Genomic DNA, 109,853 nt, shown 5'->3' with positions numbered 1-109,853 from the left:
TCTGAACATGGGGAGACCACTCTCCAAGCCTAAGTACTCGTGCATGACCGATAGCGAACAAGTACCGTGAGGGAAAGGTGAAAAGCACCCCGACAAGGGGAGTGAAATAGTACCTGAAACCGGATGCCTACAAACAGTCGGAGGGGGCAACCCTGACGGCGTACCTTTTGTATAATGGGTCAACGACTTAGTGTAACAAGCAAGCTTAAGCCGGTAGGTGTAGGCGCAGCGAAAGCGAGTCTGAATAGGGCGATATAGTTTGTTGCATTAGACCCGAAACCGAGTGATCTAGCCATGAGCAGGTTGAAGGTTGGGTAACACCAACTGGAGGACCGAACCCGCATCTGTTGCAATAGATTGGGATGACTTGTGGCTAGGGGTGAAAGGCCAATCAAACTCGGAAATAGCTGGTTCTCCGCGAAATCTATTTAGGTAGAGCGTCTGGCGAATACTCCCGGGGGTAGAGCACTGGATGGGCTATGGGGACTCACCGTCTTACTGATCCTAACCAAACTCCGAATACCGGGAAGTACTACCAGGCAGACACACGGCGGGTGCTAACGTCCGTCGTGAAAAGGGCAACAACCCTAACCTCCAGCTAAGGTCCCCAAGTCATGGCTAAGTGGGAAAGGATGTGAGGATCCCAAAACAACCAGGATGTTGGCTTAGAAGCAGCCATCATTTAAAGAAAGCGTAACAGCTCACTGGTCTAAATAAGGGTCTTTGCGCCGAAAATGTAACGGGGCTAAAGCCATGCACCGAAGCTGAGGATTCCTCTTTGAGGAGTGGTAGCGGAGCGTTCCGTAAGCTGATGAAGGGATACCTGTGAGGGGTCCTGGAGGTATCGGAAGTGCGAATGTTGACATGAGTAACGATAAAGAGGGTGAGAGACCCTCTCGCCGAAAGACCAAGGGTTCCTGCTTAAAGTTAATCTGAGCAGGGTTAGCCGGCCCCTAAGACGAGGCGGACACGCGTAGTCGATGGGAACCACGTTAATATTCGTGGGCCTGGTGGAAGTGACGGATCGCACAAGTTGTTCATTCTTATTGGATTGGATGGGCAGCGGAGCGGTTCCAGGAAATAGCTCCACCGTATAGACCGTACCCGAAACCGACACAGGTGGTCAGGTAGAGTATACCAAGGCGCTTGAGAGAACTATGTTGAAGGAACTCGGCAAATTGCACGCGTAACTTCGGAAGAAGCGTGACCCCATTGTAGGCAACTATGGTGGGGTGGCACAGACCAGGGGGTAGCGACTGTTTATCAAAAACACAGGGCTCTGCGAAGTCGCAAGACGACGTATAGGGTCTGACGCCTGCCCGGTGCTGGAAGGTTAAGAGGAGAGGTGCAAGCTTTGAATCGAAGCCCCAGTAAACGGCGGCCGTAACTATAACGGTCCTAAGGTAGCGAAATTCCTTGTCGGGTAAGTTCCGACCTGCACGAATGGCGTAACGACTTCCCCGCTGTCTCCAACATAGACTCAGTGAAATTGAATTCCCCGTGAAGATGCGGGGTTCCTGCGGTCAGACGGAAAGACCCCGTGCACCTTTACTATAGCTTTACACTGGCATTCGTGTCGGCATGTGTAGGATAGGTGGTAGGCTTTGAAGCAGGGACGCCAGTTTCTGTGGAGCCATCCTTGAAATACCACCCTTATCGTCATGGATGTCTAACCGCGGCCCGTTATCCGGGTCCGGGACAGTGTATGGTGGGTAGTTTGACTGGGGCGGTCGCCTCCGAAAGAGTAACGGAGGCGCGCGATGGTGGGCTCAGACCGGTCGGAAATCGGTCGTCGAGTGCAATGGCATAAGCCCGCCTGACTGCGAGACTGACAAGTCGAGCAGAGACGAAAGTCGGTCATAGTGATCCGGTGGTCCCGCGTGGAAGGGCCATCGCTCAACGGATAAAAGGTACGCCGGGGATAACAGGCTGATGACCCCCAAGAGTCCATATCGACGGGGTTGTTTGGCACCTCGATGTCGGCTCATCGCATCCTGGGGCTGGAGCAGGTCCCAAGGGTTTGGCTGTTCGCCAATTAAAGCGGTACGTGAGCTGGGTTCAGAACGTCGTGAGACAGTTCGGTCCCTATCTGCCGTGGGTGTAGGAATATTGACAGGATCTGTCCCTAGTACGAGAGGACCGGGATGGACATATCTCTGGTGGACCTGTTGTCCTGCCAAGGGCATAGCAGGGTAGCTATATATGGACGGGATAACCGCTGAAGGCATCTAAGCGGGAAACCCACCTGGAAACGAGTGTTCCCTATCAGAGCCGTGGAAGACGACCACGTTGATAGGCCGGGTGTGGAAGTGCGGCAACGCATGAAGCTTACCGGTACTAATAGCTCGATTGGCTTGATCGTTCTCATTGACTATGCTCATCACCGGCAAACACGACAGTGTTTGTTCGGGTGATGATGCTGAAGACGTGTTCAAATAAACGATGTGAAAACATCACCAGCTTCTCACACAAGTTGCGCTTCGCTGACCTGGTGGTCATGGCGGGGTGGCTGCACCCGTTCCCTTTCCGAACACGGCCGTGAAACGCCCCAGCGCCTATGGTACTTCGTCTTAAGACGCGGGAGAGTCGGTCGCTGCCAGGTCTGCTAAACGCAACTCGTGAAAAACAAATCTTCTCTTCGCAAACTCTACGGCCCAAAGCCGATCAAAGGGCCGCTATCAAAGCGGCCTTTTGTGTTTGGTGCCTCATGAACACGAGACAAATTGCTTCGCAATTTGCTCGGCACAGATCCGCAAAGCGCACGCGCTTTGCGTAGCCGCGACAAATCCCAAAGGGATTTGCGCTGGACGCGGGGTGGAGCAGCCCGGTAGCTCGTCAGGCTCATAACCTGAAGGCCGCAGGTTCAAATCCTGCCCCCGCAACCAAACATATAGCCCGCATCCAAGCGGGCTTTTTTTGTTTGATAACACGGCGAGCATGCAACGCGCTCGAAAGCCGCCAAAACGCCCAAAGCCGACCTAGCAAAACAGAAAACTGCAAAGCCAGAGCACCCCACAAATCTTCCCCTCTCTCGTCTCGCGAAAGACATCCCACGGTGACTATCGCCGCTGGCGAGGGTGACTCGCCGTCCTGCGGACCATAACCTCAAGGCCAAGTGAAGCGGATGCCACAAACACCGTAACCAAAACAAACAGTCCCTCCTAAAGGATCAAAACAAAAGCCCTCCATCTCGGAGGGCTTTGGTGTGTCTGCAGCGGGGCTTGCCGTGCCCGAACGCTGATTGTCGGTGCGACTAGCAAATGACCGAATATGGCTAGTCGTGACGCAGGTGCGAGCCTGGAAACATTTAACGGGACCCGCTTTGCAACAGCTTGAGGAACCGCGTTCGCCTATTCATCGCGTCGCAGGTTGCGAATTCGGTCGAAGAGAACGGCGAGCACAATCGCCCCGCCGATAAAGCAGCCTTGCCAGAACGCGTTGATGCCGAGCAGGCCGAGGCTGTTGCGGATCACCTCGATGAGCGCGGCGCCGATCAACGCCCCGAAGGCAGTGCCGACGCCGCCAGCCAGATTGGCGCCGCCGATGACGGCGGCCGCAATGACCTGGAGTTCCATGCCCGCGCCGATATTTGTGGTGACTGCTCCGAGCCAGCCGGTTTGAATGATGCCGGCGACCCCAGCCGAGAGGGCGGAGATCATATATACGACGACCTTGATCATCTGTACGGGAACGCCTGTCAGCGTCGCGGCGTGCTCATTACCGCCGATGGCAAAAACGTAGCGGCCAAACTTGGTCCAGCGCAGCACAAAGCCGGTAAGGAGCGCCAGCACGATCATGTAGAGCACCGGATTGGCGATGCCGAAAAGCCAGGCGCCGCCACCCAGCGCCAGCAGCTTGTCGTGATCGGGCCCAAACTGGAAAACGACGGTGTTGTTGGATGCGACCATCGCCAGGCTGCGCGCAATCGATAACATCCCGAGCGTGACGACGAAGGGTGGGAAGCCGAGATAGGCAATCAATAGGCCGTTGAACGCTCCGACCACAAGAGCAGTCCCGATCGACGCGGCGATGCCGATCTCAATGCTGTATCCCGCATGCATAACGACCGCCAGCACCATGCTGCACAGGCAGAGCACGGAGCCAACGGACAAATCGATGCCCCCGGTGATGATGACCAGCGTCATGCCCAGCGCGATAATTGCGACGAACGTGACGTTGCGGGTGATGTTGTAGATGTTCTTCGACGTTGCAAAGGAATCTGTCGCCATCGACAGGAAGATGCAGGCGAGAATGACGGCAATCAGAACCCAGAATGTCTGGCCGCCCAAGATCGACGCAAGCCAGCTCCGTTGCTTCTGCCCGATCGTCTGGTCAAGTGTAATCGCCATCGTCGACCTTCTTCTTTCTCGCTGCGGCGGATAGCATCGATCACACCTGTTCGATGGCGCCGGTGATAAGCCCCGTCACTTCCTCAGGCGAACTTGCCGCAATTGGCTTGTCGGCTACTTTTCTACCGCGCCGCATCACGATCACACGGTCTGCGACCGAAAAGACGTCGGGCATGCGGTGGCTGATCAGGACGACGACAATGCCCCGGTCACGCAATTCGCGGATCAGATTGAGAACCTCGGCGACCTGGCGCACGGAAATGGCGGCCGTCGGCTCGTCCATCAGCACGATTTTCGCTTCCGACAGCATCGTCCGGCCAATCGCGACTGCTTGCCGCTGGCCACCTGACATCTGCTTGACGAGATCGCGTGGCCGCGTCTCCGATTTGAGCTCGCGGAAGATCTCGCCGGCGCGCTTGTACATGGCTTTGTAGTCGAGAATGCGAACGGGCCATATGCCGCGTCGCAATTCTCGTCCGAGGAACACGTTTGCCGCCGCCGTAAGGTTGTTGCAGAGCGCCAGATCCTGATGAACGATTTCGATGCCATGCAGCCGCGCCTCCTTCGGCTTATGCAGGACGATCTCGGTTCCATCGAGACTCATGGTTCCGTGGCTCGGTCGAAAGTTGCCGGCGATCATCTTAACCAGCGTGGACTTGCCCGCGCCGTTGTCACCCATGAGGCCGACGACTTGTCCCGCTTCGAGCGAAAACGAAACGTCGTTGACGGCCTGGATGGCACCGAAATGTTTGGAAATATTGGTGAGCTCGAGAACCGCCACCAGCCTTCTGGCCTCCCAAAACTGTCGCTATCCGTTCGCTCCAAGCCCAGCCTGTTTTTGATGCGAGGCTCAGGCGAATTCGCTTCTCCAATATCCTCCCAGGAAAAGCGAATATGAGCATTTACGCAAAACCCTGCGACAGCGTCAACTCATTGTCCGAGATGCTGAGCCTATTGTAACAAAAATCTGTTTTGTCAGACAAATATCAATTGACGGAAGTGGCGCGCGAATATTAGCTATCACTGGGAGAGAGAGCATGCTGATCCTTGTTACCGGTGCGACGGGCAAGGTCGGGCAGCGCTTCATTGCTGGGCTGCTTGACGATCCGAGATTTTCCAAAGCCCGTGTTCGCGCGCTTTGTCACAACCGTTTGTGCGAGGCGACCGATCGCGTCGAAGTCATCCGCGGCTCGATCGCCGATCGCGATATCGTGGCAGCAGCGCTGAACGATGTTACCCATGTCGTGCATCTCGCCACGTGTAAGGAAACCCCTGAAGACGTCATGGACGTTACGGTCAAGGGTCTCTTCTGGCTTCTCGAAGAGTTCCGCGGAAGCGTCACGGCACATCAGTTCATCCTGATCGGCGGCGACGCGGGCATTGGGCATTTCCACTATCGCCATCCCGGTCCGATCACCGAGAGCGCCCCCCATTGCGCCTATCCCGGAAGCTATGCGCTCTCCAAGGTTCTTGAGGAGGTCATGCTGGAGCAGTTCGGCATTCAGTATGGCCTTAACGGGTGTTGCCTCCGGGCGCCGTGGATCATGGAGAAGGACGATTTCAAGTATTCGTTGTCCTTTGGGGATGACGTCTTTGGCGGCCCGGACTGGAAGACGCTCGTTCCGGAAGAAGCGGCGCGACGCTATGCGGCCGTGGGCACGGTGCCGCTGCTGCTTGATGCTGACGGTCGTCCGCTGAAACGCAATTTCGTGCATGTCGACGACCTCGTATCGGCAATTTTGGCAGCGATCGACAACCCCAGGGCGGAGAGGCAACTCTTCAATATCTGCATGGACCGACCCGTCGACTATGCTGAAGTCGCCGCTTACCTGTCCCGCACGCGAAATCTCGACTCGGTCGAGATACCAAGCCGCTTCCATTCCAACTGGATGGACAACAGCAAGGCGAAATACCTGCTCAATTGGCGGCCAGACTACGATCTCGAAATGCTTATCAACTCGGCGTGGCAATACGAGCGTTCGAAGGAGGAGCCTCGTATCGTGTGGTATCCGGGTTGATTTCGTGTGGCGGGCATGCCGTGCCCGTCTGTTTCAAGGGAGGAAACCATGAGGAAGGCATTACTACTTACAGCCGCAGTTTTAGCATTAACCGCAGGGCAGGCCTTGGCGAAGAAGCAACTCGTCATCGTCGTGAAGGGTCTCGACAATCCGTTCTTCGAAGCAATCAATCAGGGTTGCCAGAAGTGGAACAAGGAGAACCCTTCCGCGGAATATGAGTGCTTCTACACCGGTCCGGCATCAACATCCGATGAAGCCGGCGAAGCGCAGATCGTACAGGATATGTTGGGTAAGGCAGACACTGCCGCAATCGCGATTTCGCCGTCAAACGCAAAGCTCATCGCCCAGACACTGAAGACCGCCAATCCGAGCGTTCCGGTGATGACGCTTGATGCCGATCTTGCAGCCGAGGACGCAGCCTTGCGCAAGACCTATCTCGGCACTGACAACTATCTGATGGGCGCACGTATCGGTGAGTACATCAAGAAGGCCAAGCCGAAGGGTGGCAAGATCTGCACAATCGAAGGCAATCCGGGAGCAGACAATATCCTGCGTCGCGCGCAGGGTATGCGTGACACGCTCACCGGCCAGAAGGGCCTTACGGAATTGAAAGGCGAAGGTGGCTGGACGGAAGTCGCCGGCTGCCCGGTCTTTACCAATGACGACGGTGCCAAGGGCGTGCAGGCAATGACCGATATCCTCGCGGCCAATCCCGACCTCGATGCATTCGGCATCATGGGTGGCTGGCCCTTGTTCGGCGCACCGCAACCCTATCGCGACCTGTTCAAGCCGATGGCTGAGAAGATTGGCAGCAATGAATTCGTCATTGGTGCGGCCGATACGATCGGCGACGAGATTGCCATTGCGAAGGAAGGCCTGGTGACTGCACTCGTCGGTCAACGGCCGTTCGAGATGGGCTACAAGGCACCGACAGTGATGATGGATCTGATTGCGGGCAAGGCAGTCGACGATCCGGTCTTCACCGGCCTCGATGAGTGCACGAAGGACACGGTTGATACCTGCATTCAAAAGTAGGCTCATCGCTCGGCGCACCGGGTCAGGGTGCGCCGACTGCCTTCATGTGACGGATCGAAAGATCTGCAGGGCTTGACGCGCCCTGAATTCCGCGCGCTGCGCCGGATCCAATCGCAGGCGACTTCCTCGTTATTACGATTGTTTTGATGGTCCATGCGGACAGTCGAAAGAATGCTGAGGCAGTAGAAATAAATGCCTGACAAGAAATCGGGAAGGCCGACGACCCCGGTCGAGGTGGCGACGGCTGACAGCTCAGCTACCACAAGGCGCCCAAATGCCGCCCGCATGACCGGAGCGAGTGTTCATCTGTCTTTGGCAGGCGAGATCGGCCTCAGGATAGTGCGTGGTGATTATCCGCCCGGCACGATCCTGCCAAACGAGGCAAAATGGTCACAAGTCTTTGACGTCAGCCGGTCGGCGGTGCGCGAGGCGATCAAGATGCTGATGGCAAAGGGCCTGCTTTCCTCGCGCCCGAAAATCGGCAGTTGGGTCGAACCCAAGGAGCGGTGGAACCTGCTGGATCGGGATGTTTTGGGCTGGTATGTGGCCTCTCCCGATCGCGAATCATTTTTACGGGCGGTGCAAGAACTCAGGCACATGATCGAGCCGGAAGCGACAGCGCTTGCTGCTGCGCGCCGAAGCGAGGCCCAGATGGAGGCGATCAGTCAAGCCCTGCGAGACATGGACCAGGCGACGTCACTCCAGCAGCGAACAGAAGCCGATGCGCGATTTCACATCGCGATCTTGCATGCCTCGGGAAATGATCTCCTGGTGCCGCTCGGCGTATTGATCGAATCGGCGCTGAACCACCTTTTCGCCCATGTCACGCGAGAGGAAGACGACTTGCAATACGTTATCAAGCTTCATGAAAACATTGAGAAAAGCATCCGATTGCAACGACCGAACATGGCGCGCAACGCCGTCCGCAAGCTGCTGGCGAATACAGACCACATTATAGCACGGTGGTCGCGATAGACGTTGGTATCCAATCGCGCCGAGGATGGGCCGGACGGCCTCTATCGCGTATGCCGGCGGAAAAGCCGGCTACTGGCGGCTCTTGCGGCCAGGCACTGATTAGGCCTCCATTGCTCAGGAGGCAGGCACTGCCGCCCGGCGTGGAGACCTCGCCATCAGCCGTGCATAAGCGATGGCCGACAACATGTTGACGTGGTTGGCGCGGCCGGTTCCGGCGATGTCGAAGGCGGTGCCGTGGTCGACGGAGACGCGGTCGATTGGCAGGCCGAGGGAGACGTTCACGGCGGTATCAAAAGCGACCAGCTTGATCGGGATGTGACCCTGGTCATGATATTGCGCGATCACCAGATCGAAGGCACCGTTATAAGCGCGGGCAAAGACCGTGTCGGCGGAGATGGGTCCGACCACGTCGATACCCTTCGCCTGTGCGAGTTCGACGGCAGGTGCCAGGAATTCCGTGTCTTCGGTTCCGAAGAGGCCGTTTTCGCCGCAATGCGGGTTGAGACCGGCAACGGCGATGCGAGCCTTCTTGCCGAGGCGCATGAAGTGATTGTGGCCGGCTTCGATCGTTGCGAGCACGCGTTCGGTCTTCGCCCGCTCGATCGCACCTTTCAGCGAGACATGGGTGGAGACGTGAATGGTATTCAGCCGCTCGGAGGCGAGCAGCATGAAGGAGCTCTTGGAACCGGTCAGGTGTGCCAGCAGGCCGGTATGGCCATCGAAATGATGGCCGGCGAGGTTCATCGCTTCCTTGTTGATCGGCGCCGTAACGATGACGTCGGCTTCTTTCGACATTGCCAGATCGACGGCGCGGGCGATGTAGCGAACCGACGCATCGCCCGCAACAGGGCTGACCTTGCCGATCTCGGGGAGGGGGGCATCAAGCGGCACCTCATCGACGGCGATGGTATTTCCATCGTCGGAGGCTGAGGGGCCGAAGCTCAGGCTGACATCGGCCGCGCGCGCAGCTCGCTCCAGCGCTTCTGTGTTGCCGACGATGACGAAATCGCGCCGTTCGGCTGCCGGCAGGGCGATCAGCGCCTTGACGATCACTTCGGGGCCAACGCCGGCGGGGTCACCAAGGGTCACCGCGACTTTTGCATTTCTGTCCATCAATCAAATTCCTCTTGAAAGCCCCGCCTCAATAGGCCGCTTCATAGATCGAGCGTATGTCAGTACGCGTCAAGTCGCGCGGATTGTTGTCGAGCAGCCTGCGGATGGCGAACGCGTCGTCAGCCATGGCGTCGAGATCGTTCTTCGGCACGCCGAGGCCCGACAAGGTCATTTCGATGCCGAGGTCGGCGCAAAAGGCATAGGCTGCATCGAAGACCGATTGGACGGTATCGGACGTGTCATAGCCGAGGGCTTCCATTACCGCCTTTGTCTTCTCCGGTACGGCCGGTGTGTTGAAGGCGAGTACATGCGGGAAGATCAGCGCATTGGCGGCGCCGTGAGCGACGTGCCAGCGGGTGCCGAGCGGATAGGCAAGCGCATGGCCGCCCGCCGTGTTGACCGGGCCGAGGCAGAAGCCGCCATAGAGCGAGGCCAGCGAAAGGCCGGCACGAGCTTCGGCATCCGAGCCGTCGCGGACGGCGCGCGCAAGATATTTGCCGACAAGCCGCGTTCCTTCGATCGCATACATGTCGATCATCGGATGCGCCTTGCGATTGGTGAAGGCCTCGACGCAATGGGCCATGGCATCGACACCGGTTGCCGCCGTGGTGCGGGCCGGAACGGAGAAGGTCAGCGACGGATCGATGACGGCAATGTCGGCGAGCATGTGAAGGCTCTCGACCGCGAGTTTGGCCTTGGTCTCGGGATCTGTTACCAGAGCGCGGATGCCGGCCTCGCTGCCCGTGCCCGATGTCGTCGGAACCTGCGCGAGCGCTACCTTTCGCGGACCCTGCACCTTGTTGGGGCCGACAACCTCGCGAAGCGTCTGCCGAGAGCCGGCAAGTACGGCAGCGAGCTTGGCCAGGTCCATGGCGCTGCCCCCGCCGAAGCCGACGATGAGCTCAGCCTGCGCCGCTTCGGCCGCAGCAAGCACCTTGTCGAGATTGGCAATATCCGGCTCGGGCGTAACATCCGAGAAGACCGAAACTTCGCCGTTCAACTGCAACATATCGATGCGTGCGGCATTGAAGGCGTCCGAGATAATCAGCGTTCGGAGATAACCCTTGCTGGCCGCCCAGGCGCCCAATTTCCCCGAGGTTCCGACGCCGAACTCGATCAGGTGTGGCCGAACAACGGTAACAGGTGAATCCAAACTGACCATAAACGGTCCTCCCGATGCGCGACGGACTTGACCGTCTATCATGTAAAGTTGTTATCCTGTCCGATGGTTTTTGGCAAGAATGAATGCGGATTTTTATCACATGTTGATTGGTTTCGGCGATCGCAAGGGGTTTCTTGAGCCGCGAATTCAGCGCAACATGTTGATATATATAAATATATGTATTCCGAGACGGCGCTTCGTCTCGCTGGCTCAGCTTGTCAATCGCGTGTGGTTCATTTGTAAAATGACTGCGAGTATTGGCGGGCCGAATTGCTTCAAACATTCTGCCCGCCAATACTCGCAGTCGGCTATTTGTGATGACTTCTAAGTAATTGATTCTAATGGAAGGCGGACATATTTTATGGCGCGTCGATAATAGGTGTAGGCCACGTGAAGTGCGCCATCCGGCCCCTGCGTGATGGAGGGGTAGGAGAACTCGCGATTGAGCCTATCCTTCGAATTGTTGCTCAGGCAGTAGCCGTCGCCGGTATCGAGATCGAGTTTACGTTCGAAATGACCGCCTGCATCGGCAGAAACCGCAAGGCTGAGCGGCGCGCGCGGAACTCCCCAGATGGCCTTTCTGGCCGGGATATTCGACATTTCTGCGACAGGCGCCTTGTCGCTTTCGATCTCGTCATAGAGGGACTGACGTCTGGCGTCGGAGGAGGCGGCGTTGCTGTGGTTGTAAACCATCGCGATTCTCCGGTCCGTCAGCCTTGTGGCCTGGATCGAGGAATTGTTGTTGGGCAGATTGGTCGGCTCCGGCGCACTCCAGGTCTCGCCTTGGTCTGACGACAGCGAAGCGCGAATGTTTTCCGAATATCGGTCGCGGAAGAAAGCGATCATCCTGTCGGCACCGACCGGCACGATATTCATGTGCACGGCACCCAGAGTGTTTTCTATCTCCTTCATCTGCCAGCTTTTTCCGCGATCGCGGGAGATCAGAACGCCTGCTGTGTCGGCGTCGCCGCTCCATCTCTGGCCGGGTAGGCTGATGCAGCGGAAGACGGGGAGCAGCCAGTCGCCATTGCCATTCACGATAATTTGCTGGCGCACGAAGGTGCCGGTCAGGTCGCAGAGGATGGTGGGTGCGGCAAAACTCTTGCCGCCGTCTGCGGAGATCCGGCATTTGACAACTGCGCCGTCCTGGTCGCCAGACGTTTGCGAAGTATAGAGCAGCCAGACACGGTCATCCGGTGCGTTGAAAATCAAGGGATTCTGCTCGGATCTCGCCGGATCATCAGACATTTTCTCAGGTTCGGACCAGCGATCCGCGCCGGGAGCGAGCCGCGACATGTAAATCGAGATGTCACCCATGCCCTCCATCGTGCCGCCGAACCAGACGCAGGTCAGCGTGCCATCGGCCAGAAAGGCGAGATTGGCGGCATGGTTCTGAATGCAGGGAGAGGGCAGATAGGCATCAAAACGGCCAGTCTGGGCGGTATTTGTCCTGAGGACACCGTCCATCAAAGCCGGCACGTCCTCGGGCTTCAAACCTGTCGGTTGCATGGCATTCCTCCTTTACGGCAGCTTGGCATAGCCTTCGGCGAGTGCCGCGTATTCGGCATCATTGAGCGGCACCAGCGGCGGGCGCGTGCGTCTCCAATCTGCATTGCCGGTCTTCAGGCCGACCATGGCCTTGATCGTGGGGATCTGGACATAGGAGTTCGACAGGGTGCGGAAGGCATTGATGCGCGCCTGTGCGGCCTCGACCGCTGCACCCTTCGTTTCGTCGTGAACGTGGTCGTAAACCGTGCGCAGCGAGTTTGCGACGAGGTTCGACGTGGCGGTGATGCAGCCGGCGCCGCCAGCCTTCAGGAGTGGTAACAGCAGCGGGTCGGCACCACAGAGTACCGAGAAGCCAGGGCAGGTTGCGATGATTTCCTGCATGTTATTGAAATCACCGGCAGATTCCTTGATGCCGACGACCGTCTCCGGGAAGGCTTCGACAAGGCGGCTAATCAGCGGAATGGAGAGCGGAACGCCTGAGACCTGCGGGATATGATAGAGGATCACCTGCAGCCTGGTATCGCCGATCTTCTCCAGAATCTGCGCATAGGCAGTGAACAGCCCTTCGTCGGAGACGCCCTTGTAATAGAAGGGGGGCAGCATGACCGCCTTGGTAACGCCGAGCGAGAGCGCATGTTTCGTCAACTCGACTGTCTCGGGAATGGCGACAACGCCAGTGCCCGGCAGGAGCTTGTCCGAGGGAATGCCAGCCTTCAGTGCGGCTTCAAGGATCACACGGCGCTCAGCGGAAGAGAAGGAGTTGGCTTCGCCCGTCGTTCCGAGCAGCGCCACGCCGTGACAACCTTCTTCGATCAGTCGCTGGCAATGTTCGGTGAACAGGCCGAGATCCGGGCTGCCATCGGCGTTGAGAGGGGTGGTAGCGGCGCTATAAACGCCTGTAATCTTGTGATTGCTCAAAGTTGTCCTCCTCGTCAGATCGGGCCTCCAGGCACGTTCTTACGCCGTCGTATTCATCCCAATGTGACGGAGTTGTCAATCTTACAAATCTGAAAACTTCGAACGCCAATCTTTATGATATTGATTTTGCTAGATAAATAATTGGCGTTATCGCATTTAATCTTTCATTCGTTATTTTCCATTGACAGATTTACATTATCGCGCAAATGTCAGGGCCATATCGCGCAGCTTCGGGGAGGTCTTTCGAAAGGCGCGCTATTTGCCACGGAGGAGCAAATGACAATTGGTAACGACCAAAACTTTTCGCAGATTTCCCGTCGTAACGCGCTGAAGCTCGGGCTTGCGGCCGGCGTCGGCTTCTCGCTCTTTGGCGCGAGCGCCCGCATCGTCATGGCGCAGGACGGCCAGGTCTTGAAGGCCATCAATCCGGCCTTCGACCAGGATTGGTCGCCGCTGCGCGGCGGCGGCAGAACCTTCCGCTGGAACTCCTTCTGGTGGGCTTCGCCGATGTATTTCGACACGGAAGGCAAGATCCAGCCTTACGTCTTCACGAGCTGGGACTCGCCGGACAAAAAGGTATGGACTTTCAAGATCGACCCGAAGGCCGTCTTCTCCGACGGCAGCAAGATTACCTCGGCCGATGTCAAGGGCTCGTGGCAGGTTTCCGCCATGCCCAATACGAAGAACCAGCGCGTCGATCAGGTTCTGAGCAAGGTCGCCGGTTATAAGGAAATGTCTGACGGTTCCGGCAATGAGCTGACCGGCGTTGCAACGCCTGACGAATCGACCGTTGTCTGCACGCTGACGGAAGCCGATCCGATCTTCTTCATGCGTCTCGCCAACCATATCGTTCCGATCACCAAGGCTGAACAGTCGCGCGGTAGCGATGGCGAGGAAGTAGCTGATTGGTACAAGCCAGACAGCAAGGCCGTCTATTCCGGCCCATTCAAACTGACGGCAATCGATATCGATGCCGGCACACTCACCTTCGAGCCGAACGAGAAGTTCTTCGGCCCGAAGCCGAAGCTCGCCCGCATTGAGATCAGCTCTATCGAAGACAATGTCACCGCGACGTCGCTGATCAAATCAGGCGAATATAATGCTCATACCGAGCTCGTCACATCGACGATCATCCAGGATCTCGGCCCGGAATTTTCCGCAGGCCCGCTGATCCCGACCAGCCAGCATTTCTGGTTCAACACGTCGCGCGCGCCAATGGATGACCCCAAGGTTCGCCAGGCGCTGATCATGGCGGTCGATCGCGATGGTCTGTTCAAGGCGTCCTATCCGGATGGTCCACACAAGAAGGCCGACCAGATCCTGAACTCGGTTCCGGGAGCGGACAATTCCGGCTTCGAACCCTATCCGTATGATCCGGCAGCGGCCAAGAAGCTGCTGGCTGAATCGAGCTATGGTGGTCCGGAGCGTCTTCCCAAGCTGTTGTTCGTCGGCATTTCCGGCCCGGCGATCCAGGCGGCCGCCCAGTTCATCGCCGAGCAGTGGCGCCAGAACCTCGGCATCACCGCAGTCGATATGAAGCCGCAGCAGGACTCCTATGCCGGTCCGGACCAGAACGCGGTGCAGATCTTCCGTGATGACGTCGGCACACGTGTTCCCGATGCCGTCTCCTATCTTGCAGGCTCCATCGCGTCCTCGTCTTCGAATGCCCAGAACAAGCTCGGCGGATACAAGAACGCCAAGGTGGATAGCCTGCTTGCCGAAGCGGCGACCAAGGCTGCCGACGACCCGGATCGCGTCAAGCTGGCACAGGAAGCCCAGAAGGTGTTCCGCGACGACTGGGCCTTCCTTCCATGGTATTCTCAGGCGATGTCGCGCTGGGCAACCAAGGAAGTCAAGGCCATGGAAAAGAACCTCGACTGGCAGGTCGTGGCTCCCTGGGACGTTTCCATCGGCTGAAGCCGATAGCAGGGCCGCATGATGCGGCCAAAGCAGCGGCGCGAAGGCCGAAAGGTCTTCGCGCCACGTTTCAAGAAGAACCGGCGGCTGCGGCCTCCCGCGGGAATGCGCCGGGCAAGAATGGGAGGTGGCCTTGCTACGCTACGTGCTCACGCGATTTGCCATCTGGATTCCGTCCGTCCTGGTCGTGATGATGGCCGTCTACGCGATGGCCTTCTATGGTGCGGGCGATCCGATCAAGCTGATCTTCCTTCGCGCACCTGGTGACGTCGCCTATAACCCGCAGCGCATCGAGGCGATCCGCGAAAGTGCAGGTCTCAACAAGCCTTTCATCGAGCAGTTCGGTCTTTACATCTGGAACCTCCTGCACGGCCAGTTCGGCAATTCGCTGAGCTCGGGTCGTTCGGTCTGGGCCATGGTCTCTGCCGCCGCGCCCGTCTCTTTCCAGCTCGCTCTCTGTTCCATCATCCTGACGGCGGTGGTTGCGATCCCGCTCGGGATGATCGCCGCTCTGAACCAGAACAACCGTGTCGACTACACAATCCTCGGTACAGCGCTGTTCCTCTGGGCGATCCCGGCCTATGTCGCCGGTCCGCTATTGATGGTGGCGCTTATCGTGCTTCTACCGATGATCAAGGTGCCCTATGGCTGGGGTGGCATCTTCGATGTGCGCATCTTCCTGCCGCTCATCGTTTTGTCCTTCCAGCCGGTCGCGCTCATCGTGCGCCAGACACGCGCCGCCGTTATTGAAGTGCTGTCCGAAGATTTCGTTCGCACCGCCCGTGCGAAGGGCGTGCCGGAAATCGTCGTCGCGCTGAAGCATATCCTGCGTCCGGTGCTGACACCTGTCGTGACACAGCTCGGTCTCATCATGATCACTATCGTGAATGGCGCGATTTTCGTCGAACTCGTCTTCGGCCTGCCGGGTCTCGGCCGGTTGACCGTGCAGGCGCTGACCAATTCCGATTATCCCGTCATTCTCGCGATTACCCTGATCGGATCCTTCCTGGTCATGGCGTCGAACCTGCTGGTCGATGTGCTCTACCCGCTGCTCGATCCGCGCGCCAATGATTCCAGAAGGAGCCGCTGACCATGTCCGCCATTCCTCTTTCGACGATCGACACAGCCGAGGAACCGCCCGTCAATCTGTGGCGTGATGCCTGGCATCGCCTGAAGCGCAACAAGCTTGCGATCTTCGGCCTGATCGTGATCGTAATCCTTGCCTTTGCGGCGATCTTCGGTCCGTCTCTGACGCCCTATGACTATCTGAGCCAGGATCTCGCTTCGCGCAACGCGCCGCCATCACTGGCGCATTTCTTCGGCACCGACGATCTCGGCCGCGACGTCTTCAGCCGTATCGTCTTCGGCACGCGCACGGCCTTCCTCGTTGCCGTCATCGTCACCTTTATCGCTGTCGTGATCGGGCTTCTGCTTGGCGCCATCGCTGGCTTCTTCGGCAATCCCTTCGACCGGGTCATCATGTGGCTGACAGATGTGACGATGTCGGTGCCGAACCTGCTTCTCGTCGTCGTCATCAATGCATCGCTGAAGACGCCGATCACCCGGTGGATGGAGACGCAGTATCTTGCGACCCTCAATCCTTTCTATCGCCAGACGGTCTGGGTGGATTTCATCCTGGTCTTCGGCTCGATGGCACTCATTTCCTGGCCGCCTTATGCGCGCCTCGTGCGCGCCCAGGTTCTGTCGATCCGCAATCGTCCTTACGTCATGGCGGCACAGGCGCTTGGCCTTTCCAACTGGATCGTCATCCTGCGTTATATCGTGCCGAATGCGCTCGGTCCGCTCATCGTTTCCGTTAGCGCGGGCCTCGGCACAGCCATGGTGCTGGAAAGCGCCTTCAGCTTCCTCGGTGTTGGCGTCAATCCGCCGACCCCCAGCTGGGGCAACATGATTTCGGACGGCCTGCGCGTCTGGCAGCATTATCCGCATCTCCTCGCCGCTCCGGCGGCCGTGCTCGGTCTTGCCTCGGTGGCCTTCAGCTTCCTCGGCGACGGCCTCAACGACGCACTCAATCCGCGGGGCAGCAAATGATGAATGCAACAAGCAACGAACGCCTGCTGGACGTGAAGGATCTCACCATCGAGATCGATACGCGCCGTGGCCCGGCCGTCGTGGTTGACGGCATCGACCTCTACGTCAACAAGGGCGAAACGCTCGGCGTCGTCGGTGAATCCGGCTGCGGCAAAAGCCTGACGATGCTGAGCCTGATGCGGCTCCTGCCCAACAAGATCAAAGTGACGAAGGGAACGGCGACGTTCGACGGGCGCGACCTGCAGAAGATGTCGAACAGCGAGTTGCGCAAGGTGCGCGGCGGCGATGTCGGCTTCGTCTTCCAGGATCCGATGACTTCGCTCAATCCGGTCATGCGCATCGGCGACCAGATCTGTGAGCCGCTGATCTATCATCGCAAAATGTCGAAGAAAGAGGCGCAGGGTCGGGCCGTCGAGCTTCTGCGCCTCGTCGGCATTCCCGGCCCGGAAGAACGACTGATGGCCTATCCGCACGAGCTTTCGGGCGGCATGCGCCAGCGTGTGATGATCGCGATCGGTCTTGCCTGCAATCCGAAGCTTCTGATCGCCGACGAGCCGACCACCGCGCTCGACGTGACGATCCAGGCCCAGATCGTCGATCTGGTGAAAGATCTGCGCGCCAAGCTCGGCATGTCCGTCGTCTGGATCACCCATGACCTCGCGCTGATCGCCGGCCTTGTCGATCGCGTCGCCGTGCTCTATGCCGGCACGGTCGTGGAAGATGCGCCGGTGGACGAGCTTTATGCTCGTCCCAGCCATCCCTATACGCGTGGCCTGCTGTCCTCGATCCCGAAGCTTTCGGATGCGCCGGCAAGCCGGCTCTCCTCGATCGGCGGCACGCCGCCAGAGCCTGGCCGTCGCCCAAAGGGCTGCCCCTTTGCGCCACGCTGCCCGCTGGCCGAAGCCGTCTGTCATGAACGCGTGCCGCGTCTTGAGCCGATTGCCGGCAATAAAGCGCATCGCGCTGCCTGTTTCGTCGTCCAGAGAATGCAGGAGGCTGCGTGATGGGTGCCCAACCGCTCCTGAAGGTCGAAAACCTCGTCAAGCATTTCCACGTCAAGCTCGGTGCTTTCGGAGAACGCTCGGCGACCGTCTATGCGCTCGACAATGTCAACTTGGAGATCATGGAAGGCGAGACGCTGAGCCTCGTCGGCGAATCCGGCTGCGGCAAATCGACAACCGGCTTCACCATCCTCAATCTCTACAAGGCGACGAGCGGCAAAGTGGTCTACAAGGGCCAGGATATCGCCACGCTCGATGAAAAGCAGATGCGGCCGTTCCGCCGCGACCTGCAGATCGTGTTCCAGGATCCTTATTCGACGCTCAATCCGCGCATGACGGTCGGCGAGGCGATAGGCGAGCCGATCCTGTTCCACAAGCTTGCCACCAAGGCGGAGCTGAAGGACAAGGTCGCAGCCCTTCTGACCGATGTCGGCCTGCCGACGCGTTTTGCCCAACGTTACCCGCACGAGCTCTCGGGCGGCCAGCGCCAGCGTGTCGTCATTGCGCGTGCGCTTGCCTGCCAGCCGAAATTCATCGTCTGCGACGAGGCGATCTCGGCGCTCGACGTGTCGATCCAGGCGCAGATCATCAACCTGCTGCTTGATCTGCAGGAAAAGTATGGCCTGACCTATCTCTTCATTGCCCATGACCTGGCCGTCGTGCGCCACATCAGCACGCGCGTCGGCGTCATGTATCTCGGTCGGCTGGCCGAGCTCGCAACGCGCGAAGAGCTCTTCGACAATCCGCTGCATCCCTATACGAAGGCGCTGCTTTCAGCCGTGCCGGAAACCGATCCTGAACTGGAGCGCAGCCGCAAGCGCCAGATCCTGCAAGGCGATGTGCCGAGCCCGCTGAACCCGCCGACCGGCTGTCGTTTCCACACGCGCTGCCCGATCGCGATGGAGGTTTGCAGCAAGGTTATTCCGGAATGGAAGGAAGCAAAGCCTGGCCATCTCGTCGCCTGCCATGCTGTCAATCCGGGGCAGACTTCATGACGCTGAAAGTCGCCATCATTGCCGACGACCTGACCGGCTCGCTCGATACCGGGACGCCCTTCGTGGAGGCTGGGCTGTCGGTTGCGGTGGCCATCGATGTCGAAGCTGTCGGCAAGGCACTTGAAACCGGCGCCGAAGTCGTTGTCGTTAATACCGCTTCGCGCGGATTGCCGGAAACTGAAGCGGCCGCGCGCGTACGAGCCGTTGCCGAGACCCTGCGCGCTGCCGGATCGGCCGTCTTCATGAAGAAGATCGATTCGCGGCTGAAGGGCAATGTAGCGGTCGAAAGCATCGCGCTCGCCGATGTGCTTGGTCTCAAGACAATCCTCATGGCGCCCGCCATTCCCGATCAGGAGCGGATCACCTACCGTGGCTGCGTGGTCGGGCGCGGTGTGGACCATCCATTGCCGATAGCCGAGCTCTTTGCCGGATCTGGCCGTGACGTCATGGTTGCCGATGCCGAAGACGATGCGGATCTCGACATCGTGGTCGCAGAGAATGACTGGCGTTTCACCCTTGCCGTCGGGGCTCGTGGTCTGGGTTCGGCGCTCGCGCGCCGGCTCGGCGGACCTGCACGGCTGACGCCGGAATTTCTCGCGGCGCGAAAGACGCTTTTCGCCTTCGGGTCCCGCGATCCGATCACCGCTGCGCAGATGGATCGTCTCGAAGCATCGGGCGCACTGCGCGTCGTCGTCGATGCGCAGATGGGCGTGGTCGAAAGCGGCGAGGGTCTGGCGCTGCCGGCGCTGATGCGGTGCACGGGCGAAATGAAGACCGAGGCCGCGCTCGTTGCCGCTCGCTTTGCGCAGGGCGTGAAATCGGTCATAGATGATACAAATCCGGACATGATCATGGTGGGCGGCGGCGATACCGCGCTTGCCGTTTTCCGCGAACTGGGCGTTTCGGTTCTGTTGCCTAGGGGTGAAATCGAGGCCGGCATTCCGTGGTTCGATGTGACCGGCGCCGACGGGCGGCAATTTCGTTGCGCGGTCAAGTCGGGGGGCTTCGGCAATTCCGATAGTTTGCTAAGACTGATCGTTCGGAATCAGGCGGCTTGAGCGAATGCCAGCAGGGAGAATGAGAGTGGATGAAGCGAATGGCGGATCGGTGAATCCGGAAGCGGCGCCTGCAGCCCGGCCGGGCAGGGCCGTGAAGCTGGTCGACCGTGTCTTCGATCAGCTGATGGAGCGGATCCGCGCCGGCAACTATCCGCCGGATTCACGCCTTCCGGGTGAACATGAGCTGGCCTCGCTGCTTGGCGTTTCACGCCCTATCGTGCGCGATGCGCTGGCGCGTCTGCGGGAGCAAGGGATCGTCTATGCCCGGCAGGGGGCCGGCACTTTCGTCAGTGCGCATGGTTCGCCAACCGCGCAGCTTGCCTATTCACCGGTCAAGACGATTGCCGATATCCAACGCTGCTATGAATTCCGCCTGACAATCGAGCCGGCTGCCGCCTATTTTGCCGCCAAGCGCCGCGACGATGCCGCGATCCAGAAGATCGCCGCAGCCCTTGCCGATCTGCGTGAAGCGACGAGCCATCAGCTGCACCGGGTGGATGCGGATTTCGTCTTTCACCGCGCTGTCACCGAGGCAGCCAACAATCACTATTACACCGCCTCCATGGATGCGCTGAAAGCGCATATCGCCGTTGGCATGCATCTGCACGGGCTTTCGTTGCTCGGACCGCGGCCGGGCCTTGAGCAGGTGTATCAGGAGCACAACGAAATCTACAAAGCGATCGCCGAGGGCAGGGCAGAGAATGCCCGTGACCTGATGCGCGCTCACCTGGAGGGTTCACGCGACCGCCTGTTCGAAGGACGCGTGCTCGACCTGTCCTTCTGAGGAAGGCGGCTCGGGGAGGTGGGCTCGAGGCCTCATTCCTCGAATAAAACCCGTTCCGTCGCGAATATCTTGGTGATGTATTCGGCAACGGTCCGGATCGGCAGATCCTTGCGCTGCTGGCGTCGGGTGAGTAGCCAGGCCTCCCGCGGCGGCGGGACGAGCTCAAGCGAGCAGGCATAGAGGTTTTTTTCGCTGCGACCGATGTAGTGCGGCAGGAGTGCCAGACCTGCGCCTGACCTGGCAGCCATCGCCTGAGAAACCTGATTGTTGGCGCGGAAAGACACGCGCGCATGCGGGAACTGGCGGGCCAGCCAGATCGCCTCGGGCACATAGCCGTTCACCTCGTCAAATCCGACGAAGACGGGTTCCGCACCGTTTTCGACCTGTCGGCAAACCTCCTGCGTTCCGTAAAATCCGTATCCGATCGTCGCGAGCTGCTTGGCAATGAGATCGCCGTCCTGCGGTTTTGTCAGGCGTATGGCGATGTCGGCCTCGTGGCGTTCAAGGCTTATGGTGCGCAGGTCAGTCGCAAGGTCGATGTCGAGGCCTGGATATTGTTTGGTGATTTCCGCCAGACGGGGAATCAGGAAGCCCTGTGAGAGTGCGGGCGATGCGTTGATGCGCACCAGGCCTTTCGGCGTGTCATCCTTCCAGCCCCGTCCAAGCGTCTGGACAGAGGCTTCCATATCGCTTGCTGCTGTCAATGCGCGGGTTCCTGCGGGTGTGAGCACATAGCCGTCCGGGCGGCGCTCCACCAGTTTTTCGCCGAGAGTTTCCTCCAGAGAATGCAGCCGTCGGGCAATCGTTGCGTGGTTGACGCGCAAGGTGCGGGCGGCCGCTGACAGGCTGCCGTGCCGCCCCAGCGCCAGAAAAACCCGGATGTCCTGCCAGTCTGGCTCTGTGCGTTTTTTATCAGCCATTGGCAAAGAATAGCGAATTTTTCGCAGAAGGGAATGGGACTAAATAGAGGCGACCTCGAAACAGAAAGGTTGCCGACATGACCTCCTCCAGTCTCACACTTACGCTGATCGGCGGGCCGACCGTGCTGATAGAATACGGTAACCTTCGGCTTCTCACCGACCCGACATTCGACCCGCCGGGCCTCTACAAGGAAGCGCCTGTCCGCTTCGAAAAGACGTCTGGCCCGGCCTTGTCAATCGAAGAGATCGGCAGGCTCGACGCTGTTCTATTGAGCCACGATCAGCATTTCGACAATCTCGACAATGCCGGCCGGGCAATGCTTCCTGGCGTTGGCACCACCTTCACGACGAAGGCTGGAACAGAGCGCTTGGGCGGCAATTCCCTAGGTCTCGCTCCCTTCGAAACCGTCACGCTGGAAGGCGCCGGTGGTGAGAAGCTGCTGGTTACGGCAACGCCGGCTCGCCACGGCCCCGTCGGTATTGAGCCGATATCCGGCGATGTCGTGGGCTTCGCCCTCGGCCGCGAAAAGCCGGGCGACCTCCTCTACGTGACCGGTGATACGGTCTGGTATGAGGGCACCGCCGAGGTCGCGCGGCTCTTTTCTCCCAAAGTCGTGCTGCTGTTTACGGGGGCTGCCGAGCCCCGTGGCCGCTTCCACGTGACGATGGGCAGCGAGGATGCTCTGGAGGCAGCGCACGCCTTCCCGAACGCTCTCCTCTTATCCGCGCATAACGAAGGCTGGGTGCACTTTCGCGAAACTCAGGACCAGCTCGCGCATACTTTCTCGGTCTTCAAACTCAAGGATCGCCTGCAGCTCTTCGAAAAAGGCAAGCCGCTGGCCGTCGACGTGACGGCCTGATCACCTCTCAAACATGGCGCAAAGCGTCATCTTCCAAGGAGACATACCATGAGCAATGAACAGAAAGTCGCAATCGTCACCGGTGCCTCGCAGGGTATCGGCGCGGGCATCGTCGAAGCCTATCGCAAGGAAGGCTATGTCGTCGTTGCCAACTCCCGCAACATCCAGCCGTCGTCGGATGCAGGTGTCATCGCAGTACCCGGCAGCATCGGCGAGCGTGGTGTCGCCGAACAGGTCGTGAAGACGGCCGTCGAGCGTTTCGGTCGCGTCGATACGCTGATCAACAATGCAGGCATCTTCATCGGTAAGCCGTTTACCGATTATACCGTCGAAGATTTCAACAATGTCATCAACGTCAACGTTGCCGGCTTCTTCCATGTCACGCAATTTGCCATTGCCGAGATGCTGAAGCGAGGCCATGGTCACATCGTTCAGATCACGACAGCCCTGGTGGATCAGCCGATTGCCGATGTTCCGACGGGCCTTGCGACGCTGACTAAGGGGGGTCTTGACGCTGTCACGCGCGGGCTTGCCATCGAATATGCCAAGAACGGCATTCGCGTGAATGCAGTGGCGCCCGGCATCATCAGGACGCCGATGCATGCGCCGGAAACGCATGCTTTCCTCAGCGCCCTGCATCCTGTGGGCCGCCTGGGTGAGGTGAGCGAAGTCGTCGATGCCGTGCTCTATCTGGAGCGTGCCGGCTTCGTCACCGGCGAAACGCTGAATGTCGATGGCGGCCAGCACGCTGGTCGCTGGTAAACCGAGAGCGTAGCCAACGGACGGGGCGCTCTGGCCCCGTCCTTCAAGGAGAACGACAATGCCCTATGTGAATATCAAAGTGACGCGTGAAGGCACGGCTCCGGGTGCAAACAGCACGACGCCGGAGCAGAAGGCTGCCTTGATCAAGGGTGTCAGCGATCTGCTCTTCGACATCATGGGCAAGCCGCATGACAGCACCTTCGTCGTCATCGATGAAGTGGAGATGGAAAACTGGGGTGTGGGTGGGCTGCCCGTACCTGCATATCGCAAGCAGCTTGCGGAAAAAGCGGCAAAGCAGAAATAGTGTCGTGGCGGCCCGCAAGGCTGCCACTCGCTTTATAATCAAGCGCAATGCATGGAGCATCGTGTCATGGGCAACTGGCAGGACAATCGTATCATCGACCTCTTCGGGATCGAGCTTCCCATCATTCAGGCACCGATGGCGGGGGCCACCACACCCGAAATGGTGATTGCGGCCAGTGAGGCCGGCGGCCTTGGATCCCTTCCTGCTGCGCTACTGACGATCGAACAGACGAAAGCGGCGCTCGACCAGATACGCTCGGCGACATCAAAGCCGATCAACGTGAATTTCTTCGCACATGCCAATCCGGCAACAGATCCTGTTGCCCAGATGAAATGGCGCAGTGTGCTTGCTCCCTATTATGTCGAGCTGGGGCTCGATCCTGCTGCGCCGGTTCCGGCGGCAGGGCGGGCGCCGTTCGACAACGACTATTGCGCGCTTGTCGAAAGCTATCGGCCCGAAGTCGTCAGCTTCCATTTCGGCCTGCCGGGGGCGGACCTGCTCGAGCGCGTACGGCGCACGGGTGCGAAGATCATCGCTTCGGCGACGACAGTCGCGGAGGCGCGCTCGCTGGTGGAGCGAGGTGTCGATGCGGTCATCGCCATGGGGTTGGAAGCCGGCGGGCACCGCGGCAATTTTCTTGACGACGACATGATAACCCAAGTGGGCACGATGGCGCTCGTGCCGCAGATCGCCGATGCTGTTTCCGTGCCTGTCATCGCAGCGGGTGGCATCAGCGACCGCCGGGGTGTTCGTGCCGCTTTTGCACTTGGTGCGTCAGCCGTTCAGGTGGGGACTGCCTATCTCTTGACGCCGGAAGCAAAGGTCACGGCCTTTCACCGCGATGCGCTGAAATCGGCGCGGGATGACAATACTGCCCTGACCAATATCTTTACCGGTCGTCCCGCACGCGGCATCGTCAATCGCATCATGCGAGAGATCGGACCGCTGTCCGAGACTGCACCAGCATTTCCGACCGCTGGCGGCGCGCTTGCGCCGCTGAGAGCAGTGACCGAGAAGGAAGGCAGGTCGGATTTCAGCAATATGTGGGCTGGTCAGGCCGCAAGCCTTGCACGCGAAATGTCGAGCGCCAAGCTGACGCGATATCTCGTTGAGGCCGACTAGGTCGGGCCGGCGACGGGAACAGCAGCCGTCCATCGGACGAGTATTCTGCCACGAAGCGTCAGCCCTCTGCGCCCGCGGCTTTCGCCTGCTGCTGGGCGGTTCGTAAGGTGGTTGCGGCGGCGGCAGCGCCATTCTTGTCCTCGCCGCCGACCTGCACCATCGGCTGGGCGAATTCTATGCCGTTGTTCTGGAACGCTTCACGGATCATGGCGTAGGCCTTGCGCCGGATATAAGTCTGCATGCCAGGCACCGTCGTCATCGCGAAGCTGAGGACGATGCCGTAATCGCCGAATTCCTCGACGCCTTTCATCTTGAGCGGCTCGATGAAGAGCGGCCCGACCTCGGCATCTTCTTTCAGCTCGGCGCCGATCGCCTTGGTAATTTTCCGGGCCTTGTTGATGTCGGTGTTATAGGCGACTGAGATACGGAATTTGTCGATCACCCAGTCGCGGCTCATGTTTTCCACGGCACCAAGCTCCCCGAAGGGCACGGTGAAGACGGGGCCTCGGTGATGGCGCAGCCGTACCGAGCGCAGGCTGAAGCCTTCCACCGTTCCCTTGTAGTTTTTCGCCTGAATATATTCGCCGACACGGAAGGCATCATCGAACATGTAGAAGACGCCGCTGATGATATCCTTGACGAGAGTCTGCGATCCGAAGCCGATGGCAACGCCGAAAATGCCGGCGCCGGCTATCAGCGGCCCGATCTCGACGCCGAGCTGGGAGAGCACGATAAGGGCGGCCATGACGACGACCATGACGGCGAGCGCATTTCGGAAGATCGGCAGCAGCGTGCGGAACCGCGCGCGTTTGGCGGCTTCGGCAGGTGCGAGACCGGTGGAATCTCCCGAGGTCTTGATGGTGCGGTCAATCCAGCCTTTGGCAAGCTGCCAGAGAAGATCGGCGATCAGGAGTACGATGACACCTTTCAGCAATCCGAAGAGAATGGCTGATACCGTCGGGTTCTGCTGTGCGATGGAACTGGGGCTGAAGCGCCAGACGAGCGCCAGCCAGCCTACGGCGAGAGCGGTGATAAGTGCGCGGCTGCCGCGCACAAGCAATATGCTCCTGGCGCTTTCGGGCGGGGCCGTCGTGAGCGTCGCCGCGGCCCTGCCTGTGGCCCGCAACAGATCCGGCAAAACAAGGGCGTAGACGCCAATCCAGAAAAGGCCCTGCAGCGCGAGGCACCAGAGCCCCCACAGGAGGCCCAGGAAAACGGTCAAGCCGGCCTTTATGACGAGGGGGTGGCTCAAAGCCGACCAGACAGTTTCAATCGCGAGCACCAGCAAAAGGATGGAGAAACAGTAGGCGATCGCCTCGGTGACAGCGGGATCGATACCAAGTGGTGCTCCAAGTGTTGCAGTTGCCGCGGCGAACAAGGCGATGCCGAGAAAGATCTTCGCACGGATGGCGAGCGCAGGGCGGTCGCTTTCCACGAGACCGATCAGCACTGCACCGACGCGATAGACGATGAAGGCAACCAGGTAGGCAAGCAGCACGAGCCGGGCGAGCGGCGGCCATTCAACGGCAAAGAATATGATTGCCACGACCACGGTGAAAACCGCCACCGGGACAAGCCGGGCGATCGGGCCGATCGATGCAGGCCGGGCGCGCCTGTAGAGCCACTCGGCTACCCCGCCGATGGCGACCAAACCGGCAAAGATCAGGAAGATCGGTGCATAGCCGTGCGAGACGGCGTCGTGGCGCGCACGGGCAGCGCCCTGATACACTTCAGAGGGGATGCGCGGAACTGCAGCAAGGATGCCGTCGATGCGCGCGCGGGCCTGTGCCTCCCAAGTCGCAAAACCCGATGGCTGCGCGGCGGCGGCTGTCGCGTCCTGTTCCTTCTTGCGATTTTCCAGCCATGTCTGGATTTCGGGATCCTGCAGCAAACCTATCAACTGATCGATCTTCCGCTGGGGCGGCGGTGGCGTGGTCTGCGCCGCTACCGAAGTCCCGATGAGGAAAGCCAGAAAAAATACCACCAGCCTGATCATTTGCCATGTCTCCCGGAGGAGCCGGTGGCCGCAGCAAAGCTCGTAACCGATCTGTCCATGCACGGCTCCTTCCATACTGGAAGGATGCGCACAGCCGACGCGTTTATGGGAGTACTTTACTGTAAACTCCAGCGTAAAGGCGGGGAAAGGGCGTAAATGGCGGCGGATTTACGGTAACGTACTTCCATCTTGCACCTGTCACTTCATAGTCGGCGGGATGAGCAGGAGGTCCGGATCTCCAATGGACAAGGAAGGAGGCATCAAGCGGAACGCTACGGAAACCGCACAGCGCGGGCTGTGGCGGCTTATGCTGAAATTACCCGCGATGCGGGGCAGATTGCAGCTTCTCGCGCCGAAATCCCGCTCGCTTAATGACCTCTTCGAGGCTTATGAGGAAGCGAGCCTCACCCTGGAACGCCTCATGCGGCAGCAGGGAGAGGAACATTGTCCGATGGTGGTCGAGTATGAGACCATCTGTGCCGAAATCGAATCCGACATCATTCAATACGTGCTGGAACACCGCCCAAATGTGCCGGATTGACGTTTAAACTCGCGTTAAAATCGATCGCCTGCTGGTTTTGTTAGCATTTTCGGTTGCAACCGGCCGCCGTCTCGGCGATAAACATCCCTGTTCTACTTTAGCCTAATCAGCGCGTACGGGGCGGTCATGGGTGCTGAAGTACACTACGCAAGGGCATGCGAAGTATCGTTGTCAGAGGCCAGGGCGGAACTCGAACGAATTCTGGCCGACCCTAGATTCCATGCGACGGAGCGGCAACGGGCCATTCTCAGATATCTTGCGGAACGGCGTTTTGCCGGCTGCGAGGAGGGCGTGAAGGCTTATTCCATCGCTCTGGATGTTCTCGGGCGAGCGAGCAATTTCGATGCATCGAACGATCCGATCGTGCGCATTGAGGTCAGCCGCCTGCGCTCGTCGGTGGAGAACTACTACGAAGCCTTCGGTGCCGAGCGAGATGTGACAATCCATATCCCCAAGGGCACGTATGTGACGCTTTTTCCCCGGTCACACCTGTCTTACGAACATGAAGAGGATGAGCCGGCGCTGGAAGGCGATTTGCCTGAGATGCCGGATGATGTTCCGGTTTCCGAAGTTGCCGGAAGCATTGTTACCGCTCCACCCTCAGGGCGACCATTGGCGATGCATGCGGGTGTAGCGCTGCTGCTCTGCGCCGCGATTGCCGCAGGCGTTGTCGTCTACGCATCGAAGCCGCCTCTCACGGTTCGTCCGTCGGTCACTCTTTCCATGGATGCCGTCGACACCAGGTTGCAGGGCGAAGCCAGCCAGACGCGCGACATGCTGTTGACGGCGCTGACGCAATTCCAGACGCTGACGGTTGCGAAGTCCGGTTATGCGGATGTGCGTACCCAAAAAGTGGTCGGAATGACCTATGAAATCGACATGAAATATTATGGCGACGGCGATATCAGGAGCGTCTGGTGGCAGATCGTCGACCGTCGCTCTGGTGACCTCCTGAAATCGGGGCTTGAAACGATCGCCATCGACGGCAAGAGCCCTGCAGCTGCCCGCCAGGAGATTGTCGATGTTCTTGCTCGCCGCTTTGCAGCGACGCGGGGGCGATCAACAATATCGAAACGCATGCCAGCAGCGCGGAGTCGATCGGAAACGCTTGCGTTTTGCGCGCTGAATACCAACTCGATGACGGCAGCTCGAGCGATATGGTGGCGGTGCGCTCCTGCCTGGAACGGACGCTTGTGGCCGATCCGAGCAATTCCGATGCAAATGCGCTGCTCGCTCGTGTTCTCATCGCGCCGGAGGTTGCTGCCGGAGATGCCACGGTGCGTGCCCGCGCTCTCGGTTTGGCAAACCGTGCGGTTTCGATCGCTCCCATGTCGGATCGCGCTCATGTGGCGCTGATGATGGCGCAATTCGCCGACGGGCGCATCGATGCCGCATTGCAGGCAGGAAACCGGGCGATTTCGCTCAATCCGAGCAATCCCGATGTGGTGGCGAAGTTTGCCTCCGTGCTGTTTTCGGTCGGCTACTTCGATGCCGGCGTCTCCATGGCGCAGGATGCGGCACGGGCTGTCGACATCGTGCCGCGCGATGCCATGCTCGTTCTTGCGCTGGATGCCTATCGCCGAGGGGACTGGTCGGAGGCTTCGCTGCTTGCCGAACAAGTGAACTGCACTGATTTCGTCGTGCGCGCCCTGCGCGCTGCAGCACTCGGCCAGCTCGGTTCGGATCAGGCGAAAGAACGGCTTGCCGATGTCAGGGGCAGCGATCCTGATTTCGAACGAACCCTGCGGCGGAAGCTGGAGGCGAGACGCTTCCAGCCGCTGCTTTCGGCAGAGATCGAGGAAGGGCTCGCCAAGGCTGGAGCAGTGTTTGCGCTCAATGACGTTACCGGAGCCGTGAGCCCATAGATGGGACCAGATGCCCGCTTCCGCTGCCTGCAAAGCTCATCTGAAATCCGGTCCGCCGGTGCGATGAGAAAACTCGAAGCGCCTCTCCTGTCGGCTTCCACGGCAAGGGCGACGCAAGATTCCGAAGACGATAGGCCTGTTTACGGCGGCGTTTACGGTGCGGTTTACCGTAACGTACTTACGCCGGAAGCTCGAGATGTATCCTATCGGTACAGGGGCAAAGTTCATTTCGTGGGTCAGCAGAGGGATATTGGATGCGAACCACCGTACTATTGCTTTCCGCGGCCATTCTGGCTGCACCCGTAGTCGTGCAGGCTGCGGATTTTGCTCCTGTTCTGGCACCCCAACCGCAGCCTGCCGAGCCGGATAAATGGACTTTTTCAGTGGCGCCCTATTTCTGGGTAGCCGGCATTACCGGCGATACCGCCGTCTTCGGCCTTCCGGAAGTTCATGTCGACGAGAGCTTCGGCGACATTCTCTCGGATATCGATTTCGGCTTCATGGCAGCGGGTGAAGCGCGCTACGATCGTTTCAGCGTCGTGACCGATATTATCTATGCACGCATAACGACGGACGCTGCCACGCCGCGTGGCATATTGGCCGATGAGGTCGATCTGAAGACGGAAACCTTCATGGCGACAATCGGTGCGGGTTACGCAGTGATTGACGAGCCCCAGGGTCGTCTTGACGTTATCGGTGGCGTGAAGATCTGGTATACGGAAACGACGATCTCCTTTTCCGGAGGGCCACTGGACGACGTGTCAGGCACTGATGAAGCGACCTGGGTCGATGCCGTGGCCGGCCTCAGAGGGACGTATTTGATCACGCCCTCGGTCTATCTAACAGGATGGGGTTTGATCGGTGCCGGCGGCGCTGACCTTGACTGGGATGTCATGGCGGGTATCGGCTACAAATGGAACGACTCCATTTCCGCAATGGCCGGCTATCGCGCTCTTGGCGTGAACTACAGCGACGATACCCTGACCAACGATATCGTCGAGCATGGCCCGATCCTCGGCGTCGTTTTCCATTTCTGAGATTGTGCGATTGCGCTCGCGGTCATTTCGCGAGCGCTTTTTCTCACTGCTGGAAAGCGAAGATCTTTTTCCAATCGTTCTTCATGTCGACCACGAGCCAGTTGCGGCGCTCCGCCTCGTCGAGCGCCTTGTCCAGTTTTCCGAAGGCTGATTCACGATCGTAGGCATATTCGCGGTCAGCATCGGTGTGGTGGACCAGCAGGGCAAAGCTCGGGCCATGACCTGACGTCGTCCAGCGTAGCATTTCGTAGTCCCCATCCGAGTTGCCGGCGGCGAAGATCGGCTTGAGGCCGATGAATTTGTTGATGCCCACGGGCTTGCCGGGGCCGTCGTCGACGAAGTCGATCTTCGGCAGGCGTTTGAGAACCGGTACATCGCCGACGAGATCATATTCGGTAGCGATCGTGCTTCCGACCACCTGTTCGGGTGGGATGCCGTAGAGCTGTTGCGTGATGGGGCGCATGAATTCGACGCCGCCGCCCGATACGATGTAGGTGCGAAAGCCGTTGGCGCGCAGGTAGTCCAAGAGTTCGCGCATCGGCAGGTAAGTCATCTCGGTATAAGGCTTGCCGGTCTTTGGGTGCTTTGACGTTGCGAACCAGTCTTCCGCAATCTTGGCAAATTCGTCGGTCGTCATGCCGGCATGTGTTGCCATCATCAGATCGACCATGCCTTTCTCACCGCCCTTTGCTATGCCCTTCAGGTCGCCGTCGAGGACGCTTTTGAAAGGTTCTCGAGTCTTCCATTCAGGATGCTGAGGCGCCAGCGCCTTGACGCGGTCGAGTACAAAACCAAGCTGGATATAGTAGGGCTGTTCGGACCAGAGCGTGCCGTCATTGTCGAAGACGGCGATGCGGTCGGCGGGCGCGACGTAACCTTCTCCGCCTTCGGTGATGGTTGCCTTAACGAAGTCCATGATGCGGGTCTTGGCGGATGTGCCGTTCCAGGAGGGCAATGCGTCCTGCGCAAGAACCGGGCTGCATGCGGCCGTGATCAGAAGAATGATCGCGACTGCAAGGGAAGCGAGGCAGGCATCAATGGCTTGAGCGGACCGTCCCATGGACATCCTCCTGTGATGCTGAAATTCGCTTGATGCAGCGGAAGCCGAGATGGCTCGTCGAGGTATCCTCCGGCTCGGCATGGCGCGCGGCCGGGCGATAGCGACGGCAATAATTCGGTGCGCAAAGATGCGAGCCGCCCTTCAGCACGCGGCGCGGAATGCGAACGCTCGGCTGGCGCGGATCATAGCTCGCCTCCACGCCGCCGCCACGCGGATTGGTCGGAATGCAGCAGGCTTTCGCGGCGGGTTCGGCGTGGCGCTCGGACCAATAGTCCGTGGTCCATTCCCACACATTGCCGATCATGTCGTAAAGCCCGTAGCCGTTCGGCGGGAAGCTGCGCACGGGGGAGGTCCGTTCATGGCCCTTCGGTTTCGTCGACAGCACGGGGAAGGTTCCTTGCCAGGTGTTGGCCATGGCGGTGTCGCCGGGCGTCAATTCGTCGCCCCAGGCAAACTCCACATCATCGAGGCCACCGCGGGCAGCAAGCTCCCATTCCGCTTCTGTCGGCAGGTCGAGGCCGGCCCAATCGGCATAGGCTTTGGCATCGCACCAGGCGACATGGACGACGGGGTGGTCGAGTTTGCCGCGCAAGTCGCTCAGGCCAGCGAGCGGCCGGCGCCAGTTCGCCCCGAACTTGAAGCTCCACCATTGGGTGATATCGGGTCCGCTGACGGTCTTCGGCTGGAAGAAGACCAGCGATCCGGCGCGCAGCATCTCCGGCTTGGCGCCGGGATAGTCTTTTGCCTCGGGCGCCTTTTCGGCAAAGGTGATATAGCCGGTCGCCTTGACGAATTCCATGAACCTGCGGTTCGTGACCGGGATCTCGTCGATCCAGAAGCCATCGACCTTGACAGGATGAGCGGGAGCCTCCTCGGGATAGTGGTCATTGGAGCCCATCATGAATGTCCGGCCCGGAATCCAGACCATGCCGTCGGGCGCCGTACCGGGCCTCTGCTGATCGTCGAATGCCAATGCCATCGCCGCCTCCGGAATATGCGTCGGAAGCTTCGCGCGTATGTAGAAGGGAAGGAAGTACGTTACGGTAAACACGCCCGTGGATGGTGTAACGGCAGGCGTAAATTTACGGCACCAGACTGCTCCGGGCGGATACGTCGTTTCCTGCTTCCTTGAGCAGGGACCGCGCGGCGTATTATCTGGCCAGGTTTCTTTCATTGGCGGCGATCGGATTGAGCGGCGGCAGCGCTGACGGCTTTTTATCTCTGATGGTGGCGTCTCTCCGTGCGACGGTTCTCACGATTGCCGCCCTGTCGATATCAGGTCCGACCTGGGCTCCAAAAAGCTTGCGTTCCAAAAGCTCAATCTGCTGCTTGAGGACGGGGGAACCCTCCTTTGCCAGCCAGTCGGCGATGGTCCGGTATCCGCATTGCAAGGCCCAGGCCCGCAGGGCCGCATAGACCGCGGTTTCGTTGCCGGTCCTGATGGTCTGCATCATCCGGTGAAGGCGGAATGAACGGGAATTTTGCCTGAGATCCCGGTGTTTTGTGCGCCATGCTGCGAAGCGGGGAATGAGCTGCCGGAGAAGGAAGGCAACAGCTGCCAGGACAACGGCGACCGCAGCAATGAGCCAGATGCTGATCTGCTGCGATCGACGGTCTTCTTGCTGTTCAAGCTGCGGTGCGATCGCCTCTTTGGCCGCTGCCGCGCCGACCGTGACCTTGATGTCTGGAAGTGTCGCGGTTTTTTCGGCTTTGCTGTCCACATCGAACCAGGGGTAGGAAACCGCCGGTATGTCGAATGTGCCGGCGGCGGGGGCTGTGTAGACGATCGTTTCGGTGTGCCGGCTGGCTGTTTCCCGGTTCATTTCTATGCCGTCTTCGATCTTCGGCGGCTTCACATATTGCTGCAGGCCGGCTGCGCTGCCGAGTTCCACCGGCGGCATCATCATCGCCTGCGTGTCCAGGGCCGTGATGGTGATGGTGCGTGAAAACGCATCGCCGGCCTTCAACTTGGATGGATCGCGATCGAAAGATTGCTCGATCGTCAGGCCGTGTGCGACAAAACCCGGCTGGCTTGACAGGGCGTTGCCGCCAACGGTGAAGGAAATACCGGGCATGGTCACCGTCGCCTTCGTCGGCTTTCCATCCACGCCATATCCGAGCTCAATCGGAATATCCGGCAGGCTGTAGGCGCCGGATGCTTCTGGTACGATCGCATAGCTGCGGCGGATGCCGGAATATTGCACGCCGTCGATGGTCTGCGTCAGGTTCACGCTGCGCTCCTCCGGCAGGGTGACCATGGCATTGGGAACGTCGAACAGAGGAAACTGCGGCGGTGAAGTGAAGAAATTGGGCACGAAGACATCCACCGTCAGGCGTACCTGCTGTCCCGGCACGATCTCGCCGCTCCCTTCGATCGCGGCACGGGCAAACGGTTCGGCGGCGAGCGCGTTTCCCGACAGGAACAACCAGAGTGACAGGGTAAAGCGCATCATGGCTTTTGTCCCTGCGCTTCAAGGGCGAACTTGCGCGCCATGAGGTCGGCCGGGCTTGCCTGGATGTTCTTCATCCACATTTCCGACGTCTGCTCGGCGATGCTCACCTGGCCTTCCTTGCCCTGCTTTCCCTTGTCGTCGAACTGGACGCTGTCAGGTTTCAGATTGGGGTCTTGCTGCTGTTGTTCCTGCTCCTTGTCCTGCTGCTCTTTCAGCAATCGCTCGGCGATAATGAGATCGGCTTGAGCCTCCGCCCAGTCCTTCCGTTTTTCGATCGCCTTCTGATAGGCCGTGACGGCCTCCTCGAATTTGCTGAGATGCAGAAGCGTGTTTGCCTGATTGTACCAGCTCTCGGCCGTATCGACGGCGGCGAATGCATCGAGTGCATCCTGAAAGCGGCCGGCCCTGTAAAGTGCTGCACCCTTCCACATCGGATTTCGAAAATGGTCGGCTGCCTCCTCAAAATCACCCTGTTCAAAAGCCAGTCGGCCCTGTTGGTCCGGCGTCAGCCATAGATCCACGAAACCAGCTGCTTCCGCCGGAGATGGCATCAGCAGCCGGAAAGCGAGAAGCACGGCGCCGACCCTGACCACCCAGCCACGCCGGAAGGAAAAAGCAAGCAGCAAGGCAATCGGGGCGACCAGCCACCAGCCGGCATCGCGCCAGCGATTGCCCTCGGACGCCTGCGCATCGGAAAAGTTCTTGCTGACGCGCTGGATGATCCAGCGCACATCGGTATCGTCGTCACTGATGGTGGCGACGTCAGCCCCCGTTGCCGATTGCAGCTGTTTCAGGGCCCCCATATCGAGCTTGGGTAGCAGGCGTCCGCCACCGGCGTTGGTCAGGAAGTTTCCGTCGGCCGTCCTGACCGGTCCGCCCTCGGCGGTGCCGATACCTAGAATGATGATGCCGTTGGCATTTGCCGCCTTGAGCGCATCGACCCCGGCCGGTTCGATGCCGTCGGTCAGGAAGACGATCGTGCCAGTCGTATTCTCCGACTTGAACAGGCTGTTCGATAGCGAAAGTGCGTCGGGCGTGCTCTTGCCGGGCTTCGGCATGATGCGTGTCGCCAGCGCATCCGAATAGCTCTCGATCAGGGCGGCATCCTCCGTCAGCGGAACGACGAGATGGGCGGTGCCGGCATAAGCGACGATCGCGGTCTTTGCTCCTGGCCGCGCAGCGAGAATATCGTGGATCTTCAGCTTGGCGCGTTCGATGCGGCTGGGGCTGATGTCGATCGCATCCATGGTCGAGGAAAGATCAACAGCAATGACGAGGGGCGCGGTATCCTCGACAAAGGGCGGGGCTTCGCGCCGCCATGTCGGACCTGCCGCGGCGATCGTGCCCAAAGCCATCAAGCCGGCCAGAAGCCATGAGGGATTGATGCGGCCATGGCGGTTTGCCTCGACAATCAGCTTGTCGAGCAGGTGCGGCGCGATCATGCCCTTCCAGCGGTCGCGAATATCGTCCGATCGGGCTGCAAGCCAGAGGATGAGGGGCGGAACGAGCAAGACGAGCAGCCACCACGGGCGCAGAAAATGAAGATCGGTGATCACGCCGCTGCCCTCCGGCGGATCAGGCCCAGAGAGGCTGCGAAGAGATGATAGAGAGCGAGAATGGCGATCGCAGCGCCCAACGGCCAATGGAAAAGTTCGATACGCGGCCGCCAGGACACCACCTTCTGTTCGTCAGGGGTAATCTGATCCAGAACGTCGTATATTGCCGCGAGCTGGTTCTGGTCGCCGCCGAAGAAATAGCGTCCGCCGGTATCGGTGGCGATCTTCTGCAATGTGGCCGTATCCAGCTTGTCCTCGCCTGTCGCGGCGGGATCACCGATGCCGATTGCATGAATGGTAATGTCATTTCTTCCGGCGATCTCTGCCGCCTTCAGCGGCGGCATCTTGCTTGCCGTATCATTGCCATCGGTCAGCAGGATCAGGACTTTTTCGCGTGCCGTGGTCTTTTCGAACATTCTGAGCGCAAGGCCGATCGAATCCCCGAGCGATGTGCGTGGGCCGGCGATCCCGGGCAGCAATCCGTTGATCATCAGCCGGACGAGTTCATGATCCATGGTGAAAGGCGCGAGCGGGTAGGGCGCATCGCCGAAGGCGATCAGGCCCAGGCGGTCGTGAGGCCGTTTCGTGACGAAATCGGAGACCACGGACCGCACCGCATCGACGCGTGCTCCAAGGCTGCCATCAGGCACCGGAAAATCACGCGTCTCCATCGATTGCGAGAGATCGAGCGCGAGCAGGATATCGCGCTGCGGCTCCGTCTTTTCCAGGGGTGGTTCGACGAATTGCGGTCGGGAAAGCGCCAGCACAACAAGACACCAGGCAAGCCCCTCGGCGATCGTCTGCAGCCAGGTCCGCTTCGGCACGACCGAACCTTCGGTCGGCTGAACCCCGGCGGCACGCGTCACCTGATCGAAGAATGGCAGGCGGATCGATGCCGATGTTTCCCGATGCGGCGGCAGCAGCCACCAGACCAGCAAGGGGAGCGGAAGCAGCAGAAGCAGCCACGGATACTCAAGCTGATACATGGTGCCCCCTGATCCATCGCCTTGACTTGAGGACGAGTTCATCGGCGTTATCAGGAGGAAGAGCGGCAATGGCCGCGCTGTCGTGATATTCGAGATCATCAAGCAGGCGCGCCAGGGCGCCGGCCCCTCCGCTCTGGTTCAGACGCTCAATCCATGCCCGACCGGTCAGCGATGCAACATCGCTCCTCGGCCATGCTGCGAGCGCCGTCCGCTTGAGCAGTTCCGTGAGTTCGTGGATGCCCTTGTCGCGGCGTGCCGGATTGCGGATGTCTGTTTCGATAGCGGCAAGCATCCGAAGCGCCTCCCGCCGGTAGGCATTGCGGCGATATCGCCTGAGCCGGACAAGGATGGCTGATAGCAGCGTGATGACGAGCAGTGCACCCAATGCCGCCCAACCCCAGGTTTGGGGCAGCCAAGAGACCGGCGGCGGAACTGCGATGTCATGCAAAGAGCGGAGCGCCGTCTGGGTCATCGGATCGAGTTGGACTGTCTGCTCCATCAGCGCCTCCGCTGCCGCCAGGCGGATTGTTCGAGCAGGCGGCGCAGCTGCGGGGCAGTCTCCTCCGCCGTCGAGACAGGCAGCATGGGGAGGCCGAGTTCACGCTGCCAGGCCATCAGTTCGCGACCGCGATTGCGAGCGAAAGTGTCGATGGATTTCCGCACGCCGGCCTGGCTCAATGACAGTTCTGCCTGCAATCCGCCGCCGCTGATGACGATATCGGCGGATTTGGGAAGCTCCAGAAGGAATGGGTCGTAGATCAAAAGACAGATCACGTCGTTGCGGGCGGTGAGCGCCAGAAGCAGGTCGCGGGTCGCTTCGCCGTGTCCGCTGAAATCGCTGATGATGACGACGAGATGATCGTGATGGGCGATGCCTGTGACGCGCCGGAGCACGTCATCGAGCGAATCCGGCGAGGGCGTACCGGCAAAGGCGGCTTTCAGTGCGGCATTCCTGGTGGCGATCTTGTCGGCAAGAGCGATGACGGCATTGCGGCTGCGATGCGGTCTTACTTCCTCGATGTCACCATCCCCAAAGATAAAACCGCCCACCCGATCGCCTGATCCCAGGATGCGCCAGGCACAGAGCATGGCTGCTTCGGCGGCAGTGACGGATTTCATGGCGCGGCGGCTGCCGAAAAACATATTGATCCGCTGGTCGACGACGAGGATTGCCGGCCGCTCCTTCTCCTCGCCGTAGATGCGGACGACCGGCGTGCCGGTGCGCGCCGTCACGCGCCAGTCGATGGAGCGGATATCGTCGCCCGGCAGATAATTCCGCAATTCCTCGAAGATCAGGCCGCGGCCGCGCAGGGCTGACTGCATCCGGCCGGCGAGCTGCTGATGGCTTTTTGCTTTCTGGACGAAAGTGAGATTGCGGGCACGACCCTCGAGAGCGACGAGCTGTTCCGTCGTGACATAGACGCCGTCGCTGCTGAGGGCGCCCGTGCTCATGAGACCGCAACCAGTTCGGTGATGCGATCGATGACCTGATCGGCGCTCGTATTGGCGGCATGGGCCTCGTAAGACAGGATGAGGCGATGGCGAAAGACATCGTTGACGATCGCCTTCACATCGTCGGGGGTTACATAGTCGCGACCCTTCAGCCAGGCATGTGCGCGGGAGACCTTGTCGAGACTGATGGCGCCACGCGGGCTGACGCCAACCTGCAGGAGGCTCGCCAGATCCTTGTCGTAGCGATCCGGGTAACGCGTGGCGAAGACGAGAGCGACGATATATTTCTCGACCGGTTCGGAGACCGTCACCGCACCGATTTCCTTGCGGGCATCGAAGACCGCCTGTGGGTTCAGTCGCTCGGTGGCCGGAGCGGCGCCTTTGCTGTGGGCACTGTTCTCCTCGTCCCGGTTGAGACGCATGATTGCGGCTTCCGATTGCTCATCGGGATAGGTGACCTCGACATGCATGAGGAAGCGGTCGAGTTGCGCCTCGGGCAGGGGATAGGTGCCCTCCTGCTCGATCGGGTTTTGCGTCGCCATGACCATGAAGAGATCAGGCAGCGGATAACTCTTGCCGCCGACGGTGACCTGCCGTTCCTCCATCGCCTCCAGAAGGGCGGACTGCACCTTGGCGGGCGCACGGTTGATCTCGTCGGCAAGAATGAGATTGGCGAAGATCGGTCCCTGCTGAAACTTGAATTCGCCCTTGCCGCCTTCCGAGAAATAGATCTCCGATCCGGTAATATCGGCAGGCAGCAGGTCCGGCGTGAATTGGACGCGCGAAAGCTCTGAATCGAGGTTTTTTGCGAGGCTCTTGATCGCCCTCGTCTTGGCCAATCCAGGCAGACCTTCGACGAGCAGGTGGCCATTGGCGAGCAGCCCGAGCAGCAGGCGCTCGACCATCGCCTCCTGGCCGATGATCGACTGGCCGATGCGCTTGCCGAGATCGAGGATGTCGTCGCGTGCCGTCATGGGAGCCTCGCCAATTGCGTTGGGGCGCGGCGAAATCGCCGCGCCGGTCTTGGTCGGGAGAAAGAGCTACCGGCTTCCTCCCGGATTCTGATCGAGCGAACTCATCAGGGCCGCGATCATCTGGTCGACGCTGAAGCTTGCGGGCCGTTGGCTCGGTGGGTATTCGCGGAAGGTCTGGAGGAAGGGTGCGACCTTGTAGACGCCATATTGGACGATATAGGCATTCTTCATCACCCAGTCATAATATTGATCCGACACGACATCCGCGCGCTCGTACGGATCCATCCGCAGGTTGAACACTTTCGGCACCCGCAGGCAGGTGAAGGGGTTCGCCCATACCACGAAGCCTCCCGGTTGGCGCTGTTCGCAGAAGACGATCTTCCAGTTGCCGTAGCGATAGGCGACGAGTTCACCGTCGTCGTTGAAGTAGAAGAACTCGTCACGCGCCGACTTCGGCTGTTGTCCCGTCAGGTAGGGGAGCTGGTTGTAGCCGTCGAGGTGAACCTTGAACTGATTGCCGCTGATCGAGGTGCCTTTCGCAAGCCTGTCCTTGATATCGCCGTCGCCGGCGGCGGCGAGCAGGGTCGGGAACCAGTCGAGCCCGGACATCATATCGTTCGAGACTTCGCCGGCCTTGATCTTGCCGGGCCAGCGGATGATCGCGGGAACACGGAACGCGCCTTCCCAGTTCGTATCCTTCTCACTGCGGAATGCGGTCGTTGCCGCGTCGGGCCACGAGAACTGGTTGGGGCCATTATCGGTTGTGTAGACGACGATCGTGTTGTCCGCGACATTCAGGTCGTCGAGCGCTTTCAACAGCTTGCCGACATCGCCGTCATGCTCGACCATGCCGTCGGCATAGTCGTTGCCCGGCATGCCGCTTTGCCCCTTCATCGATTCCCGCACGTGGGTGAAGACATGCATGCGGGTCGTGTTCATCCAGGTGAAGAAGGGCTTGCCGGCCTTCACCTGTCTGTCCATGAAGTCGATCGCGGCTGCGGTCGTCTCGTCGTCGATCGTTTCCATGCGCTTTGTGTTGAGCGCGCCGGTATCCTCGATCTTGCCGTCGGCAGACGCCTTCAGGACGCCGCGTGGCGAATTGGTGCGCACGAATTCCGCGTCGTCCTTCGGATAATAGGGACGTTCGGGCTCTTCCTCGGCGTTGAGGTGGTAGAGATTGCCGTAGAATTCATCGAAGCCGTGATTGGTCGGGAGGAATTCGTCGCGGTCGCCGAGATGGTTCTTGCCGAACTGGCCCGTTGCATAACCGAGCGGCTTCAGGGCCTGGGCGATGGTGATGTCCCGCGGCTGCAGGCCGACGGTGGCGCCGGGAATGCCGACCTTGCAGAGCCCGGTGCGCAGGCAGACCTGACCGGTGATGAAGGTGGAACGGCCAGCCGTGCAGCTGTTCTCGGCATAATAATCCGTGAACATCAGGCCTTCCTTGGCGATGCGATCTATGTTGGGCGTGCGGTAGCCCATGACGCCGAACGAATAGGCGCTGATATTAGTCTGACCGATGTCGTCACCGAAGATGACGAGGATATTCGGCTTGTCAGGCGTCGCTGGCGCTGCCGTTGCAGCAGGAGCCGCCTCCTGAGCATAGGCTATCGAGATGAAGGGCGCAGCGGCAAGGCTCATTGCCACTGCTGCCGTCGCCGAAAGAAGTCTGCCGGAGAGTGTCGTGGCCATCACGTTCTCCCCGCCGCAAGGTCGTTCAACATTACGCTCTCCCTGGTGTCGGGCAGGCCGGAGGCCGCCGGAACTGGATCGTCGCCATTCGACCGGGAGAGACTTCTACTTTGAGGCCATCTGCGGAAGTACGTTACCGTAAATGCCGATGTTGCTGGACGTAACCGCCCACGTAAATCGCGTTCGTTACTGCGTCAGCGGCTGCGATTGCGGATCGGCGCGAAGAGTATCTTCGACTTCTACTGGTTTTGCGGCGGTTGGCAGAGGCTGTCCGACGATCGTCAGCGGCGCGGCTACCGCCGTGCCGGCGACCTTGCCCACAGTCTGCACCGTACCGCCTACGACGGCGGCAACGCCTTCGCCGAGCGTGATGTTGGAATCCGTCAGGGTCTGGCCCGTCATCAACCGCTGGCCGATGAGCTGCACGATTTCGGGGCTTTCGGCAAACTTGCCGTGATTGAGCTTGTCGCCGGTGTCGACCTTGGTCAGATCGATCGCGGTAATGCCGGCTTCTTCCAGCCGGCTGCGATAGGGCTCCTTGGACGGGTCGATGGCACCGAGCCGGGAGACTTTTCCGGTGATGAAGCTCGAGACTGCCAGGGCCCGATCATCCTGCGAAACGAAGATCGTGAATTTCGGACGGGGCGTGCCCATTTCAACGAACTGCTTAGCAAAGACCTGTATGTCGATATCGGGGGAGGCAAGAATGACATCGCGGATCTTGGTGTTCACATGCCCGTCACGGATGCCCATCTGGCGCAGGGATTCCATGGCAAGCCAGGTTCCCATCGAATGGGCAAGAATGGTGATATCCTTGACGCTTGGATCCTGGGCGAGGATTCGCAGCGCCTGTTCGAGTGCCGTGCGCGAATAGTTCGTGCTTTCCTTGTCGTATTCATAGGCCGTCAGCTTCGCACGTGAAGGCCAGGTGAAAAGGACCGGCGTTGCCTTCATGCCGCTGTCGTGAACGATCTGGGCGAGACGGAAGACGGAATCCTCATAGGTATTGTTGAAGCCGTGTATGAAAACGAGTGCGTGGCCGTCGACCAGATGCTGTTGGAACCAGGCACGCCCTTCCGCCCGCGTCTCGAGCTGCTCGACCCGCGTGACCGCGAAATCTGTCGCCGGGTTCGGCGGCAGCTTTTCGGGCCACTGTACGGTGCCAGCCGCACGCTTCGGCGGAATGGAAATTGCAATATCCGTCAGGTAGGGTTTCGGACTGCGCTCCCCATTGAAAAGCGTCGCAGGATTTGCGGAAGGCTGACGGGTGGTCGCCACCAGCATTTCGACCTGTGAGGTTTTCGGAGTATTGGCCGTGAGGACGACAGGGGTCATCACCCCGGTCGGATGGCCGCAGCCTGCCAGCACGGAAAGTGCGGCGAGGAGAATGCGTCGCAGCATGATCACTTCCTGGTTCAACAGTCCGGCAGTCTAGGCCGCGGCAAATCGCGGATGGAAGTAAGTTACCGTAAATGCGGGTGTTAATACGAGTCTTTATAGCAGCCCCGACAGCGACGAGGTGAAGGGGCGCGAATTCAACGGGAGGCCTGCGCTTCACCCACAATGACTGCGCCTCCCTGCGCCGGGGTGGCTGCTTTTTCCTGTGAGAGCAAGGTTTGCTGCTGCACCTCGCTATCGGAAGCGCTGCGCCAGAATTGCCAGCCTTCGCCCTGTATAAGACCGCTGTCCGTGAGATCCTTCCAGTGGCTGAAGGTGCCAGTACCCGTATAGACGAAATTGCGTGCGTCTTCGGGCGAGGAATACATCGTGTATTCGGCAGTATGCTCCGAGCGGTTGGCGGGATCGGCGACCTTGTTGAGGAAGCTCGACAGAAACTTGAAATGCAGGAGGGCGCTGGTGATACCAACGGTGCCGCGCATTTCACCAAGGTTCAGGGCGAGCGGCCAGACCTGGTGCGAGGATTTGAGATAGAGGCGCTCGCCGGATACGTAGATCAGCGGGATCTTGTTGAGCGCAGGGCCATCCCAGATGCGGCCGCGAAAATAGACGCGACCTCGTACCCCACCCTTGATCCAGATGGTGCGACTGTTCCTGTCGAAATGCGATTCATAGCCTGAGCGGTCGAAGAGGCTGCAGACTTCGAGCGGATTGCGGCCGGGCTCGCAGACGTTTTCGCTGACGGGATTGCGGCTGTACATGTCAATCATGACCGAGCGCAGCGAGCGGGCGCCAACGGATTCCATGTAGGCGGTCAACTGGCTGATCGAACGCGTATCGCAATGCGGATAGACCAGAAACTCGTCGGCATCGACATAGAGAACCCATTTCTCCTGGCAGTGACGGTTCATGACGGCGTTGATCCAGTCATTGCCAAAGCGCGCAGCCTTGTAGGAACCGGTGGCTGACAGCAGCGAAACATCCTCCATGCCGGAGAGCAGCTCGACCGTGCCGTCGCTTGAGCCGTTGTCGATACAGATGAAATGCTCGACACCGAGATCTCGATAATATTGCAGGAAGAACTCCATCCGGTGTCCTTCGTCGCGGATCACGCAGATCAGCACGTGGCGTGCCTGCTTCAGGCTGTCGCGAAGGCCGGCATAGCCGATCTGGCCGGCCTTCAGCGAACGGCGCAAACGGGCCTTGGCGTAGTGTGAGATGCTGGTCGTCAAAGCACTCATTTCTGCTCCTGAACACTCGCGCCGGCTCTGATCACCAGCTCTGCCTGCAGGGATCGGGCCAATTTTTCGTCAGACGACATAGTCGCCGGCGAGCAGCGTCTGCACGCGTGGATTGGGCATCTCATTCTGCAGGGCATGTCTCACGCGCTCGCGCATCGAACGATATTTGTAGACCATCTTGCGATCGAAGCTGATGCCCCGGTAGAGCGCGTTGTAGGCCGGGTGCGTTTTGCGCAGGTCGATGTAGACCTGGCTTTCGGTGTCGCTCCACGGGAAGAAGGTGCCGTGCCAGGGTTTCGGATGCGCCATGTAGTGGACGATGGCAAGCGAGGACATGTCCACCAGATGCAGGAATTGCTTGGGGAAGTTCCAGCGGTTCGACACCAGGATGAGCGAGGAGCCGCAGACATAGTTCAGCGCGCCCTGATCATGCTTGCCATCGCAAGCCTCCGGGTTCGTGGCAAAGAGCTGCAGTGCTTCCGGTCCGATCCAGCCGTCGCGGTGGAATTTCAAAACGCCGGCATTGAAATAATTGCTGTCCTTGCCGTTTTGCAGCAGGCCATGAATCGACGTGTAATCGCGGGCTGCGAAGAATTTTCCGGGAGGAGCGAACGCATTTTCGAGATCGGCAAGGCTGCTGACGATCTGCGTGTCGCCGTCCAGATAGATGATCTGAGTATAGTTGTCAGGCAGGATCTGTGCGAGCACGAGCTTGGCCATGGTGCTGACGCTGATACGGCCCATGAAATGCGAACCGTCGAGCTTGCCGAGAGATTCGTGCAGCGCTTCCGTCGCGTCCATCAACGTGACGCCGCTGAGCGCCAGCAGGCTTTTCAGCTCTTCGAAATTGTCGAGGTGTTCCGACATGAGAACACAGACATCCGTCTCGGGATTTGCAAACTTCCGCGCCTGCAGTGCCGAAAGAATAGTGGGGAAAGAATATTCGACATCCGTAACGTAGGCCACGCACTGATTACTCATTGTACAATCCTTCTCGCAGTTCTTCGTCTCGAAGTGCCTTTATTCAAATCCGTCAAAAATTTACCGTTGTTGAGGTGCTGTCTCCCACTTGTCGCAAGCGGGAAATTTTTCATCCGATCGCGGGCCAATCGTGCCTCTTCGGCGGTTTGATCACGATGGATTGTGGGAAAATTAACCATTGCTATCGCTCCACTACCAAAAGCTGGGTGTTGTGGATCTGGTCCTGTAATGTGAAACCCGGCGCAGGGCTCGGTGGGACGATAGAAAGGAATAAGGCATCGCAATGCTGAACGGCACAATCATTGTGATACTGATTTCGCTCGCAGCCGGAGCAGCCATTCGCGCCTGGGCCTTCGCGATTTTCGCGATTATTGTAGCTCTTGGTTTCGGCATCGTAGCCCATCAAAACACGTCGCTGTTTGAAGCCGCGCTTTATGGTCTCGGTATCCTCCTGCTCATGCAGGTCTGCTATGTGACGGGGGTCTTTGCGACCGGCTTCTGGCGCCGCAGCCGCAAGTCGTCCAAGGAAAGCGCGATTACCGATCAGGCGCCTGTGCCGAGCGAGCGGCAAGGCTGACGTAACCGACATTTTTTCCGCCCCGCGCATCATCGCGACGAAAATACCGGCGTACTCATCAGAGATGCCGGTGTCCTCTGCAGGCGGGCCATACGGTTTGTCAGCGGGTAGGGTGCGGTCAGGCAGCCGCTTGCAAGTCCAGCCGTGATGCTGAAAAGCAGGCCGAGATCGGTGCTGCTTCCGGAAATCGTCGCCGAGGCGATCTGTGCGACGGAGGCGAAAACCGCCGCCATACCGATAGCCCGGTTTTCACGGTTCACCAGCTTGCTGCGACCCGCAGCCTTCAGCAGGCTATAGAGGAAGAGCAGGAAGAGAGCAGTGCCGGTAAGGCCGACATTCGACAGAAGGGCTGCGGCGAAGCTCGACGCCCGCACCGTACCAAGCCCGGCTCCGAAGGTCGCCGTTTCGATGAAGGAGATCAGCGCGAGCGTGTTCCAGGCGGTTCGTTCTTCGCCGGATTGGGATTCGAGCTTATTGGCAACTGTTGCATTCGCCAGGTCGCCAATGGCGTTCCAGGCACTCGGGATCAGCGCCACGGCCATGATCAAACAGGGCACCATAAGCAGCATGATCAAAAGGAAGGTTGCATAGGGACGAGTCGCCTGGCCGCTCAGAAGGCGCCTCAGGCTGAACAATACTGCAACGACGATCATGAAGAGACCGGCGGCATAGGCGGTCGTCGAGGTGCAGAGGATCACGGTGAGGCCGACCGATATCGTCGCAAAGCCGGTGAAACGGCTCGGAAAGCGCTCAAGCCACAGGATGAGCGTGAAAGAGAAGAAGACCAAGGCGGCTGCACCGTAGGCGCTAGCCTCCGGAAAGGAGCCGACGATGCGCTTGAAGCCGCCGATCACCTCGGCCGTATGCATCGTGTAGTTGGCGTTTCGAATGAAATCGAGCAGGTCGGGCTGGCCGATCGTGAAGGTCGCAATATCGACGAGGGCGAAACCCAGGCAGATGAGCGCCGTAACGATGAGCTGGCGGGCAATGAAGCGTCCGTGTCCAAGCCGGGCAAAACCACAGACAATGGCGAAGCATATGAGATCGCCGAGCAGGTAGACGGACTGCGTGAGATTGGAGGAACCCGGCGCCAGCGGCGATGCCATGATCGACATCAAGCCGGAACTGCTGCGTGCGGATGAATACACCAATGTCGCGCCGGCGAAAATACGCGGCAGGAAGAAGGCCGATACCGCAGAAAACAGGACATAGGCAGCAAACCAGAAGCCGGGGCCGGGATAGGCGAGACTTGTCAGCGCCGCCTGTTTCTGGCGCGGACGCAGCAGCACACCGATCGTCACGAACAGCAGCAGGAGATGGCTCGGCTGAATGCTGCTGCCGCCGAGTGCGGGAAGCTGGAAGGCTGCGGCCGCGCCGAGCAGCGTGAAGATGCAGAGCGCCGTGATCGCAAAGCGGAATCCATAATAGACGAGCGCCAGGCCAAGCAGGAAGACGAGGAAGCCGATCGGTTCAATTGTCATGCAGAAACCTCCGAGCCGGATCGAAGACTTTCCATAGATGCGGACATGAACTCAATTCCGACGCTAACAGGCATATTCCTACCGTGGTCTCCTAGTTTGATCCCGTCTGCGGTACCCATTCCGGACGGGGCGCATCGCTTCGGGCTACATTGGGAACGAGGGCGCCGGCCGGCTGCTGAGGCTGCGATGCCGCAGAGGAGGCATCCGCGGCTGCCTCGACGCCGATCTCGATGATGTCGTGCGGCAACAGGGCCGTGTTCTCGTCTGCGACGATATTGCTGTAACTGCCATCCTCGTTGCGACGGACGATCTTGAAGTTCTTCTTCGTCGTTCCGAGCAAGGTCGATTCCGCGCCCATGCGAGCGAGTTCCGCACTGTATCCGGCCTGGTCGCCGAGCAATTGCGCCACCTGCATGTCGATCCCTGCCTTGTTGATGGCGAGGCTGATCGTGTTCAGCTCCTGCTGGTTTTCGGCATTACGCTTGTTGATGACATCAGCCTTTTCGCGCTGGCTCTCATTCAGGCCCTGACGGGATTTGGTGAGTGCGATCTCCAGATCCAGCAGTTCGCTCTGAGTTTCTGCCAGGCTCCGATCGACGGAAAATTGGCGGGTATTGCTTGTCAAGCCCTTGCTGACGAGGCTGTTGACGTTGTTCAGCTCCTGCTGTGCGAGATCGATCTGTCGCTTCTGGGAGACAACCTTGGCTTCGAGAGACTGGATTTCCTGGGTGTAGAGACGGCTCAGATCATCAGCCGCCTCGACCTTGCTGTTGGTCTCGACAGCTCTCAGGCGCATCAGGTTCAGTTCCTCTGCCTTGAGTTTGCCGATGTCGGGCACACCGCCGATCTCCGAGGGAATGTCGAAATCGGGCTGACCGGCAATCTCGGCCCGCAGGCGCGCAGCGCGCATCAGGAGATCGCGGCGGTTCAAGACGGCTGTGCGATAGTCGCCGGCTGCCTGAATGCGGTCCCTGTCATAGTAGCTGCTCTCGTCACGCGCCCGCATATAGCCGCCAGCAATGCTGACGGCTTTCATGACAGTCATGTTGGCCTCGAAGGGATAGCGTCCCGGCCGCTCGATGCTGCCGTTGACGAAGATCGGCGCATGCTGGTCGATCTCGACAGCGATGAAAGGCCTTCCGGGAAGGTCGGCCTTTTCAGCCAACGCGTCTGAAATGGTCTCAGACAATTGCTCGGTCGTCTGGCCGGAGGCCCTGATCTGACCGGCAATCGGGATCGACAGATTGCCGGCATCATCGACGTTGTAGGTCCCGTCGAGAGCTTCCCAGCTTGCATATTTGGAGTCGGTGGAACGCCATTCCACGACTCGAAGCTTTATCTTGTCCTCGGGAACGAGCGTGTAGTTGTCGGCATGGGCGGCAGTCCATCCCAGCAGGCAGGTGAAGACGGCGGCAAGGCCAGCGAGCGTAAGACGATCAGGGAAAGACATGAGCCTCATGGCGTCTGTTACCTCCGTTTTGCCGCGATGGATGGCGAAGACATCTCGCGATTTGAGGACTGGCTGAGTTCGAGGATGCGCATGGGTGATGCGCGTCCCATCAGAAGGTCGGACAAAGCCAGGAAATTGCCGTTCAGTCGGCCACGACGGTCGACTGCGCGATCATTGAGCAGGGTGCCGCGGGCGTTGGCCAGGATATTGCGGCCGATCTGCGCCAGAGCACGGGTCATGGACATCGTGCCCTTGCGCAGCAGATGCACGGGATTTGCGACTTGCGAATAGCCGAGCCTCTTGCCGGGCTGGCGTCCGGACTTGACGCCGAGATGTACGCCGCAAGCGCCTGAAATACGCACTGACCGTCCGTAGCGCGCTATCGACCGGCTGAAATCGACATCCTCCAGCCAGCCATAGAGCGGCAATTCTTCATCGAAAGCGAGCCCGTGACCGAGAATTGGCGCCAGCCGAACCGCCATGTTGCATCCGTAGGCGTTATAGACTTCAGTCACCTGCTCGTCTCTTTCGCTTGCGGTCTTGATGACATGCATGGCTTCGGACTGGGTCAGCCCCTTGCCGAGAATGCCGTCAGCCAGTACGTCGCCGGTCGCGATGACCACATCCGGGTTGTCGGCGAAGACCGCCGCCATGCGTGGAATGTAGCCAGGTGCCGGAATGAAGTCGTCGTCGAGGAAGATCAGCACATCCATGTCCGCACCGGCGGCTTCGATAATCCGGTTGCGTTGGCAGGTCAGGCCACGGGGGCCGGCCATCAATTCCACGCCCTTTCGATTGGCAAGTCCGGCAGCGTCATCCAGGTTGGGGACGCAAACGATGATGCGCTCCGGGTGAGGCTGAAGACCCTCAATATAGGTTACCGTCTCCAACAGCGTCGCAGGCCGGCCGGCCGAGGCAATGCCGACGGCGACCTTAAGCTTCGCTGCTTGTGGGGTCGGAGCCATCATATCTGAACACTCGATGGTGTGTTGTTGACGATCGCACCGAGGATTTCCGCACCGACATTGCGCATGCTGTCGATGACGCGAACCGTCTCGTCAATCGACGTGCGGCCGTAAGAGGTTACAACGAGAACACCGTCCAACTCCGGAGCGAGCGCGTTTGCGTCCGGCGACGAGGTGAAGGCGGAGATATCGACAAATATGGCGTCGAATTCCTTTTTCAGATCGTTGAAGTTGAGCTGGGTGCGACGCGAGCTCAGACGGACGGCGGGCGTCACGGCACGGACCTTGCCGAGAGGCAAGAATTTTAATGTCGGCGTCAGCGACAGGGTAGCGGTGCGGATCGCCTCGACATTGTCGAGCACGTCGATCAGGCCGGCCGAACTGTTCGGCGCAATGGACTTGCTGAGGGAAGACTTTGTCGCCGCGGCATCGATCAGCAGGGTGCGCGAACCCGATATTGCCGAGAGCACGGCGAGCTCGCAGGCAATGGTGGATGCGCCGCCGCCCGGATTGACGGCCACGATACCGATTACCACGCGCCGTCTGCGGCGGAAGCCGGTGACAGTCGCCCCAAGCTCGGCCATTCCGGGGATCATCGGATAGGCGACGGTGCCGCTGTCGTTGGACGTAGACAGCGCCGCCGCGCGGCTCGTCCTCTTTGCGCGTCCGAGAGGTGTAACGAAAGACAGGCCCGTCGCATGCGAGAGCTGCTGGGTGCGCATGATGCGCCGGTCGCTGACATGGCGGATCATGGCGAGGCCGAGGCCGGAACCGGCGCCAACCACCAGCGCGAAGGCAAGGATCAGCGAATTGTTCGGCTGCGCCTTGGAGAGTGGCGAGGTCGCCCGCGAAACGATGGTCGCGTCGGAAACCGGATAGGAGATGCGCTGCTTGGCCTCGGTATACTGCGTAAGGGTGTTTTCGAAGAGGGTGCGCCGGGCGTCGGTCGCGCTCTGCAATTCAGCGAGCTTGAACTGGTCGCGCGGATTGGCCTTGAAGGTTGCGAGCGCGCTCGCGGCATCGGCGAGCCCACGCTGCTGCTCGTTGACGAACTGCTCTAGCCATTCACTGTATTGCTGGGCGGCAGCGGCCTTCATCTGCACATTCTTGCGGATATATTGCTGCGCAACCGCATCGGCGATCTCGACCGCTTTTTGCGGGCTGGATGCGGAAGCGGATATTTCGAGGATAGTCGACTGACCGATGCGGCGCATCGCAACTATGTTGCGCAGACGAGCGATCGCCCGGTCGATTCCCGCCTCTTCCTGGTTTGCACTGGCAGGCTGGGCATTGCCCGAGGTCGCATCTCCCTGTGCAGTCCGGGGCTGAGCGGCGTCGAGATTGCCGGTCAGCCAGTCCTTGACCTTATCCTGCAGGGAAAGGGTCTGATTGGAGAAGGCCGGATCGTTGGCAAGGTTCAGCGCGCTGGCGGCCCCGCCAAGGACATCGCTCGACTTTGCTATTTCAAGCTGTGCATCGATGAAGGCGTCTTCGGCGAAGGCTCTTTGGGCGTCTGAACCGTTCACCTGCGGGAAGACCATCAGCTGGGTACTGGCCACATAGGTCGGTTTGGCGATGAAGAGATAGGCGCCAGCGAGGGCAAGGAAGACCACGGTGGTAAATACAATCCACGGCCAACGCATCCTGACGAAAAAGGACATGTCCCGCAGTGTCAACGACGAACTACCGCTGGCGGTGGCCGGCAAGGATATCGGGGCGACGCTACTGAAGACGTGATTTGAGTTCATAGTGTCCTGATCCAAAGGGCAAGAGTATCTTCTTCATTGATATCCAGCTGGTGCGCGTGGCCCTGTCGGGCCACACGGCGTCCCGGCTGGATCAGTAGCAGCCGCGCTGCGAGAACAGGGCGGGAACGGTCTTTGCGATGATGATGAAATCGCGCGCGAGCGACCAATGACGGACATATTGGACATCGAGCGCGACGCGGTGCTCATAGCTCACATCGTTGCGGCCGCTGGTCTGCCATTGTCCCGTCAGGCCTGGCCTTGCGGCCATATAGCTCGTGACATGCTCGCCGTAGCGGGCGAGTTCTTCTGCCGTCACCGGCCGCGGGCCCACGATACTCATTTCGCCCCGCAAGATATTGATGAGCTGCGGAAGCTCATCGATGCTGGACTTCCTCAGGATTTCGCCGACAGCGGTGATGCGCGGATCGTTCTTTAGCTTCCGTGTCGTTTCCCACTCGGCCCGCGCTGATGGGTTGGCGCGCAGCAGTTCGGCGAGCCTCTCGGCGGCATCGGTCTTCATGGTGCGGAACTTGAGACAGCCAAAGGCGGCGCCCCCATATCCGATACGCGTATGCGAATAGAAGACTGGCCCCTGGTCACTCAACTTTACGATGAGTGCCGCGATGAGCATCAGAGGCGACAGCAAAACCAGAGCAGCGGCTGCCAATACGATATCAACCGCCCGCTTGGATGCTTTGCCGACCACATGAGGCCGCGATACTCTGCGAGGATTGTTATTCGGCCCGGACTGGTCAACGTTCGGCCAGGATTCACGAACTTCAATACTCTGTGCTTCCCAAGTCATCGACCGACTCCAAAAGTTTAGAACCTCGTGAAGTTTGGTGCAGCGCAATGTGCTTGTCTGTGACCGCGGTCATAATGATTAGCAAATTATTTATGCTAATACTGTAATGCTACAGAGTTCTCTACGAATTCGGCGGCAGGGGATTTCTACACCCTAATTTATTCGAAAATTTAACTTATATGACGTCTTACGCGCACGGCTTGAATAGATGAAGCCGGGCGTTGTAGCTATTTTTGGGCAATTTTAATCCCAATAGCCCCAAAAATGGGCAGGTTGGCGTAGTACTCCCCCTGAATTCGACGGATACTAGAAAAAATATAATCTACATAACTGGTGGTATTGTCACTATTATTTGAGATGCTCTTGTCATCTTCGATTGTTATTTGACTCTCAAGTTAGGACAATATAAATGATGCAGTGCAGCATCAGCTACGACCAATCTGTTTTGTTGGGGAGTTATGCGCATGGACGGAGCTACACAAACGAGAGACTATAGAGTCGCTGTGGGCAAAGCGGCTATTAGCATTGTTCCGGATACATCTCTGAACAATCGCATCTCAAGTGACGACGACTTCCCGTTCTGCCGCGCGACTGTACGCAACTTCCGTCGCGGCGAACTTATTGCTGGCGCTGGAGTCTTTGTGGACATGTTCGCTCGCGTGCAGCGCGGGCTGGTCAGTGCCAGTACGATGCTGCCGGATGGCAGGGAGTTCATTGTCGAGATCATTCCGAGGGGAGGTCTGATCGGCGAACTCGAAGTATTACGTAAGCAAATGCTGAATTTGGAGTATAGAGCCAGTTCGGATTGCGAGCTATACTTCTTCGAAGGTCGGTTGCTGCGCGAAAGGTACGCCACCGATCCGCAGTTTCAGGAGAAGGTTTTCTCGAGAACGCTTGCGCGTGTTTCCGAGCTTGAGCGCCGCATCATTTCGAACGCCGGATCCAGCCTGCAGTCGCGGCTGGCGGCGATGTTGCTGCGGTTATCTTCGGTCTACGGAAAGGATACGCCAGCCAACCGGGACGTGCTGATAATTTCGCAGAACGATCTGGCGGCGACGCTTCCGGCTTCTCGTGAAAAAGTCAACCAGTGCTTGCGGCGCCTTCGTGAATGCAAGGTGATCGACGGAGCCCAGGGCAGGATCCGTATCCTCAACCGCAAGGCGCTGGAAGCCTATGCCGACGGTGCAGCGTTGGCCAAATGATGCACTTCGTCACGATCCAGCTGCCGTCCGCAGCCGGATCGCGACCACTTCACCCCTCATGGACGGCCTAGGGGCCTAGCCGTCAAAAGCATCCATTGTGTCTGTCGTCGGAGAGCTTCTATGAACGACATCGGCGAACTGCGTCCTGATGAGAATGGGCCCGCCGTTTCGACGTTGCGGTGGCCGGCTTCCGGACGCTACGCGAAAATATGGAGAGACGGCATCGCCGCCCGCCCGGCGCTCGACCGCGTGGTCGTCATCGACGACTATTCGACGGCGAGGGGTGGGGCGACTGCACTTGCGGTACTCTCAGCGAAGCTCTTCCGCGGACTGGGCCTTGCCGTCACCTACATCTGCGGTGATGACGGCGCCAGTGAAGAGCTTGCGTCTCTCGACGTTTCTGTCGTCAAGCTCAATAGTCGCGACCTCTTGAGCGCCAATCGAGTGAAGGCCTTCGCGACCGGCATTCACAATCCTGCCGCCGCCAGCATGATTTCCGCCTGGGTGCGCGCCAATGATACGCCGAGGACGGCCTATCATGTCCACGGCTGGCATCAGATCCTGTCGCCGGCCGTCTTCGACGCGCTTGCGCCCGTTGCCGGCCGATGCGTCGTTCACGCACATGACTTTTTCACCGGTTGCCCGAACGGGGCGTTTTTTGATTATCAGGCGCAAGAGATCTGCCAGCGGCGTCCTCTTGGAGCGAGTTGTATTGCCACATCCTGCGACAAGCGCAGCTATGCGCAGAAACTGTGGCGGACGGCCCGCGGCGCCAATCTCTTCCGTGCCCTGAGAAGCCGTCCCGCCTTCGGCCGAATCATCCTGCTCCATGAAAAGATGGCCGAGTTCCTTGAGGGCTCCGGTTACCAGCCGGAACGGCTCATCACCATCCGCAATCCGATCGCGCCGCTGACGGCCGAGCGTGTCGCAGCCGAGGACAATGACGAGTTCGTCTTCATCGGCCGGCTGGATGAGGAAAAGGGTATCGAAGACGCGCTTGCCGCAGCGGGCAGGGCCGGAGCAAGGCTTTGTGTGATCGGCGATGGGCCACTGATGCCTGATGTCGTGGCGGCCGGCGATCATGTCCGGGCCATGGGCTGGCAGTCGCATGCCGAGATCGGTCGGATCATCCGCACCGCAAGCGCGCTCGTGATGCCGTCCCGCTATCCGGAGCCGTTCGGCCTCGTGGCAATCGAGGCGGCACGCAGCGGCCTTCCCGTCATCATGACCAAGGGCGCCTTCCTTGCCGAGGAGATGGAGAGGGCCGGAATGGCGATCTCCTGCAACACGATGGACGAGGAAGCATTTGCCGCAACGCTGACGACCTTCCGGCACATGCCGAAGGAGGATGTTCGCCTCATGAGCGAGCGCGCCTTCCGGCTGTCGCCCAATCTGGCAACAACGCACGAAGAATGGCGCGATGCTCTTCTCGCGCAATACCGCAGTCTGATTCCGACACATGTAGTGCCCGAGCCGAAGGGCGAGGCAATTGTACAAGGAGCGTTCAGGTGACTGTCAAAGCAGCAAGCTCTCTCCCCGAAACAATGGCATTCCGTGGCGATGCGCCCGTCGTGGCAAGAAGCCGGGCGGTCGAAGCCGGCGGCAGGGCCGATGCGAAACCGCTTCGCGTCGCGATCGTCCACTATTGGCTGGTATCGATGCGCGGCGGAGAGAAGGTGGTCGAAGAACTGTGCCGCATGTTCCCGCAGGCGGACATATTCACGCTGGTGTACAATCCCGAACGCACCAGTGATTTCCTGAACAGCCGCAACATCCATACGTCCTTCCTGCAGAAGATTCCGCGTTCGACGCGTCACTACACGAAGATGCTGCCGCTCATGCCGTTTGCGCTCGAGCATTTTGACCTTCAGGACTATGATCTTGTCATTTCAAGCGAATCCGGTCCCGCCAAGGGTATCATCACGCGGGCGGATGCGCTTCACATCTGCTATTGCCATTCGCCGATGCGCTATATCTGGGACCAGTTTCACCTGTACCGGCGCGGCGTTTCCTGGATCGGCAAGGCAATGATGTCGCTTACGGCTCCGGTGCTGCGTGCCTGGGATGTGACGACCGCCGCGCGCGTCGATACGTTCGTTGCGAATTCCAGCTATGTCGCGGGCCGTATCCGCCGCTTCTACGACCGCGATGCCGTCGTCATCTATCCACCGGTTGCGACCGACGATTTCGTCATCGGGCAGGGCAAGGGCGAGTTCTATCTCTATGCGGGCCAGCTCACTGCCTACAAGCGGCCGGATATTGCCGTGAAGGCCTGCACCGAAATGGGCCGCAACCTGATCGTGATCGGGGAGGGAGAGCAGGAAGCCTATCTGAGATCGATCGCTGGACCGACGGTGCAGTTTCTCGGCCATCAGCCATTCTCGGCTCTGCGTGATCATTTGTCGCGCTGCCGTGCACTGCTTTTCCCCGGCATCGAAGACTTCGGCATTCTGCCGGTGGAGGCAATGGCGTCCGGCCGGCCGGTTCTGGCATTTGATGCCGGCGGCGCACGCGAGACCGTCTGCGCGCCGCATGTCGGTTTCCGCTTTGCCGAGCAAAGCGTGGAAGCACTGATGGAAACGATAGCAGCGTTCGAAGCGGTCGAGGATGCGCTCGATCCGGCGGCGATCCATAACCACGCCCTGAAATTCTCCGCAGCGGTTTTCCGCGACCGCCTCGGCTCGCTTATCGACGAGCAACTCGTCAGGCATGGCTATCAGGCCGCAAGTCCCGTCAGGAAGAAAGTAAGCTGACACGCACAACCGGCCAAAGGGCCGGCAAAACCCCGGAGCGGCGGTACTGCGGCGCTCCCAGAAGAGGTTCGTTGTAGATGGCCAAGGAATAAATCGTGTCAAGCGTATCGCATAGAACGGCCACAGCAAGCATATGGACAATAAGCGGAAAATTCCTGGCACGACTGCTCGACTTCGTGAGCCTGCTCGTGCTTGCGAGACTTCTGAGCCCGGCGGATTTCGGGATCGTCGCCATCGCTACGTCGGTGCTCGTCATCGTCGAGGCGATTCTCGATCTTCCGCTCACCCAGGCGCTGGTACGCATTCCCTCGCCATCCGAGCGGATGTTTGCAACAGCTTTTACTTTGAGCCTCATGAGAGGAACGGCGATCAGCCTGTTGATGATCGTCGTCGCCTGGCCGATGGCTCTCTTCTACAATGATCCGCGGCTTTTTCCGCTGGTCGCCGTGATTTCGATAGCACCGGCGATGCGCAGCGTGATTAGCCCGCGCATGGTGCTCTTCATGCAGCGCTTCGACTTCCGGCGTGAATTCGCCCTCGATCTCCTTGCCAAGGGGGCGACCCTGATCTTCAGCGTCGGTGTCGTGCTTGCGACCGACAGTTACTGGGGGCTGGCGATTGGCGCCGTTGCCGGGCCGACGACGTCTACCATCGTCTCCTATATTTTCGCGCCGATGCGACCGAGGCTCAGCCTTTCGGAATGGAAGCATTTCCAGGACATGGTCGGCTGGAATACGGTTTCTCAGGTTCTCAACTCGCTCAACTGGCAGATGGACCGGCTGATGCTGCCGCGCTTTACGAGCCTTTCCACCTATGGCGCCTTCAGCGTCGCCGACAACCTCGCCGGTATCCCCTATCAGACGTTCGTCGGCCCGCTGATGCGTCCGCTGATGGCCGCCTTTTCGAATGTTAGCGACCGGGGTCAGCAGATCACCGCCTATTTGAAGGCCACAAATGCGATCATGGTCGTGGCGGCGCCCATCCTGCTCGTGATCATTCTTCTGGCTGAGCCGATCGTGCGTATCGTCGTCGGCGAGAAATGGATCGTTGCAGCGCCGATCCTGCAGTGGCTTTGCATCGTCAGCCTGATTGGCCTGCCGACCACTATCATGCCGTCGCTCGTCATGGTTCTCGACAAGACCCGCTATGTGGCGCTGCGGATGTTTGCCGAATTCGCAGTGAGAGCGCCGGTTACGGTGGTCGGTGTCGTGATGTTCGGGCTTGAAGGCGCCCTGGCGGCACGCGTCATCGCCGCCGTCGTCGCTTATCTCGTCTGCCTTGTCATCATGCAGCGGCTGATCGGCGTCTCGATCGGCGCGCAGCTTTACGCGTTCGTCCGTCCGCTTGTCGCCTGCGTGCCGATGGTCGGCTTTCTGCTTTTGGTCCAGCCAGTTCTCGTAGCCATACCGCTCGGCTTGGAACTCGTCGTCGTCGTCGGTTTCTGCAGCATTGGCGCACTGGCGCTCTTCTGGGTTTTCTCGCTGCTGCTGTGGCAGGCCGTCGGAAGGCCAGACGGGCTCGAAGCTATTATCGTCAGAAAGATCGTACCCTGGCGAAACGGAGTCGTCGTTTCATGATCGGCTCGCAAAACCTCGCAACGGGCTCGAAATCTCCGGGAGGGAGAACAATGCGTCACTCGAAATTTGCCGGAAGATTTGCACTTCTGATCATTATCGGCCTTTTCGGTCCGCCAGGCCCCCGGCCCAGCGAAGCGGAAGAACCGCTCAATCTCGACGATTTCCAGCTAACCTTCGCCGAAGACTTCAACACGCTTGACGTTTCGGCCTGGGGCGAGAAGGGATCGCGGTGGATTGCCCACACCCCATGGAATGGTGACTTCGGCGATGCACAGTTTACCGACCCGATGGACGGTTTCCCTTTTGCGGTCAATGACGGCATCCTGCGCATCGAGGCCCGGAAGGATGCGGATGGCAAGTGGCGCTCCGGCCTGCTTGCGTCGACCAATCCGAAGGGTGAGGGCTTTTCGCAGACGTTCGGTTATTTTGAAGCGCGCATGAAGCTACCGCCCGGCAAGGGCGTCTGGCCGGCTTTCTGGCTGATCGGCCTCGACCGGTCCAAATTTACCTCTGAAATCGACGTGATCGAATATTATGGTCGCGCGCCCGGCGAGTTCAGCATGGGTTATCATGTCTGGCGCCCAAGCAACCAGCACACGACGGACGGTCATCTGACAAATGTGCCTGAAGGCTCGCTCAGCAGCGACTACCATACGTTTGGCGTCGATATCGGTCCGCAGAAATCGACCTTCTATCTGGATCGTCAACCGTTGTGGAGCTTCGATACGCCGCCGGAATTCGATATGCCGTTCTACCCGCTGGTCAATCTTGCGCTCGGATCGGGCTGGCCGATCGATGAAACGCCGAACCCATCCTATCTGCTGGTCGACTATATCCATGTCTATCAGCGCAAGAACCTGATTTCGGCCAAAAACGATTAGGGCCCGATGGCGGTCTGCGAGCGCTTGAGCGCGTCGAGTACGATGCCCGTCAGCCGACGCGACGGGGAACTGCGCGGCCAGAGCATTCCGACCTCTCGCGGTGGAAAGGGTACGGGCAGTTCGAGGACGGCGAGGTTGAGGCCTTCCGGCCAGGGCCTTGCCCAGTCCGGCACCAGCGAGACGCCGAGCCCGTTGGCGACCATGACTGAGATTGCTTCGAGGGAATCGAGTTCCAGACGTTCAGCCGGCTTCAAATCCTGTCTTTGAAGATATTCGTCGGCAAGGCGGCCGCCCCAGTTGTTCCGGTCGTAGCGGATGAAGGGGCGGGTCTTCAGGAGTTCGTGCGGGTTCTTGCCCTGGCAATCGGCGGGGGCCACGAGAACCAGACGTTCGGCCCGCAGTAGCTCCCATTCCAATGTTTTCGGTATCGAAAAAGGTGGTTTTACAATGATTGCCGCGTCGATATCCCGATCTATCAGCCGCTGGTAGAGATCGGTCGACGGGCCTGGCAACAGGAAGACCTCGACAAGCGGCATGCTGGCGAAGACGTCGTGCAGGGCTGATGGCAGCAGTCCGGTCAGCGCGGTGGTGATGGCGCCGAGGCGAAGCTCGCCGGAGGGCAGGTCGGCATTGGCGAGGCTGCGCAGATCTCGCACCTCGGCAAGGATCCTGCGGCTCTTTTCGATAATGGCGTGACCGGTATCGGTCGGGCGGACACGGCGGCCGACGCGGGTCAGCAGCGGCACGCCGACATCGTCTTCCAGTGCCTGCATGCGTTGGGCCACCGCGGCAGGCGTAATGCCGAGGCGGCGGGAGGCCTCGGCCAGTGACCCAAGCTCGGCAACCAGTAGAAATGTATCGAGAAACCGCGTCTCCATAAGGATAGATTTTCTATCTTCTGAAACCAGAAAAAGCGAGATTTTTCTTCTTTTCCCGATCGCCATAATGCGGGCCAAACGGGAGTATTTGCCTTGGATATGCAATTGAGCGGAAAGACCGCTTTGGTGTTCGGCGCGGGTGGCGGACTGGGTGGGGCGATTGCCCGCTCGTTGGCTTCAGAGGGGGTTCGCGTTGCCGTCGCCGATATTGACGAAGGTGCCGCAACGAAGACGGCGGAAGGCATTGTTTCTTCGGGAGGAAAGGCGCTGGCGATCGGCTGGGATATTGCCGATCTCTCCGTCATCGAGGCGAGGCTGGCTGTGATCGCCCATACGTTAGGAAGCGTCGATATCCTCGTCAACAATACGGGTGGGCCGCCACCGACACCGGCTTCCGGTCAATCGGCAGAAACCTGGTCGAAATATTTCGACATGATGGTGCGCTCGGTGATTGCCGTGACGGATGCCGTGCTGCCCGGCATGAAAGAGCGCGGCTGGGGCCGCGTCATTACCTCCACCTCGTCAGGCGTCGTGGCGCCGATTCCCAATCTCGGTATTTCCAACAGCTTGCGCCTGGCGCTGGTCGGATGGTCGAAGACGCTTGCACGCGAAATCGGACGTGACGGCGTCACCGCCAATATCGTGCTGCCGGGACGTATCGCGACCGGCCGTATCACTTTCCTCGATGAACAGAAGGCCAAGCGTGAGAACCGGCCGGTGGAAGAGGTGACGGCGGGAAGCACGGCCGCTATCCCGGTCGGACGCTATGGCCGGCCAGAGGAATATGGCGACACGGTTGCTTTTCTGGCGAGCCCGCGCGCATCCTACATTACCGGCTCCGTCATCCGCATCGACGGCGGCCTCATCCAGAGCATATGAGGTGCTGACAATGTCTCTCGATCCGGCTGTCATAGAAACTCTGAAGGGCATCTCTACGGCGACGCTGACAACCGTGCTTCTGAAAAAGGGGCTCAGAAACGTCTGGATGCGCGGCACCAAGCCGCTACGGCCCGGCCAGGAGCGGGTCGTCGGTCCGGCCTTCACGCTGCGTTTCGTGCCGGCGCGTGAGGATCTGGCGACGCCTGAAAGCTGGGCTTCACCGATTTCTACAAGAGCGGCAATCGAAGACATGCCCGAGGGATGCATTGCCGTGGTCGATGCCATGGGCGTGCAGGATGCCGGTATTTTCGGCGATATCCTTTGCGCCCGGATGATGAAGCGCAAGGTTGCGGCCCTGGTGACCGATGGCGTCGTGCGCGATCTCGAAGGCGTACTTGCGAGCGGATTGCCGGTCTGGTGCGACGGCATGGCGGCACCGCCTTCCGTCGCCGGGCTGACCTTCGTCGGCTGGCAGCAGCCGATCGCTTGCGGCGGTGTTGCGGTTTTCCCCGGCGATATCGTCGTTACAGACAAGGACGGCGCCGTGCTTATCCCGGCAGCTCTGCTGGATGCGGTGCTTGCCGAAGCGCCGGAGCAGGAGCGCATGGAAGGCTGGATCATGACCGAAATCGACCGGGGCGTACCGCTGCCCGGTCTCTATCCCATGAATGCTGAAACGAAGGCACGCTATCAGGCGTGGAAGGATGCACAATGAGCTTCGGGACTGACGCCAAGGGCGTCTACGCTATCGCAACCACGCCATTCCTACCGGATGGGAGTCTCGATACGCCGTCGATCGACCGGCTGACCGATTTTTATCAGGACAGCGGCGTTACAGGCATGACCATTCTCGGGATCATGGGTGAAGCGCCGAAACTGGAGCCCGCCGAATCGCGGGCAATCATCCGTCAGGTCGTCGGCCGTTCCAGGGTGCCGGTCGTTGTCGGTGTTTCCGCACCCGGTTTTGCGGCGATGCGTTCGCTCGCCCGCGATGCGATGGACATGGGTGCTGCCGGCGTGATGATCGCGCCGACCCCGGCGCTCCGCACCGACGAGCAGATCATCCAGTATTTCGCGCAGGCAGTCGAAGCCGTCGGCACGGACGTTCCGTGGGTGCTGCAAGACTATCCGCTGACGCTGACGGTCGTCATGTCCTCGGGCGTCGTTGCCAAGATCATATCCGACCATCCGTCCTGCCTCATGCTCAAACACGAGGACTGGCCGGGCCTGGAAAAAATCTCGAAACTGCGTGCCATGCAGAAGGCCGGCGATCTCCGTCCCTTCTCGATCCTCTGCGGCAATGGCGGCATGTTCCTCGATTTCGAACCGGAACGCGGTGCGGATGGTGCCATGACCGGCTATGGCTTCCCCGACATGCTGGTGGAACTCGTCAATCTGTTTGCCGCCGGCAAACGTGATGAGGCGCATGATCTATTCGACGCTCACTTGCCGCTGATCCGCTACGAGCAGCAGCTCGGCGTCGGCCTTGCCGTTCGCAAGCATGTCCTGATGCGTCGGGGTGTCATCACCTCCGATGCGCAGCGCAAGCCCGGGAGTGCGCTCAGCACCACCGCGCGGTCCGAGGTCGACTATCTGCTGCGCCGGCTTGCGCGGCATGATCCCCGCGCGCCCGTTTGACGAAAACTCCCCGCTGCAAAGCGGGGAGCCCCTCAATGCTCTGCATTGAGGACACGCAATGGCTTTCCGTCGATCCAGCCTGCGATATCCTCCACCGCGTCCCCATAGAAAATGCGATAGGTTTCTTCCGTCACATAGCCGAGATGCGGGGTTGCCACGACATTGGCGAGCCGCCGAAAGGCGTGATTTGTGGGCAGCGGCTCCGCGTCGAAAACATCGAGGCCGGCGCCGCCGAGATGGCCGCTTTCCAGTGCTGCTATCAGTGATTGCTCGTCGACAAGCGGCCCTCGGGATGTGTTGAGGAGGATGGCGCCCGGCTTCATCAGGCTGAGCTCGCGCTTGCCGATGATGCCTGTCGTTTCCGCATTCAGGGTCAGATGCAACGAGGCGATATCGGCGGCGCGCAGCAATTCGTCGAGGGTAGCGGCATAGCCGATGCCCAGTTCGGCACTGTTCTCCGGCGTGTTGGAGCGCGACCAGCCGATAACGTTCATGCCGAAAGCGCGGCCGTAAGCAGCAACCTGCTGGCCGAGCTTGCCAAGACCGGCGACGCCGAGCGTCAGGCCCCTGAGGTCGCGCCCGACCGACAGTTGCCATGGGTCCTTTGCTGCGCGGAAATTGGCGACTTCCGAGGGGATATGGCGAACCATCGCCATCAGCAGCGCCCAAGTGAGTTCCGCGGCCGAACCGACGAAGCCGCCTGTACCGGCAACGGTGATGCCGAGACGGGCGGCAGCGGCCATGTCGATCGAGGCGTTGGCCATGCCGGTCGTGATCAGCAGTTTGAGCTTCGGCAGGCGGCCAAGGCGTTCGGCATCAAAGACGGTGCGCTCCCGCATGGCGACGATGATCTCGTAGTCTGCGAGCCGGGCAATGAGGGCGTCTGTGTCTGCGACACCGTCGTTGAAACAGTCGATCTCGACCTTCGCCTCGATGCTGCTCCAGTTGGCCATGGACAGGGCGACGCGCTGATAATCATCGAGAATGGCGCAGCGTAAAAGCATTCGAAGAACTCCATGAAACATCGTTACTGGCTGTCCCGGCCAGAGAACCATTACCGCATATTCCGAGAACATGGGGGCCGCTCGCGCAATCGTGAAAGACGTTTGGGCTAGATGAGTTCTGCCGAATGTTTTCTGAGCAGAGAAAGAAATTCCGCCTGGAGAGCGGTCGGCAGCCAATGGCGGCGTAACGTGACGCCGACGGGACGGCGGGAACCGGACAGCGGATGGTCCACCGTCGCGAGGAAGCCTGCCTCCAACTCATAACGGATCTGGTGGCGTGAGAGCAGGGCGAGGTGATCGGATTTCAGGAGCACGCCCCTGATGGCATTGAGCGAGCCGGTCTCGACGCTCTGGCGGGCGGGTTTGTCCTTCGGGAAGGTTGCTGCCATTGCGTTGAATGTTTCGCGCGAAGGCGTATCGCGGCGGGCGACGACCCAGGGGTAGTCAGCGAGATCGTCAGGGGTGATCCCGCGATGCCGCGTCAGCGGATGGTCGGCGCGCCCGACGATGCTGAGTTCGAAATCGAAGAGCGGTTCCTGATGCAGGGTTTTCGAGACGAGGTTTTTGCGCAGCGCACCGACAAGGATATCGACGCGACCTCGCTCGAGATCGTCTATCAGCACCGCGTAGCTGCCCTCCACGATTTCGAAGCGCGCGAGCGGATGGCGGTTGGCAAGATGCGCGATTACGTCAGGCACCAGGAAGGTTCGGGTCAGCGGCAGGGTACCGATCGAAATACGGCCGGCATAGTGATTGTGGGCCTCCTGGAGTTCGTCGCGCAGGCTTTCGAATTCAGCTAGCGCCAGGCTGAACCAGCGAGCGGCGGAAAGTCCTGCAACCGTCAAGCGGACGTTGCGACCGAAATTTTCGAAGAGGGCAATGCCGATAACGGCTTCGGCCTCGCGCGCCGCGCGCTGCACGGCCGGCTCCGATTGTTCCAGCATGCGCGCTGCGGCGCTGAAGCTGCCGTGCTCGGCAAAGGAAGTGATGGCGTACAGGTGCGGCCATGTCAGACGCGCCTCGGTGATGTCGATTGCCGCTTTCGCGGTCGATATGCATGCCTGGCGGATAAGGTCGCAGAGGCGGCGGAACCGCGGCAGGACGATCTTTCCTTCCGCCGACAGTGCCATGGTATCGCGTTCGATCAGGGTCGCGTCCAGAAGCTCTTCCAACCGCCGCAGGGCCTGAGACGCCGCCGGCTGGGTGATGCCAAGGGCGCTCGCGGCCGATGTCAGCGAGCTGGTCTCTGCGCAAGCAGTGAAGAGCCTGATGTGGCGGAGGTTCGGATGGATCGGCTTCGACATGGCTCTTCCTGAAAGCCCGCAGCCCGGGCCGCGTCAGGGTAGCGCGATAGGAGTTTCGGCGGAACGGTGTTTGTTCATCCAGTCAGCCGCCACCTGGATGCCGCCGAGTGGGAAGATGTGCAGTTGACTGATAAGGCTTTCAGGCCTTCTTGCCTTGTAATCGGCAAAGGCGGCGACAAGATCGGTCGGTTCATAGGGGAGCAGCAGCTTGCTCATGTCCATGGCGCGCTTCTGCAGCACCTTCATGGAGGGGCCGATGCCGCAGGAGATGGCGTATTTGATCAGCGTCTGCAGCCTGGCAGGACCGGCAATGCCGACATGGATGGGCATGGTGACGCCGGCTGCCTGGATGCGTTCGGCCCAGTCGATGACAGGCTGAGGATCGAAGGTGAATTGAGTGGTGATAGCAAGCCTGGCGTCGGTTCGGGAAGCGAGATCCTGCTTCCAGCGCAGTGCCCGATCGGCCATGGCAGTTGATCCGTTCGGATCGACATCGCGGCTGCCTTCCGGATGACCGGCAAAATGCAGATGGGTGAAGCCGTGATGGTCGAAAAGCCCGGTCTCGACCAATTGCATGGAACTGTGAAAATCGCCGACAGGCGTGGCCCTGCCGCCACCGAGCAGGAGAGCCTGGCGAACATCGGCTTCGCTGCGATATCGTTCCAGCCAGTCCGCCAATGTGCTGACATCACGAATGCTGCGCGCCGGCAGATGCGGCATGACCGGAAAGCCCTGTCGGTTCAGCCGTCTTGCTGTGGCCACCATATCCTCGATCGGGGTGCCGTCGAGGTGAGCGATATAGACGCGAGTCCCGGCCGGCAGGAGTTCGCGAAAATCGTCAACCTTGGCGGCCGTGCGTGGCATGACCTCGATCGACCAACCCGCGATCATGTCTGCGAATTCCGGCTCCGGAGTAAGCTCCCTGGATTTGCCGGTAAAATTCAACAAAGCCATTCCATCGCTCCCTTTCGGCGTCCTCCACGCCTTTCAAAATGTATACATAATGAATTCTATTTCAATCACTGTGAGTCGATTTGATATGAAAACACGATAAATTCGTCACGACCTCAGTCAGAAAGTATGCATTCTCTGGAATGGAATCGCTCCTGTCAGATTAGCTCCGTATCGATCTGTAACCTCAGCTTATGACCCGTCAGCAGAACGAAATTGCCCGCCGCTGCCAACCTTCCTAGTGTCTTCAACGACAGGTGAGCGTGGAGGCATCCGCCTGCGAGGAGGTTTGTCATGAGATTTTTGAAAGCCGACGAAGCCGTCGCTTGGGGTTTTGGCCCATGACCGAGCCTTGCTTCGATGTCGCTCATCTCGGGCATGTTGAGCTCTACAGCGACCGCTTCGACGAAAGCCTCGATTTCTTCACGCGGGTCTACGGGTTGACGCCGAGCCTGATCGAAGACGGCGTCGCCTATCTGCGCGCTTTCGACGATTACGAATTCCATACGCTGAAGCTCGTGCGCCATCACACAACGGGTGTCGGTCATGTCGGCTATCGCGCCTCGTCTCCGGAAGCCCTGGAGCGGCGAGTGAAAGTGATCGAGGAGATGGGCTGCGGCATCGGCTGGGTGGAGGGCGATGCCGGACATGGCCGCGCCTATCGCTTCACCGATCCGGACGGTCATGTTTTCGAGCTCTACTACGACACGCATGTCTACGAGGCCCCTGACGGGGAGCGTCCGGCGCTGAAGAATATTGCCCAGCGCTATCATGGGCGTGGCGCCAGCCCACGCCGGCTCGACCATCTGAACCTGCTTGCAAGCGATGTCAGGGCGATCCGTGATTTCATGACCAGGGCACTCGGCAGCCGTGTGACGGAGCAGATCCAGCTCGACAATGGACGGCTTGGCGGCTGCTGGTTCACTGTCAACAACAAGACCTATGATATCGCCTATTCCGAGGACCATACCGGGGCGAGGGGGCGGTTTCACCACGTTACCTACGCCGTCGATCAGCGCGAGGACATTCTGCGCGCGGCAGATATCTTCCTCGAAAACGGCGTCCACATTGAAACCGGCCCGCACAAGCATGCAATCCAGGGCACCTTCTTCCTCTATGTCTGGGAGCCGGCGGGCAATCGCGTCGAGCTCGCCAATGCCGGGGCGCGACTGATCCTGAGGCCCGACTGGCCGACCGTCACCTGGACGGAGACCGAGCGCAAGAAGGGCCAGGCCTGGGGCCTGAAGACGATCGAGACATTTCACACGCATGGCACGCCCCCCGTGGCGAGGAAGGACTAGTTCATGGCGAAGACGGCCTTGGTCATCAGCGCGCATTCGGCGGATTTCGTCTGGCGATGCGGCGGTGCTATCGCGCTGCATCAGGAAAAGGGCTACGAGGTCACCGTTCTCTGCCTGTCCTATGGCGAACGCGGCGAGAGCGCCAAGCTCTGGAAGCATGCCGGGATGACGCTGGAGAAGGTGAAGGCGGCTCGGCGTGTCGAGGCCGAGAATGCCGCCAAGGCGCTCGGCGTGCACGACATCCAGTTCTTCGATCTCGGCGACTATCCGCTGGTCGTCGATCAGGAGGCAAAGTTCCGGCTGGTCGATGTTATCCGTGCCGTGCAGCCGGAATTCATGCTCAGCCATTCCAAGTGGGATCCCTACAATACCGACCATATGTACGCGACGCAGGTGGCGCTCGAGGCGCGGATGATCGCGCAGGCCTGGGGCCATAATCCCGGCGAGAAGGTCCTCGGCGCGCCGCAGCTCTATCTCTTCGAGCCACATCAGACCGAGCAGATGGAATGGAAACCCGACGTCTTCCTCGATATTTCGGCGGTCTGGGAGAAGAAGTGGGCGGCGATCCAGTGCATGGAGGGGCAGGAGCACCTCTGGCACTATTACAAGAATGTCGCCGAAAACCGCGGCAACCATTTCATGCGCAATTCCGGAGGCCAGTCGGGCGGTCGCAAGGCGACGCATGCGGAAGGCTTCCAGTCAGTCTTTCCGCGAACGGTGGACGAGCTCTGATGGGTGTCGTTGTTCAGAATGTTCAGCGGGCGGAACAATCCGTCATCGATCGCCTCGCTGCCTGCGGCGTGGCGACGGTTCACGAGGCGCAGGGCCGCAAGGGCCTGCTCGCAAGCTACATGCGACCGATCTATCCGGGCGCGAGGATTGCCGCGAGCGCGGTGACCATTTCTGCTCCACCGGGCGACAACTGGATGCTCCATGTTGCGATCGAGCAGATCAGAGCGGGCGATCTCCTGCTACTTGCGCCGACCAGCCCCTGCGAGGACGGCTATTTCGGCGATCTCCTGGCGACCTCGGCCATGGCGCGAGGCTGCCGCGGGCTCATCATCGACGCCGGGGTGCGTGACGTCGCGGATCTCAAGGCGATGAATTTTCCGGTCTGGTCGAAGGCGATCTTTGCGCAGGGCACCGTCAAGGAGACGCTGGGCTCGGTCAATGTACCCGTCGTCTGTGCCGGAGCGCTCGTCAATCCGGGCGATGTGATCGTCGCCGACGATGACGGCGTCTGCGTGGTGCGGCGGGAGGAGGCGGCCGACATTGCTGACAAGGCGGAACAGCGGCTCGCGGCGGAAGAGGAGAAGCGCCGGCGGCTGGCCGCAGGCGAGCTCGGGCTCGATATCTACAGGATGCGCGAACGGCTGGCGGAGAAGGGGCTGAAATATGTCTAGGCCCAGCGCTGGGGAAGGCGTGCGCTGCATGTGGATGCGCGGCGGAACCTCCAAGGGCGGCTATTTCCTGGCGGAAGATCTGCCTGAGGATCGTGACGGATTTCTGCTGCGGGTCATGGGCTCGCCCGATCCGCGGCAGATCGACGGCATGGGTGGAGCCGATCCGCTGACCTCAAAGATCGCGGTCGTCAAGCGATCCGAGCGGCCCGGCGTCGATATCGACTATCTCTTCCTGCAGGTCTTTGTTGATGAGCCTATCGTCACCGATGCGCAGAACTGCGGCAACATCCTTGCCGGTGTCGGCCCCTTTGCCATCGAGCGCGGTCTGATCGAGGCCCGGGACGGGCAGACCGAAGTGCGTATCTTCATGGAAAACACCGGACAGATCGCCACCGCGAAGATTGCCACGCCGGATCGGCGGGTGACCTATGCGGGGTATGCGCGCATCGATGGCGTGCCAGGCACGGCCGCGGCGGTGCCGATCACCTTTGCGGATACGGCGGGCTCGAGCTGCGGAGCCCTGTTGCCCACCGGCCGTGTCGTTGACGTTATCGAGGGCATCGAATGCACGTTGATCGACAACGGCATGCCCTGTGTCGTCATGCTGGCCAGTGATCTCGGTATCGACGGGACAGAAACGCCTGACGTGCTCGAAGCCAATGGAGACCTCAAATCGAAGCTGGAGGCGATCCGGCTACGGGCGGGGCCGATGATGAATCTCGGCGATGTCGCGAAGAAATCGCTGCCGAAGATGACAATGGTTTCGCGCGCAAGGGCCGGGGGTGCGATCTCGACGCGCACCTTCATTCCGCATCGCTGCCATGATGCGATCGGCGTGCTCGGTGCCGTCAGCGTTGCGACAGCCTGCCTTCTGCCTGAAGGGCCGGCGGCGCAACTGGCTGTCGTGCCTGATGGCGACGAGAAACTGATCTCGGTCGAACATCCGACCGGAGAAATGAGCGTGATCGCGACGATCAGGAGCGGCGCCGTGAGCAATGCCGCAGTGCTGCGCACCGCCCGCAAGCTCTTCGACGGATTTGTCTTTGCGTGATTGCGGCAGCGTCTCGTCGCGGCGTGGTCCTTCGCAAAATAGGAGACTGAGATGAGGATCGGGTTTCTGGGCTATGGCGAAGCAGCAAGAGCCTTTCATGAAGGGTTGAGCCGGCCGGGTTTGAATTTCATCGCTTATGATATCCTTCTCGCCTCAGGGGACGAAGCTATACGCGAGGCGATGCGCGCTCGTGGCGCCGAGATTTCCGAGGGCATCGCGGGACTTTCGGAAGCGGATTGGGTGTTCAGCGCTGTGACCGCCGACCAGAGCCTGCTTGCCGTCGAACCGCTCCTGCCACATCTGCGGCAGGGGCAGGTGATGATTGATATCAATTCCGTTTCACCAGGCCGAAAGCGGGAGACGGCAGCCGCCGTGGAAGCCGCAGGCGGCGATTATCTCGACATGGCTGTCATGGCGCCGGTCCATCCGCGCAAACACCAGACGCCCGTTTTACTTGCCGGTGCTCCTGCTGAGAGGTTGCTGCCGGAGCTTCTGGCCCTTGGGTTTTCTGCCGAGATTGCGGGGCCGGCAGCTGGTGCTGCGACAGCAATCAAGATGGTGCGCTCGCTATTCGTCAAGGGATTGGAGGCGATCACAGTCGAGGCCTTGCTCGCGGCGAAGGCGTCAGGTTGCTACGAAGAAATCCTTTCATCTCTTTCCGGTTCTTTCCCTGGCCTCAACTGGCCGCAATTTGCCGAATATCAGATGGAGCGCACGACGCGACATGGGCGCCGGCGGGCGGCAGAGATGCGCGAAAGCGCTGCGACGCTCGATGCGCTTGGGCTTCGTGGCGGGTTGGCGATGGAGATTGCCGAGGTGCAGGAACGCATCGGAGCGTGCGGTCTCGGGCAGACTGGCGGGCTGGAAGAAACTGTCGGACGTGTGCTGGAATTGCGGCGGAAGCCCCAGAAGGGGTGAGCAATCGGTTCGGGACCGCATAGCGCGGATGAGGGGGCCTTAGCGCACAAGCGACCGTCACTCTCGTTTCGATCGTTCCCTACCTTGCTTTGCCAGCCCCCTCATCTGCCCCTCTCCGGGGCACCTCCTCCCGCTGGTGCGGAACTCGAATTCTATGTCCTTGGTGTCATCGGATCGCTGATGCGCCCGGCCTGGAATGTCGCCGGCAATGGCGTAAGTTCGATCTTTGCCACAATGCCTGCCTTGTTGAAAGGGTCGCCTTCAGCAAAGGCTTTTGCTTCGGCAAGGCCTGCCGTCTCCAGTATGCCGAAATTGCCGATAGAAGCTCCATTGTCATCGTGCAAGGCAGAGCCGATCAGCACCACCGCGAGGCCTTCGCCACCGGATTGGACCCAGGCGCGATGGGCCGCGCGCTGCAGGTCGCGGGCGGTATCCTGCCCTTGATGATGCAGGCAGCGCATGAGGAAAAAGACCGGCATCAGGCGGCGTTTTCCAGCACGACCATGCCGGCGCCGGTCATGGAGGCCGGCGCGTGATAGTGCTTGTGGATGAGATTGACCTGCTCGTTCATGGCGGCGCGCATGACCAGCCACATGATGAGTTCGGCGCCTTCGGAACCGAATTGCTCGACATAATCCTCGCGGCTCATGGCGCGGTAAGGTTCCGGGTTGGCGGCGATACCGTCAAGCCAGGCGCGGTCAGCCGCCTGGTTTATGAAGCCGGCACGCGCGCCCTGCAGCTGATGCGACAGGCCGCCCGTGCCGAGAATGACAACACGCTCGTCGCCAGGCCAGCTTTCGATCGCCTCACGCAGCACCTTGCCCATCTCCCAGCAGCGCTGCGGTGTGGGGATCGGATACTGGATGGTGTTCACCCAGATCGGCAGAACCTTGACCGGCCAGCGCTCCGGTCGGCCGAAGAACAGTTCCATGGGTACCTGCAAGCCGTGATCGACCTCGATCTCGCGGCAGACCAGCGGATCGAAATGGCGCTCGACCAGCCTGTCGACAAAATGCCAGGAGAAATCGGCGGCACCGTCGAAGGCGGGGATGGGGCGTGGCCCCCAGCCTTCGTCGACCGGCTGATAGGTTTCCGCTACGCCCACTGCGAAAGTCGGCACGCGGTCGAGGAAGAAGCTGTTGCCGTGGTCGTTGAAGATCACGACGGCGATATCGGGTTTTGCCTCACGCATCCATTGCTGGCCGGCTTCATAGCCATCGAAGAAGGGCTTCCAGTCCGGGGTGTCGCGCAGACCCTTGTCCAGGGCGGCGCCGATCGATGGGACGTGGCTCGTCCCAAGGCCACCTATAATCCTAGCCATGTCTTTTCTTTCCCAGCCTTTCGTAGAGAAAATCCTCATGCGACATGCCGGCCTGGGCGGCGCCGATCTGAGTGATCGGCGTCGGGTCGACAGCGGCGATCTTCAGGATGAAGAACAGGTTACCGCCAAGGCGGACCATCTCGTGCCAGTCTCGGCTTTTAACGGCGGCCTTTTCTTCGTTGTTCAGGCCGAAGCGGGTGAGATAGGCATCCTCATCCGCCTTGAAGGCATCGCGGTTTTCCGCCTGGCCGAGCGCCATAGCCATCTTGTTGAGGCGGTAGCCGCGGATCGAGCCGGCGCGGTCGAAAAGCGGCGTATCGGGAATGGTCCCGCTATTCTCAGGCATGAATTCCTCCAAATCTGCGCGTCAGCCAGCTGGTGATTGCGGACGTCACCTCGGCCGGGCGCTCCACGGGGCCGAAATGGCCAGCATCTTCGATGATGACGAGTTCTGCATCGGGTGCTGCTTCGGCGATTTCCTGATGCTGGGTAATCGGGCTCCAGCCATCCTGACGCGCAGCAATGAGCAGGATGGGACAGCCGAGTTCGGCTATATAGGTGCTGGCGTTCGGCCGATTGATAAGCGCTCGAATCTGTCGCTCATGGACATCAGCGCCGGCCCTTAACACCATGGTGCGCAGATGGCTGATCAAGCCGACATCTGACAGTCGGCCAGGGTGGAGCATGGGCGGCAGCCATTGATCCGCCAGTTCATCCATGCTGCGATGACCAAGATCGATCATTTGCTGGCGTTTGATTTCCTCGCCATCGCGTTTCGGATGGTGGCCGGTATTGGCAAGGACCAGTCCGCGAATGCGATCCGGTGCCATACGAGCCATTTCCATGGCGACGCGTCCGCCCATGGAATGGCCGACCGCAATCAAATCGCCTTCAGTGGCGGCGAGAACATTTTCTGCCATGCCCGATATCGAGGAAGCACGCGAAACATCCGCCGCGTGCACGGGCATGCGGTGCCCGACGGCATCGGCAAGCGGCGCCCAGACAATGCTGTCGGACACGAGCCCCGGAATGAGCGCGAGCGTTGCCATCGATTTTCCTCCCGCAAATCAGACATCATAAATGTATACATTGTGTCAAGAGATGGGAGTGGATCGACTTTCATAAACGCCAATTTGGCGAAGAGACTTTGGTATGATGCATACAATTATGTGTTAGGATGCCGGCTCAGGGTGGGGTTTTGTATGCGTTCCGGCTGCTATATACATTTAGCCGGGATTGGAGGCGCCGATGAAGCAGAGTGAAGCCGCAACACATGGCCGTCGCGCCGTTATCGAGTTGCGGGAAAAGATTTTGAGCGGCGAGTTGCAGGGCGGCACGCGCCTCTTCGAAGTGCCGCTGGCGGAGGCGCTCGATATTTCACGCACTCCCGTGCGGGAGGCCATGTCCCGGCTGACGGAGGAGGGGCTGCTCGATCGCCTGCCAAATGGTGGCTTTGTCGTCCGCCGTTTCGGTTTTGCCGATGTGGTCGATTCCATAGAAGTGCGCGGTGTCATGGAAGGCATGGCGGCAAGGCTCGCTGCGGAACGCGGCGCCGCACCCGATGCGCTCGAAGATATCAGGCAGACGGTGCTGAAGCTCGACGCCTGTTTCGGCGAGCAGCTCGACGATGTCGATTTCGATGCCTATTCCGACCTGAACGAAAAATTCCACCATCAGCTTGCAGCGCTTGCCGGCAGCGAGATCATCAGGCGTGAGGTGGAGCGGGCAAGTTCGCTGCCTTTTGCCTCGCCCTCGGCGTTCCTGCCGGACAAAGCTGATATCACCGCCTTCCGTCGTTCGCTGCGCTCCGCCCAGGACCAGCACAGGGCGCTCGTCAGCGCGATCGAAGCGCGCGAAGGCAGCCGCGCGGAAGCGATCGCCAGGGAGCATGCCCGTACGGCGCGGCGCAATCTTGAATACATTCTGGCGGAAGACCCAACACTGATCGAACAGATCAGGGGACTCGCGCTGATTCATCGGTAATTTCAGATAACTCCCGGTTCTGAAGGGCGGCCTGTGGCCGCCTTTTTTCATTTTCGGAGCATTGGCCTGGGCGTTGTCGGGACAAAATAGGCTTGCAATCTGATCGCATTGGGCATTTCATGTATACATTATCGCATGCCAATGGGAGGACATCAGGTGGCGAGATCGAACCTATCCGAAGTTTTGAAGTCGGCTGGCAATACGGTGGAGTTGCTGCGCAATTCCAAGGTCGGCATGTATGTATACCCGGTCGTGGCGGCCGAGTTCTCCAACTGGCGTTCGGAGCAGGCCGCGTGGCGCAACTCCGCCGTCCTCTTCGATCAGTCGCACCATATGGACGAGTTGACGGTCGAAGGCCCTGACGCGGAGAAGTTCCTCGCCTATCACGGCGTCAACTCCTTCTCGAATTTCGATACGAACCGCGCCAAGCATTTCGTACCGGTCACGCCGGCCGGTCATGTCATCGGCGACCAGATCATCTTCCGCGAACGCGATGATAAGTTCATCCTCGTCGGCCGCTCGCCGACCTCCAACTGGCTGATGTTCTGCGCTGCTTACGGCAAGTGGAACGTGCGGCTCAAATACGATCCGCGCTCGCCCTCGCGCCCGGAAGGCGAACGGGTGTTGCGTACGCATTATCGCTATCAGATCCAGGGACCGGATGCCCCAAAGATCTTCGAGAAGATGAATGGCGGACCGATTCCCGACATCAAGTTCTTCCATGTCGACAAGATCAAGGTCGGCTCGAAGACCGTGAATGCGCTGCGCCACGGCATGTCCGGTGCGCCGGGCCTGGAAATCTGGGGTCCCTACGAGGACAAGGCCTATATCCACTCGGTCATCCTGGAATCGGCAAAGGCGGCGGGTGTTGATCTCGTACGCTGCGGCAGCCGCGCCTATTCCACCAATACGCTGGAATCCGGCTGGATCCCGTCGCCACTGCCCGGCATCTATACGGGTGACGGCATGCTGGCTGCCTATCGCGACTGGCTCGGCGCCGACAGCTACGAGGCAACTGGCGCCATCGGCGGAAGCTTCGTTACCAGCAATATCGAGGACTATTACGTCAATCCGTTCGAACTCGGCTACGACTTCTACATCGGCTGGAAGAAGGACGATTTCATCGGCAAGTCGGCACTGGAGAAAATGAAGGGCCAGACGGGCCGCAAGAAGGTGACCTTCGAGTGGAATGCCGAAGATGTCGTCAACGTCATCGCCTCGGCATTCCGTCCGGGTGAAGATCATTTCAAGTGGATCGATTTCCCTCAGCCGAATTATGCCTCGACCAGCGCCGACAAGATCATGCGCGACGGCAAGATGGTCGGCATGTCGATGTTCAATGGCTACAGCTACAACGAGCGTTGCATGCTCTCGCTCGGCATCGTTGATGCCGATGTTGAGGTTGGCGATGTGCTGACCCTCGTGTGGGGCGAACCCGACGGTGGCTCAGGCAAGACCTCGGTCGAACCGCACAAGCAGGCGGAAATCCGCGTGCGTGTTTCGCCCACTCCCTATTCCCGTGAAGCTCGCGAGAATTACGCCGACAGCTGGCGTAGCAAGAAGAGCTGAACTCTGACACCACCATCCACGGTGTTAACGACGGCGCCCGGGAGGGCGCCGTTTTTCATCGATTCGTCCTCGCGCATTGCCTCTAGCCGACCACGCATGGCAGCTGTTAGAACAGCCACTCTTCCCGATCGGCGATCACTCCGATGTCACAAAGACAACGCAGATATGCCTCCTGAAAATCGAATCGAACAAGGATGACAGTAGTGGCACAGGCCCAGCCGCATGAGCGAATTCAGTACATCGTCGAGGGCGGCCATCGCCTTGCCGGCGAGATCCAGCCGAGCGGCAACAAGAATGCCGCCTTGCCGATCATTGCCGCTTCGCTGCTGACCGACAAGCTCGTGTATCTGACCAACGTGCCGCGTATCCGCGACGTCGAAGCGCTGGTCGAGCTGATCCAGTCCGTCGGCGCCAAGGCGCGCTGGCTCGGCCGCAACGAACTCGAGATCGAGGCGAGCAATCTCAAGCCGGCCGATCTCGATCCGGCGTTGTGCGCCCGCATTCGCGCGTCCATCCTGCTTGCCGGCCCGATGCTGGCTCGTTGCGGCGAGATCACGTTGCCGCCGCCGGGTGGCGATGTCATCGGCCGCCGCCGCGTCGACACGCATTTCCTGGCACTTGAACAGCTCGGTGCCGAGATCAGCGTCAACGGTTCCTATAGTTTTCGCGCCAGGCACCTGCGAGGTGCGGATGTCTTCCTTGACGAACCGTCGGTCACTGCCACGGAAAATGCGCTCTGCGCGGCTGTGGCCGCCGAAGGCAAGACGATCCTGCGCAATTGCGCCTCCGAGCCGCATGTCCAGGATCTCGCCCATTTCCTCATTGCCATGGGTGCCAAGATCGAAGGTATCGGCACCAACACGATGATCATCCATGGCGGCCAGCCTCTCGGCGGTGCCTCACACCGCATCGGCCCTGACCATAACGAGATTGGCTCGCTGATCGGCCTTGCTGCAGTCACCGGTTCCGAGATCGTCATCCGCCGCGCAGGTGTGGAGCATCTGCGCTCGACGCTGATGACCTTCGAGAGGCTTGGCATCCGCTGCCGCATCGAGGGCGACGATCTTGTCGTGCCAGCGGGTCAGGAGATGAAGATCCAGCCGGATTTCGGCGGGCATATTCCGAAGATCGAGGATCAGCCCTGGCCGGCTTTCCCGGCCGATACCATGTCGATTGCCATCGTCACCGCCTCGCAGTGCGATGGCGTGGTGCTGATGTTCGAGAAGATGTTCGAAAGCCGGATGTTCTTCGTCGACAAGCTGATCACCATGGGCGCGCGTATCGTGCTTTGCGATCCGCACCGCGCGATCGTCGCCGGCCCGTCCAAGCTGCGCGCCGCACAGGTGGAAAGCCCCGACATTCGCGCCGGCATGGCGATGCTGATTGCTGCGATGTGCGCCGAAGGAACGAGCGTTATCAACAATGCCCAGCAGATCGAGCGCGGCTATGAGCGGATCGAGGAGCGGCTCAACGCGCTCGGCGCGCGCATTACCCGCGTGCCGCCGCGCGAAGCATAAAGCTAGACGCTTAGATGCGCTTCGAGGATTTCCGGTGAGGCGAGAAGTGCTTCGGATGTGTCGCGGTAGGTCACCGCGCCACGTTCGAGCACGATGACCTCATCCGTCAGCGGCAATACTTTGCGCGCCTTCTGCTCGACGATGATTGCCGACATGCCTTCGCCGGTGACGATGCGGCGAAGCGCTGCCAGCAGTTCATCGACGATGATCGGCGCGAGGCCCTCCAGCGGTTCATCGAGCAGCAGCACCTTCGGATTCAGCATCAGGGCGCGGGCGATGGCGAGCATTTGCTGCTCGCCTCCTGACAATTGGTTGCCGAGGTTGCGGCGACGTTCCTGCAGCCGCGGGAACATCTGGTAGATGCGGGCGACATTCCAGGCGCCGGGCCGCGCGCTCGCCGTCAGATTTTCTTCCACCGTCAGCGAACGGAAGATATTGCGCTCCTGCGGCACCCAGCCGATGCCGAGGGGAGCACGCTTTTCCGCGCGCAGCCGGGTGATGTCGCGCTGCTGCAGGTGGATGGAACCGGCGTGGTGGGTGGTGACGCCGATGATGGTGTTGAGCAGGGTCGTCTTGCCGGCGCCGTTGCGGCCGAGCAAGGCCAGAGAGCGGCCTTCCTCCAGCGTAAAATCGACCTTGGCAAGCACATGGGCTTCCCCATAACCGGCGATGAGGCGTTCGACCCGAAGCAATTCGGCCATCAGGCATCCTCCCCGAGATAGATGGCTTTGACCTGCGGGTCTTTGGAGATTTCGGCGACGGTGCCTTCGGCAAAGAGAGCACCGGCAGCGAGCACCGAAATACGGTCCGCGAAAGAAAAGACGAGATCCATGTCGTGTTCGATCAGCACGACCGTAACATTGGCGGGCAGTTCGCGGACGATGCCGAGAACCTCATGGCGCTCTTCTTCGGGAACGCCGGCGGCCGGCTCGTCGAGCAGCAGCACTTTCGGCCGCATCGCGATCGCAAGGGCGATCTCCAGCAGGCGCTGCTTGCCGTAGGGCAGGAGCGTCGTCGGCATGCCCATGACATCGACAAGGCGGAAGCGCTCCAGCAAGGCGGCTGCTTCATCGGCAACTTCGCGGTCTGCCGAAAGCGGCCGCCAGGCGAAGCGACCATGGCCCTTGCGCTCGCTGATCGCCAGCATGACGGAATCGAGCGGCGTGAAATCACCGAAAAGCTGGTTGATCTGGAAGGTGCGGGACAGGCCCTTGCCGACGCGGCGATAGGAGGAAACGCCGGTGATATCCTCGCCGGCAAGCAGGATCTCGCCGCTGTTCGGCGTCAGAACGCCAGTCAGCAGGTTGATGATCGTGGTCTTGCCAGCGCCGTTCGGGCCTATCAGGGCGTGGCGTGCGCCCTGGCGGATCTGCAGCGAGACATCGTTGGTGGCGACGAAGCCGCCGAAGCGTTTGACGAGATGACGGGTTTCGAGGGCAATCGTCATTTGCTCTCCTCCGCAATGGTATGCTGCATGTTTGCCCGTTGCCGGTTGCGCGCAGCACCGGGCAACAAGGTCTGCCAGCGGCTCAAACGCTCGCGGCCAACGAGAACAATGATGATCAGGACCAGGCCGATCCAGAACATCCAATATTGCGGCGTGATGACCGACAGCCAGTTGCGCAGGATGGAGAAGATGACGGCGCCGAAGACGCCGCCATAGAGATAACCGACGCCGCCGATGACAAGCACCAGCAACACCTCTGCAGAACGGTGGAAAGCGAGCACGTCGGGCGAGACGAAGCTGGTCGTCTGCGTCAGCAGCGCGCCCGCGACGCCGGCATAGGCAGCCGAGATCGTATAGACCGCGACGATGCGGCGGGTGGGCGAGATGCCGAGCATGGAGGCTCGGCGCTGGTTGCGCTTGATCGCCTTGAGAGACAGGCCAAAGGGCGAGTTGACGATACGCCGTGCAATGTAGGTCAGAACGACAAGCACAATCAGGCAGTAGATGTATCCAGTGCGGCCCCAGAGATCGAATTCGAAATAGCCCAGGATCGGGTTCAGCATCACGCCGCTCAGGCCGTCGGCGCCGCCGGTGAGCCAGGCGGCCTGGTTGACGAATTCGGCGAGTAGCATGGCGACGCCGAAAGTTGTCATGAGGCGGGTAAGGTCGGAGCCGCGCAGCACGAGGAAGCTCGTCAGCAAGCCGAAGAGGCCGCTGACGAGGGCGGCGGCCACCAGGCCGATGACGGGCTCACCTGAGATATAGATCGCAAACAGACCGGCGGCATAAGCGCCGAGGCCGAAGAAGGCGGTATGACCGAGCGAGACGATGCCGGCATAACCGAGGATGAGATCCAGAGAGACGGCGAAGAGCGCAAGAATGGCGATCTCCGTCAGGATCAGCATCTGCGACGGCAGCGTGAAGATCGCGGCGATGGCGACCAGCCAGAGAGCGAATTCCCAGATCTGCCAGCGGCCGGCGCGCTTCAGGAGTCCCATGGCCTTGCTGGAGGCGTTGCTGTGTTCGCCGCTCATCGGCCGCCCTCCCGGGAGAAGAGGCCATGGGGCCGGACGATCAGCACGAGGATCATCACGGCGTAGATGATGAAGGCGCCGAGCTGCGGCACGTAATATTTGCCGGCGACATCGGCAATGCCGAGCAGCAACGCGGCAATGAAGGGGCCTGTTATCGACGAGGTGCCGCCGACAGTGACAACGATCATGAAATAGATCAGGTACTTCAGCGGAAAGTTCGGGTCGAGACCCAGCAGTTCGGTGCCGAGCGCACCGCCGAGGCCGGCAAGGCCGGAGCCCAGCGCGAAGGTCAGCGCGAAGATTACGGAGACATTGATGCCCATGCCGCGTGCGACACGTCCGTCATCGACAGCGGCGCGAAGCTGGCTGCCGAAGCGGGTGCGGGTGAGCGCCAATTGCAGCGCGACTGTCAGCACCGCGCAGATGATGATGATGAAAAGCCGGTAGCGGCCGATATCGATACCGAGGAAGTCGAAGCGGCCGCTGAGTTCAGATGGCAGGTTTATAAGTTGCTGCTGCCCGCCCATGAAATAATCGATTGCCGATATCGCCATGAAGACGAGTCCGATCGAAAATAGCACCTGATCAAGATGTGAAGCCGAATAGAGGCGCCGGTACAGCAACCGTTCCAGCACGACGCCGACGAGTGCGGTGACGATGAAGGCGGCAGGCAGGCACCAATAAAAGGAAATGCCATAGCGGTTCATCATGATGACGGTGACGTAGCCACCAGCCATGGCAAAAGCGCCGTGCGCCAGATTGACGAAATTCATCAGACCTAGCGTGACCGACAATCCGCAGGCGAGAACAAAGAGAAGCATGCCATAGGCGATGCCGTCGAACAGGATTGTCAGCATGAGACCTCACTGCATGCAGGCGGCGGAATTGCTTCCGCCGCCTGTTCCCTGGGCTTACTTGGCAGCCGTATTCGGATCGTGGATCTTCGGATAGGTCGCGAACTCGACATTGTAGAGTTCGCCGTTCTTCTCCCTGACCTCGCGCATGTAGATATCCTGCACGATGTCGCGTGTATCAGGATCGATGGTGATGGGCCCGCGCGGGCTGACGAATTCCATACCCTTCATGGCATCGACGAGTTTGGTGCCATCCGTGTCACCGCCGGTCTTTTCGAGTGCAGCATAAGCGACATGCATGGCATCATAGCCGCCGACCGACATGAAGTTCGGGCGCATGTTCTTGTTGGCTTTGCGCACTTCGGCGACGAAAGCCTTGTTTTCCGGGCTGTCGTGATCGGTCGAATAGAAATGACCGGTGATGACGCCCTTGGCGGCCGGTCCCATACCATTCAGGAGATCGTCATCGGTGACGTCGCCGGTGGCGATCAGCTTGATGCCGGCATCGGCAAGGCCGCGATCGACGAACTGCTTCATGAAGATTGCGCCGACACCTGATGGCACGAAGACGAAGAGGGCATCCGGCTTGGCGTCGCGTACACGCTGAAGGAAGGGTGCAAAATCGGGGTTCTGCAGGGGAACGCGGAGTGCTTCGACAACCGTGCCGCCTTCTTTCTTGAACTGGTCGGTAAAGCCCTTCTCGATGTCGATGCCCGGACCGTAATCGGTCACCAGCGTGACGACCCGCTTGAGGTTGTTCTGGACTGCCCAGGTGGCGACAGGAACGGCGGATTGCGGACCGCCCATCGAGGTGCGCACGAAATAGGGCGACTGTTTCATGATCGCCGAGGTCGTGGCCGAGGTGATGATCGCCGGAACCTTTGCCTGGTTGAGAACCGGGGCGACACCCATGGCAAGCGGCGTCAAGCCGAAGCCGACGAGCATCTTGACGCCGTCATTGACGACGAGTTCCTGGGCGATGCGGCGGGTCTGGTCGGCCGTGCCTGCGTCGTCACGCAGCACGAGCTCGATCTTCTTGCCTGCAACCGTGTCGCCATTGATTGCCATGTATGCGCGCGCGCCGGCCTCGACCTGACGTCCGGTTGAGGCAAAAGGACCTGTCATCGGCAGGATCACGCCGATCTTCACCGTTTCCTGCGCAAATGCAGGCGCCCCAGCAAGCGTGGCGAGCGCCGCGCCTGCTATCAATAGTCTTCTTGAAAACGAAATCATGTATACTCCTCCCATTGTTGCGCATCATATCTCTCTCCCGGAGATATGCCGCGACCTGAACGTTTTTCTTCTCTCCTCCAGAGGAAAACGCCATTGTCGCGAAAATTGCTCAGCGACATCAATGTATACATAAAACTTGACTTGGTACAAGCTGCTGCTACCTGGCAGGCTGATCACCAAAGGCCCGGCGGACGGTCTTTTGCGCTTGCCAGTTTTGTGTTTTGTCAAAGCAAATTTTCGATCGTCGCAACTCTGTCATATAGCTATGGCGAGAACGTGCTTTATCGAGCGAATTGAACAGGGAGCGTGCCATGATCGAAAACACTCAGCTCGACCGTATCAAGAACGAAATCGCCGACAGCTTCGACGAGGAGCTGGAAATGCAGATGGAGGAGGACCGGCTCGACGAGCTGGTCGCCGAGGGCATGTCCGGCGAAGCGGAACAGACGCTCGAGCGCAAACTCTATTTCCGCGAGCTCTTCCGCCTGCAGCATGAGCTGGTTCGTCTTCAGGACTGGGTCCAGTACAAGAAGTTGAAGGTGGTCGTGCTTTTCGAGGGCCGCGATTCCGCCGGCAAGGGCGGTGCAATCAAGCGCGTGACCCAACGCCTCAATCCGCGCGTCTGCCGCGTCGTGGCGCTGCCGGCGCCGACCGAACGCGAGCGGAACCAGTGGTATTTCCAGCGCTACACGCCGCATCTGCCGTCGGCGGGCGAGATGGTGCTCTTTGACCGCAGCTGGTACAACCGTGCCGGCGTCGAGCGGGTCATGGGCTTCTGCACGAAGGACGAGCTGGAAGAGTTCTTCCGCTCCGTGCCGGAATTCGAGCGCATGCTGGTCCGCTCCGGCATCATCCTCATCAAGTACTGGTTCTCGATCACCGATGAGGAGCAGGAGTTCCGCTTCAATATGCGCATCCACGATCCGCTGAAGCAGTGGAAGCTCTCGCCGATGGACCTGCAGAGCCGCGTCCATTGGGAGGAATATACCAAGGCCAAGGAAGAAATGCTCGCCCGCACCCATATTGAGGAAGCGCCGTGGTGGGTTGTTCAGGCCGTCGACAAGAAACGCGCGCGCCTCAATTGCATCGCCCATCTGCTCGGCCAGATCCCGTATGAGGACGTTCCGAAGGAAGGGATCGTGCTGCCGGATCGCGTGCGTCACGATGACTACCACCGCACCCCGGTTCCGCCGGAAATGTATGTTCCCGAAGTCTACTGATTGAAATGGCTGCGGCCGGTTTCCGGCCGCAGCGCCTTTTCAGCATGTCGCGCAAAACCGATTCACGCGTTGCGCGACATGCCTCAATGCGCCGATTGCTGCTTGGCGCGGGCGACGATCTGGGTCGGATTGACGAATTGCAGCGCGATGATGAGCCAGAAGAGCGTCGTCACCATATAGATCACCGCCATCGCATCGATTGATTGGCTGGCTCGTACGCCGGATGCGAAGACCGCATAATAGAGAGAGACGACAAGCGTCTGGGTCTGCGGTCCGGCGATGAGGAAGGTCAGCTCGAACATCGCGAGCGTGCGCACCAGCACGAGCAGAAGTGCTGCCAGCATGCCGGGCAGCAGGAGCGGCAGCAGAATGCGGATAAAGAGGCTGGTGGTGCCGGCACCGAAGACACGGGCGGCGGCCTCAATGCGTGGATCGATCTGCTCGATGAACGGGATCATGACGAGCACGACGAAGGGGAAAGACGGCACGAGGTTGATCAGCACGACGCCCCAGAAGGTGCCGCCGAGCCCGAGCTGGTAGAGCACTGTTGCCAGCGGAATGCCGTAGGTCAGCGGTGGGATCAGCAGCGGCAGCAGGAAGAGCAGAATGATGGCGCGCTTGCCCGGGAAATCGCGCCGCGCCAGAGCATAGGCTGTCAATACGCCCAGAATGCCCGAGATGATGACGACGACAAAGGCCATCTCGAAGGTAACGATGACGACGCTGGATAGCTGGAATTCGCTCCAGGCGCTGAAATACCAACGATCCGTCCAGCCGCGCGGCAGCCATGTGCCGAGCCAGCGTGTGGCGAAAGAGTTGACGATCACGGCCGCGATGACCGCAAGCAGGTTGAGGACAAAGAGGGTCGCGAGCGCCCAGACGGCGATGCGCCAGATCTTCGAGGTAAGGCCCTGGTCACGGATCATGGCTTAGCCTTTCGTGCCGCCGGCCGGGCCGCGGTAGAAGAAGGAACGCGCACCGAGGACGGTGACGACAACAATGAGCTCGACGCCACCCATGATAATGGCGATCGCCGTGCCGTAGGAATGATCATATTGCTCGAAGGCGGCTTGATAGGCTGCAATCGAGATGACGCGCGTCGGACCAGCCGGCGCGCCGAGCAGGACGGCGGACGGGAAGACGGCAAAAGCCTGCACGAAGGAAAGGCAGAAAGTCACGGCGAGACCGGGCACCAGGAGCGGCAGGAACACGCGCGTAAAGCGCTGCCGCGCATTGGCGCCGAGCGTGGCGGCAGCCTGCTCGATCGCCGGGTCGATGCCGGTGATATAGGACAACGTCAGCAGGAAGGCGAAGGGGAAGCCGGTAATCAGCAGCGAGGCGAAAACACCCCAGTAATTGTTGGTGAGCTTGACCGGTGAATCCAGGATGCCGAACAGGATGAGCGTCTCGTTGAACCAGCCGCGCGGGCCGAGAAAAGTCAGCAGACCATCGGCGACGAAGACAGTACCGAGCGTAATCGGCAGTACGAGGATCGTCGTCAGTAGCCGCTGTCGCCGCATCAGTCGGACGCGAAACGCAACCGGGACTGCGAAGGCCAGGTTGACGATCGTGACCGGCAAGGCAAGCCACATCGTATTGGCGATCGTGCCGTACTGGAACTGGTCCGAGAAGAATTTCGCGTAATTTTCGTACCAGACGCCGCCATCCTTCGGCATCAGGGAATCCGCAACGCCGTAGACAAAGGGGTAGATGAAGAGGGCGATCATGAAGATCAGGCCTGGCAGCACCAGCAATGTCGTGCCGTCAAGGCCCTGAGCGGCAAGCCGCGTCTTCAGTGAGGGACCGCCATTCATGCTGGCGCCCCTTTGAAGACCAGCGAACGGCCCGCGACGGGCTGCAGAGTGGTGGCAGAGCCGCGCGGCAACGCATCATCGGAGCGGAAATACAGCTCCGATCCGTCCGCCGAACGAGCCATACCGAAGAAGGCGCGCCCGCGATATTCGGTGTTCGCGACAATGACGGGAATGCCGCTGTCGTCGGTGGTCGCAACGAGATCTTCAGGACGCACGGAGAGCACTGCGGCATCGCCGACCTTCAATGTGTCGCGCATCGTGCCGGTCAGCCGCGCACACCGCGGCCTCGATTTCGGCCTCGCTGCCGGAGATGGAGACGACGCGCCCGGGAATGCGGGTGCGGAAGCCCATGAAATCGGCGACGTTGAGATTGACCGGGCGCTGGTAGAGATCCTGAGGCGTGCCGATCTGCTGGATATGACCCTGGCTCATGACAACGATGCGGTCGGCAAGCGACAGGGCTTCGTCCTGGTCATGCGTGACATAGATGGTCGTCGAGCCGATCTGGTCGTGGATACCGCGGATTTCGGCGCGCATTTCCAGCCGCAGCTTGGCGTCGAGGTTGGAGAGCGGCTCGTCCATCAATACGATCGGCGGGCGGATGACGATTGCGCGGGCAATCGCCACGCGCTGCTGCTGGCCGCCGGAGAGCTGGCCGGGCAGCTTGTCCGCTTGACTTTCGAGGCGCACGAGCGCCAGCGCATCGATGATGCGCTTGTCGGCTTCCGCGCCGCTGATGCCCTGCATGGCAAGGCCGAAACCGACATTCTTGCGCACGCTCATGTGCGGGAAAAGGGCGTAACTTTGAAAGACCATGCCGAAGCCGCGCTTTTCCGGCTCCAGTTGGTCGATGCGATTGCCGCCGAGGCGGATTTCGCCGCCGGACAGGCCAAGCAGGCCGGCAATGCAGTTCAGCGCGGTGGATTTTCCGCAGCCGGAGGGGCCGAGAAGTGCGATGAATTCGCCGGGTTCGATCGTGAGGTCGATGCCATCAAGGGCGTTATAGGCGCCGAAAGATCGCCTGATGCCATCGAGCTCAAGGCGCGCATTCTTCCGCGATGACGCTGTTGCTGCGTTCTGAACCGGCAAAGTCAATGCAATCTCCATTTATCGGCAACCATGGCCGTTAGAAATCCGGCGCCGAGATACCCGGCGCCGGCTCATTTCAATCACCGATAATCAGCCCTTCTTGGCGCCGATCTTCTCGTCCCAGATGCGGAAAGCCTGGACGAGCTGCTTGGGCTCGAGCGGCACTTCCAGCGGGCTGCCGGCGATCCAGTCGGCATATTCCGGCCGGCCGAATTCCTTGATGGTTTCCTGGCTTTCTGCAGGCGCCATCTCGAGCGTGACATCCTTTACCGCCGGGCCTGGATAGAAGTAGCCTGCATCGTAGGCGATTGCTTGCTGTTGCGGCTGATAGATGAAGTTCAGGACGTCGAGCAGAACGCCAACCTTCTCGTCGGAAACGCCTTTCGGGATCGCCGCATAGTGAGCGTCGGTGACCCAATGGAAGCCTTCGAGCTTGCCGACCTTGGCTTCCTCGGGAACGATGCCGAGCGCGCGTGGGTTGATGTCCCAGCCGGTGGTGGTTGCGACGATGTCACGCGTGCCTTCGCCGAGTTCTTTGAAGACCACTGCGGTGCCGGTCGGGTAATATTCGATGTTTTCGCCGAGAGCGGCGAGATATTCCCAGGTCTTGGCCCAGCCGTTGACCGGATCGCGCGGATTGCTGTCGCCGAGAAGATAGGGCAGGCCCATCAGCAGCGTGCGGCCTGGGCCGGAATTTGCGGGGCGCGCATAGAGGAACTTGTTCTTGTTCTGCTTCGTCCAGTCGAGCAGCTCCTGCGCCGTCTTCGGCGGGGTCGCCACCTTGTCCGGCATATATTCGATCAGCGGGCCGGACGGGTAGTAGGTGATGACGACGCCCTGGTCCTTGGCGAGTGCCTGCATCTTGAAAGCCTGCGGCAGCAGGATGCTTTCAAGATTGGGAAGGGCGGATTTCTTGGCGGACAGGTCGACCCACAGACCCTGGTCGACACCGGCCGAAAGCGCGTCCGTGCCCGTTAGCACGAGGTCGATATCGACCTTGCCGGCAGCCTGCTGGGCCTGGATCTTGGCCGGCAGTTCCGGAGCGGGGGCCTTGGTGAAGGAAAAGCTGGCGACGAATTCAGGCTTGGCCTTGGCGTAGTTCTCGAACATGCCCTGCGTCAGCGCCAGGTTGCCCGCGACGTCGACGATGGTGATGGTGACCGGCTTTGCCGGCGCCTTGGCCTGTGCGAAAGCGCGAAGCGGCAACATTCCGGCCGCGGCGACGCCGGCAGCTCCGCCGACGAAGGTTCTGCGTGTAATCTTCATTCTATCCTCCTCCTTTGCGGCGGTGCCGGCCTTTGCCCCGAGCCCGCCCGTTTGCATCGCAATGCACGTCCAATGCTTCGATGCGCCGGCTTTCCGGCAGCATCAAATGCTCGCAGCTCGAAGCTTTTCCTCCGGGTGCAATGCCATGTCGCCGTTCTCCTCCGCGGCATATCTTGGCAACAGGGTTCAATTGATATACTAGTATGCACGAAAGTGTCAACGTCCCGAGACCATGCATGCGGCAAGCTTCCGACCCTGAAATCCTTGCCTTCCCGGCGCCCCACGACGCGGGCGGAAAGATCCGCCGCGTGACGACGGCCGTCGCAATCCACGAGCGGTTGCATGCCGATATCGTCTCTCTGAGGATCCCGCCCGGTACCGTGCTGCAGGAAAAGCGGATCGCAGAGGATTTCGGTGTGAGCCGAACGCCGGTGCGCGAGGCGCTGCTGAGACTGTCCGAGGGTGGACTCGTCGATATCTATCCGCAATCGGGCACGGTGGTTTCGCGAGTGCCGGTCTCGGCCATTCCGGAAGCGGTCGTCGTGCGCAAGGCGCTTGAAGGGACGACGGTCGAGATAGCCGCTGGCATTGCGACGGGGGCCGATATTGCGCGGCTGGATGCGATCATCGCCCGCCAGAAGACGCATGCCGCACTCGGCAACGCTTCGAGCTTTCACGAAGAAGACGAGGCCTTCCACGAGGCGATCGCACAGATTGCCGGCTATCCCGGCATCTGGACCATTCTGAAGACGGTGAAGGTGCAGATCGACCGGGCACGACGGCTGACGCTGCCGGTGCTCGGGCGCATGGACAATGTCGTGCGCGAACATATGGTGATCCGCGACGCCATTGCTGCCCATGATATCGGGGCGGCGCGAGAAGCCATGATTCATCACCTAAGCGCCGTTATACCTGACGTCGCGGAGCTGCGCTCGCAGTTCCCCGACTATTTCTGCTGACGGCGGAACGACAAAACGCAGATACAAAAGGAGAGAAAGACGAGATGCGGCAAGGTTGGAGATGGTTCGGGCCGGAGGCGCCGGTCACGCTGGACGAGGTGCGCCAGACGGGTGCGACGAACATCGTTTCGTCGCTGCATCAGGTGCCGATCGGCCGTGCCTGGACAGAGGCGGAAGTACGCGAGCGCCAGGCGCTGATCGAAACCACGCCGGCCGGACGTTCGCAGCTGACCTGGAGCGTCGTTGAAAGCATTCCGATCCCCGATGCCGTCAAGCGCAAGGGTGGTCAGGCAAAGGCGGAGATCGAGGCCTGGATTGCCAGCCTCGAGGCAGTGGCCGCCTGCGGCATCCCGATCGTCTGCTACAATTTCATGCCGGTCGTTGACTGGACGCGCACCGACCTCGATTACGTGACGCCGACCGGCGCCACCGCCATGCGCTTCGATCATGAGCGTTTTGCCGCCTTCGAGCTTTTCGTGCTGGAGCGTCCAGGTGCTGCCGAAGAATATTCTGAAGAAGACAAGACACGGGCCAAGGCTGTCTATGAAAGCATGACGGAAGCGGAGATTGCCGAAGTCACCCGTATCATCACCTCGGCTCTGCCCGGATCGACAACCGAACCGCTGACCATTCCGGCTTTCCGTGAGAAGCTTGTTGCCTATCAGGGTATCGACGCGAAGAAGCTCCGCCAGCATCTCATCGAATTCCTCGAGGCCGTGGTGCCGGTTGCGGAAGCGCGCGGCGTCAAGCTGACGCTGCATCCCGACGACCCGCCGCGCTCGCTCTTTGGTCTGCCGCGCATTGCTTCGACGGCAGAGGATTATGCAGCACTTTTCGATGCCGTCCCGGCGGCCGCCAACGGCATGTGCTATTGCACCGGCAGCCTCGGCGTGCGCGCCGGCAACGACCTGCCGGCGATTGCTCGCCGTTTCGCCTCGCGTATCTATTTCGCGCATCTTCGGGCCACGACCCGCGAGGGCGATGGTCGCACCTTCCATGAAAGCGCGCATCTTGAAGGCGACGTGAACATGGTTTCCGTGCTGAAGGAACTGGTGGCTGAGGACCGCCGCCGCAGCGCCGACCAGTCGATCGTCTTCCGCTCGGATCACGGCCACCGCATGCTTGACGACTTGCAGAAGAATGTCACACCCGGCTACCCGGCAATCGGCCGTCTTCGCGGCCTTGCAGAGTTGCGCGGCATTCTGCACGCACTCGACGCACCGCCGACCTGATTTTCTGTTTGCAAGCAGTTCCAGCTAAACCGATTTTGCTGGAATTGCTTAGCTCCGGCTCGCCGCCGAAAGCCGCCTCAGCGCTTCGACGGCCCGATCGGCGTCGCCGGCCGGCACGAAAATGTGGTCGTGGTAATAGCCCGCGACCACGTTGGCGCTGATGCCGACCTCCTTCAAGGCCTGGGAGAAGGCGGCTGTCAGGCCTACGGCTTCAAGTGAGGAATGCACTTTCAGCGTGATCTGCCGCAGCGGCGCGCTTGCCTGCAGGCCGGCCTCGGTCGCCCTATCCTGCGGCAGGATGAGTGTCAGGCCTTCCTTTTCATGAAACAGGGCAAGCGGGCGAAGATGGAGATAGTCTTCCAGCCGCGAGGCCGGCACGGCGCAATAGACGAATTCGCCTGCCACCAATTCCGGCTCCATCGTCGCGAGAAGGACTGAGAGGTCGGTAATGCCTGTCATGCCGTTTTCCCTGATGTCCCTTACTGTGAAAAGATGTTCTCCAGCACCGAAAGACCGGTGACATGGTTGGATCGGATGAGCGCAGCTGCGAGTGTCGGATCGCGATCCTCATAGGCACGGCACAGTCGTTCGTGATCCTCGTAGGATTTCTGCAGGCGGCCGGGCTGGGATAGACTGATACGGCGCAAGCGAAGTGTTCTCAAAAGCAGGGAATCGACGATCTTCTTGACCGTGCGATTACCTGCGAGTTCGGTGTTGCGTTCGTGAAAGTCGATATTTGCCCAGAAATAGGCGTTCACGTCGCCGGCCTTGCTCGCGGTTTCCATGAGCCGCATGATTGGCCGGAGGGTGCGGATATCGTCCAGCGACACGTCTCGCGCAATATCGCCTGCGATCAGTTCCAGGAGATTGGCGCGGACGCGGTAGATATCGCGAATTTCCTTGATCGAAAGGCTGGCAACGCGCGGGCGACGGCGCGGCGGGATTTCGACGAGCCCTTCCTTTTCCAGAAGCATCAATGCTTCGCGGATCGGCGTCCGGCTCGTCTTGTAGCGCCGCGCAAGCTCGACGGAGTTGAGGTCATCGCCCGGTTTGCGAATGTCCTCGATGATCTCGGCTGCTACTTCGCGTGCGATAGTGGAAACGAGTGATGGCCTGTCATGCTGTTCAGTGACCAGACGCGCGGCAACCGCTTCGGCGCGCTGACGCGAGTCTGTATACCGCGGATCGCCCGCGGCGTGGACTATATCGGCTGACGTGTATTCGGCGGACAAGAGAACTCCTAGGAAATGTCCCTCCCACCAAGAGCTTAGCATGCTCTGTCGACAACGAAAACTATAAGGCAAGTAATTGCCTTGCATGCGCAGGTTGAGGCGGTTCACACCCGGTTTGGCGGAATCTGGCCCCTTTCCCTGATGCCGATCTCCGCTGATATGCGGCGGCAGATATCTCGTCGGCGGTCGCGCAGTGTTGCTTGAGGCGGCCTCAATCCAGGGAGCGTCTTAGAGCCCGGAGGCCTTCAGATGAGACGGAAACGATAGGCTCTCACGACGGCCTGCATGCGGTTGACGGCATCGAGCTTGCGCATCGCCGTCTTCAGGTAACCGTTCACCGTATGGGCGGAAATATGAAGGATGATGGCGATCTCCTCGCTGCTCTTGCCGGAGGCTGACCAGCGCAGGCATTCGATCTCGCGAACGGTCAGGCGCTCGTAATCGGCGAGCGGCGGCTCGGTCGCCAGGCTGAAGCTGTCCAGCGACTTCAATACGGCAAAGACCATGCGCGCGCATTCCTGCTCGTCGGGCGGGCTGCGCAGGCCAGAGAACATGATGACGTAGTGCCTGAGAATAGCGTCATGCAGTGTAAAGCTGATGGTGTTGTGAAGGCCGAGATCCTCGAAGTTGCGGGCGAGTTTTTCCGAGTTGCTTGCGTTGCCGGGCTGGGCGAACATGCCCGTGCCGGAATAGATCGGCATGATGGTCTTCTTCAGATCCTCGATCAGCTGGCTGCGCCAAAAGAGATCGGAAGCGTCGTAGCGGTCGATCAGCTCCTGTGGCCAGTTGCCGGCAATGATATTGGTACGAAAGCCGAGCTTGTCAGCCTGCGGAAAGCTGGCAGCCAGAAAGAAGCGGAAGCCATGTGCCTGCATGACATGCTGGAGGGCAGCGGAGAAACTTCTCGTGGGATCGGCATGGACTGTGGCGCTGGCTGCGTCCCCTGGTAAGGAGAACTTTGCCCTATTCTTGAGGATCATGGATCGTCTGCCGGCAAATGCACTGACCGGCCGGGAGGGAGCCGGTCAGCGCCAGGAGGAGGGGGATCAGAAAGGCGTCCGGTTGATTTCTTCCGGGCGACGGTACGCGGCAATGCGGACTGGCTGGTATTCGTAGATCGGGTTTTCCGGTTCCAGGCGCAGAAGCGCGCAGTGGAACTTGTAATTCACACCGGTCACGATGTTCGAAAAGATCACATCCATGAGGATATTCCTTCCGACGCTGATAAATATTGGGCGCTTGAGCTTTATCATGGCGTTCACCTCGTTTCTTCTGTCCGCCTTACCGGATCCAACGAGGTTAACTATAGTCTTTATTGCTTCCATCCTGAATTATACATAGGTGTATAATTTGATTTGATCTTTTGGCGGAAACAATACTCCCCTGCTGAGCCTTACGGCTTCAAAGCCATTTCAAGATAGTTGATGAGAGAATCGAATTCGACCGGCTTGCCCAGAAAGGCCAGCGCACCGCCTTCCATGGCGGCTGTGCGGGTTCTTTCGTCGCGGTAGGATGTCATGAAGATCATCGGCGGCTTTTCAGGTTCGCCGTTGAGGATTGCCTGCAGTTCGATCCCGCTCAGTCCGGGCATCTTGACGTCGACCAGCATGCAGTCGATGGCCGCCCTGTCATTAAAGGCCAGAAACTCTTCCGCCGAGCAGAAAAGCTTGCTCTGGTAGCCGCAGGACTGGATCAGATCGTCAAGCGCCTCCCGGATAGCCTGGTCGTCATCAACGACAGCGATTGTGGATGTATGTGACACGAGATTGCTAGCCTTGCTTATTCTTACATTACGTTAGGCTATATTAAGAGATCGAGGCCGTGTCGCGGTACCATACAAGGGTCTAGGTTCCGCTATCTGCCTTCCAGCATTTCGGCCTTGCGCACCAGATCGGCCACCGATCGAACCTGCATCTTGCGCATGACGTTGCCGCGATGGAGCTTCACTGTAATCTCGCTGATGCCGAGATCGTAGGCGATCTGCTTGTTCATCAGACCCTTGACGACGGCGGCCATGACTTCCCGCTCGCGGGGTGTCAGCGTATCGACAAGTGAGGCGACCGCATCGCTTGCCGCCATTTCCCGCCGGCGGCCCATATCCTTCTCGATCGCGATGCCGACCGCATCGAGAATATCCTGGTCTCGGAAGGGCTTGGTGAGGAAGTCGACAGCACCGGCCTTCATGGCGCGCACGCTCATCGGAATATCGCCGAAGCCGGTCATGAAGACGATCGGCATCCTGCTGCCGATCCGCTCCAGATGAAGCTGGAAATCCAGTCCGCTGAGACCTGGGAGGCGTATGTCGAGGAGAATGCAGCCCGGCCGGCGCAGGTCGGCGGTATCGAGGAAGGCGGTCGTCGTCGCGAAGGAGACGGCATCCATCTGGATCGACCGGAAGAGGTCGACAAGCGACTCGCGAATGGATTCGTCATCATCGACGACATAGACAATCGGCGATGCCGATTGAGAGGTTGCCTTCGATGCGGCGCTAGTGTTGGTCATGGTCGTCCTCAATCGGTATGATCATTTCGAAGATGGCGCCCCCTTCAGGATGATTGCCGGCAATCAACTGGCCGCCTCTTGCTTCCAGCGTACTGCGGCAGATGGAGAGCCCCATGCCCATTCCAGAGGGCTTGGTCGTGAAGAAGGGTGTGAAGAGCTTCGCCATGGCCTCCTCGCTGATGCCGGGGCCGAAATCCCTGACGGAGAGGCTGACGAATATATCATCCTTCCTGCCGAGCGAGACCAGAATCTTGCGCCGGTCGATTGCCGTTTCTCGCATGGCCTGGACTGCATTGGTGACGAGGTTGATGAGGACCTGCTGCAGTTCGATGCGGATCGCCTTCACCGCGAGCGGCGTTTCGGCTGGGCTCACATCGAACTCGACCATGTCGCGCTGGAAGTCGTGCTCCATCAGGGCGCGTGTTTCCTCGATCAGCGTCTCGAGGTCGACCTGTTCGGGCGTGCGATCGCCCTGCGTCAGCATGGAGCGGGTATTGTGGATGATTTCGCTCGCGCGTTGACTGTCGCGAATGATGCGCTCGGCCGAACGGCGCACGGCGGCGAGATCCGGCGGCTCGCGGTTCAGCCATCTGAGCAGCGTCTGGGCGTTGACGACGATGGCGCCAAGCGGCTGATTAAGCTCGTGAGCGAGCGAGGCGGACAGTGTGCCGACGGTCGCGGCGCGTGAAGCGCGGGCAAGCTCATCCTGAGCCTCGCGAAGGGCCTTCTGCATCATTTCCCGCTGGGTGATATCCACCATGCCCACCACCACGCGATTGAAGGCGGAGGGATCTTCCGGAAAACTCATGCTCATGATGACAAGCCTGCTTTCGCCATTCTCCGTGATCAGATTGCCCTTGCCCTCGAAATGACGTTCGCCACAGAAGATCGCATCCATCAGGTCCAAAAAGGTATCGTCATCGGGCGCGATGTAGCGGCGCATCGTGCGCGAGTGCAGGCCGTCGGTCATATGGCCAAGCAGCTCCATTGCCGCGTCGTTTGCGGCGATGGTGCGAATAAGGCCTGTGCAGGCAACGATGACGCCTGGATTTGTTCGATAATAGTCTTTGAGATCGCTCACACCTTCCGCCTTCAAAGACATCAGGAAGGATCGCACTGCAGAATAATCGCGCTCCCAGAGTGCAATACGGCTGTGCTCGAAGATGTAGCGATAGCGGGTTTCGCTGTCACGAAGATGCAAGTTGGCTTCGATGAGGCCGACGCGCGCGGTTTCGTTTCTGAGGATTAGGGCACAGGTAATTGTAATGGCGGCGAGGGAAACAGCCAACCGTAGTTGGGCGGGGACATTCTCCTCAAAGCCATGTGAATAGAAATAGGCGAAAAGCGTAAGGATGATGGAGACAATTGCAAGGAGGGTGGTGCCGATCCTCGTCAGAATTTCGGCCGCTAGCAGCAGCACGATAACATAGAGAACGGCGATGGCGCTTTCGATCTCGGTGAAGGCATCGACATAGAACACGGCGACAGCCAGCGCCAGTGCGATCAGGCCGAGCGCGATCTCATGCGAGACTGTTCCCCGCCGGTTGATCAGTTTCAACGTAATTGATGATACCATACCCGCTCGCCGTTGGTTTCGGTCTACTATCCATACCGTCTAGTGCGCGGTTACCTTAATGACGTGTTTATCGGCGCAAAACTATACCAAAGTGTTGGAAGCATGGGCCAAATTGTCTGCGCGTGTCAAAAAGAAAGACCGTCCCGGGCGGCGGGACGGTCTATGGCGGATGGGAGTATCCGCGGGGCTTCGGCGGAGGGGGACGCCTGCCCTGGAGGTGGCAAGGGGCGGTGCCACCGGGTTAGCTTGGAACCGTGAATGGTCAGGTCGGTTCCGAGCTACGAGTAGAAGTTAGATCCAAGAGCCCTGAGACATAACTATACTTAGGTTTTGGTCCGGTCATACAAAGCGGCAGGTCGGTTTGCTCGGGCGAACGGTTTTGAAACCTTTCCGGACGACTTCCACAATCGCAATAGGTGGCAAGCGGAACCGATGAAGTTCCCCGGACACGATCAAGACTTTATGGCGTGCGGAGGCGCCGCTGCATGCTTGTCATATTGCCAGCGGAATAATCCTGAGACACAGTCAGCCGGAACACTCCATCTGAACGAGGGTACCGATGAAGGCAGCAGGAATGGTTCGGGCAGTCGTGGGGATTATAGCCCTTGTCGTTCTTGGTGTTCTCTTGTGGTTTGCGACGCGACCGCCGCCGCTGGTGGTACAGGGCGAGGTATCCGCCAACCGCGTCGATATCAGCCCGCGGGTTGCCGGCCGCATTCTCAAGCTCAATGCCGACGTCGGCGACAATGTCGAAAAGGGCACCGTTATCGCCGAGCTGGAAAGCCCGCAATTAACGGCGACGCTGCATTTGGCCGAAGCGGCAGTCGGCGTTTCAGAGGCTGATCTCACCCGCGTCAACAGCACGCGCCCCGAAACCATCGATGCGGCCAATGCCGAGCTTGCAGCGGCAAGTGCCGATGTCACGCTTTATCAGGAAGAGTCTGCTCGTCAGGCCCGGTTGATCACGACGGGCGCCTCCACGCAGGCGCAGGTTGAGCAGGCTGCCCGCAATCTGGAAGCCGCGATCCGCAAGCAGGAATCTGCAGCCGCCAATGCACGGCTTGCGATAGCCGGTTCCAGCAAGGAAGAGAAAGCGCTTGCCGCCGCTCAGGTGGAGCAAGCGCGCGCGTCCCTCAATCAGCGGCAGGTCGATGTTTCGGAACTGGTCATCCATGCGCCGATATCAGGCCAGGTGACGACGCGCGTCGCCGAGCTCGGCGAAAATTTCAGTGCCGGTTCGCCCCTGTTTTCGATCATCGACCTGCAGAACCCCTGGTTCACATTCAATCTTCGCGAGGACCTGCTGAAGGGCCTCAAGGTGGGGGATGGCTTCGATGTCACCGTTCCGGCGCTCGGCGGCGGCTCGGTTCCGGTCAAGGTAACGATGATCAACGCGCAGGGGCAATATGCGACATGGCGTGCGACACGCGCGACCGGGGATTTCGACCTGCGCACCTTCGAGGTGCGCGCCGTTCCGGCCAATCCCCTCGAAGGGCTGCGGCCGGGCATGAGCGTCATCGCTTCCTGGCCGCCGGCGGGGCGTTGAGATGAAGCCGCCCGGCGGGCTTCGCCCCGGCTTCCTCCTGGTGTTCCGGCGGGAGTTCTACTGGTTCTATCGCCGGCCGTTTCTGCTTTTCCTGACGACGCTGCTCCCGTTGCTGCTGATGGGCGTGCTTGCCATCGTTTTCAGCGCGGGGCTGGCGACACGGCTGCCGATCGCCGTGCTCGACCTTGACGGCAGCGATCTTTCGAGAACGATCATCCGTGCCGTCGACGCGACGCCTGATACCGCTGTCGCCGTCAATGTCAGCGATCTCACGGAAGGCCGTGCGCTCATCCTGTCCGGCAAGGTTCACGGACTGCTGATGCTGCCACTCAATCTGGAGCGCGATGTTTTTGCAGGCCGGCGTCCAGAGGTGGTGTTCTTTTACAATACGCAGACGCTGACAACCGGCAATCTTACGCTCAGGGGCGTCAGTGCCGCCGTGCCGACAGTGGCCGCGGGCATCCGCCTGGCGCTGCGCACGGCACAGGGCCAGCCGGTTGAGATTGCGCAAGCCGATCTCTCTCCGATCCCCGTGCAGGTCAATCCGCTCTTCAATCCGACGCTCAACTACGCGCATTTTTTGCTGGCAGCGTTGATGCCCGCCTTGCTGCAGGTGGTGATCGTTACCACCATGGCCTACACGGTCGGCATGGATGCGGAAACAATGCACCGTCTCGTCATTCTGCGGCGGCTCGGCGGCGGTCTCTGGCCGGCCATGGCCGGCAAGATACTGCCCTACACGCTGATCTTCCTCGTGGTTCTCGGCCTGTCCGACGCCATTCTCTTCGGCCTGCTCGACATGCCGCTCCGGGGCGAGCGCTGGATCCTCGTCGTGGCCGGACTGCTCTTCATCCTCGCAAACCAGTTCATCGGCGTGCTGCTGGCGCTCTTCCTGCGGCCGGTTGCAAGCGCGATCAGCGTCGGCACGCTGATCTTCGCACCGTCCTTCGGCTATATGGGCATCGGCTTTCCACGTCTGGCAATGAACGGCTTTTCCTATTGGTGGGGCGAACTCATTCCCGGCACCTGGTATCTGATGGCGAGGATCGATCAGACGATCCGTGGCACGCCCGTCGACTTGTCGCTGAAGCCGCTGATGGTGCTCGGCATATTCGTCCTGACGCTGGCAATCGTGACGGCGCTGCGGCTTGAAGTGTTCCGCATCCGCCGGCAGCGACGGGCGGCGCGGAGATTGAGGGAGGTCACGCCATGAGGGCCTTGCTGGCGATCTTCCGTATCGAGCTGATCCGCATCCTGACCCTGCGCCCGGCGCTCGCGGTACTGGTCTTCGGACCGCTGATCTATGCCCTCTACTATCCGCAGCCCTATGCCAATGAGGCGCTACGCGACGTGCCGATCGCCGTCGTCGATCTCGACGATACGACGAGCAGCCGTGAACTGGTGCGCCGTATCGATGCGTCGAGCGATGTCGCGGTGGCTGCGACGCTGCCGGATCAGGTCAGTGCGGAGCGAGCGGTGCAAGGACGCCAGCTCTACGGCATTCTGGTCATCCCTCAATATTTCGAACGTGATCTCTTGCATGGACGACAGTCGCCAGTGGCACTTTATGGCGATGCCAGCTATTTCCTGATCTATCAGCGCATTGCCGGCGCGGTCGTTGCCGTTGCGAGGACCATGGGTGCCGAAATCGAGATGGCGCGGCTGATTGCGGCCAATATCGACCCGGTGCTGGCGGCAGCTGCCCCCGATCCCATGCCGTTGACGGCGGTCGCGCTCTTCAATCCGCAGGGCGGCTATGCCACCTATATCCTGCCCGCGGCCTTTGTTCTGATCCTGCAGCAGACACTGCTGATCGGCGTTGGCCTGCTTGGGACGATCGGCAATGATGCCGCGGTGCGCAACCCGGCTGCTTCGGCGGCTGGCCCGCTTGCCCGTGTCGGCGGCAGGTTGCTTGCCTATCTCGTCATCGAGGCGATCGTGCTGCCCTTCTATCTGATCGTGCTGCCTTACCTATACGGCATTCCCCGCCTGGGCGGGTTGCTGACGATCTTTGCTTTCTGCCTGCCCTTCGTCCTGGCAGTCGCCGCGCTCGGCATGGTGATTGCGACCTTGTTCCGCAGGCCGCTCGCGGTTCAGCTCGTATGTGCCACGCTAGGGCTGCCTTTCATGTTCCTTGCCGGTTTTTCATGGCCGAGCGAAGCCATACCCGAGCCGCTGCGAACGCTGACCGTTCTTCTGCCGAGCACCAGCGCTATCAATGGCATCGTCGAGGTGTCGCAGCTTGGCGCTCCGCTTCAGGCAGTCCGGGGGCCTTTCCTTACGCTGTGGATACTTGCTGCAGTTTACGGGCTTCTTGCGGTGCTGCTGGACATCAGATCCGCCAGGGGAAAGCCTGCGGCACAAGCTCCTGCGGCCGGTTGATGGCACCGTATCTCATTTTGAGATAGCCGCATCGAATAAACCTATTTGTCACAATAGTGTCGCCACTGCATAGTCTTAGAAGGGAGAAACACTTTTAGGACATTGCTGTGGAATATGTGCGCTTTGGCCAGACCGGCCTGAAGGTTTCGTCGCTTTGCCTTGGTACCATGGGTATCGGGACATCCAAGTGGAAGGGTTGGGTGCTCGACGAGGAGAAGTCCGTACCGATCCTGAAGAAGGCGCTCGATGTCGGCATCAATTTCTTCGACATGGCGGACTGGTATTCGATCGGTGTCAACGAACAGGTCGTTGCCCGCACGCTGCTGTCGCTGACGGATCGCGAAAAGCTGGTGCTCGCCACCAAGGCCTTCTACCCGATGAGCGACGATCCGAACGACAAGGGCCTGTCGCGCAAGCATCTGATGGCGTCGATCGACAAGTCGCTGAAGCAGATGGGTACCGACTATGTCGACCTCTATGTCATCCACGCCTTCGATCCGGAAACGCCGATCGAAGAGACGATGTGTGCGCTTCATGACATCGTGAAGTCGGGCAAGGCACGCTATATCGGCGCTTCCACCATGTATTCCTGGCAGTTCGCCAAGATGAACCATGTGGCCGACAAGAACGGCTGGACACGGTTCGTCAACATGCAGTGCCAGTATTCGCTGCTCTATCGCGAAGAAGAACGCGAAATGATGCCTTACTGCCAGGACGAGGGCATTGCGGTCACGACCTTCTCGCCGCTCGCCCGCGGTTATCTTGCCGGCGGCGGTTCGGCGCCGCGTATCGCCCATGACCTCTATCTCGACTGGTTCGGCGACGAGATCGACCAGGAGATCGCCAAGCGCGTCAACGAGATTGCCGCCAAGCGCGGCAAGACGGCGAGCCAGATCGCCCAGGCCTGGGTCATTGGCTCCGGCAACAGCACGGTTCCGATCGTCGGCACGGAAAGCCCGGAGCACGTCACTGCCGCCATCGAGGCTGCGGCGATCGAGCTGACGGCCGAAGAACGCGCCTTCCTGGAAGAGCCCTACCGCCCGCGCGACATGATCAACGACTATAACCCGGTCCGTCGTCCCCGCGCGCTTTCAAAGGTGTGATGGGCGTAGGCATAATGGGTTCGACTCGCATCGCTATTGGAGATTTCAATGCTTTACATCGGTGAAGGCTTCGAGGGTTCAGGCCCGAATGCTGCTCATATCAATCTCTATCTCGGCCCGAAGAACGGTCCGATTTCCGGCGCGCTCGCTGGTGCGGCAGCAAGCCCCGGTCCCGGCCATCTGCCGTTCCAGGCGGTCTTGAAGCCGAACCTGCCGGCAAAGCCGGTGACGCTCTTCATCGCCAAGGCAGTGATGGAGTCAGGCTCTTCGCATGAATTGATGACGTGGGGGCCGGCCCAGGCTGGTGTCGCCGCCGGTATTACAGCGGCACTGCTCGACGGCTCGCTGCCGGCAGAAGCCGAGGACGACTGGGTCGCGATTGCAGCCGTATGGGTCAATCCATCGGCAAACGACGCAGAAGAGGTATATCATAACAACAAGGCTGCGACGCATCTTGCCGCCAAGCGCGCACTGATGAAAGGTTGGCCGTCGCGTGCCGAGCTTGCTGAAGGCGTAGCAACGGTCGGCAATCCGTTCTTTACGCCTAAGGTCGCCTGACATGAAACTCATCGAAGACAATGCGCTGATCGGCGAAGGCTGGGGAGGTGCTGTTGATAGCAAGCGCTTCGTCGTGCTCAATCCTGCCGACGGCAGCGAGCTTGCGACCGTGCCGGATTGCGGCGCTGCGGAAGCCCAGCAGGCGGTCGATGCTGCCGCCAGGGCTTTCAAGACCTGGCGCAAGACGCTAGCCTCGGAGCGCTCCGCCGTGCTGCGCCGCTGGGCGGAGCTGATGCTCGCCAATCAGGAAGACCTCGCGCGGCTCCTGACGGCCGAGCAGGGCAAGCCGCTGGCTGAAGCGCGCGGCGAAGTCGCCTATGCTGCCGGGTTCCTCACCTGGTTTGCCGAGGAAGGCCGCCGCTCGCATGGCGGCGTCGTGCCCTCGCACAAGGCAGATGCGCGCATTGTCGTGATGAAGGAGCCGGTTGGCGTCGTGGCTGCGGTCACGCCATGGAATTTCCCGTTGGCGATGATCACCCGCAAGGTCGGTCCGGCGCTTGCTGCCGGCTGCACCATCATCATCAAGCCGGCCGAGGATACGCCGCTTTCGGCGCTGGCGCTTGCACGTCTCGGCGAAAAGGCCGGCGTTCCCGCCGGCGTCGTCAGCGTGGTGACGACGAAGTCGCCAGCCGATGTCGTCGGCGTCTGGATGAAGAGCCCGGTCGTGCGCAAGTTCTCGTTCACGGGATCGACTGCAACCGGCAAGCTGCTCATGAGACAGAGTGCCGATACGGTAAAGCGCATCAGCCTCGAACTCGGTGGCAACGCGCCGCTGATCGTGTTCGACGATGCCGATATCGATCAGGCCGTGCGCGGCACGATCGCCTCGAAATTCCGCAATACCGGACAGACCTGCGTCTGCGCCAACCGCATCCTTGTCGAGGACGGCATCTACGACCGCTATGCCGAGGCGCTTGCCAAGGCGGTTGCGGCGATGAAGGTAGCGCCCGGCGTCGAGGATGGCGCTTTGCAAGGGCCGCTCATCAATGCGCCGGCGCTGACGAAGGTCGAGCGGCATGTGAGTGATGCCGTCGAAAAGGGCGCCAAGGTGCTGACCGGCGGCAAGCGGCACGAACGCGGCGGCCTGTTCTATGCGCCGACGGTGTTGACCGGCATGACGACCGAGATGGCGCTTGCGACCGAAGAGACCTTCGGTCCCGTCGCCGGCCTCTTCCGCTTCAAGGGCGAAGAAGAGGCAATCGCGCTTGCCAACGATACCGAGACCGGCCTTTCGGCCTATTTCTTCACGCAGAATCTCGGCCGCGCCTGGCGTGTTGCCGAAGCGCTGGAAGCGGGCATGGTTGGCATCAACGAAGGCGTGATCTCGACGGAAGTCGCGCCATTCGGTGGCGTCAAACAATCCGGCCTCGGTCGCGAAGGTGCTGCCGAAGGGCTCGATGAATATCTGGAAAGCAAATACGTCTTGTTCGGCGGGCTTGCGGGATAATGACGGAGGATCGCTCTCCACAGATGAAGAAGGATCCGGCGGTCGATCGCCGCCGGTTGCCGTTGAATGCGCTCAGGGCCTTCGAGGCTGTGGCGCATCATGGCAGCTTCACGGCGGCAGCCGCTGCGCTCAACATTTCGCAGAGCGCGCTTTCGCGGCATGTCATCGGTCTGGAAGAGAGCATCGGGCGCAAGCTTTTCGAACGAGGGCACAAGGCGACGACGCTGACGGATGCCGGGCGCTCGCTTGCCGCCGGCATCGGCAAGGGCTTCGACCGTATCGAACAGGCACTGAAGGAGGTCTGCGCGCCGGATGAGCAACGCCAGCGCAAGCTGCGCATCAACCTGCCGCCGAGCTTTGCGATGAAGCTCACCGTGCCGCTGCTGACGGATTTCCGACGCAGCTTTCCTGAGGTGCTTCTGGAGGTTTCAACACCTTACGGGGTGCCGGACAGCGAATTCGATGTGGCGGTCGTTTATGCACGTCCGGCCGTCGATGAATGGATCACCGACCTGCTCTGGGAGGAGCGGCCGACGATCCTGTGCCATCCCGATCTGGTGCGGGGAGGGATTTCGGATCTGGCAAGTTTCATCGCTGCAAACGAGATCATCCACGTCAAGATCGTCGACATGGAGCCCTACCTTACCTGGCAGCGCTTCCTTGTGCAGAACGGTCTTGCCGGGGTTGCCGTGGCGCGGGGCGTGACATTCGACAGCGCCAGTCTCGGGGTCCAATACGCATTGTCGGGGCAGGGACTGGTGCTCGCCGATCCGGCGCTGTTTCGGGAGGAAATAGAAAGCGGCCGCTTGGTTGCGCCGGTTACCGCACACTATTACGAAGGCTTCGGCTATTACCTGAAGACCGATGCGGAAGGGCTGGTGGATCCTCTGATTGCAGGATTTCGATCCTGGATCATCAGCCGCTTCAGCAATCGTATGGTGAACGACGGTGAAAAGCCCGCCCTGCGCATCGTGTCTGGCACAGAGGGTGTCTGATAGCGACCATACTGCCAATCAAGGAGGAGGCAGATCATGACTGAATTGAAAACCAACAGCGGCAAGCCGCTGCATCCCTCGGTGCCGGAACTGTGTGAGCAGGTCCGCGCCGGCAAGATCGACCGCCGCGGCTTCCTGCGTGCCGTCGCATGGCTCGGTGTGACGGCGGCCTCCGCCAGCGCCTTCCTTGGTGACAGCAAGCCAGCACTCGCCGAGGAAACGCCGACGGATGGCGGCACGCTGCGTTTCGGCTGCCAGATCCAGGAGCTGACCGATCCGATGATGACGAGCTGGATCGAGGCCTCGAACCTCTATCGCAACAGCCTGGAATTCCTCACTTTCGTCGATGCCGACAATGTCACGCATCCCTATCTGGCCAAGAGCTGGACGCCGTCTGCCGATCTCAAGACCTGGGATTTCGAGCTCGACGAGCGCGCCAAATGGTCGAACGGCGATGCCTTCACGCCTGAGGACGTAATCTTCAACATTCAGCGCTGGATCGCGCCTGATTCGCAGTCTTCCAACAAGACTGCCTTCTCGGCCGTCGAGAAGGTCGAAATGACCGGCGATCATGCGGTCCGCATCACACTGTCGCGCGCGGTCTCCTCGCTGCCCGAACAGCTCTATTCCTACACCTGCCCGATGCTGCATCGCGACTTCGTCAAGGGCGGCGCCAACTGGCCGGCCAATCCAATTGGTACCGGCCCCTTCAAGCTGGACGCTTACGAAGTCGGCCGTCAGGCTGTCTTTTCCAAGCGTGCCGATTACTGGGGCACGCCGGCTCATCTTGACGGCATCCAGTACATCGACCTCGGCACCGATATCACCACGCATCTCGCAGCCCTTTCGAGCGGCCAGATCGATATCATCTACCGCGCGACGATCGCCGAATACGATCTCATGAAGTCGCTGCCGAACATCCAGATCCTGACGGGCAAGGCAGCGCATACGCTCGTCATGCGTATGCAGTCCGACCAGAAGCCGTTCGACGATGTTCGCGTCCGCAAGGCCGTGCAGCTTGCCGCCGACAACAAGCAGATGCTCGACGTCGCCTATCGCGGCGAAGGCGAAGTCGGCGCCAATTTCCACGTCTCGCCGGTTCAGCCTGATTACTTCGCGCTGCCGGCGGTCGCCCGCGATGTCGAGAAGGCCAAGGCCCTGCTTGCAGAAGCCGGCCACAAGGATGGCCTGGATATCGAGCTGACGCTTGGTAACACGCAGGGTACCTGGGAACAGGATACCGCGCAGGTGCTGCAGCAGAACCTGGCAGAGGCCGGCATCCGGCTGAAGCTCAACGTCCTGCCGGCCTCGCAATACTGGCCGATCTGGGACAAGGTTCCCTTCGGTCTCACCTACTGGGCGCACCGTCCGCTTGGCGCGATGACGCTCGATCTGGCCTACCGCTCGGGCGGCGCCTGGAACGAGAGCCATTTCGCCAGCAAGGAATTCGACGCTGCGCTCGACAAGGCTCTTGCCGTCGTTGATCCGGCCAAGCGCCCCGAAGCCATGAAGGATGTCCAGCAGATCCTGCAGGATTCCGGCGTCATCGTTCAGCCCTACTGGCCGAACCGCTTCAGCGCCGCAGCCACCACCGTCCGCGGCTACGTGCTCCATCCGGCGGATTACTTCCGCATGGATGGCGTCTGGCTCGCCAAGGCTTGATCTTCGGCGGGGCCGCCATCAGGGCGGCCCCGAACCGGCAAAGAGGTGGTTCGTGTCCGTTTTACTTTTCATTCTCCGTAAACTGGCAAGCGCTCTCGCGGTGATGTTCACCGTATCGCTGCTCGTTTACCTGGCGCTGGAGGTCAATGTCGGCGACGTCGCCGTCAAGGTCCTCGGCCAGTTCTCGACACCGGCCCAGCGCGCGCAGTGGCTGACGGCCAATGGTTACGACGATCCCTTCATCATCCGTTACGGCCGCTGGCTCTGGTCCTTCGTGACCGGCGACTGGGGCATGTCCACCTATTATCGTGCGCCGGTTTCCCAGCTGATCCCCGACCGCCTTGCGGCTTCGGGTATCCTTGCGGGCGGAGCGCTGCTCATCATCGTTCCGGTCGGCCTGTTCGCGGGCATCATCGCCGGCATGCGTCCGGGTTCGGTTCTCGACCGCGTCATTTCCTTCATCTCGATCGCCACGACCTCGATCCCGGATTTCGCTTCCGCCGTCTTCTTCTCGGCCGTCTTCGTGTTCTGGCTGCACTGGCTGCCCGGCGCCAGCACCATGCTGACCGGTTTTTCGCTACAGCAGATCATCCTGCCGGTTCTGGTGCTCGGCTTCTATTCCACCGGCTATCTGGCGCGTGTCACTCGCGCCTCGATGATCGAAGTCATGGGCACGCATTATGTTCGTACGGCGCGGCTGAAGGGTGCGAGCACCGCGCGCATTGTCTGGCGTCATGCACTGCGCAATGCGCTGATCACGCCTGTTACCGTAATCATGCTGCAGTTTCCCTGGCTCTTGTCCGGCGTCATCGTCGTGGAGGTCTTCTATGCCTACAAGGGCTTTGGCACGCTGCTCTATGACGCCGCGCTCAACAGCGACATCCGCCTCGTCGAGGCCTGCGCGATGGTGAGCGTCGTGGTCGTCGTTGCCACACAGATCCTCTCGGACCTCGCCTATGGCTGGCTCAATCCACGCGTCTCGCTGCTTGATGCGGCCAAGGGACGGAAGTGAGGGCGCCATGCGGAAAGCTGTAAAACCCTATCTTTCCAACCCGGTCGTCGTGATCGGCGGTTTCCTGACGATCGGCTGGCTGCTTGTGGCGATCTTCGCGCCGTTGCTTGCGCCCTACGATCCGATCCGCACGCTGCTGCCACTCGCAAAGCCTGGTATGGCCGATAAATCCGGTAACATCTTCTGGCTCGGTACAGACAAGCTCGGCCGCGATATTCTCTCACGTCTGATCTATGGCGCGCGCACGGTGGTGATCTTCTCGACACTTGCGACGCTGACGGCCTACGTGGTCGGTGTAGCACTCGGGCTTGTCGCCGGGTACTGGCGCGGCTGGGGCGATGCGGTTTTGTCCTACATCGCCAATGTGGTGCTCTCTTTCCCGGTGCTGGTTCTCTATATCGTCATCATCGTCGTGGTCGGTTCTTCGCCCTTCAACATCGTGCTCGCCGTTACCTTCGGCAGTGCACCGGCGATCTTCCGCATCGTGCGTGGCATCACCATCGATGTCGCAAGCCGCGATTACGTGGCTGCGGCGGTGACGCAGGGCGAAAGCACCTGGCGCATCATGCTCTTCGATATTCTGCCCAATGCCAGCGGGCCGCTCGCAGTCGATTTCTGCCTGCGCCTTGGCTACACGGCGATCACCATCGGCACGCTCGGCTTCCTCGGCCTCGGCCTGCCGCCACCGACACCGGATTGGGGCACGATGGTGAATGAAGGCCGCGCCATGGCGATCGCTTTCCCGCATCTCGTGATTTTTCCATGCCTTGCGATTTCGTCGCTGATGCTGGGCTTGAGCCTGCTGGCGGACGGATTGCGGGAAGTCTCGGAAGCGCAGGGGAGGCGCGCATGAGCAGCAACGAAAACCAGCCGATCCTCCGGGTCGAAAATCTGAGCGTCGCCCTGCCGAAGGGCGCCGACCGGCCCTACGCCGTGAAAGCTGCGAGCTTCGATCTGAAGCCGCGGGAAATCCTCTGTATCGTCGGCGAGTCCGGTTCGGGCAAGTCGGTCCTGTCGAGCGCTCTGATGGGCGCAGTCGCGGAAGGGCTGAAGGTTGCCGGCGGTAAGGTCATGCTTGGGGATACCGATCTCGTCGGTCTCTCCGAAAGGGCCTTCCGCGCTATCCGAGGCAGCGATATCGCCATGATCTTCCAGGAGCCGATTGCTTCGCTCAATCCGGCGATGACGGTCTCGGCGCAGATCGAAGAGGTCTTCGAACTGCATTCGGATTTCGATGCCGCCGAGCGCAGGAGACGTGCCCGGACGCTGGTCGAATCCATGCATCTGCCGAACCCTGACCGTATCCTGCAGGCCTATCCGCACGAACTTTCCGGCGGCCAGTGCCAGCGAGTCGTCATCGCCATGGCGCTTGCCATGAACCCGCGCGTGCTGATTGCCGACGAGCCGACGACGGCGCTCGACGTGACGACGCAGGCGCAGGTGCTGAAGCTGGTGCGCGAACTGCGTGACCTGCATGACCACGGCATCGTCTTCATCACCCATGATTTCGGTGTGGTGGCCGATATTGCCGATCGCGTGGCGGTGATGCGCCATGGCGAGATCGTCGAGATCGGTGAGGCGAAGCAAGTGCTGACCGCCCCGAACCATCCCTACACCAAGGAGCTTATCGCAGCGGTTCCGAGCCTGACGCCACATGATCGTCCTGCCGCGCCGACAACCGCGGAGCCGGTGCTTGCAGTTCGTGATCTGCAGCATTCCTACGGCAGTGTTCAGGTTCTGAAGCACGTGGAGCTCACATTGCCGCCGGGCCGGGTTCTCTCCATCGTCGGTGAATCCGGTTGCGGAAAGTCCACGCTTGCCAAGGCCATGATCCGTCTGATCGAACCGAAAAGCGGCCGGGTAGAAGTGGCGGGGGCGGATCTCCTCGGCCTTTCGCCGGCGCCGCTACGGGCTCGCCGCCGATCGATCCAGATGATTTTCCAGGATCCGTTCGGCTCACTCAATCCGCGTCGTCGCGTCGGGCCGATGATCGCCCGTTCCGCCATGCTTGCCGGTGTCGAGGCGGGCGAGGCACGACGGCGCGCGGAGGAGCTGCTCGATCTCGTTGGCCTGCAGAAGAGCGCCTATTGGCGCAAGCCGTCTGCATTTTCCGGCGGTCAGCGGCAGCGTATCGGCATTGCCCGGGCGCTTGCCATGCGGCCGGATGTGCTGATCGCCGACGAGAGCGTTTCGGCGCTCGACGTGTCGGTTCAGGCGCAGGTTCTGAAATTGCTTCGCGAACTGCAGGAGAAGCTGCAACTCGCCATCGTCTTCATCACCCACGACCTGCGCGTCGCTGCCCAGATCAGCGATGAGATCGTGGTGATGCAGAAGGGTGAAATCGTCGAGCGCGGCAGTGCGGCCCAGGTGCTGCAGGCGCCGACGCACCCCTATACGAGAACACTTCTCGAAGCGGCGCCGGGCCGCAGCACGTTCTAGCTGCCGCCGTCCGGGCGTCGGCACCCTGTTTCGTTTCAACGCATGGCCGGCAGAGGCCGGCATGCGCGTGGTCAGCTATTGTCCTGAGGATACCGTCATGACGGAATATCGCAATTTCATCGCCGGAGAATTCCGGTCTTCCGGCGCCCTGGTGCCGGTGCTCAATCCGGCAACCGAAGCTCAATTCGCCAAGGTGCCGTCGGCGACTGCTGCCGAAGCTATCGAGGCTGTCGAGGCGGCGGTAAAGGCGCAGAAGGAATGGCGCGCGGTGCCGGCGATTGCTCGTGGCGACGCTTTGCGCAAGTTTGCTGCCGTCATCGAGCAGCGAGCTGAAAAGATCGGCGCGGCACTCGCGCTAGAATCCGGCAAGAGCCTTGCCGATGCGACAGGCGAGGCGATCTACGGCGCCGAGTTGATGCGGTACCACGCCGAATGGGCGCGTCGCATCGAAGGCGAAATCATTCCGAGCGACAATGCCAATGAGACACTGCTTCTGAAGCGCGAGGCCATCGGCGTCGTCGCCTGCCTGATCCCCTTCAATTTCCCGATCTATACACTGGTGCGCAAGATCGCCCCGGCACTGATCGCCGGCAATGCCGTGGTCGTTCGTCCCAGCAATTCGACGCCGACCTCGGCCTTCGAGATCGCAGAAGCCGTCGCCGAAGCAGGTTTGCCGGCCGGGCTCGTCAATATTCTCACCATGTCGCACGAGGTTGCGGCGACGCTCTGCACGCATCCGAAGGTCGGGATGATCACTTTGACCGGCAGCTTGCAGGCGGGCCGCGTCGTGCTCGAATATTGCAAGGCGAATATCGCCAAGCCGTCGCTGGAGCTCGGCGGCAAGACGCCTGTCATCATCGAGCCGGATGCCGATCTCGATGTCGTTGCCGCACAGCTCGTCGCCGCCAAGACCAATCATTGCGGCCAGCTCTGCACGGCGCCGGAACGGGTCTATGTGCATCGCTCCATTCATGACGTGCTGCTTGCCAAGCTGAAGACAGGCTTTGCCGCGCGCGCCTTCGGCGATCGCTCGGCCGATGCGTCCCGTGTCGGTCCGCTCGCCACCAAGTCTGCGCAGACGAATGTGCACAAGGCCGTATTGAAGGCGGTGGAGCAGGGCGCGCGGATCGAGGCCGGCGGCATCTTGCCTGAAGGCGCGGGTTTCTTCTATCCGCCGACGCTGCTCTCCAATTGCCGCCAGGACATGGAGATCATTGCCGAGGAAATCTTCGGGCCGGTTCTGCCCGTCGTTGCCTACGATATGACCGAGGAGGCACTGGCGCTTGCCAACGACCATCAGTTCGGTCTGAGCTCGGTGCTCTTCACCAACGATCACCGCACGATCATGCACTTTTCCGACACGATCGAGGCCGGCGAACTCTACGTCAACCGTTTCCCGGCCGATCCCTATCAGGGTTACCACGCCGGCTGGAAGCGCTCCGGCCTCGGCGGTGATGACGGCAAACACGGCATGCTCGAATTCACCCAGACACGCCTCGTCATACTCAAGCATTGAGGATCACGGCCATGCAGATCGCATCGCTTTCCACCCACGTCGTCGCCGTCCCGCCGCCGCACATCGGCGGCATGTACTGGATCTTCGTGCGGCTGACGACGGCTGACGGTATCGAGGGTGTCGGGGAAATCTACTCGACCGCCTTCCATCCGCAGGCGCTTGTGCCGCTGATCGAGGATGTCTTCCAGCGTTACCTGCTCGGCCATGATCCGCATGATGTCGAGCGCTTCTGGCGGCTTGCCTATTCGAGCGGCTTCACGCAGCGGCCTGATCCGACGATGATGGGCATCGTCTCCGGCCTGGAGATTGCCTGCTGGGACATTATCGGCAAAGCGGCAGGCAAGCCGGTGCACAAGCTGATCGGCGGGCGCGTGCATGAGAAGCTGCGCGCCTACACTTATCTCTATCCGAAGAATGCGGCCGGCGAATATGACTATAACGATCCGGACCTTGCCGCCGAATGCGCAGTGAAAATGGTGGAGATGGGCTTTACCGCCGTCAAGTTCGATCCGGCCGGCCCCTATACGGCCTATTCCGGCCACCAGGTTTCGCTCGGCGTGATGGACCGCTGCGAGGAATTCTGCGCCAGAATTCGCGAAGCTGTCGGCAGCAGTGCCGATCTGCTCTTTGGCACGCACGGCCAGATGGTGCCGTCTTCGGCGATCCGGCTGGCGCAGCGGCTGAAGAAATATGATCCGCTCTGGTTCGAGGAGCCGGTGCCTCCGGGTCAGGAAGAGGCGATGGCCGAGGTCGCCCGCAAGACCTCGATCCCGATTTCGACGGGCGAGCGGCTGACGACCAAATACGAGTTCCAGCGGGTGCTGGAAACCGGTGCTGCCTCGATCCTGCAGATGAACGTAGCGCGCGCCGGCGGCATTCTCGAATCCAAGAAGATCGCCGGCATGGCGGAAGCGCATTACGCGCAGATCGCGCCGCATCTCTACAACGGCCCTGTTGGTGCTGCGGCGAGCATCCAGCTTGCCGCGTCCTCGCCGAATTTCCTGATCCATGAGGCGATCGTCAATTTCTCGGGCTTCTACGCGGAGATCCTGAAGACGCCGCTGCACTTCGAGGATGGCTACCTGATCCCGTCAGACGAACCGGGGCTGGGCGTGGAACTCAATCTCGATGTCGTCGCCAAACACTCGCCTTACGAAGGGCAGCGACTGCATCTGCAAATGGATGACAAGCCCGCCGACGTGAAGGCTTTTGCCCCGGCCCGCGGCTGAGAACGAAGATGACGACATACGATTACATCATCGTCGGCGCCGGCTCGGCCGGCTGCATTCTGGCCGCGCGCCTCAGCGAGAGCGGCAGGCACAATGTGCTGCTGATCGAAGCCGGCGGCAACGATAGTTCGCCGTGGTTTCGCATTCCCGTCGGCTATGCGCGCTCCTATTACGATCCGAAGGTCAACTGGATGTACTGGAGCGAACCGGAAGCGGCGCTGAACGGCCGGCGCATTTATGCGCCGCGCGGCAAGGTGCAGGGCGGTTCGGGCTCGATCAATGCGATGATCTTCGTGCGCGGTGCCGCGGATGATTTCGACGATTGGAAGGCCGCGGGCAATCTCGGCTGGGGCTATGAGGACGTGCTGCCTTTCTTCCGCAAGCTGGAGACCCATGCGGGCGGCGAGAGCAAATATCATGGCAGTGGCGGGCCGATCCATGTGACGCCGATGCGCGGCCAGTCGCATGCGATCGCCGATCGTTTCCTGGAAGCTTGTGCCGAGTTGCAGCTGCCGCTGAATGCGGATTTCAACGGCGAAAACATCGAAGGCGCCGGCATCTACGACATAAATACGAAGAACGGTGTGCGCTCGTCTTCGTCGCTCGCCTATCTGCGGCCGGCGCTCGGGCGGCCGAATCTCGCGATCCTGCGCAACAGCCGGGTGCGCCGGGTGATCGTCGATGCGGAGGCGCGTGCCACCGGCGTCGAGGTGATCGGGCCGGGTGGCATTACCAGCTATTCGGCACGGCAGGAGGTTATCCTCTCGGCAGGTGCGGTCGATACGCCGAAGCTGCTGCAGCTTTCCGGCATCGGTGACGGCGCGCATCTGCAGTCCCTTGGCATTCCGCTCGTCCGGCATCTGCCGGCGGTCGGCAAGAACCTGCAGGATCATCTCTGCGCCAGCTTCTACTATCGTTCCACCGTGCCGACGCTGAATGACGAACTCGGCACGATCTTCGGACAGGCGCGGCAGGCCTTGCGTTACATTCTGACGCGACGGGGACCGCTGGCGCTCAGCGTCAATCAGGCTGGCGCCTTCCTGCGCGGCAGCCCGGAGGAAGAGCGGCCGAATATCCAGCTCTATTTCAATCCGCTCTCCTATCGCATTCCGACCGATCCGAAGGCGGGATTGAAGCCTGAGCCCTATTCGGGCTTTCTGCTGGCCTTCAACTCGTGCCGGCCGACGAGCCGCGGCAGTGTCAGTATCGTCTCGCCTGAATTGACGGATGCGCCGCAGATCCGGCCGAATTATCTCGGAACCGT

100 protein-coding genes, 1 tRNA gene, 2 rRNA genes and 1 pseudogene (2 of these 104 only partly in view) are annotated in these 109,853 nt (G+C 60.3%); 55 read left to right on the top strand and 49 right to left on the bottom strand.

Annotated features, from left to right (window positions below; genetic code table 11):
- From LVY75_28480 to LVY75_28470, 3 genes are all read left to right on the top strand, one after another.
- Positions 1 to 2,362: ribosomal RNA gene (locus tag LVY75_28480) — 23S ribosomal RNA — on the top strand; it begins 437 nt to the left of the window's first position.
- Between the two features lie 125 nt (positions 2,363 to 2,487).
- Positions 2,488 to 2,602, top strand: a 5S ribosomal RNA gene (rrf, locus tag LVY75_28475).
- A gap of 206 nt (positions 2,603 to 2,808) precedes the next feature.
- Positions 2,809 to 2,885 (top strand) — tRNA-Met (locus LVY75_28470).
- Positions 2,886 to 3,350: 465 nt separating this feature from the next.
- On the opposite strand, the gene LVY75_28465 is transcribed toward LVY75_28470, so the two are convergent.
- A complete protein-coding gene (locus LVY75_28465) occupies positions 3,351 to 4,349 on the bottom strand; it encodes an ABC transporter permease (GenBank protein ID XAZ22712.1) in 999 nt (332 codons plus the stop codon).
- Positions 4,350 to 4,389: 40 nt separating this feature from the next.
- Positions 4,390 to 5,130: an ATP-binding cassette domain-containing protein gene (locus LVY75_28460; GenBank protein ID XAZ22711.1), complete on the bottom strand. Its 741-nt coding sequence runs from the start codon at positions 5,128 to 5,130 to the stop codon at positions 4,390 to 4,392.
- A gap of 256 nt (positions 5,131 to 5,386) precedes the next feature.
- Here LVY75_28460 and LVY75_28455 point away from each other — a divergent pair, with 256 nt between their 5' ends.
- The 3 genes from LVY75_28455 (at position 5,387) to LVY75_28445 (ending at position 8,377) form a co-directional block, all read left to right on the top strand.
- The gene (locus tag LVY75_28455; protein XAZ22710.1) at positions 5,387 to 6,367 is read left to right on the top strand and encodes an NAD(P)-dependent oxidoreductase; all 981 of its coding nucleotides are present in this window, start codon (positions 5,387 to 5,389) and stop codon (positions 6,365 to 6,367) included.
- 48 nt (positions 6,368 to 6,415) lie between these two features.
- Positions 6,416 to 7,402, top strand: coding sequence for a substrate-binding domain-containing protein (locus tag LVY75_28450; GenBank protein XAZ22709.1), 987 nt, complete (start codon positions 6,416 to 6,418; stop codon positions 7,400 to 7,402).
- Positions 7,403 to 7,594: 192 nt separating this feature from the next.
- Positions 7,595 to 8,377: a FadR family transcriptional regulator gene (locus LVY75_28445; GenBank protein ID XAZ22708.1), complete on the top strand. Its 783-nt coding sequence runs from the start codon at positions 7,595 to 7,597 to the stop codon at positions 8,375 to 8,377.
- Between the two features lie 114 nt (positions 8,378 to 8,491).
- On the opposite strand, the gene pdxA is transcribed toward LVY75_28445, so the two are convergent.
- The 4 genes from pdxA to LVY75_28425 all read right to left on the bottom strand — a co-directional run bounded on the left by pdxA (position 8,492) and on the right by LVY75_28425 (position 13,079).
- Positions 8,492 to 9,490, bottom strand: coding sequence for a 4-hydroxythreonine-4-phosphate dehydrogenase PdxA (pdxA, locus tag LVY75_28440; GenBank protein ID XAZ22707.1), 999 nt, complete (start codon positions 9,488 to 9,490; stop codon positions 8,492 to 8,494).
- Between the two features lie 28 nt (positions 9,491 to 9,518).
- Positions 9,519 to 10,652, bottom strand: a complete 1,134-nt coding sequence (locus tag LVY75_28435; protein ID XAZ22706.1) for an iron-containing alcohol dehydrogenase — start codon at positions 10,650 to 10,652, stop codon at positions 9,519 to 9,521.
- A 324-nt stretch (positions 10,653 to 10,976) separates the two neighbouring features.
- Positions 10,977 to 12,161 (bottom strand): exo-alpha-sialidase, encoded by a 1,185-nt coding sequence (locus LVY75_28430; GenBank protein XAZ22705.1) that lies wholly within the window; start codon positions 12,159 to 12,161, stop codon positions 10,977 to 10,979.
- Positions 12,162 to 12,173: 12 nt separating this feature from the next.
- Positions 12,174 to 13,079, bottom strand: a complete 906-nt coding sequence (locus LVY75_28425) for a dihydrodipicolinate synthase family protein (protein XAZ22704.1) — start codon at positions 13,077 to 13,079, stop codon at positions 12,174 to 12,176.
- Positions 13,080 to 13,355: 276 nt separating this feature from the next.
- On the opposite strand from LVY75_28425, the gene LVY75_28420 reads away from it, so the two are divergent.
- The 7 genes from LVY75_28420 (at position 13,356) to LVY75_28390 (ending at position 20,886) form a co-directional block, all read left to right on the top strand.
- Positions 13,356 to 14,996 (top strand): ABC transporter substrate-binding protein, encoded by a 1,641-nt coding sequence (locus LVY75_28420; GenBank protein ID XAZ22703.1) that lies wholly within the window; start codon positions 13,356 to 13,358, stop codon positions 14,994 to 14,996.
- A 133-nt stretch (positions 14,997 to 15,129) separates the two neighbouring features.
- Positions 15,130 to 16,086 carry an ABC transporter permease gene (locus LVY75_28415; GenBank protein ID XAZ22702.1) on the top strand — a complete coding sequence of 319 codons (957 nt, stop codon included), beginning with the start codon at positions 15,130 to 15,132 and terminating at the stop codon, positions 16,084 to 16,086.
- 2 nt (positions 16,087 to 16,088) lie between these two features.
- On the top strand, positions 16,089 to 17,048 hold the full coding sequence (locus tag LVY75_28410; protein ID XAZ22701.1) for an ABC transporter permease: 960 nt from the start codon (positions 16,089 to 16,091) through the stop codon (positions 17,046 to 17,048).
- Positions 17,045 to 18,052 (top strand): ABC transporter ATP-binding protein, encoded by a 1,008-nt coding sequence (locus LVY75_28405; GenBank protein ID XAZ22700.1) that lies wholly within the window; start codon positions 17,045 to 17,047, stop codon positions 18,050 to 18,052. The genes LVY75_28410 and LVY75_28405 overlap by 4 nt, the downstream gene beginning before the upstream one ends.
- On the top strand, positions 18,052 to 19,044 hold the full coding sequence (locus LVY75_28400) for an ATP-binding cassette domain-containing protein (protein XAZ22699.1): 993 nt from the start codon (positions 18,052 to 18,054) through the stop codon (positions 19,042 to 19,044). Before LVY75_28405 ends, LVY75_28400 begins: the two co-directional genes overlap by 1 nt.
- Positions 19,041 to 20,102: a four-carbon acid sugar kinase family protein gene (locus LVY75_28395; GenBank protein ID XAZ22698.1), complete on the top strand. Its 1,062-nt coding sequence runs from the start codon at positions 19,041 to 19,043 to the stop codon at positions 20,100 to 20,102. Before LVY75_28400 ends, LVY75_28395 begins: the two co-directional genes overlap by 4 nt.
- A gap of 25 nt (positions 20,103 to 20,127) precedes the next feature.
- Positions 20,128 to 20,886: a FadR family transcriptional regulator gene (locus LVY75_28390; GenBank protein ID XAZ22697.1), complete on the top strand. Its 759-nt coding sequence runs from the start codon at positions 20,128 to 20,130 to the stop codon at positions 20,884 to 20,886.
- Positions 20,887 to 20,918: 32 nt separating this feature from the next.
- On the opposite strand, the gene LVY75_28385 is transcribed toward LVY75_28390, so the two are convergent.
- Positions 20,919 to 21,806, bottom strand: a complete 888-nt coding sequence (locus tag LVY75_28385; protein XAZ22696.1) for a LysR family transcriptional regulator — start codon at positions 21,804 to 21,806, stop codon at positions 20,919 to 20,921.
- Between the two features lie 77 nt (positions 21,807 to 21,883).
- Here LVY75_28385 and LVY75_28380 point away from each other — a divergent pair, with 77 nt between their 5' ends.
- The 4 genes from LVY75_28380 (at position 21,884) to LVY75_28365 (ending at position 24,854) form a co-directional block, all read left to right on the top strand.
- Entirely contained in the window at positions 21,884 to 22,666 is a 783-nt protein-coding gene (locus LVY75_28380) for an MBL fold metallo-hydrolase (protein ID XAZ22695.1), read from the top strand.
- Positions 22,667 to 22,714: 48 nt separating this feature from the next.
- Positions 22,715 to 23,428, top strand: a complete 714-nt coding sequence (locus LVY75_28375; protein ID XAZ22694.1) for an SDR family oxidoreductase — start codon at positions 22,715 to 22,717, stop codon at positions 23,426 to 23,428.
- A gap of 58 nt (positions 23,429 to 23,486) precedes the next feature.
- Positions 23,487 to 23,732 carry a 4-oxalocrotonate tautomerase family protein gene (locus LVY75_28370; GenBank protein ID XAZ22693.1) on the top strand — a complete coding sequence of 82 codons (246 nt, stop codon included), beginning with the start codon at positions 23,487 to 23,489 and terminating at the stop codon, positions 23,730 to 23,732.
- Positions 23,733 to 23,798: 66 nt separating this feature from the next.
- Complete coding sequence (locus tag LVY75_28365; GenBank protein XAZ25849.1) at positions 23,799 to 24,854, top strand: nitronate monooxygenase family protein; 1,056 nt, start codon at positions 23,799 to 23,801, stop codon at positions 24,852 to 24,854.
- Between the two features lie 58 nt (positions 24,855 to 24,912).
- Here LVY75_28365 and LVY75_28360 read toward each other — a convergent pair whose 3' ends face one another.
- A complete protein-coding gene (locus tag LVY75_28360) occupies positions 24,913 to 26,850 on the bottom strand; it encodes a mechanosensitive ion channel family protein (GenBank protein ID XAZ22692.1) in 1,938 nt (645 codons plus the stop codon).
- Between the two features lie 241 nt (positions 26,851 to 27,091).
- Here LVY75_28360 and LVY75_28355 point away from each other — a divergent pair, with 241 nt between their 5' ends.
- From LVY75_28355 to LVY75_28340, 4 genes are all read left to right on the top strand, one after another.
- Positions 27,092 to 27,391, top strand: coding sequence for a hypothetical protein (locus LVY75_28355; protein XAZ22691.1), 300 nt, complete (start codon positions 27,092 to 27,094; stop codon positions 27,389 to 27,391).
- 291 nt (positions 27,392 to 27,682) lie between these two features.
- Positions 27,683 to 28,747, top strand: coding sequence for a hypothetical protein (locus LVY75_28350; protein ID XAZ22690.1), 1,065 nt, complete (start codon positions 27,683 to 27,685; stop codon positions 28,745 to 28,747).
- Positions 28,720 to 29,256, top strand: coding sequence for a hypothetical protein (locus LVY75_28345; protein XAZ22689.1), 537 nt, complete (start codon positions 28,720 to 28,722; stop codon positions 29,254 to 29,256). The genes LVY75_28350 and LVY75_28345 overlap by 28 nt, the downstream gene beginning before the upstream one ends.
- A 254-nt stretch (positions 29,257 to 29,510) precedes the next feature.
- Positions 29,511 to 30,293, top strand: a complete 783-nt coding sequence (locus LVY75_28340) for a DUF481 domain-containing protein (protein XAZ22688.1) — start codon at positions 29,511 to 29,513, stop codon at positions 30,291 to 30,293.
- 43 nt (positions 30,294 to 30,336) lie between these two features.
- Here the strand turns inward: LVY75_28340 and LVY75_28335 are convergent, their stop codons facing one another.
- The 12 genes from LVY75_28335 to LVY75_28280 all read right to left on the bottom strand — a co-directional run bounded on the left by LVY75_28335 (position 30,337) and on the right by LVY75_28280 (position 44,086).
- Entirely contained in the window at positions 30,337 to 31,353 is a 1,017-nt protein-coding gene (locus LVY75_28335; protein ID XAZ22687.1) for a haloacid dehalogenase-like hydrolase, read from the bottom strand.
- Entirely contained in the window at positions 31,328 to 32,332 is a 1,005-nt protein-coding gene (locus tag LVY75_28330) for a formylglycine-generating enzyme family protein (GenBank protein ID XAZ22686.1), read from the bottom strand. The genes LVY75_28335 and LVY75_28330 overlap by 26 nt, the downstream gene beginning before the upstream one ends.
- 172 nt (positions 32,333 to 32,504) lie before the next feature.
- Positions 32,505 to 33,806, bottom strand: coding sequence for a BatD family protein (locus tag LVY75_28325; GenBank protein XAZ22685.1), 1,302 nt, complete (start codon positions 33,804 to 33,806; stop codon positions 32,505 to 32,507).
- Positions 33,803 to 35,362 carry a VWA domain-containing protein gene (locus LVY75_28320; protein XAZ22684.1) on the bottom strand — a complete coding sequence of 520 codons (1,560 nt, stop codon included), beginning with the start codon at positions 35,360 to 35,362 and terminating at the stop codon, positions 33,803 to 33,805. The genes LVY75_28325 and LVY75_28320 overlap by 4 nt, the downstream gene beginning before the upstream one ends.
- Positions 35,359 to 36,348: a VWA domain-containing protein gene (locus LVY75_28315; GenBank protein XAZ22683.1), complete on the bottom strand. Its 990-nt coding sequence runs from the start codon at positions 36,346 to 36,348 to the stop codon at positions 35,359 to 35,361. Before LVY75_28315 ends, LVY75_28320 begins: the two co-directional genes overlap by 4 nt.
- The gene (locus LVY75_28310; protein XAZ22682.1) at positions 36,335 to 36,847 is read right to left on the bottom strand and encodes a DUF4381 domain-containing protein; all 513 of its coding nucleotides are present in this window, start codon (positions 36,845 to 36,847) and stop codon (positions 36,335 to 36,337) included. Before LVY75_28310 ends, LVY75_28315 begins: the two co-directional genes overlap by 14 nt.
- Positions 36,847 to 37,800 (bottom strand): DUF58 domain-containing protein, encoded by a 954-nt coding sequence (locus LVY75_28305; GenBank protein XAZ22681.1) that lies wholly within the window; start codon positions 37,798 to 37,800, stop codon positions 36,847 to 36,849. The genes LVY75_28310 and LVY75_28305 overlap by 1 nt, the downstream gene beginning before the upstream one ends.
- Positions 37,797 to 38,774, bottom strand: a complete 978-nt coding sequence (locus LVY75_28300; GenBank protein XAZ22680.1) for a MoxR family ATPase — start codon at positions 38,772 to 38,774, stop codon at positions 37,797 to 37,799. The genes LVY75_28305 and LVY75_28300 overlap by 4 nt, the downstream gene beginning before the upstream one ends.
- Before the next feature lie 66 nt (positions 38,775 to 38,840).
- A complete protein-coding gene (locus LVY75_28295) occupies positions 38,841 to 40,466 on the bottom strand; it encodes an arylsulfatase (GenBank protein XAZ22679.1) in 1,626 nt (541 codons plus the stop codon).
- Between the two features lie 186 nt (positions 40,467 to 40,652).
- Complete coding sequence (locus LVY75_28290) at positions 40,653 to 41,867, bottom strand: alpha/beta hydrolase (protein ID XAZ22678.1); 1,215 nt, start codon at positions 41,865 to 41,867, stop codon at positions 40,653 to 40,655.
- A 134-nt stretch (positions 41,868 to 42,001) separates the two neighbouring features.
- Positions 42,002 to 43,105, bottom strand: a complete 1,104-nt coding sequence (locus tag LVY75_28285; protein XAZ22677.1) for a glycosyltransferase family 2 protein — start codon at positions 43,103 to 43,105, stop codon at positions 42,002 to 42,004.
- 69 nt (positions 43,106 to 43,174) lie between these two features.
- On the bottom strand, positions 43,175 to 44,086 hold the full coding sequence (locus LVY75_28280; GenBank protein ID XAZ22676.1) for a glycosyl transferase: 912 nt from the start codon (positions 44,084 to 44,086) through the stop codon (positions 43,175 to 43,177).
- A 283-nt stretch (positions 44,087 to 44,369) separates the two neighbouring features.
- Here LVY75_28280 and LVY75_28275 point away from each other — a divergent pair, with 283 nt between their 5' ends.
- Positions 44,370 to 44,663, top strand: a complete 294-nt coding sequence (locus LVY75_28275; GenBank protein XAZ22675.1) for a hypothetical protein — start codon at positions 44,370 to 44,372, stop codon at positions 44,661 to 44,663.
- A 29-nt stretch (positions 44,664 to 44,692) separates the two neighbouring features.
- Here the strand turns inward: LVY75_28275 and LVY75_28270 are convergent, their stop codons facing one another.
- From LVY75_28270 to LVY75_28250, 5 genes are all read right to left on the bottom strand, one after another.
- Positions 44,693 to 46,144 (bottom strand): hypothetical protein, encoded by a 1,452-nt coding sequence (locus LVY75_28270; GenBank protein ID XAZ22674.1) that lies wholly within the window; start codon positions 46,142 to 46,144, stop codon positions 44,693 to 44,695.
- A 91-nt stretch (positions 46,145 to 46,235) separates the two neighbouring features.
- Positions 46,236 to 47,603: a polysaccharide biosynthesis/export family protein gene (locus LVY75_28265; protein ID XAZ22673.1), complete on the bottom strand. Its 1,368-nt coding sequence runs from the start codon at positions 47,601 to 47,603 to the stop codon at positions 46,236 to 46,238.
- Between the two features lie 8 nt (positions 47,604 to 47,611).
- Positions 47,612 to 48,562 carry a glycosyltransferase gene (locus tag LVY75_28260; protein XAZ22672.1) on the bottom strand — a complete coding sequence of 317 codons (951 nt, stop codon included), beginning with the start codon at positions 48,560 to 48,562 and terminating at the stop codon, positions 47,612 to 47,614.
- Positions 48,559 to 50,172, bottom strand: a complete 1,614-nt coding sequence (locus LVY75_28255; GenBank protein ID XAZ22671.1) for a sugar transporter — start codon at positions 50,170 to 50,172, stop codon at positions 48,559 to 48,561. The genes LVY75_28260 and LVY75_28255 overlap by 4 nt, the downstream gene beginning before the upstream one ends.
- 226 nt (positions 50,173 to 50,398) lie before the next feature.
- Positions 50,399 to 51,112: a sugar transferase gene (locus tag LVY75_28250; GenBank protein ID XAZ22670.1), complete on the bottom strand. Its 714-nt coding sequence runs from the start codon at positions 51,110 to 51,112 to the stop codon at positions 50,399 to 50,401.
- A 458-nt stretch (positions 51,113 to 51,570) separates the two neighbouring features.
- Here LVY75_28250 and LVY75_28245 point away from each other — a divergent pair, with 458 nt between their 5' ends.
- From LVY75_28245 to LVY75_28225, 5 genes are all read left to right on the top strand, one after another.
- Positions 51,571 to 52,314, top strand: coding sequence for a Crp/Fnr family transcriptional regulator (locus LVY75_28245; GenBank protein XAZ22669.1), 744 nt, complete (start codon positions 51,571 to 51,573; stop codon positions 52,312 to 52,314).
- A 120-nt stretch (positions 52,315 to 52,434) separates the two neighbouring features.
- A complete protein-coding gene (locus LVY75_28240) occupies positions 52,435 to 53,826 on the top strand; it encodes a glycosyltransferase (GenBank protein ID XAZ22668.1) in 1,392 nt (463 codons plus the stop codon).
- Positions 53,823 to 55,067 carry a glycosyltransferase gene (locus LVY75_28235; GenBank protein ID XAZ22667.1) on the top strand — a complete coding sequence of 415 codons (1,245 nt, stop codon included), beginning with the start codon at positions 53,823 to 53,825 and terminating at the stop codon, positions 55,065 to 55,067. Before LVY75_28240 ends, LVY75_28235 begins: the two co-directional genes overlap by 4 nt.
- 95 nt (positions 55,068 to 55,162) lie before the next feature.
- A complete protein-coding gene (locus LVY75_28230) occupies positions 55,163 to 56,644 on the top strand; it encodes a lipopolysaccharide biosynthesis protein (protein ID XAZ22666.1) in 1,482 nt (493 codons plus the stop codon).
- Between the two features lie 50 nt (positions 56,645 to 56,694).
- Positions 56,695 to 57,525, top strand: a complete 831-nt coding sequence (locus LVY75_28225) for a glycoside hydrolase family 16 protein (protein XAZ22665.1) — start codon at positions 56,695 to 56,697, stop codon at positions 57,523 to 57,525.
- On the opposite strand, the gene LVY75_28220 is transcribed toward LVY75_28225, so the two are convergent.
- Positions 57,522 to 58,403, bottom strand: a complete 882-nt coding sequence (locus LVY75_28220; GenBank protein ID XAZ22664.1) for a LysR family transcriptional regulator — start codon at positions 58,401 to 58,403, stop codon at positions 57,522 to 57,524. The two genes, LVY75_28225 and LVY75_28220, sit on opposite strands and share 4 nt — an antisense overlap.
- Positions 58,404 to 58,502: 99 nt before the next feature.
- Between LVY75_28220 and LVY75_28215 the strand changes: the two genes are divergently transcribed.
- Genes LVY75_28215 through LVY75_28205 form a run of 3 tightly spaced genes read left to right on the top strand, consistent with a single transcriptional unit; the run spans position 58,503 to position 60,920 of the window.
- The gene (locus LVY75_28215) at positions 58,503 to 59,282 is read left to right on the top strand and encodes an SDR family oxidoreductase (protein ID XAZ25848.1); all 780 of its coding nucleotides are present in this window, start codon (positions 58,503 to 58,505) and stop codon (positions 59,280 to 59,282) included.
- Positions 59,283 to 59,292: 10 nt separating this feature from the next.
- A complete protein-coding gene (locus LVY75_28210; protein ID XAZ22663.1) occupies positions 59,293 to 59,997 on the top strand; it encodes a ribonuclease activity regulator RraA in 705 nt (234 codons plus the stop codon).
- Positions 59,994 to 60,920, top strand: coding sequence for a dihydrodipicolinate synthase family protein (locus LVY75_28205; GenBank protein XAZ22662.1), 927 nt, complete (start codon positions 59,994 to 59,996; stop codon positions 60,918 to 60,920). The genes LVY75_28210 and LVY75_28205 overlap by 4 nt, the downstream gene beginning before the upstream one ends.
- 32 nt (positions 60,921 to 60,952) lie before the next feature.
- Here the strand turns inward: LVY75_28205 and LVY75_28200 are convergent, their stop codons facing one another.
- From LVY75_28200 to LVY75_28190, 3 genes are all read right to left on the bottom strand, one after another.
- Entirely contained in the window at positions 60,953 to 61,924 is a 972-nt protein-coding gene (locus LVY75_28200) for a D-2-hydroxyacid dehydrogenase family protein (GenBank protein ID XAZ22661.1), read from the bottom strand.
- A gap of 107 nt (positions 61,925 to 62,031) precedes the next feature.
- A complete protein-coding gene (locus LVY75_28195) occupies positions 62,032 to 63,228 on the bottom strand; it encodes a LysR family transcriptional regulator (protein ID XAZ22660.1) in 1,197 nt (398 codons plus the stop codon).
- A 33-nt stretch (positions 63,229 to 63,261) separates the two neighbouring features.
- Positions 63,262 to 64,182 (bottom strand): methylenetetrahydrofolate reductase, encoded by a 921-nt coding sequence (locus LVY75_28190; GenBank protein XAZ22659.1) that lies wholly within the window; start codon positions 64,180 to 64,182, stop codon positions 63,262 to 63,264.
- 338 nt (positions 64,183 to 64,520) lie between these two features.
- Between LVY75_28190 and LVY75_28185 the strand changes: the two genes are divergently transcribed.
- From LVY75_28185 to LVY75_28165, 5 genes are read left to right on the top strand one after another with little or no spacing between them, the layout of a single operon-like run.
- Positions 64,521 to 65,480 (top strand): VOC family protein, encoded by a 960-nt coding sequence (locus LVY75_28185; GenBank protein ID XAZ22658.1) that lies wholly within the window; start codon positions 64,521 to 64,523, stop codon positions 65,478 to 65,480.
- A gap of 3 nt (positions 65,481 to 65,483) precedes the next feature.
- Positions 65,484 to 66,212 carry a PIG-L family deacetylase gene (locus LVY75_28180; GenBank protein ID XAZ22657.1) on the top strand — a complete coding sequence of 243 codons (729 nt, stop codon included), beginning with the start codon at positions 65,484 to 65,486 and terminating at the stop codon, positions 66,210 to 66,212.
- Positions 66,212 to 66,883 carry a 4-carboxy-4-hydroxy-2-oxoadipate aldolase/oxaloacetate decarboxylase gene (locus tag LVY75_28175; GenBank protein XAZ22656.1) on the top strand — a complete coding sequence of 224 codons (672 nt, stop codon included), beginning with the start codon at positions 66,212 to 66,214 and terminating at the stop codon, positions 66,881 to 66,883. The genes LVY75_28180 and LVY75_28175 overlap by 1 nt, the downstream gene beginning before the upstream one ends.
- On the top strand, positions 66,876 to 67,934 hold the full coding sequence (locus LVY75_28170) for a 4-oxalomesaconate tautomerase (GenBank protein ID XAZ22655.1): 1,059 nt from the start codon (positions 66,876 to 66,878) through the stop codon (positions 67,932 to 67,934). The genes LVY75_28175 and LVY75_28170 overlap by 8 nt, the downstream gene beginning before the upstream one ends.
- Before the next feature lie 51 nt (positions 67,935 to 67,985).
- Positions 67,986 to 68,852 carry a DUF1932 domain-containing protein gene (locus tag LVY75_28165; protein XAZ22654.1) on the top strand — a complete coding sequence of 289 codons (867 nt, stop codon included), beginning with the start codon at positions 67,986 to 67,988 and terminating at the stop codon, positions 68,850 to 68,852.
- 152 nt (positions 68,853 to 69,004) lie between these two features.
- Here the strand turns inward: LVY75_28165 and LVY75_28160 are convergent, their stop codons facing one another.
- The 4 genes from LVY75_28160 to LVY75_28145 are packed head-to-tail and all read right to left on the bottom strand — an operon-like array spanning position 69,005 to position 71,222.
- Positions 69,005 to 69,331, bottom strand: coding sequence for a YciI family protein (locus LVY75_28160; GenBank protein ID XAZ22653.1), 327 nt, complete (start codon positions 69,329 to 69,331; stop codon positions 69,005 to 69,007).
- Complete coding sequence (locus LVY75_28155) at positions 69,331 to 70,173, bottom strand: protocatechuate 3,4-dioxygenase (protein ID XAZ22652.1); 843 nt, start codon at positions 70,171 to 70,173, stop codon at positions 69,331 to 69,333. Before LVY75_28155 ends, LVY75_28160 begins: the two co-directional genes overlap by 1 nt.
- Positions 70,166 to 70,519 (bottom strand): extradiol ring-cleavage dioxygenase, encoded by a 354-nt coding sequence (locus tag LVY75_28150; GenBank protein ID XAZ22651.1) that lies wholly within the window; start codon positions 70,517 to 70,519, stop codon positions 70,166 to 70,168. Before LVY75_28150 ends, LVY75_28155 begins: the two co-directional genes overlap by 8 nt.
- A complete protein-coding gene (locus LVY75_28145) occupies positions 70,512 to 71,222 on the bottom strand; it encodes an alpha/beta hydrolase (protein ID XAZ22650.1) in 711 nt (236 codons plus the stop codon). The genes LVY75_28150 and LVY75_28145 overlap by 8 nt, the downstream gene beginning before the upstream one ends.
- A 199-nt stretch (positions 71,223 to 71,421) precedes the next feature.
- Here LVY75_28145 and LVY75_28140 point away from each other — a divergent pair, with 199 nt between their 5' ends.
- The 3 genes from LVY75_28140 (at position 71,422) to murA (ending at position 75,242) form a co-directional block, all read left to right on the top strand.
- Positions 71,422 to 72,156 carry a GntR family transcriptional regulator gene (locus LVY75_28140; protein XAZ22649.1) on the top strand — a complete coding sequence of 245 codons (735 nt, stop codon included), beginning with the start codon at positions 71,422 to 71,424 and terminating at the stop codon, positions 72,154 to 72,156.
- A gap of 156 nt (positions 72,157 to 72,312) precedes the next feature.
- Positions 72,313 to 73,725: an aminomethyltransferase family protein gene (locus LVY75_28135; GenBank protein ID XAZ22648.1), complete on the top strand. Its 1,413-nt coding sequence runs from the start codon at positions 72,313 to 72,315 to the stop codon at positions 73,723 to 73,725.
- 203 nt (positions 73,726 to 73,928) lie between these two features.
- A complete protein-coding gene (gene murA, locus LVY75_28130; protein ID XAZ22647.1) occupies positions 73,929 to 75,242 on the top strand; it encodes a UDP-N-acetylglucosamine 1-carboxyvinyltransferase in 1,314 nt (437 codons plus the stop codon).
- Positions 75,243 to 75,244: 2 nt separating this feature from the next.
- Here murA and LVY75_28125 read toward each other — a convergent pair whose 3' ends face one another.
- From LVY75_28125 to LVY75_28105, 5 genes are read right to left on the bottom strand one after another with little or no spacing between them, the layout of a single operon-like run.
- Positions 75,245 to 75,943 carry an ABC transporter ATP-binding protein gene (locus LVY75_28125; GenBank protein XAZ22646.1) on the bottom strand — a complete coding sequence of 233 codons (699 nt, stop codon included), beginning with the start codon at positions 75,941 to 75,943 and terminating at the stop codon, positions 75,245 to 75,247.
- Positions 75,943 to 76,689: an ABC transporter ATP-binding protein gene (locus tag LVY75_28120; protein XAZ22645.1), complete on the bottom strand. Its 747-nt coding sequence runs from the start codon at positions 76,687 to 76,689 to the stop codon at positions 75,943 to 75,945. The genes LVY75_28125 and LVY75_28120 overlap by 1 nt, the downstream gene beginning before the upstream one ends.
- Positions 76,686 to 77,723 (bottom strand): branched-chain amino acid ABC transporter permease, encoded by a 1,038-nt coding sequence (locus tag LVY75_28115; GenBank protein XAZ22644.1) that lies wholly within the window; start codon positions 77,721 to 77,723, stop codon positions 76,686 to 76,688. Before LVY75_28115 ends, LVY75_28120 begins: the two co-directional genes overlap by 4 nt.
- A complete protein-coding gene (locus tag LVY75_28110) occupies positions 77,720 to 78,580 on the bottom strand; it encodes a branched-chain amino acid ABC transporter permease (GenBank protein ID XAZ22643.1) in 861 nt (286 codons plus the stop codon). Before LVY75_28110 ends, LVY75_28115 begins: the two co-directional genes overlap by 4 nt.
- A 54-nt stretch (positions 78,581 to 78,634) precedes the next feature.
- Positions 78,635 to 79,810, bottom strand: a complete 1,176-nt coding sequence (locus tag LVY75_28105) for an ABC transporter substrate-binding protein (GenBank protein XAZ22642.1) — start codon at positions 79,808 to 79,810, stop codon at positions 78,635 to 78,637.
- Between the two features lie 311 nt (positions 79,811 to 80,121).
- Between LVY75_28105 and ppk2 the strand changes: the two genes are divergently transcribed.
- Positions 80,122 to 81,030, top strand: coding sequence for a polyphosphate kinase 2 (gene ppk2 / locus LVY75_28100; GenBank protein XAZ22641.1), 909 nt, complete (start codon positions 80,122 to 80,124; stop codon positions 81,028 to 81,030).
- 83 nt (positions 81,031 to 81,113) lie between these two features.
- Here the strand turns inward: ppk2 and LVY75_28095 are convergent, their stop codons facing one another.
- From LVY75_28095 to LVY75_28080, 4 genes and pseudogenes are all read right to left on the bottom strand, one after another.
- A complete protein-coding gene (locus tag LVY75_28095; protein XAZ22640.1) occupies positions 81,114 to 81,956 on the bottom strand; it encodes an ABC transporter permease subunit in 843 nt (280 codons plus the stop codon).
- Positions 81,957 to 81,959: 3 nt separating this feature from the next.
- Positions 81,960 to 82,844, bottom strand: a complete 885-nt coding sequence (locus tag LVY75_28090; GenBank protein XAZ22639.1) for an ABC transporter permease subunit — start codon at positions 82,842 to 82,844, stop codon at positions 81,960 to 81,962.
- Positions 82,841 to 83,951, bottom strand: a pseudogene (locus LVY75_28085) (ABC transporter ATP-binding protein). Before LVY75_28085 ends, LVY75_28090 begins: the two are co-directional and overlap by 4 nt.
- A 72-nt stretch (positions 83,952 to 84,023) precedes the next feature.
- Positions 84,024 to 85,199 carry an extracellular solute-binding protein gene (locus LVY75_28080; GenBank protein ID XAZ22638.1) on the bottom strand — a complete coding sequence of 392 codons (1,176 nt, stop codon included), beginning with the start codon at positions 85,197 to 85,199 and terminating at the stop codon, positions 84,024 to 84,026.
- 236 nt (positions 85,200 to 85,435) lie between these two features.
- Here LVY75_28080 and LVY75_28075 point away from each other — a divergent pair, with 236 nt between their 5' ends.
- Positions 85,436 to 86,158, top strand: a complete 723-nt coding sequence (locus tag LVY75_28075; GenBank protein XAZ22637.1) for a GntR family transcriptional regulator — start codon at positions 85,436 to 85,438, stop codon at positions 86,156 to 86,158.
- A 44-nt stretch (positions 86,159 to 86,202) separates the two neighbouring features.
- Positions 86,203 to 87,390, top strand: a complete 1,188-nt coding sequence (uxuA, locus tag LVY75_28070; GenBank protein XAZ22636.1) for a mannonate dehydratase — start codon at positions 86,203 to 86,205, stop codon at positions 87,388 to 87,390.
- A 48-nt stretch (positions 87,391 to 87,438) separates the two neighbouring features.
- On the opposite strand, the gene LVY75_28065 is transcribed toward uxuA, so the two are convergent.
- The 7 genes from LVY75_28065 to LVY75_28035 all read right to left on the bottom strand — a co-directional run bounded on the left by LVY75_28065 (position 87,439) and on the right by LVY75_28035 (position 92,700).
- Positions 87,439 to 87,849 carry an ACT domain-containing protein gene (locus LVY75_28065; protein XAZ22635.1) on the bottom strand — a complete coding sequence of 137 codons (411 nt, stop codon included), beginning with the start codon at positions 87,847 to 87,849 and terminating at the stop codon, positions 87,439 to 87,441.
- Positions 87,850 to 87,869: 20 nt separating this feature from the next.
- Positions 87,870 to 88,622, bottom strand: coding sequence for a GntR family transcriptional regulator (locus LVY75_28060; GenBank protein XAZ22634.1), 753 nt, complete (start codon positions 88,620 to 88,622; stop codon positions 87,870 to 87,872).
- Positions 88,623 to 88,867: 245 nt separating this feature from the next.
- Entirely contained in the window at positions 88,868 to 89,602 is a 735-nt protein-coding gene (locus LVY75_28055; GenBank protein ID XAZ22633.1) for a helix-turn-helix transcriptional regulator, read from the bottom strand.
- Positions 89,603 to 89,668: 66 nt separating this feature from the next.
- Positions 89,669 to 89,824 carry a hypothetical protein gene (locus tag LVY75_28050; protein XAZ22632.1) on the bottom strand — a complete coding sequence of 52 codons (156 nt, stop codon included), beginning with the start codon at positions 89,822 to 89,824 and terminating at the stop codon, positions 89,669 to 89,671.
- A gap of 191 nt (positions 89,825 to 90,015) precedes the next feature.
- Positions 90,016 to 90,384 (bottom strand): response regulator, encoded by a 369-nt coding sequence (locus LVY75_28045; GenBank protein XAZ22631.1) that lies wholly within the window; start codon positions 90,382 to 90,384, stop codon positions 90,016 to 90,018.
- A 92-nt stretch (positions 90,385 to 90,476) separates the two neighbouring features.
- Positions 90,477 to 91,124 carry a response regulator transcription factor gene (locus LVY75_28040; protein ID XAZ22630.1) on the bottom strand — a complete coding sequence of 216 codons (648 nt, stop codon included), beginning with the start codon at positions 91,122 to 91,124 and terminating at the stop codon, positions 90,477 to 90,479.
- Positions 91,111 to 92,700: an ATP-binding protein gene (locus LVY75_28035; GenBank protein ID XAZ22629.1), complete on the bottom strand. Its 1,590-nt coding sequence runs from the start codon at positions 92,698 to 92,700 to the stop codon at positions 91,111 to 91,113. Before LVY75_28035 ends, LVY75_28040 begins: the two co-directional genes overlap by 14 nt.
- Positions 92,701 to 93,259: 559 nt before the next feature.
- On the opposite strand from LVY75_28035, the gene LVY75_28030 reads away from it, so the two are divergent.
- The 14 genes from LVY75_28030 to LVY75_27965 all read left to right on the top strand — a co-directional run.
- The gene (locus tag LVY75_28030; GenBank protein XAZ22628.1) at positions 93,260 to 94,246 is read left to right on the top strand and encodes an efflux RND transporter periplasmic adaptor subunit; all 987 of its coding nucleotides are present in this window, start codon (positions 93,260 to 93,262) and stop codon (positions 94,244 to 94,246) included.
- A 1-nt stretch (position 94,247) separates the two neighbouring features.
- On the top strand, positions 94,248 to 95,459 hold the full coding sequence (locus LVY75_28025) for an ABC transporter permease (protein XAZ22627.1): 1,212 nt from the start codon (positions 94,248 to 94,250) through the stop codon (positions 95,457 to 95,459).
- On the top strand, positions 95,456 to 96,628 hold the full coding sequence (locus tag LVY75_28020; protein XAZ22626.1) for an ABC transporter permease: 1,173 nt from the start codon (positions 95,456 to 95,458) through the stop codon (positions 96,626 to 96,628). Before LVY75_28025 ends, LVY75_28020 begins: the two co-directional genes overlap by 4 nt.
- A 107-nt stretch (positions 96,629 to 96,735) precedes the next feature.
- Positions 96,736 to 97,731 carry an aldo/keto reductase gene (locus tag LVY75_28015; GenBank protein XAZ22625.1) on the top strand — a complete coding sequence of 332 codons (996 nt, stop codon included), beginning with the start codon at positions 96,736 to 96,738 and terminating at the stop codon, positions 97,729 to 97,731.
- A 48-nt stretch (positions 97,732 to 97,779) separates the two neighbouring features.
- The gene (gene fae, locus LVY75_28010; GenBank protein XAZ22624.1) at positions 97,780 to 98,289 is read left to right on the top strand and encodes a formaldehyde-activating enzyme; all 510 of its coding nucleotides are present in this window, start codon (positions 97,780 to 97,782) and stop codon (positions 98,287 to 98,289) included.
- A gap of 1 nt (position 98,290) precedes the next feature.
- Entirely contained in the window at positions 98,291 to 99,736 is a 1,446-nt protein-coding gene (locus tag LVY75_28005) for an NAD-dependent succinate-semialdehyde dehydrogenase (protein ID XAZ22623.1), read from the top strand.
- Positions 99,737 to 99,759: 23 nt separating this feature from the next.
- Positions 99,760 to 100,731, top strand: coding sequence for a LysR family transcriptional regulator (locus LVY75_28000; protein XAZ22622.1), 972 nt, complete (start codon positions 99,760 to 99,762; stop codon positions 100,729 to 100,731).
- Between the two features lie 36 nt (positions 100,732 to 100,767).
- Positions 100,768 to 102,393, top strand: a complete 1,626-nt coding sequence (locus tag LVY75_27995) for an ABC transporter substrate-binding protein (protein ID XAZ22621.1) — start codon at positions 100,768 to 100,770, stop codon at positions 102,391 to 102,393.
- Between the two features lie 52 nt (positions 102,394 to 102,445).
- The gene (locus LVY75_27990) at positions 102,446 to 103,405 is read left to right on the top strand and encodes an ABC transporter permease (protein ID XAZ22620.1); all 960 of its coding nucleotides are present in this window, start codon (positions 102,446 to 102,448) and stop codon (positions 103,403 to 103,405) included.
- A gap of 7 nt (positions 103,406 to 103,412) precedes the next feature.
- Positions 103,413 to 104,258 carry an ABC transporter permease gene (locus tag LVY75_27985; protein ID XAZ22619.1) on the top strand — a complete coding sequence of 282 codons (846 nt, stop codon included), beginning with the start codon at positions 103,413 to 103,415 and terminating at the stop codon, positions 104,256 to 104,258.
- The gene (locus LVY75_27980) at positions 104,255 to 105,844 is read left to right on the top strand and encodes an ABC transporter ATP-binding protein (GenBank protein XAZ22618.1); all 1,590 of its coding nucleotides are present in this window, start codon (positions 104,255 to 104,257) and stop codon (positions 105,842 to 105,844) included. Before LVY75_27985 ends, LVY75_27980 begins: the two co-directional genes overlap by 4 nt.
- Positions 105,845 to 105,941: 97 nt before the next feature.
- Positions 105,942 to 107,360, top strand: coding sequence for an aldehyde dehydrogenase (gene aldA / locus LVY75_27975; protein ID XAZ22617.1), 1,419 nt, complete (start codon positions 105,942 to 105,944; stop codon positions 107,358 to 107,360).
- An 11-nt stretch (positions 107,361 to 107,371) separates the two neighbouring features.
- Complete coding sequence (locus LVY75_27970) at positions 107,372 to 108,589, top strand: mandelate racemase/muconate lactonizing enzyme family protein (protein ID XAZ22616.1); 1,218 nt, start codon at positions 107,372 to 107,374, stop codon at positions 108,587 to 108,589.
- A gap of 8 nt (positions 108,590 to 108,597) precedes the next feature.
- Positions 108,598 to 109,853, top strand: the 5' portion of a protein-coding gene (locus LVY75_27965) for a GMC family oxidoreductase N-terminal domain-containing protein (GenBank protein ID XAZ22615.1). The gene runs 358 nt beyond the window's last position; only the first 1,256 of its 1,614 coding nucleotides appear in the window; it begins with the start codon at positions 108,598 to 108,600; its stop codon lies beyond the right edge, outside the window.

Origin of the sequence: Sinorhizobium sp. B11 (assembly GCA_039725955.1) — a bacterium.
Classification (GTDB): Bacteria; Pseudomonadota; Alphaproteobacteria; order Rhizobiales; family Rhizobiaceae; genus Rhizobium.
Note: the sequence above shows the minus strand (reverse complement) of the source record. Positions and strands in the feature narration are given on the sequence as shown.

Bases quoted from the DNA above. Each gene is read 5' to 3' on its own strand.
- LVY75_27995 (XAZ22621.1), top strand. From the start codon at position 100,768: ATGACTGAATTGAAAACCAACAGCGGCAAGCCGCTGCATCCCTCGGTG.
- LVY75_28165 (XAZ22654.1), top strand. From the start codon at position 67,986: ATGAGGATCGGGTTTCTGGGCTATGGCGAAGCAGCAAGAGCCTTTCAT.
- LVY75_28450 (XAZ22709.1), top strand. From the start codon at position 6,416: ATGAGGAAGGCATTACTACTTACAGCCGCAGTTTTAGCATTAACCGCA.
- LVY75_28305 (XAZ22681.1), bottom strand. From the start codon at position 37,800: ATGAGCACGGGCGCCCTCAGCAGCGACGGCGTCTATGTCACGACGGAA.
- LVY75_28160 (XAZ22653.1), bottom strand. From the start codon at position 69,331: ATGCCGGTCTTTTTCCTCATGCGCTGCCTGCATCATCAAGGGCAGGAT.
- LVY75_28385 (XAZ22696.1), bottom strand. From the start codon at position 21,806: ATGGCTGATAAAAAACGCACAGAGCCAGACTGGCAGGACATCCGGGTT.
- LVY75_27970 (XAZ22616.1), top strand. From the start codon at position 107,372: ATGCAGATCGCATCGCTTTCCACCCACGTCGTCGCCGTCCCGCCGCCG.
- LVY75_28170 (XAZ22655.1), top strand. From the start codon at position 66,876: ATGTCTAGGCCCAGCGCTGGGGAAGGCGTGCGCTGCATGTGGATGCGC.
- LVY75_28030 (XAZ22628.1), top strand. From the start codon at position 93,260: ATGAAGGCAGCAGGAATGGTTCGGGCAGTCGTGGGGATTATAGCCCTT.
- LVY75_28120 (XAZ22645.1), bottom strand. From the start codon at position 76,689: ATGACGATTGCCCTCGAAACCCGTCATCTCGTCAAACGCTTCGGCGGC.
- LVY75_28325 (XAZ22685.1), bottom strand. From the start codon at position 33,806: ATGATGCGCTTTACCCTGTCACTCTGGTTGTTCCTGTCGGGAAACGCG.
- LVY75_28410 (XAZ22701.1), top strand. From the start codon at position 16,089: ATGTCCGCCATTCCTCTTTCGACGATCGACACAGCCGAGGAACCGCCC.
- LVY75_28365 (XAZ25849.1), top strand. From the start codon at position 23,799: ATGGGCAACTGGCAGGACAATCGTATCATCGACCTCTTCGGGATCGAG.
- LVY75_27985 (XAZ22619.1), top strand. From the start codon at position 103,413: ATGCGGAAAGCTGTAAAACCCTATCTTTCCAACCCGGTCGTCGTGATC.
- LVY75_28035 (XAZ22629.1), bottom strand. From the start codon at position 92,700: ATGGTATCATCAATTACGTTGAAACTGATCAACCGGCGGGGAACAGTC.
- LVY75_28125 (XAZ22646.1), bottom strand. From the start codon at position 75,943: ATGGCCGAATTGCTTCGGGTCGAACGCCTCATCGCCGGTTATGGGGAA.
- uxuA (XAZ22636.1), top strand. From the start codon at position 86,203: ATGCGGCAAGGTTGGAGATGGTTCGGGCCGGAGGCGCCGGTCACGCTG.
- LVY75_28145 (XAZ22650.1), bottom strand. From the start codon at position 71,222: ATGGCAACGCTCGCGCTCATTCCGGGGCTCGTGTCCGACAGCATTGTC.
- LVY75_28250 (XAZ22670.1), bottom strand. From the start codon at position 51,112: ATGACTTGGGAAGCACAGAGTATTGAAGTTCGTGAATCCTGGCCGAAC.
- LVY75_28020 (XAZ22626.1), top strand. From the start codon at position 95,456: ATGAGGGCCTTGCTGGCGATCTTCCGTATCGAGCTGATCCGCATCCTG.
- LVY75_28465 (XAZ22712.1), bottom strand. From the start codon at position 4,349: ATGGCGATTACACTTGACCAGACGATCGGGCAGAAGCAACGGAGCTGG.
- fae (XAZ22624.1), top strand. From the start codon at position 97,780: ATGCTTTACATCGGTGAAGGCTTCGAGGGTTCAGGCCCGAATGCTGCT.
- LVY75_28215 (XAZ25848.1), top strand. From the start codon at position 58,503: ATGCAATTGAGCGGAAAGACCGCTTTGGTGTTCGGCGCGGGTGGCGGA.
- LVY75_28245 (XAZ22669.1), top strand. From the start codon at position 51,571: ATGCGCATGGACGGAGCTACACAAACGAGAGACTATAGAGTCGCTGTG.
- LVY75_28195 (XAZ22660.1), bottom strand. From the start codon at position 63,228: ATGTCGAAGCCGATCCATCCGAACCTCCGCCACATCAGGCTCTTCACT.
- LVY75_28435 (XAZ22706.1), bottom strand. From the start codon at position 10,652: ATGGTCAGTTTGGATTCACCTGTTACCGTTGTTCGGCCACACCTGATC.
- ppk2 (XAZ22641.1), top strand. From the start codon at position 80,122: ATGATCGAAAACACTCAGCTCGACCGTATCAAGAACGAAATCGCCGAC.
- LVY75_28090 (XAZ22639.1), bottom strand. From the start codon at position 82,844: ATGAATGGCGGTCCCTCACTGAAGACGCGGCTTGCCGCTCAGGGCCTT.
- LVY75_28055 (XAZ22633.1), bottom strand. From the start codon at position 89,602: ATGATCCTCAAGAATAGGGCAAAGTTCTCCTTACCAGGGGACGCAGCC.
- LVY75_28370 (XAZ22693.1), top strand. From the start codon at position 23,487: ATGCCCTATGTGAATATCAAAGTGACGCGTGAAGGCACGGCTCCGGGT.
- LVY75_28280 (XAZ22676.1), bottom strand. From the start codon at position 44,086: ATGAGTAATCAGTGCGTGGCCTACGTTACGGATGTCGAATATTCTTTC.
- LVY75_28315 (XAZ22683.1), bottom strand. From the start codon at position 36,348: ATGTATCAGCTTGAGTATCCGTGGCTGCTTCTGCTGCTTCCGCTCCCC.
- LVY75_28330 (XAZ22686.1), bottom strand. From the start codon at position 32,332: ATGGCATTGGCATTCGACGATCAGCAGAGGCCCGGTACGGCGCCCGAC.
- LVY75_28455 (XAZ22710.1), top strand. From the start codon at position 5,387: ATGCTGATCCTTGTTACCGGTGCGACGGGCAAGGTCGGGCAGCGCTTC.
- LVY75_28175 (XAZ22656.1), top strand. From the start codon at position 66,212: ATGGGTGTCGTTGTTCAGAATGTTCAGCGGGCGGAACAATCCGTCATC.
- pdxA (XAZ22707.1), bottom strand. From the start codon at position 9,490: ATGGACAGAAATGCAAAAGTCGCGGTGACCCTTGGTGACCCCGCCGGC.
- LVY75_28000 (XAZ22622.1), top strand. From the start codon at position 99,760: ATGAAGAAGGATCCGGCGGTCGATCGCCGCCGGTTGCCGTTGAATGCG.
- LVY75_28285 (XAZ22677.1), bottom strand. From the start codon at position 43,105: ATGAGTGCTTTGACGACCAGCATCTCACACTACGCCAAGGCCCGTTTG.
- LVY75_28430 (XAZ22705.1), bottom strand. From the start codon at position 12,161: ATGCAACCGACAGGTTTGAAGCCCGAGGACGTGCCGGCTTTGATGGAC.
- LVY75_28375 (XAZ22694.1), top strand. From the start codon at position 22,715: ATGAGCAATGAACAGAAAGTCGCAATCGTCACCGGTGCCTCGCAGGGT.
- LVY75_28065 (XAZ22635.1), bottom strand. From the start codon at position 87,849: ATGACAGGCATTACCGACCTCTCAGTCCTTCTCGCGACGATGGAGCCG.
- LVY75_28340 (XAZ22688.1), top strand. From the start codon at position 29,511: ATGCGAACCACCGTACTATTGCTTTCCGCGGCCATTCTGGCTGCACCC.
- LVY75_28290 (XAZ22678.1), bottom strand. From the start codon at position 41,867: ATGCTGCGACGCATTCTCCTCGCCGCACTTTCCGTGCTGGCAGGCTGC.
- LVY75_28200 (XAZ22661.1), bottom strand. From the start codon at position 61,924: ATGCTTTTACGCTGCGCCATTCTCGATGATTATCAGCGCGTCGCCCTG.
- LVY75_28080 (XAZ22638.1), bottom strand. From the start codon at position 85,199: ATGAAGATTACACGCAGAACCTTCGTCGGCGGAGCTGCCGGCGTCGCC.
- aldA (XAZ22617.1), top strand. From the start codon at position 105,942: ATGACGGAATATCGCAATTTCATCGCCGGAGAATTCCGGTCTTCCGGC.
- LVY75_28040 (XAZ22630.1), bottom strand. From the start codon at position 91,124: ATGACCAACACTAGCGCCGCATCGAAGGCAACCTCTCAATCGGCATCG.
- LVY75_28185 (XAZ22658.1), top strand. From the start codon at position 64,521: ATGACCGAGCCTTGCTTCGATGTCGCTCATCTCGGGCATGTTGAGCTC.
- LVY75_28260 (XAZ22672.1), bottom strand. From the start codon at position 48,562: ATGATGGCTCCGACCCCACAAGCAGCGAAGCTTAAGGTCGCCGTCGGC.
- LVY75_28210 (XAZ22663.1), top strand. From the start codon at position 59,293: ATGTCTCTCGATCCGGCTGTCATAGAAACTCTGAAGGGCATCTCTACG.
- LVY75_28295 (XAZ22679.1), bottom strand. From the start codon at position 40,466: ATGGCCACGACACTCTCCGGCAGACTTCTTTCGGCGACGGCAGCAGTG.
- LVY75_28360 (XAZ22692.1), bottom strand. From the start codon at position 26,850: ATGATCAGGCTGGTGGTATTTTTTCTGGCTTTCCTCATCGGGACTTCG.
- LVY75_28310 (XAZ22682.1), bottom strand. From the start codon at position 36,847: ATGGAGCAGACAGTCCAACTCGATCCGATGACCCAGACGGCGCTCCGC.
- LVY75_28005 (XAZ22623.1), top strand. From the start codon at position 98,291: ATGAAACTCATCGAAGACAATGCGCTGATCGGCGAAGGCTGGGGAGGT.
- LVY75_28150 (XAZ22651.1), bottom strand. From the start codon at position 70,519: ATGCCTGAGAATAGCGGGACCATTCCCGATACGCCGCTTTTCGACCGC.
- LVY75_28240 (XAZ22668.1), top strand. From the start codon at position 52,435: ATGAACGACATCGGCGAACTGCGTCCTGATGAGAATGGGCCCGCCGTT.
- LVY75_28095 (XAZ22640.1), bottom strand. From the start codon at position 81,956: ATGATCCGTGACCAGGGCCTTACCTCGAAGATCTGGCGCATCGCCGTC.
- LVY75_28225 (XAZ22665.1), top strand. From the start codon at position 56,695: ATGCGTCACTCGAAATTTGCCGGAAGATTTGCACTTCTGATCATTATC.
- LVY75_28355 (XAZ22691.1), top strand. From the start codon at position 27,092: ATGGACAAGGAAGGAGGCATCAAGCGGAACGCTACGGAAACCGCACAG.
- LVY75_28220 (XAZ22664.1), bottom strand. From the start codon at position 58,403: ATGGAGACGCGGTTTCTCGATACATTTCTACTGGTTGCCGAGCTTGGG.
- LVY75_28180 (XAZ22657.1), top strand. From the start codon at position 65,484: ATGGCGAAGACGGCCTTGGTCATCAGCGCGCATTCGGCGGATTTCGTC.
- LVY75_28395 (XAZ22698.1), top strand. From the start codon at position 19,041: ATGACGCTGAAAGTCGCCATCATTGCCGACGACCTGACCGGCTCGCTC.
- LVY75_28345 (XAZ22689.1), top strand. From the start codon at position 28,720: ATGTCGGATCGCGCTCATGTGGCGCTGATGATGGCGCAATTCGCCGAC.
- LVY75_28380 (XAZ22695.1), top strand. From the start codon at position 21,884: ATGACCTCCTCCAGTCTCACACTTACGCTGATCGGCGGGCCGACCGTG.
- LVY75_28300 (XAZ22680.1), bottom strand. From the start codon at position 38,774: ATGACGGCACGCGACGACATCCTCGATCTCGGCAAGCGCATCGGCCAG.
- LVY75_28155 (XAZ22652.1), bottom strand. From the start codon at position 70,173: ATGGCTAGGATTATAGGTGGCCTTGGGACGAGCCACGTCCCATCGATC.
- LVY75_28140 (XAZ22649.1), top strand. From the start codon at position 71,422: ATGAAGCAGAGTGAAGCCGCAACACATGGCCGTCGCGCCGTTATCGAG.
- LVY75_28190 (XAZ22659.1), bottom strand. From the start codon at position 64,182: ATGGCTTTGTTGAATTTTACCGGCAAATCCAGGGAGCTTACTCCGGAG.
- LVY75_28025 (XAZ22627.1), top strand. From the start codon at position 94,248: ATGAAGCCGCCCGGCGGGCTTCGCCCCGGCTTCCTCCTGGTGTTCCGG.
- LVY75_28270 (XAZ22674.1), bottom strand. From the start codon at position 46,144: ATGACAATTGAACCGATCGGCTTCCTCGTCTTCCTGCTTGGCCTGGCG.
- LVY75_28400 (XAZ22699.1), top strand. From the start codon at position 18,052: ATGGGTGCCCAACCGCTCCTGAAGGTCGAAAACCTCGTCAAGCATTTC.
- LVY75_28075 (XAZ22637.1), top strand. From the start codon at position 85,436: ATGCGGCAAGCTTCCGACCCTGAAATCCTTGCCTTCCCGGCGCCCCAC.
- LVY75_28405 (XAZ22700.1), top strand. From the start codon at position 17,045: ATGATGAATGCAACAAGCAACGAACGCCTGCTGGACGTGAAGGATCTC.
- LVY75_28335 (XAZ22687.1), bottom strand. From the start codon at position 31,353: ATGGGACGGTCCGCTCAAGCCATTGATGCCTGCCTCGCTTCCCTTGCA.
- LVY75_28265 (XAZ22673.1), bottom strand. From the start codon at position 47,603: ATGAGGCTCATGTCTTTCCCTGATCGTCTTACGCTCGCTGGCCTTGCC.
- LVY75_28445 (XAZ22708.1), top strand. From the start codon at position 7,595: ATGCCTGACAAGAAATCGGGAAGGCCGACGACCCCGGTCGAGGTGGCG.
- LVY75_28115 (XAZ22644.1), bottom strand. From the start codon at position 77,723: ATGAGCGGCGAACACAGCAACGCCTCCAGCAAGGCCATGGGACTCCTG.
- LVY75_28050 (XAZ22632.1), bottom strand. From the start codon at position 89,824: ATGGATGTGATCTTTTCGAACATCGTGACCGGTGTGAATTACAAGTTC.
- LVY75_28420 (XAZ22703.1), top strand. From the start codon at position 13,356: ATGACAATTGGTAACGACCAAAACTTTTCGCAGATTTCCCGTCGTAAC.
- LVY75_28105 (XAZ22642.1), bottom strand. From the start codon at position 79,810: ATGATTTCGTTTTCAAGAAGACTATTGATAGCAGGCGCGGCGCTCGCC.
- LVY75_27980 (XAZ22618.1), top strand. From the start codon at position 104,255: ATGAGCAGCAACGAAAACCAGCCGATCCTCCGGGTCGAAAATCTGAGC.
- LVY75_28110 (XAZ22643.1), bottom strand. From the start codon at position 78,580: ATGCTGACAATCCTGTTCGACGGCATCGCCTATGGCATGCTTCTCTTT.
- LVY75_28275 (XAZ22675.1), top strand. From the start codon at position 44,370: ATGCTGAACGGCACAATCATTGTGATACTGATTTCGCTCGCAGCCGGA.
- LVY75_28205 (XAZ22662.1), top strand. From the start codon at position 59,994: ATGAGCTTCGGGACTGACGCCAAGGGCGTCTACGCTATCGCAACCACG.